107 protein-coding genes and 1 pseudogene are annotated in these 115053 nt (G+C 66.6%); 53 read left to right on the top strand and 55 right to left on the bottom strand.

The genetic code is table 11. The features are described from left to right. Positions 1-480 precede the first annotated feature (480 nt). Positions 481-843: a cupin domain-containing protein gene (locus NA8_RS16760; RefSeq protein WP_063051321.1), complete on the top strand. Its 363-nt coding sequence runs from the start codon at positions 481-483 to the stop codon at positions 841-843. Positions 844-1395: 552 nt separating this feature from the next. On the opposite strand, the gene NA8_RS16755 is transcribed toward NA8_RS16760, so the two are convergent. Both NA8_RS16755 and NA8_RS16750 read right to left on the bottom strand, forming a co-directional pair. Further along, entirely contained in the window at positions 1396-1605 is a 210-nt protein-coding gene (locus tag NA8_RS16755; protein ID WP_157106742.1) for a hypothetical protein, read from the bottom strand. Positions 1606-1830: 225 nt separating this feature from the next. Further along, complete coding sequence (locus NA8_RS16750; protein WP_063051319.1) at positions 1831-2316, bottom strand: MarR family winged helix-turn-helix transcriptional regulator; 486 nt, start codon at positions 2314-2316, stop codon at positions 1831-1833. Between the two features lie 98 nt (positions 2317-2414). On the opposite strand from NA8_RS16750, the gene NA8_RS16745 reads away from it, so the two are divergent. Together NA8_RS16745 and NA8_RS16740 are read left to right on the top strand one after the other, a co-directional pair. After that, on the top strand, positions 2415-3257 hold the full coding sequence (locus tag NA8_RS16745; RefSeq protein ID WP_063051318.1) for an NAD(P)H-binding protein: 843 nt from the start codon (positions 2415-2417) through the stop codon (positions 3255-3257). 11 nt (positions 3258-3268) lie between these two features. Then, the gene (locus tag NA8_RS16740) at positions 3269-3877 is read left to right on the top strand and encodes a hemerythrin domain-containing protein (protein WP_063051317.1); all 609 of its coding nucleotides are present in this window, start codon (positions 3269-3271) and stop codon (positions 3875-3877) included. A 57-nt stretch (positions 3878-3934) separates the two neighbouring features. Here NA8_RS16740 and NA8_RS16735 read toward each other — a convergent pair whose 3' ends face one another. The 3 genes from NA8_RS16735 to NA8_RS16725 form a co-directional block, all read right to left on the bottom strand. Continuing rightward, entirely contained in the window at positions 3935-4867 is a 933-nt protein-coding gene (locus tag NA8_RS16735) for a sigma factor-like helix-turn-helix DNA-binding protein (RefSeq protein ID WP_084466860.1), read from the bottom strand. Between the two features lie 124 nt (positions 4868-4991). Then, positions 4992-6176, bottom strand: a complete 1185-nt coding sequence (locus NA8_RS16730; protein ID WP_063051316.1) for an NAD(P)/FAD-dependent oxidoreductase — start codon at positions 6174-6176, stop codon at positions 4992-4994. A 104-nt stretch (positions 6177-6280) separates the two neighbouring features. After that, positions 6281-6490: a hypothetical protein gene (locus tag NA8_RS16725; RefSeq protein ID WP_063051315.1), complete on the bottom strand. Its 210-nt coding sequence runs from the start codon at positions 6488-6490 to the stop codon at positions 6281-6283. Between the two features lie 125 nt (positions 6491-6615). Here NA8_RS16725 and NA8_RS16720 point away from each other — a divergent pair, with 125 nt between their 5' ends. Continuing rightward, on the top strand, positions 6616-7506 hold the full coding sequence (locus tag NA8_RS16720) for a LysR family transcriptional regulator (RefSeq protein ID WP_063051314.1): 891 nt from the start codon (positions 6616-6618) through the stop codon (positions 7504-7506). 110 nt (positions 7507-7616) lie between these two features. Here the strand turns inward: NA8_RS16720 and NA8_RS16715 are convergent, their stop codons facing one another. Continuing rightward, entirely contained in the window at positions 7617-8846 is a 1230-nt protein-coding gene (locus tag NA8_RS16715; protein ID WP_063051313.1) for an alpha/beta fold hydrolase, read from the bottom strand. A gap of 180 nt (positions 8847-9026) precedes the next feature. Between NA8_RS16715 and NA8_RS16710 the strand changes: the two genes are divergently transcribed. Then, a complete protein-coding gene (locus tag NA8_RS16710; RefSeq protein WP_218019472.1) occupies positions 9027-9587 on the top strand; it encodes a TetR/AcrR family transcriptional regulator in 561 nt (186 codons plus the stop codon). Positions 9588-9772: 185 nt separating this feature from the next. On the opposite strand, the gene NA8_RS16705 is transcribed toward NA8_RS16710, so the two are convergent. Further along, positions 9773-11473: a putative PEP-binding protein gene (locus NA8_RS16705; RefSeq protein WP_063051311.1), complete on the bottom strand. Its 1701-nt coding sequence runs from the start codon at positions 11471-11473 to the stop codon at positions 9773-9775. A 145-nt stretch (positions 11474-11618) separates the two neighbouring features. Between NA8_RS16705 and NA8_RS16700 the strand changes: the two genes are divergently transcribed. The 4 genes from NA8_RS16700 to NA8_RS16685 are packed head-to-tail and all read left to right on the top strand — an operon-like array spanning position 11619 to position 15647. Then, a complete protein-coding gene (locus NA8_RS16700) occupies positions 11619-12386 on the top strand; it encodes a DeoR/GlpR family DNA-binding transcription regulator (protein WP_063051310.1) in 768 nt (255 codons plus the stop codon). Beyond that, entirely contained in the window at positions 12383-13333 is a 951-nt protein-coding gene (gene pfkB, locus NA8_RS16695) for a 1-phosphofructokinase (protein ID WP_063051309.1), read from the top strand. Before NA8_RS16700 ends, pfkB begins: the two co-directional genes overlap by 4 nt. A gap of 11 nt (positions 13334-13344) precedes the next feature. Further along, the gene (locus tag NA8_RS16690) at positions 13345-15369 is read left to right on the top strand and encodes a PTS fructose transporter subunit IIABC (protein ID WP_245663873.1); all 2025 of its coding nucleotides are present in this window, start codon (positions 13345-13347) and stop codon (positions 15367-15369) included. A 20-nt stretch (positions 15370-15389) separates the two neighbouring features. After that, positions 15390-15647, top strand: a complete 258-nt coding sequence (locus tag NA8_RS16685; protein WP_063051307.1) for an HPr family phosphocarrier protein — start codon at positions 15390-15392, stop codon at positions 15645-15647. 123 nt (positions 15648-15770) lie between these two features. On the opposite strand, the gene NA8_RS16680 is transcribed toward NA8_RS16685, so the two are convergent. Both NA8_RS16680 and NA8_RS16675 read right to left on the bottom strand, forming a co-directional pair. Then, positions 15771-16661: an alpha/beta hydrolase gene (locus NA8_RS16680; RefSeq protein WP_063051306.1), complete on the bottom strand. Its 891-nt coding sequence runs from the start codon at positions 16659-16661 to the stop codon at positions 15771-15773. Positions 16662-16726: 65 nt separating this feature from the next. Continuing rightward, positions 16727-17284, bottom strand: a complete 558-nt coding sequence (locus NA8_RS16675; RefSeq protein WP_169810515.1) for a TetR/AcrR family transcriptional regulator — start codon at positions 17282-17284, stop codon at positions 16727-16729. Positions 17285-17684: 400 nt separating this feature from the next. Here NA8_RS16675 and NA8_RS16670 point away from each other — a divergent pair, with 400 nt between their 5' ends. Beyond that, positions 17685-19064 (top strand): DEAD/DEAH box helicase, encoded by a 1380-nt coding sequence (locus tag NA8_RS16670; protein WP_063051304.1) that lies wholly within the window; start codon positions 17685-17687, stop codon positions 19062-19064. A 377-nt stretch (positions 19065-19441) separates the two neighbouring features. Here NA8_RS16670 and NA8_RS35160 read toward each other — a convergent pair whose 3' ends face one another. Both NA8_RS35160 and NA8_RS33820 read right to left on the bottom strand, forming a co-directional pair. Further along, positions 19442-19636, bottom strand: a complete 195-nt coding sequence (locus NA8_RS35160) for a hypothetical protein (protein WP_245663872.1) — start codon at positions 19634-19636, stop codon at positions 19442-19444. A 203-nt stretch (positions 19637-19839) separates the two neighbouring features. After that, complete coding sequence (locus tag NA8_RS33820; protein ID WP_157106741.1) at positions 19840-20064, bottom strand: hypothetical protein; 225 nt, start codon at positions 20062-20064, stop codon at positions 19840-19842. An 88-nt stretch (positions 20065-20152) separates the two neighbouring features. On the opposite strand from NA8_RS33820, the gene NA8_RS16660 reads away from it, so the two are divergent. From NA8_RS16660 to NA8_RS16650, 3 genes are read left to right on the top strand one after another with little or no spacing between them, the layout of a single operon-like run. Further along, positions 20153-20866 (top strand): lysophospholipid acyltransferase family protein, encoded by a 714-nt coding sequence (locus tag NA8_RS16660; RefSeq protein WP_063051302.1) that lies wholly within the window; start codon positions 20153-20155, stop codon positions 20864-20866. A gap of 53 nt (positions 20867-20919) precedes the next feature. Next, entirely contained in the window at positions 20920-21648 is a 729-nt protein-coding gene (locus NA8_RS16655) for a PIG-L deacetylase family protein (protein WP_218019470.1), read from the top strand. Beyond that, positions 21629-23170 carry a CocE/NonD family hydrolase gene (locus tag NA8_RS16650; RefSeq protein WP_218019469.1) on the top strand — a complete coding sequence of 514 codons (1542 nt, stop codon included), beginning with the start codon at positions 21629-21631 and terminating at the stop codon, positions 23168-23170. The genes NA8_RS16655 and NA8_RS16650 overlap by 20 nt, the downstream gene beginning before the upstream one ends. Here NA8_RS16650 and NA8_RS16645 read toward each other — a convergent pair. Beyond that, the gene (locus NA8_RS16645; RefSeq protein WP_063051299.1) at positions 23100-24014 is read right to left on the bottom strand and encodes a hypothetical protein; all 915 of its coding nucleotides are present in this window, start codon (positions 24012-24014) and stop codon (positions 23100-23102) included. The genes NA8_RS16650 and NA8_RS16645 overlap by 71 nt on opposite strands. After that, the gene (locus tag NA8_RS16640; protein WP_245663877.1) at positions 24011-25093 is read right to left on the bottom strand and encodes a glycosyltransferase family 4 protein; all 1083 of its coding nucleotides are present in this window, start codon (positions 25091-25093) and stop codon (positions 24011-24013) included. The genes NA8_RS16645 and NA8_RS16640 overlap by 4 nt, the downstream gene beginning before the upstream one ends. A gap of 110 nt (positions 25094-25203) precedes the next feature. Between NA8_RS16640 and NA8_RS16635 the strand changes: the two genes are divergently transcribed. Next, entirely contained in the window at positions 25204-26184 is a 981-nt protein-coding gene (locus tag NA8_RS16635; protein WP_063051297.1) for an alpha/beta fold hydrolase, read from the top strand. Positions 26185-26416: 232 nt separating this feature from the next. Here NA8_RS16635 and NA8_RS16630 read toward each other — a convergent pair whose 3' ends face one another. Beyond that, positions 26417-27382, bottom strand: a complete 966-nt coding sequence (locus NA8_RS16630) for a helix-turn-helix transcriptional regulator (protein ID WP_063051296.1) — start codon at positions 27380-27382, stop codon at positions 26417-26419. Positions 27383-27445: 63 nt separating this feature from the next. On the opposite strand from NA8_RS16630, the gene NA8_RS16625 reads away from it, so the two are divergent. The 4 genes from NA8_RS16625 to NA8_RS16610 all read left to right on the top strand — a co-directional run bounded on the left by NA8_RS16625 (position 27446) and on the right by NA8_RS16610 (position 32064). Beyond that, the gene (locus NA8_RS16625) at positions 27446-28231 is read left to right on the top strand and encodes an SDR family oxidoreductase (protein WP_245663870.1); all 786 of its coding nucleotides are present in this window, start codon (positions 27446-27448) and stop codon (positions 28229-28231) included. A 114-nt stretch (positions 28232-28345) separates the two neighbouring features. Beyond that, positions 28346-29560 (top strand): MFS transporter, encoded by a 1215-nt coding sequence (locus NA8_RS16620; RefSeq protein WP_174550092.1) that lies wholly within the window; start codon positions 28346-28348, stop codon positions 29558-29560. Positions 29561-29998: 438 nt separating this feature from the next. Continuing rightward, a complete protein-coding gene (locus tag NA8_RS16615) occupies positions 29999-30661 on the top strand; it encodes an alpha/beta fold hydrolase (protein ID WP_084466856.1) in 663 nt (220 codons plus the stop codon). A gap of 377 nt (positions 30662-31038) precedes the next feature. Then, on the top strand, positions 31039-32064 hold the full coding sequence (locus NA8_RS16610) for an FAD-dependent oxidoreductase (RefSeq protein ID WP_157106740.1): 1026 nt from the start codon (positions 31039-31041) through the stop codon (positions 32062-32064). A 299-nt stretch (positions 32065-32363) separates the two neighbouring features. Here NA8_RS16610 and NA8_RS16605 read toward each other — a convergent pair whose 3' ends face one another. Then, positions 32364-33212 carry an alpha/beta hydrolase gene (locus tag NA8_RS16605; RefSeq protein ID WP_063051293.1) on the bottom strand — a complete coding sequence of 283 codons (849 nt, stop codon included), beginning with the start codon at positions 33210-33212 and terminating at the stop codon, positions 32364-32366. Positions 33213-33377: 165 nt separating this feature from the next. Between NA8_RS16605 and NA8_RS16600 the strand changes: the two genes are divergently transcribed. Beyond that, a complete protein-coding gene (locus NA8_RS16600; RefSeq protein WP_063051292.1) occupies positions 33378-34571 on the top strand; it encodes a PucR family transcriptional regulator in 1194 nt (397 codons plus the stop codon). A 153-nt stretch (positions 34572-34724) separates the two neighbouring features. On the opposite strand, the gene NA8_RS16595 is transcribed toward NA8_RS16600, so the two are convergent. The 7 genes from NA8_RS16595 to NA8_RS16565 all read right to left on the bottom strand — a co-directional run bounded on the left by NA8_RS16595 (position 34725) and on the right by NA8_RS16565 (position 40631). Further along, positions 34725-35144, bottom strand: a complete 420-nt coding sequence (locus tag NA8_RS16595) for an SDR family NAD(P)-dependent oxidoreductase (RefSeq protein WP_084466855.1) — start codon at positions 35142-35144, stop codon at positions 34725-34727. A gap of 56 nt (positions 35145-35200) precedes the next feature. After that, on the bottom strand, positions 35201-36211 hold the full coding sequence (locus NA8_RS16590) for a Rieske (2Fe-2S) protein (protein WP_063051290.1): 1011 nt from the start codon (positions 36209-36211) through the stop codon (positions 35201-35203). Beyond that, positions 36208-37803, bottom strand: coding sequence for an FAD-dependent oxidoreductase (locus NA8_RS16585; RefSeq protein WP_063051289.1), 1596 nt, complete (start codon positions 37801-37803; stop codon positions 36208-36210). Before NA8_RS16585 ends, NA8_RS16590 begins: the two co-directional genes overlap by 4 nt. Beyond that, positions 37800-38132, bottom strand: coding sequence for a lycopene cyclase domain-containing protein (locus NA8_RS16580; RefSeq protein ID WP_063051288.1), 333 nt, complete (start codon positions 38130-38132; stop codon positions 37800-37802). The genes NA8_RS16585 and NA8_RS16580 overlap by 4 nt, the downstream gene beginning before the upstream one ends. Next, positions 38129-38482, bottom strand: a complete 354-nt coding sequence (locus NA8_RS16575; RefSeq protein ID WP_063051287.1) for a lycopene cyclase domain-containing protein — start codon at positions 38480-38482, stop codon at positions 38129-38131. Before NA8_RS16575 ends, NA8_RS16580 begins: the two co-directional genes overlap by 4 nt. A gap of 9 nt (positions 38483-38491) precedes the next feature. Next, entirely contained in the window at positions 38492-39496 is a 1005-nt protein-coding gene (locus tag NA8_RS16570; protein WP_084466854.1) for a phytoene/squalene synthase family protein, read from the bottom strand. Between the two features lie 121 nt (positions 39497-39617). Continuing rightward, entirely contained in the window at positions 39618-40631 is a 1014-nt protein-coding gene (locus tag NA8_RS16565; protein ID WP_245663869.1) for a glycosyltransferase, read from the bottom strand. Between the two features lie 1171 nt (positions 40632-41802). On the opposite strand from NA8_RS16565, the gene NA8_RS16560 reads away from it, so the two are divergent. After that, complete coding sequence (locus NA8_RS16560; protein WP_245663868.1) at positions 41803-42135, top strand: hypothetical protein; 333 nt, start codon at positions 41803-41805, stop codon at positions 42133-42135. 162 nt (positions 42136-42297) lie between these two features. Here NA8_RS16560 and NA8_RS16555 read toward each other — a convergent pair whose 3' ends face one another. Next, a complete protein-coding gene (locus tag NA8_RS16555; protein WP_063051286.1) occupies positions 42298-42726 on the bottom strand; it encodes an organic hydroperoxide resistance protein in 429 nt (142 codons plus the stop codon). A 98-nt stretch (positions 42727-42824) separates the two neighbouring features. On the opposite strand from NA8_RS16555, the gene NA8_RS16550 reads away from it, so the two are divergent. From NA8_RS16550 to sigJ (NA8_RS16530), 5 genes are all read left to right on the top strand, one after another. Continuing rightward, the gene (locus NA8_RS16550) at positions 42825-43754 is read left to right on the top strand and encodes an LLM class flavin-dependent oxidoreductase (protein ID WP_063051285.1); all 930 of its coding nucleotides are present in this window, start codon (positions 42825-42827) and stop codon (positions 43752-43754) included. 11 nt (positions 43755-43765) lie between these two features. Next, the gene (locus NA8_RS16545) at positions 43766-44461 is read left to right on the top strand and encodes an alpha/beta fold hydrolase (RefSeq protein WP_063051284.1); all 696 of its coding nucleotides are present in this window, start codon (positions 43766-43768) and stop codon (positions 44459-44461) included. Between the two features lie 4 nt (positions 44462-44465). Then, positions 44466-45152 carry a winged helix-turn-helix transcriptional regulator gene (locus NA8_RS16540; protein ID WP_063051283.1) on the top strand — a complete coding sequence of 229 codons (687 nt, stop codon included), beginning with the start codon at positions 44466-44468 and terminating at the stop codon, positions 45150-45152. A 199-nt stretch (positions 45153-45351) separates the two neighbouring features. Beyond that, a complete protein-coding gene (locus NA8_RS16535; protein ID WP_063051282.1) occupies positions 45352-46536 on the top strand; it encodes an NAD(P)/FAD-dependent oxidoreductase in 1185 nt (394 codons plus the stop codon). Next, the gene (gene sigJ / locus NA8_RS16530; protein ID WP_063051281.1) at positions 46533-47429 is read left to right on the top strand and encodes an RNA polymerase sigma factor SigJ; all 897 of its coding nucleotides are present in this window, start codon (positions 46533-46535) and stop codon (positions 47427-47429) included. Before NA8_RS16535 ends, sigJ (NA8_RS16530) begins: the two co-directional genes overlap by 4 nt. Before the next feature lie 229 nt (positions 47430-47658). Here the strand turns inward: sigJ (NA8_RS16530) and NA8_RS16525 are convergent, their stop codons facing one another. Then, the gene (locus tag NA8_RS16525) at positions 47659-48273 is read right to left on the bottom strand and encodes a TetR/AcrR family transcriptional regulator (RefSeq protein ID WP_063051345.1); all 615 of its coding nucleotides are present in this window, start codon (positions 48271-48273) and stop codon (positions 47659-47661) included. A gap of 91 nt (positions 48274-48364) precedes the next feature. On the opposite strand from NA8_RS16525, the gene NA8_RS16520 reads away from it, so the two are divergent. From NA8_RS16520 to NA8_RS16505, 4 genes are all read left to right on the top strand, one after another. Beyond that, a complete protein-coding gene (locus NA8_RS16520; RefSeq protein WP_063051280.1) occupies positions 48365-48769 on the top strand; it encodes a nuclear transport factor 2 family protein in 405 nt (134 codons plus the stop codon). Beyond that, positions 48766-49266: a DUF3237 domain-containing protein gene (locus NA8_RS16515; RefSeq protein WP_084466853.1), complete on the top strand. Its 501-nt coding sequence runs from the start codon at positions 48766-48768 to the stop codon at positions 49264-49266. Before NA8_RS16520 ends, NA8_RS16515 begins: the two co-directional genes overlap by 4 nt. A 216-nt stretch (positions 49267-49482) precedes the next feature. Next, on the top strand, positions 49483-50811 hold the full coding sequence (locus tag NA8_RS16510) for a cytochrome P450 (RefSeq protein WP_063051279.1): 1329 nt from the start codon (positions 49483-49485) through the stop codon (positions 50809-50811). 168 nt (positions 50812-50979) lie between these two features. Then, positions 50980-51714 carry a hypothetical protein gene (locus tag NA8_RS16505; RefSeq protein WP_063051278.1) on the top strand — a complete coding sequence of 245 codons (735 nt, stop codon included), beginning with the start codon at positions 50980-50982 and terminating at the stop codon, positions 51712-51714. A gap of 1231 nt (positions 51715-52945) precedes the next feature. On the opposite strand, the gene NA8_RS16495 is transcribed toward NA8_RS16505, so the two are convergent. Further along, the gene (locus NA8_RS16495; RefSeq protein ID WP_063051276.1) at positions 52946-54427 is read right to left on the bottom strand and encodes a phospholipase D-like domain-containing protein; all 1482 of its coding nucleotides are present in this window, start codon (positions 54425-54427) and stop codon (positions 52946-52948) included. Between the two features lie 342 nt (positions 54428-54769). Here NA8_RS16495 and NA8_RS16490 point away from each other — a divergent pair, with 342 nt between their 5' ends. The 5 genes from NA8_RS16490 to rfbD all read left to right on the top strand — a co-directional run bounded on the left by NA8_RS16490 (position 54770) and on the right by rfbD (position 60799). Beyond that, positions 54770-56023 (top strand): serine hydrolase domain-containing protein, encoded by a 1254-nt coding sequence (locus tag NA8_RS16490; RefSeq protein ID WP_063051275.1) that lies wholly within the window; start codon positions 54770-54772, stop codon positions 56021-56023. A 368-nt stretch (positions 56024-56391) separates the two neighbouring features. Next, positions 56392-56985, top strand: coding sequence for a hypothetical protein (locus NA8_RS16485; protein WP_063051274.1), 594 nt, complete (start codon positions 56392-56394; stop codon positions 56983-56985). Between the two features lie 358 nt (positions 56986-57343). Further along, entirely contained in the window at positions 57344-58570 is a 1227-nt protein-coding gene (locus NA8_RS34700; RefSeq protein ID WP_218019468.1) for a glycosyltransferase, read from the top strand. A gap of 1 nt (position 58571) precedes the next feature. Then, positions 58572-59915 (top strand): lipopolysaccharide biosynthesis protein RfbH, encoded by a 1344-nt coding sequence (gene rfbH, locus NA8_RS16475; protein ID WP_063051272.1) that lies wholly within the window; start codon positions 58572-58574, stop codon positions 59913-59915. Beyond that, positions 59912-60799: a dTDP-4-dehydrorhamnose reductase gene (gene rfbD, locus NA8_RS16470; protein WP_084466849.1), complete on the top strand. Its 888-nt coding sequence runs from the start codon at positions 59912-59914 to the stop codon at positions 60797-60799. Before rfbH ends, rfbD begins: the two co-directional genes overlap by 4 nt. A 60-nt stretch (positions 60800-60859) precedes the next feature. Here the strand turns inward: rfbD and NA8_RS16465 are convergent, their stop codons facing one another. Next, a complete protein-coding gene (locus NA8_RS16465; protein ID WP_063051270.1) occupies positions 60860-62128 on the bottom strand; it encodes a TMEM143 family protein in 1269 nt (422 codons plus the stop codon). A gap of 1102 nt (positions 62129-63230) precedes the next feature. On the opposite strand from NA8_RS16465, the gene NA8_RS16460 reads away from it, so the two are divergent. Further along, complete coding sequence (locus NA8_RS16460) at positions 63231-63746, top strand: hypothetical protein (protein ID WP_063051269.1); 516 nt, start codon at positions 63231-63233, stop codon at positions 63744-63746. Between the two features lie 82 nt (positions 63747-63828). Here NA8_RS16460 and NA8_RS16455 read toward each other — a convergent pair whose 3' ends face one another. The 4 genes from NA8_RS16455 to NA8_RS16440 form a co-directional block, all read right to left on the bottom strand. Continuing rightward, positions 63829-64245 carry a VOC family protein gene (locus NA8_RS16455; RefSeq protein WP_063051268.1) on the bottom strand — a complete coding sequence of 139 codons (417 nt, stop codon included), beginning with the start codon at positions 64243-64245 and terminating at the stop codon, positions 63829-63831. 209 nt (positions 64246-64454) lie between these two features. After that, positions 64455-64949 (bottom strand): DoxX family protein, encoded by a 495-nt coding sequence (locus NA8_RS16450; protein ID WP_063051267.1) that lies wholly within the window; start codon positions 64947-64949, stop codon positions 64455-64457. Between the two features lie 390 nt (positions 64950-65339). Further along, a complete protein-coding gene (locus tag NA8_RS16445; protein ID WP_063051266.1) occupies positions 65340-65807 on the bottom strand; it encodes a YybH family protein in 468 nt (155 codons plus the stop codon). Positions 65808-65817: 10 nt separating this feature from the next. Next, a complete protein-coding gene (locus tag NA8_RS16440) occupies positions 65818-66402 on the bottom strand; it encodes an NADPH-dependent FMN reductase (RefSeq protein ID WP_063051265.1) in 585 nt (194 codons plus the stop codon). Between the two features lie 133 nt (positions 66403-66535). Here NA8_RS16440 and sigJ (NA8_RS16435) point away from each other — a divergent pair, with 133 nt between their 5' ends. Continuing rightward, entirely contained in the window at positions 66536-67426 is an 891-nt protein-coding gene (gene sigJ / locus NA8_RS16435; protein WP_063051264.1) for an RNA polymerase sigma factor SigJ, read from the top strand. Positions 67427-67533: 107 nt separating this feature from the next. Here the strand turns inward: sigJ (NA8_RS16435) and NA8_RS16430 are convergent, their stop codons facing one another. Together NA8_RS16430 and NA8_RS16425 are read right to left on the bottom strand one after the other, a co-directional pair. Next, positions 67534-68196, bottom strand: coding sequence for a response regulator (locus NA8_RS16430; RefSeq protein WP_063051263.1), 663 nt, complete (start codon positions 68194-68196; stop codon positions 67534-67536). Continuing rightward, positions 68193-69275 (bottom strand): sensor histidine kinase, encoded by a 1083-nt coding sequence (locus NA8_RS16425; RefSeq protein ID WP_063051262.1) that lies wholly within the window; start codon positions 69273-69275, stop codon positions 68193-68195. The genes NA8_RS16430 and NA8_RS16425 overlap by 4 nt, the downstream gene beginning before the upstream one ends. 193 nt (positions 69276-69468) lie before the next feature. Here NA8_RS16425 and NA8_RS16420 point away from each other — a divergent pair, with 193 nt between their 5' ends. Further along, complete coding sequence (locus tag NA8_RS16420) at positions 69469-69813, top strand: DUF6223 family protein (protein WP_084466869.1); 345 nt, start codon at positions 69469-69471, stop codon at positions 69811-69813. Positions 69814-70505: 692 nt separating this feature from the next. Further along, entirely contained in the window at positions 70506-70874 is a 369-nt protein-coding gene (locus NA8_RS16415; RefSeq protein WP_063051261.1) for a helix-turn-helix domain-containing protein, read from the top strand. Positions 70875-70957: 83 nt separating this feature from the next. Here the strand turns inward: NA8_RS16415 and NA8_RS16410 are convergent, their stop codons facing one another. Then, on the bottom strand, positions 70958-72067 hold the full coding sequence (locus tag NA8_RS16410) for an FAD-dependent oxidoreductase (RefSeq protein ID WP_063051260.1): 1110 nt from the start codon (positions 72065-72067) through the stop codon (positions 70958-70960). 68 nt (positions 72068-72135) lie between these two features. Here NA8_RS16410 and NA8_RS16405 point away from each other — a divergent pair, with 68 nt between their 5' ends. Then, positions 72136-72816, top strand: coding sequence for a TetR/AcrR family transcriptional regulator (locus tag NA8_RS16405; protein WP_063051259.1), 681 nt, complete (start codon positions 72136-72138; stop codon positions 72814-72816). Positions 72817-72910: 94 nt separating this feature from the next. Here the strand turns inward: NA8_RS16405 and NA8_RS16400 are convergent, their stop codons facing one another. Beyond that, entirely contained in the window at positions 72911-73462 is a 552-nt protein-coding gene (locus NA8_RS16400; RefSeq protein WP_063051258.1) for a dihydrofolate reductase family protein, read from the bottom strand. 535 nt (positions 73463-73997) lie between these two features. Here NA8_RS16400 and NA8_RS16395 point away from each other — a divergent pair. Then, positions 73998-74255 carry a helix-turn-helix domain-containing protein gene (locus NA8_RS16395; protein WP_084466868.1) on the top strand — a complete coding sequence of 86 codons (258 nt, stop codon included), beginning with the start codon at positions 73998-74000 and terminating at the stop codon, positions 74253-74255. Positions 74256-74475: 220 nt separating this feature from the next. Further along, entirely contained in the window at positions 74476-75318 is an 843-nt protein-coding gene (locus NA8_RS16390) for a dienelactone hydrolase family protein (protein WP_063051257.1), read from the top strand. 111 nt (positions 75319-75429) lie between these two features. Here the strand turns inward: NA8_RS16390 and NA8_RS16385 are convergent, their stop codons facing one another. Continuing rightward, the gene (locus NA8_RS16385; protein WP_063051256.1) at positions 75430-76545 is read right to left on the bottom strand and encodes a hypothetical protein; all 1116 of its coding nucleotides are present in this window, start codon (positions 76543-76545) and stop codon (positions 75430-75432) included. A 186-nt stretch (positions 76546-76731) separates the two neighbouring features. Between NA8_RS16385 and NA8_RS35545 the strand changes: the two genes are divergently transcribed. Continuing rightward, positions 76732-76866 (top strand): hypothetical protein, encoded by a 135-nt coding sequence (locus tag NA8_RS35545; RefSeq protein ID WP_281199062.1) that lies wholly within the window; start codon positions 76732-76734, stop codon positions 76864-76866. Positions 76867-77076: 210 nt separating this feature from the next. On the opposite strand, the gene NA8_RS16380 is transcribed toward NA8_RS35545, so the two are convergent. Continuing rightward, positions 77077-77382: a hypothetical protein gene (locus tag NA8_RS16380; RefSeq protein ID WP_063051255.1), complete on the bottom strand. Its 306-nt coding sequence runs from the start codon at positions 77380-77382 to the stop codon at positions 77077-77079. A 349-nt stretch (positions 77383-77731) separates the two neighbouring features. On the opposite strand from NA8_RS16380, the gene NA8_RS16375 reads away from it, so the two are divergent. Continuing rightward, on the top strand, positions 77732-83197 hold the full coding sequence (locus NA8_RS16375) for an ATP-binding protein (RefSeq protein ID WP_063051254.1): 5466 nt from the start codon (positions 77732-77734) through the stop codon (positions 83195-83197). A 558-nt stretch (positions 83198-83755) separates the two neighbouring features. Here the strand turns inward: NA8_RS16375 and NA8_RS16370 are convergent. After that, on the bottom strand, positions 83756-84925 hold the full coding sequence (locus tag NA8_RS16370) for a lipase family protein (RefSeq protein WP_245663876.1): 1170 nt from the start codon (positions 84923-84925) through the stop codon (positions 83756-83758). A 365-nt stretch (positions 84926-85290) separates the two neighbouring features. On the opposite strand from NA8_RS16370, the gene NA8_RS35150 reads away from it, so the two are divergent. The 3 genes from NA8_RS35150 to NA8_RS35140 are packed head-to-tail and all read left to right on the top strand — an operon-like array spanning position 85291 to position 86054. Next, positions 85291-85785 carry a hypothetical protein gene (locus NA8_RS35150; protein WP_245663866.1) on the top strand — a complete coding sequence of 165 codons (495 nt, stop codon included), beginning with the start codon at positions 85291-85293 and terminating at the stop codon, positions 85783-85785. Then, positions 85782-85904, top strand: coding sequence for an ion channel (locus tag NA8_RS35145; RefSeq protein ID WP_245663865.1), 123 nt, complete (start codon positions 85782-85784; stop codon positions 85902-85904). The genes NA8_RS35150 and NA8_RS35145 overlap by 4 nt, the downstream gene beginning before the upstream one ends. A 3-nt stretch (positions 85905-85907) precedes the next feature. Beyond that, on the top strand, positions 85908-86054 hold the full coding sequence (locus NA8_RS35140) for a hypothetical protein (RefSeq protein WP_245663864.1): 147 nt from the start codon (positions 85908-85910) through the stop codon (positions 86052-86054). A 120-nt stretch (positions 86055-86174) separates the two neighbouring features. On the opposite strand, the gene NA8_RS16360 is transcribed toward NA8_RS35140, so the two are convergent. The 3 genes from NA8_RS16360 to NA8_RS16350 all read right to left on the bottom strand — a co-directional run bounded on the left by NA8_RS16360 (position 86175) and on the right by NA8_RS16350 (position 89666). Then, the gene (locus tag NA8_RS16360) at positions 86175-87665 is read right to left on the bottom strand and encodes a glyceraldehyde-3-phosphate dehydrogenase (protein ID WP_063051253.1); all 1491 of its coding nucleotides are present in this window, start codon (positions 87663-87665) and stop codon (positions 86175-86177) included. A gap of 182 nt (positions 87666-87847) precedes the next feature. Further along, positions 87848-88495 carry a VldE C-terminal domain-containing protein gene (locus tag NA8_RS35760; protein WP_063051252.1) on the bottom strand — a complete coding sequence of 216 codons (648 nt, stop codon included), beginning with the start codon at positions 88493-88495 and terminating at the stop codon, positions 87848-87850. Between the two features lie 91 nt (positions 88496-88586). After that, entirely contained in the window at positions 88587-89666 is a 1080-nt protein-coding gene (locus NA8_RS16350) for a saccharopine dehydrogenase family protein (protein WP_063051251.1), read from the bottom strand. A gap of 335 nt (positions 89667-90001) precedes the next feature. Between NA8_RS16350 and NA8_RS16345 the strand changes: the two genes are divergently transcribed. Further along, on the top strand, positions 90002-92746 hold the full coding sequence (locus NA8_RS16345) for a tetratricopeptide repeat protein (protein WP_063051250.1): 2745 nt from the start codon (positions 90002-90004) through the stop codon (positions 92744-92746). 87 nt (positions 92747-92833) lie between these two features. Further along, complete coding sequence (locus NA8_RS16340; RefSeq protein ID WP_157106738.1) at positions 92834-93268, top strand: DUF6294 family protein; 435 nt, start codon at positions 92834-92836, stop codon at positions 93266-93268. Between the two features lie 87 nt (positions 93269-93355). Here the strand turns inward: NA8_RS16340 and NA8_RS16335 are convergent, their stop codons facing one another. After that, positions 93356-94924: an esterase-like activity of phytase family protein gene (locus tag NA8_RS16335; RefSeq protein WP_245663863.1), complete on the bottom strand. Its 1569-nt coding sequence runs from the start codon at positions 94922-94924 to the stop codon at positions 93356-93358. A 71-nt stretch (positions 94925-94995) separates the two neighbouring features. Beyond that, a complete protein-coding gene (locus NA8_RS16330; protein WP_157106737.1) occupies positions 94996-95826 on the bottom strand; it encodes an HAD family hydrolase in 831 nt (276 codons plus the stop codon). Positions 95827-96078: 252 nt separating this feature from the next. Between NA8_RS16330 and NA8_RS16325 the strand changes: the two genes are divergently transcribed. Genes NA8_RS16325 through NA8_RS16315 form a run of 3 tightly spaced genes read left to right on the top strand, consistent with a single transcriptional unit; the run spans position 96079 to position 98171 of the window. Continuing rightward, complete coding sequence (locus NA8_RS16325) at positions 96079-96576, top strand: pyridoxamine 5'-phosphate oxidase family protein (protein ID WP_063051339.1); 498 nt, start codon at positions 96079-96081, stop codon at positions 96574-96576. 45 nt (positions 96577-96621) lie between these two features. Continuing rightward, on the top strand, positions 96622-97029 hold the full coding sequence (locus NA8_RS16320; protein WP_063051338.1) for a YciI family protein: 408 nt from the start codon (positions 96622-96624) through the stop codon (positions 97027-97029). Next, positions 97026-98171, top strand: coding sequence for an RNA polymerase sigma factor (locus tag NA8_RS16315; RefSeq protein WP_063051248.1), 1146 nt, complete (start codon positions 97026-97028; stop codon positions 98169-98171). Before NA8_RS16320 ends, NA8_RS16315 begins: the two co-directional genes overlap by 4 nt. A gap of 48 nt (positions 98172-98219) precedes the next feature. On the opposite strand, the gene NA8_RS16310 is transcribed toward NA8_RS16315, so the two are convergent. From NA8_RS16310 to NA8_RS16300, 3 genes are all read right to left on the bottom strand, one after another. After that, positions 98220-99431, bottom strand: coding sequence for a cytochrome P450 family protein (locus tag NA8_RS16310; protein ID WP_157106736.1), 1212 nt, complete (start codon positions 99429-99431; stop codon positions 98220-98222). 382 nt (positions 99432-99813) lie between these two features. After that, complete coding sequence (locus NA8_RS16305; RefSeq protein WP_063051246.1) at positions 99814-100023, bottom strand: TOBE domain-containing protein; 210 nt, start codon at positions 100021-100023, stop codon at positions 99814-99816. A 209-nt stretch (positions 100024-100232) separates the two neighbouring features. Further along, on the bottom strand, positions 100233-100586 hold the full coding sequence (locus NA8_RS16300) for a hypothetical protein (RefSeq protein WP_063051245.1): 354 nt from the start codon (positions 100584-100586) through the stop codon (positions 100233-100235). Between the two features lie 665 nt (positions 100587-101251). Here NA8_RS16300 and NA8_RS16295 point away from each other — a divergent pair. Further along, positions 101252-101683 carry a hypothetical protein gene (locus NA8_RS16295; RefSeq protein WP_063051244.1) on the top strand — a complete coding sequence of 144 codons (432 nt, stop codon included), beginning with the start codon at positions 101252-101254 and terminating at the stop codon, positions 101681-101683. 204 nt (positions 101684-101887) lie between these two features. Here NA8_RS16295 and NA8_RS16290 read toward each other — a convergent pair whose 3' ends face one another. The 10 genes and pseudogenes from NA8_RS16290 to NA8_RS16245 all read right to left on the bottom strand — a co-directional run bounded on the left by NA8_RS16290 (position 101888) and on the right by NA8_RS16245 (position 113669). Continuing rightward, positions 101888-102895, bottom strand: a complete 1008-nt coding sequence (locus tag NA8_RS16290) for a hypothetical protein (protein WP_063051243.1) — start codon at positions 102893-102895, stop codon at positions 101888-101890. Between the two features lie 4 nt (positions 102896-102899). Beyond that, positions 102900-103256: a hypothetical protein gene (locus NA8_RS33815; RefSeq protein ID WP_157106735.1), complete on the bottom strand. Its 357-nt coding sequence runs from the start codon at positions 103254-103256 to the stop codon at positions 102900-102902. Between the two features lie 682 nt (positions 103257-103938). Beyond that, positions 103939-105651: an acyl-CoA dehydrogenase family protein gene (locus NA8_RS16280; RefSeq protein WP_063051241.1), complete on the bottom strand. Its 1713-nt coding sequence runs from the start codon at positions 105649-105651 to the stop codon at positions 103939-103941. A gap of 173 nt (positions 105652-105824) precedes the next feature. Then, positions 105825-106739 carry a cutinase family protein gene (locus NA8_RS16275; protein WP_063051240.1) on the bottom strand — a complete coding sequence of 305 codons (915 nt, stop codon included), beginning with the start codon at positions 106737-106739 and terminating at the stop codon, positions 105825-105827. Between the two features lie 178 nt (positions 106740-106917). Further along, positions 106918-108162: an oxygenase MpaB family protein gene (locus NA8_RS16270; protein WP_063051239.1), complete on the bottom strand. Its 1245-nt coding sequence runs from the start codon at positions 108160-108162 to the stop codon at positions 106918-106920. 469 nt (positions 108163-108631) lie between these two features. Continuing rightward, on the bottom strand, positions 108632-109756 hold the full coding sequence (locus NA8_RS16265; protein WP_063051238.1) for a bifunctional 2-methylcitrate synthase/citrate synthase: 1125 nt from the start codon (positions 109754-109756) through the stop codon (positions 108632-108634). Beyond that, positions 109756-110670: a methylisocitrate lyase gene (prpB, locus tag NA8_RS16260; protein ID WP_063051237.1), complete on the bottom strand. Its 915-nt coding sequence runs from the start codon at positions 110668-110670 to the stop codon at positions 109756-109758. Before prpB ends, NA8_RS16265 begins: the two co-directional genes overlap by 1 nt. Next, positions 110667-112172 (bottom strand): 2-methylcitrate dehydratase PrpD, encoded by a 1506-nt coding sequence (prpD, locus tag NA8_RS16255; RefSeq protein WP_063051236.1) that lies wholly within the window; start codon positions 112170-112172, stop codon positions 110667-110669. The genes prpB and prpD overlap by 4 nt, the downstream gene beginning before the upstream one ends. A gap of 180 nt (positions 112173-112352) precedes the next feature. Further along, a pseudogene (locus NA8_RS16250) lies at positions 112353-112712 on the bottom strand (energy-coupling factor ABC transporter ATP-binding protein); the annotation flags it as partial. A 198-nt stretch (positions 112713-112910) separates the two neighbouring features. After that, on the bottom strand, positions 112911-113669 hold the full coding sequence (locus tag NA8_RS16245) for a dienelactone hydrolase family protein (protein ID WP_169810512.1): 759 nt from the start codon (positions 113667-113669) through the stop codon (positions 112911-112913). Between the two features lie 252 nt (positions 113670-113921). Here NA8_RS16245 and NA8_RS16240 point away from each other — a divergent pair, with 252 nt between their 5' ends. Then, positions 113922-115028, top strand: a complete 1107-nt coding sequence (locus NA8_RS16240) for a class II histone deacetylase (protein WP_063051234.1) — start codon at positions 113922-113924, stop codon at positions 115026-115028. Positions 115029-115053: the final 25 nt, after the last annotated feature.

The raw sequence follows: 115053 nt of genomic DNA, 5'->3' as shown, positions 1-115053 counted from the left end.
GCACGATATCCGCGCCCAGCGTGCACCCGATGGGCTGGCACCCAGATCTTCCATGCCTTCGACCGTGGCCGCGCTTGCTCAGGACCGATCGAGCCCGACCCCTGGCGGGTGCGCACTCATGTGCGTGGTGACGCAGTCCCTTTGCAGGGCGCCGACGGAATTCACCCGGAAAGAGTGAACCGGTGCGCCGGGGCGGCTGGGAGGCTGGTTCGGTCATCGCTTCGACGAGCCGTATCCGCTGTGAGAGGGAAGACGATGGCCACACCCACCTTCGAGTTGTCGTCAGCGGAGTTCCAGGCTTTCACCCAGGTGAGAACTCGCATAACCCGCTCGGCCAGCCACGACAGTTTGCGGAGCCTCCCACGAACGATGAGCGAGCCGGGCGGTCCAGCAAATGGACGTGGTGCCGCCGCGAAGGATCACCGTTCCGGGTCTACAACCTATTACTCATCAGCGGATGACTTGCAAAGGAGAACAGTCATGCCTGATCTGGTGCGCCAGAGTTTCGAATCTCCGGAGGAGAGCAGGCCTTTCGAACAGGACAAAGGCAGAGTCGATCTCGTCAACCTGGGGCATGGCCCGGTGGGCCGGGCGATCTTCGAACCCGGTTGGCGGTGGTCGCTTCATGTCAAGCCGATAGCCCAGACCGACAGTTGTCAGTCGGCCCACACCGGCTACTGCATCTCCGGCCGAATGGTGGTCGCCATGGACAACGGCGAGCAACAGGAATACAGGCCCGGCGACTTCATGATCATCCCACCCGGCCACGACGCGTGGACCGTGGGAGACGAACCCTGCGTCATGCTCGACTGGCAGGGCTTCGCCGACTACGCCAAGCGGTAGGCGGGTGACGGAGCCGCTGATAAAGGGAGCTGGGTGTGACACTGGCCCAGCTGCGCCGCATATCACCCTCGCCCACAACTCGACCAGCAATAGCTCGAGCCACGCTGTGTCAGGTCTGCGGGCGGCCGCTGGAGGACCGGGCCGTGCTCAATAACGCCGATGTCCGGTCATCTTCGGAACAGCTCTCGAGCAGATACCCCGAGGTGATCCACGTCACCGTCCGGTGCTGTCAGGAATGCGAGCATGATGTCCCGCTGATCGAATCGTGGTAGCGCCGTTCGGCATTCGATCTCGTGTTCGTTCGCCTGGTCCCGTCGAACGATTCGGCTAACGCTGCGGCCGGTCGGCAATGGGTTCGAACGCACCGTAATTGCCGCGGTCCGCGCGGTCCGAAGGTGCGGGTGGTGCCGGAGAAGCTCTTGTCGATAAAGATCCGCTCGGGCGGCAGCCCGTGTGCGAGTGACCGACCTGCGCAAGCATGACGTGCTGTGCTGGGTCGGCAGCTCGATCTACGACTGGCACGACCCGTTCGGCAAGCTCTTCCAGCAAACCTCAGCGCTGGTCACCGAATTCGCAGCTGATCTGAACCACCTGCGCACCCCCGAAGGCGTGGACAAAGCCTGCGCCAAGGGCCGGATCGAGGGCAAACGGCCGGAACTGACTCTGGTAGTCCGCAAAACGATCCACCGCCGGTATCACGCCCCCACGACGACGCGAGCCCGGGCCGACCTCGCCGAGGAATGCGGCGTCGGTCGCGACCATCCACCGCATCATCAGCGCAGGTGCGGGCGTGATACAAACGCCGGTCCAGCCCCTCCCCGAGGAGCGAACTGGGAGCGCCTCGTACCAGCCTGTACGCGAAGCTACCTTGCGGGTCAGGCCAGGTTCGGGATTTCGGGGCGGTCTGGACTCGAACCGCCGCGAGCGCACCTTCGCGGGCTGACGTTGCACGTCTGGACATCGATCCGCCATACCGCGTGGGTCACGTCAATCCGTGGCGAGGCCCTCGGCGGCCTCGCGACCGGCAATTACGACACGGTCGAGGAAATCGGCCAGTAGTTCGAGTTGGTCGGAGGTGTAGTCGTCGCACAGGTTGTCGACGGCGGTGTTCATTCCCGACAGTAGCTCGTAGACCTCGCCGAGCCGCTCGGGGCGGGAGCGGACGAGGACTGCGCGGCGGTCGCCGGTGGCGCGTTCGCGCATGATCCATCCCGCGCGTTCCAGGCGGTCCAGGATTCCGGTGAGCGTCGCGGGGTGGAGACCGGCCTGTTTTGCCAGGGCGCTGGGGCTCAGCGGGCCATGGCTGTTGATCAGGTCCAGGCAGTCGAAGTCGATGTCCTTGAGGCCGAGGTGGGTGCCGACCTGGCGGTTGAGCAGCGCCAATTGGCTGCGCACATCGCGCAGCGAGCCCTTGACGCGGGCGGTCAGGCGTCGTCGGTGACGAGCATCACCCACGTCTTCTACGAAACCCATATCATCTCCAAGTCAAATTACATAATATGACTTTCATATCTTACGACATTCGGGGGGGCCGTATCGGCGACCCACCGAGGACGAAGGGAAGGTCAACCATGTTCGTCATCATCGGAGCCACCGGAACGATCGGCCGGGAAGTCGTCACGCAGCTACGGGCGACCGGCGCGGCCGTCACCGCCGTGACCCGGGACCCCGGACAGGCACGGATGCCGATGGGGACTGTTGTGGTTGGGGCCGATCCCTCGGTACCGAGCATTCCCGCCGAAACCTGGGACGACGTCGAGGGGGTGCTGCTGAGCTCGCGCGCCGTCATCACCTCGACACCGGAAATCCTTTCCGCCGCAGCCGATCACGGAGCGCGCCGGGTGGTCGTGATCTCCGCGTCAACGATCGAGTATCCCGCCGGGGAGCCGCGGTTCATGGCCGGATTCAGGGCATTGGAGGCTGCGGCCGAAGCATCTGGGCTGGCTTGGACATCGTTGCGCTGTGCGGATTTCGACGCCAACACCTTGGCCTGGGTACCGCAACTGCGCGCCGGCGACGTGGTACGCGGCGCGTACGGCAAGGCCGCCACCTCGCCTATCCACGAGCGCGACATCGCCGCCGTAGCGGTCCGCGCGCTGACCGAGGACGGCCACGCGGGCCGCCACTACTTGCTGACCGGCCCCGAGTCGCTGACCCAGTACGACAAGGTCCGCATCCTGGGCGAACTCACCGACCGCGACCTGTCGTTCGTCGAACTCACCGCCGACCAGGTGCGCGCCGGAATGAGGGCGCAGGGCCTGCCCGACGAGGTCCCGGCCCGGCTGCTCGGCTCACTGTCCGATTACGCCCGCGTCCCGGGGCCCACCACCGGCACCGTCGCCGAGCTGCTCGGCCGCCCCGCCGTCGATTTCGCCACCTGGGCCGCCGAACACGCCGCCGCCTTCACCCGCTGAAAGGGTCGATCATGTCCATCGACTTCACCATCATGTACGCCACCCACGACGCCTTCCGCCGCGACCTGACCCGACTGGCCACCGTCGCCGCGGCCGGCCGCGGCGACGCCCCCGGCGTCCACGCCGGCTGGGCGAACTTCACTCGCCAACTCCACGTCCACCACACCGTCGAAGATGCCGCCCTCTGGCCCCCGGTACTGGCGCGCCTGACCGACCGCCCCGCCGACACTGCCCTCATGGCCGACATGGAAGCCGAACACGCCTCCCTCGACCCCGCCCTGCACGCCGTCGACAATGCGCTGCGCACCCAGTCCGCAGACCTCGCCGAACACGTCCATATACTGACACGCATCCTCACCGAACATATGGCCCACGAGGAAACCGCCGCCCTCCCCCTCATCGACGAGGTGCTGACGCCCAAGGACTGGAACGCCTTTCGCGGCGCGATGGCCCGCAAACAAGGCCCCTCCGGCGCGGCGGCCTACGTCCCCTGGGTCCTCGACTCGAGGACACCCGAACAGCGCCAACACTTCCTGGCCGCCATGCCCGGCCCCGTCGCGGCGATCAACACGCTGTTCTGGGAACGCCGATACCGCCGGCGGGAGCTGTGGAAACACTGACCGAGACCTGAGGCCCCGCACAACCTGATGTGGTGAATCCGGTGGTCCACCGCAAGCTCAGTGGGTTTCGAATTCGACCTTGGCCGGTTCGGCGAGGTTGCGGACGAAGTAGAGGCCGGTGATGCGGTCTCCGTCGATACCGATCGCCAGGATGCCGTCGAGTTCACCGTCGACATGAACCGCCAACGCCGCAGTGCCGCTGACGGTGACGGGTTCGCCGGTGAGCGATACCGCGCTCGCCCCGAGCCCGCCGACGAGGAAGCGGGCCACCTTGTCGGCGCCGGTGACCGGCCGTATCGCAGCCCGTTCGACGCCGCCACCGTCACAGACGAGGACGACGTTGGGAGCCAGGACCTCGAGCAGGACCTGCGGTTCTCCGGTTTCGAGTGCACGCTGCAACGATTCCGCCGCCTCACGGGCCCGGTCTGCGGAGACCACCCGATGGGGGCGGCGGACGGTGACATGGCGGCGGGCGCGATACGCGATCTGACGGACCACGGCAGTGGTCGCGCCGACCGCGTCGGCGATCTCGTCGTAACCAAGGTCGAACGCCTCACGCAGGACGTACACGGCGCGCTCGGTCGGCGAGAGCATCTCGAGGACCAGCATCAATGCCCTCCACATGCTCTCGGCGAGTTCGACCTGTTGGGCGGTGTCCCCCGCGGTCGGCAGCGGCTCGGGCAGCCACGGGCCGGCGGAGGATTCTCCGCGGCGTTTCATCGACCACAGCCGGTGCAGGGACCGGCGGGTGAGGGTCCGAATCAGGTAAGCGCGCGGGTCGCTGACCTGGCCGGAGTCGATGTTGCGCCAGTACAGCCAGGTTTCCTGCAGGACGTTTTCGGCATCGGCGGTGGATCCGAGCATTTCGTAGGCGACGGTGAAGAGCAGGTTACGGTGCGCGAGAAACGTTTCGGTCGACTCGATGATGGCGGGGTCACCACCGTTGCGGTCCGTGACCTGCCGACCACCGGGGTCGGGTGTGGTGTTCATGTAGTCCTCTCCGGTTGCCGTCGGATCCGGCCTCCGGCCACCCTGTGCGGCGTCCGCGAGCGCAGGCATCGCCGCACAGGGTGGCCGAGTCACCATTGCCGGGAAGATGACGGTTTTCGGTGCCCTACCCGACCGATACAGTCGTGTTCTCGCGCTGGGCCAGCAGCGCCGGCCGGTGCTTGCCGTCTTTCAACCAGCGGTGTGAACCGGGCTTGCGGGCCTCGGTCGCCAGATGCTTGATGCCGGCTTCGCAGGCGATTTCCTTCAGTTTCTTGCCCATGGACCCGCTGAAGTAGAGCCGCGTGCCGGTCTCGTTCTTATGACCGAGCTGGTAGATCCCGGCTTCTCGGCCGAAGCTGAGGCACATGGCGATGAACGACAGGTCGATCGCCGAGGGCTGCTCACCCGAGATCCGGCGTAGCAGGGTGTCGGCGGCGTGCGCGCCCAGGCAATAGGCGACGTAGGCACTCATCCGGAACGGCAGATTCGACGGCGCCGAGCAGTCGCCCGCCGCGACGATGCGTTCGTCGTCAACGCTGGTCAGGGTCTCGTCGGTGAGCAGACGCCCGGCGGCATCGGTGCGCAGCCCGCTACGGTCGGCCAGATCGGGCACCCCGAAGCCCGCTGTCCAGATCGTCACGTCACTCGCCAGCGTCCGGCCGTCACCGAGCTGCACGACCTCGCGGGTCACCGCGGTGACGGCCGCCTCGGAGCCCTCGATGACGGTCACTCCCAGCTCGGCGAGGTACTTGTGGGCCGTGCGCCGTGCCTTCGGATGCAGGTACGGAACGAGGACATCACCACAGACCAAGGTGACCGCGCGCCCCTGCTCGGCCAGCTCGGCGGCAGTCTCGACTCCGGTCGGGCCGCCCCCGATCACCGTCACCGCAGCCGTCATGGGTGTGTCGAGGAGTACCGACCGCAACCGCTGTGCCGCCTCCAAAGTCGCTACCGGGTAAGCGAACTCGGCCGCACCCGGCACCCGCGGCGCAGGGCTGCCGCTGCCCACCGCGTAGATCAGGTAGTCGTAGCCGATCGTGCCGCCGTCGGTCAGTACCACCGTGCGTTCGGCCGCGTCGATCCGCTTCACGCTGTCGACCACCAGCTCGACACCCTCGGCCAGGATGTCCCGGTACTCGACGACCGCCTCGTGGGTTTCGCCCACCAACTGGTGCAACCGCAGCCGCGGGACGAAGACCGGGCGGGGGTTGATCACGGTCACCCTGACGTCGTCGCGCTGCGTCAGGCGATTGGCGGCCATCACGCCGGCGTATCCGCCACCGACCACGACGACTTCGTACTTGTTCATGTTGTCTTTCCTTCGTTTGGTGTGGGGCACAGGACAGCGTGAGCCCCGTCCCTATGACTGCCGGTGAGGCGGGGTCGAGGACTTTCGGTTTCAGTGGTGGGTGGTCAGCGGCGCACCGGGCAATGGCGTCGAGTCGGGGTAGCGGATGTCGTGCCACCGACGAACTCCTTGTCGATGTGTGGCCACCGCATCACCGCCTCGGGTGTGAACAGACATGCGACACGGGCGACCTCACGCATCATCACCGTGTCGGTGACCTCGCCACACAGGGCGGTGATCTCGACCCGGTCCGCGATCACCAGCGGGTCGCTCATCGGGTTGGCCTCTCTGTCGGTCTGTCCACCAGGGCTTGTGCCGCGGTGACAAATCCAGCTTCGCGGCAGACCGACAACCGATCAACGTAAGCTTCGTGGACCGATTGATAACTCTGGAGTTATTCGTGGAGCTACGCGATATCGAGATCTTCCTGACGCTGGCCGAGGAATTGCACTTCGGCCGCACCGCCGAACGCCTGCACGTGTCCCAGGCCCGCGTCAGCCAGGCCATCCGCACACAAGAACGACGCATCGGCACGGCACTGTTCGAACGCACCAGTCGCCGCGTGCAGCTGACACCGGTCGGGCGGCGCCTGCGCGAAGACCTACAGCAAGTCCACGACCTGCTCCAAGCCGCACTCGCCCGCGCCGAAGCCGCCGGGCTCAGCGCAGGCCAGATCCTCAAGATCGGAGTATTCGGGCACGCCGGCCACGAACTGCGGCCCCTGTTCGAGGCGTTCCGCACCCGTTATCCGGGTAGCGGCGTCACGTTCGGGGAGGTCAACGGCGCCGATCCGTTCAACGCGCTCCGCAGCGGGGAACACGATGTGAACGTGCTGTGGCTACCCGTCCTCGAACCCGACCTCACCGTCGGCCCCACCGTGCTCACCGGCCGCCGCGTACTGGCCGTCGCCGCCGACCATCCACTGGCCCAACGCGGCTCCGCGTCCCTGGAGGATCTCGCCGACAACCGTGTTGTCGACTTCGGTCCCGACGCCCCCGACTACTGGGTTGCGTCCATGGTCCCCACCCACACACCGCAGGGCCGTCGCATCCCGCGCGGGCCGATCGCACGGACTTTCCACGAGATCCTTTCCCTGGTCGCGTCCGGGCAGTGCGTCCACCCGCTGGGTGAGCTCGCGGCCCGCTACAACACCCCCCCAGGCATCGCCTTCCTGCCCATGCCCGACGCCCCCGAACTGCAATGGGCCCTGACCTGGCGCTCCACCGCCGACAGCGCCGCGATCCGCGCCCTGGCCCGCACCGCCGCCGACTTCGGCCCAATCCAGCTGTGAACCAACAGAACCCGCTATTCGACGACACCACACGCCGACAGCGCGGCAGGAGAAGATCGCTGCCCACCGACCGGACACGAATCGTAACGGCTTCGAGTAGCCCGGTGGGCTCACTCGGCGCTCGCTCGAGCGAGCGCCTCATCGGCGAGCGCTACCCCCGCCTCGTCCGGCGCGTACGTGGCCAGGGCGGCGACGAGGTCACGGATATCGCTGCGAATCGACGGTGCCGGTTGGGCGTGGCGGGCGACGTCGAGCTCGTTGGCGATGGTCAGGACGGCGAAATCGCGGAGTTCGGTTCCTTCGATCGCCTTCGCGCTGCCGGTGAATCTATCGGTCACGGGCAAGGGCCGTCGACCGAGCTCGCGGTAGGTGCGCGAGCGATCGCATGCGCCGTAGAGGTACACCAGCGCCGCCGCGTCGGAGCCGATAACGTGGCGCAGCTGTTGGTCATCCGTGGTCGGTAGCAGGGCGTGCCGGAACCCGTCGGTGCCGTATGACGCGTGACAGATCGACGCCAGCCGGGTTCGTGGCGCGGCGTTCCATTCGACGGTGAGGGCGTGCACCCGGCGAAGGTGCTCGAACAGGGTTCCGCCTGGGTGATCGATCTGTTCGGCGCCGAGCGTGCGCTGTAGCTCGAACGCGCGGCGGACGACGTCGTCGGTGCCGAGCCACTTGGTGGCATGCGCCGAGACGATGCGCGCGAGTGCCGCCGGGGCGTCGCGAGCGACGAGATGCCCGGCGTCCGATACGCGGGTAACGGTGACGCGCCGGTTGGTCATGGCAAGCCGGTCCACGTCGGCGTCGCCGAGCGGAGACCGTGGTCCTCCCCGTACGAGCAGAATGGGCAGGTCCGATGCCGTGATGATCGCGTGGAGTTCGGAGCGGGACGCGAGAATGTCGTCGGCGAGCTCGGTATCGCGGGCGAGGAGTCCGTGGTCGTCGAGCCAACGGCGGGCGCGATCCGCATCGATATGGGGAACGACGTCCACGAGCACGAGGCCGGCAACACGCCGCGCGACGGACGACTCAGCGAGGGCGGCGACGGCGGCGAACCCTCCGAGGGAGGCGCCCACCACGACGATCGGCGCCGGTTCGCCAGCCACCATCTCGATCACGTCGTCGGCGATCGCCCGCAAGGTGGTCGCCCGCCCGGAACTCTCGCCGTGCCCGCGCAGATCGAAGGCCACCGTCCGCAGTCCGCACTCGGTCATCCCCTCCGTGACCGGTGCCCAGACGTCGCGACGTTCTCCGCCCGCGTGAAGCAGCAGGACCGTGGGGCCCGCGCCGGTCACCGTGGCTCGAAGTGTGACGTCGCGCAGCGTAAGGGTCATGTCTGTCATCGCTGATTCACCTCCGTGCCGAATCTCGTTCTCGTCTCCATGATTTCGACCATCGACATCCCCCTCCGATTTACCTTGAGCCATCGAGGTAACGCTACGCAGGGAAACCTTGGCAAGTCAAGGTAAAATTCCGAGGTGACCAATTCGAGAACGCGCAGACCACCGGACGAAGCCCGCCGGTTGATCCTCGATGCCGCGGCTTCGCTGCTGGCCGAGGGAGGCGTCCCCGCTGTCCAGGTGCGCGCAGTGGCAGCGCGGGTCGGCATGACCGACGCCGGCGTCTCGCATCACTTCGGCAATCGCGAGAAGCTGCTCGCCGAACTCCTTCGCCATGGTGGACGCCGGCTTCGAGCCGCGCTCCGAGACGTCATCGCCGCATGGCTGGAGCACGGCACCGATCTCCTCGACCTCGTCGAGTCGCTCGAGTCCGTGTACCGGGGCGGCTACGGCGAACTCGCGGTGGCGCTGCACGCGGCGGGATGGCGCGACCGTGGTGCCGGCATGCTCGACCCGGTCGTCGACGCCCTGCATCGGAGCCGGCCTCCCGGAAGTTCCCTCGACGAGACACGACTCGCGGTCGCCGCCCTCCACCAGGCGATGGCAACCGAGCCCCTCTACGGCAGCGACTTCCGTCGGAGCGCCGGCCTCACCGGCGCGGCAGCGCAAGACTCGACCGCTCAGCTGCGCTGGTGGGCAAGCCAGCTTCAACGCGCGCTCGACATCGAACCGGCGCGCCGTTGACCCGAGAGCCGGTCAACACCCCTCGGTATCAGCAGTGCACCCCGAATACGCGTCCCGCGTAATAACCTGCGGCGTAGGAACATTCGCATATATTTGCGACGAACACACACCGTTCGCGGCGCGATAGGCGGATCAGCGCCGAGTTCGAGGCGGTTGAGATCGAACCCTCAGTGTGCCGCAGATAGTCAGGCGCCGGACATCCAGTCGAGGATCGCTCGCACGGCCGCACGAGCAGCGGCCGGGTCGGTCGCCGCCAGCGCCGCGGCCCCGGCGCGCTCGCACTGCTCATGGGTCACCTCGGCCAGCCCCGCGCCCACTGCGGCGACCGCGCCGGCCGCCATGGACAGCGATCCGACGCCGAAGCCGACGAGCACGCAAGCCAAGGCCGGATCGGCCGCGGCTTCACCACACACCCCTACGGGTTTGCCGAGACGCTGACCCGCGGCTGCGGCGCGCGCCACGAGAGCCAGCACCGCCGGCTGCCACGGGTCGGTGAGGGCGGCCAGCGCCGGAGACATCCGGTCGGCCGCCATCGTGTACTGCGCGAGGTCATTGGTGCCGACGGAGAGGAAATCGACGTGGCGCAGAATCGCCTCCGCGGTGAGCGCGGCGGCGGGCACCTCGATCATCGCGCCAGGGATCAGTCCACGGTCACGCACCTTCTCGGCGAATGATGCCGCTTCGGCCGCCGTCGAGATCATCGGCGCCATCACCCTGGGCGCCGGCACACGGCCCACGGCGGCCCGTGCGATCGCGTCGAGTTGCCGGTCGAGGATTCCGGAATCGCGCGCGGCAATGCGAATACCCCGCACCCCGAGCGCGGGATTGGCCTCGTCGGGATGGTCGGCGAACCGCAGCGGTTTGTCCGATCCGGCGTCCAGGGTCCGGATCACCACCTTCGCGCCCGCGTACGCGTCGAACACCTCGCGGTAGATGCGCTCCTGCTCCGCTACCGCGGGCTCGGTTTCCCGGTCCAGGAAACACAATTCGGTGCGGAACAGGCCGACACCTTCGGCCGGTGTCCGGCGCGCCGCCTGCGCACCCGAGCCGTCTTGGACGTTGACCAGCACTTCTACCCGGTGGCTGTCCGCGGTGGCGCCCGGCCCGACCCAAGAGGCGTCGCGCGCTGCCCGGGAACGGAACCGCTCGACCGCGCGGGCCGCAACCTCGGAATCGGGCTCGATGACGATGCGCCCGGACGAGCCGTCCAGCAGGACGCGCGTACCCGCCGCGACTGCGTCGAGACCGGCCACCGCGACGACGCAAGGAATGCCGAGTTGCCGCGCGATGATCGCCGTGTGGCTGGTAGGTCCACCGAATGACGTGGCCAAGCCGATGATGAGCGAGGGATCGAGCGCCGCCGCATCCGCTGGCGCGAGGTCGTCGGCGAGCAGGATCGCGGGCTGCTCGGGCAACGGAATGCCTGGTTCGGGTGCGCCCGCCAGTTCGGCGACGACCCGATCGCAGACGTCCCGGAGGTCCGTCACGCGTTCGGCCATCATTCCGCCGAGTTCGGTGAACATCTCGGCGAATCGGTCGGTGGCCGCGACCGCCGCCGCACGCGCCGGTGTGCCCGCCGCGATCAGCTTCTCCGCCGCACCGAGCCAGCCGCGGTCGGTGGCCATCGCGGCGTTCGCGGCCAGCACTTCCGCGGCGGCGCCGCCGGCCCGTGCCGCGCGCCCCCGCAAACGATCCGCGACGGTCGTCGCCGCCGCCACGAATGCCGCCTGCTCGGATGCCCGACCGGACTCGGGGATCAGATCCGTCGACTCCTCGACGCGTGGGCGCGCGACCGGCCGGACTGCGGACGCGCACGCCACTCCGGGCACCGCCGGTGTGCCGTCCAGTACTACTGATCCCACTTCTACCTGCGAAGATCTCGTCATCCCTCGCCTACCTCCACGCCTGAACCGGCGAACCCGATTCCATACCTGCCAGACCATCGATGTGATACAGACTACGCCAAAGGTTTGACAAAGCAACACAGTCAGATATAAAACAACATAAACCAACATCAAAGCGGGAGGTCCGATGTACGCCGAGGAACGGCAGCAGGCCATCGCGACGCTGGTCGGGCAACGAGGGCGCGTGTCGGTCACCGAACTGTCGGACCAATACGGCGTCACGACCGAGACGGTCCGGCGTGATCTCGCGGTCCTCGACCGGATGGGCCTGATCAGACGCGTACACGGCGGTGCGGTGCCCGCCGCCGCGCTGACCGCGATCGAACTCGGCACCGGCGAACGCGAGCACACCCGCGCGGCGGAGAAGGACCGCATCGCCAAGGCTGCTCTGGACTTCCTGCCGCCCACCGGCGGCAGCGTCCTGTTCGACGCGGGCACCACCACCGCGCGGATCGCCGCCCTGCTGCCGACCGACCGCGAGCTCGTAGCGGTCACCAACTCGGTGCCGATCGCGGCCCGGCTCAGCGGGCACGCCGCGGTGCGGTTGCACCTGCTCGGCGGGCGCGTCCGGGGCGTCACCCAGGCCGCCGTCGGCCCGGAGACCCAACGCATGCTCGCTGAACTGCGGGTCGACGTCTGCTTCCTCGGAACCAACGCGCTCACCACCGCACACGGCCTGTCCACCCCCGACATCGACGAGGCCGCGATCAAGCGCGCCATGGTGGCCAGCGCGCACCGCGTCGTCGTGGTCGCCGACTCCACCAAGATCGGCCGCGAGGATCTGGTGCGATTCGCCGAGATCGAGGACGTCGACGCCCTGGTCACCGACACCGGCGTGCCGGATTCGGTGCGCAACGAGCTCAGCGCGTCCGGCCTCGAGGTGGTCACGGCATGATCGTCACGCTGACCGCGAATCCCAGCATCGACCGCACCGTGACCCTGACCGAGGCGTTGCACCGGGGCGCCGTGCACCGCGCCGCCGCTGTGAGTTCGCATCCCGGCGGTAAGGGCGTCAATGTGTCGAGGGTGGTCGCCGCGGCGGGCCGCGCAACCGTGGCCGTCCTCCCCGGAAACACCGAAGATCCGCTTTTGCGGCAGCTGAGCGACGCGGGGATCGCCTACCGGGCTGTCCCGATGCCAGGGACGGCGCGGACCAATCTCACGATCGCGGAAACCGACGGAACCACGACGAAGATCAACGAACCCGGCCCTCCGCTGACCACTGCCTGCGCGGCTTCCCTGGCCGAAGCGCTCGACGACCTCGCCCGAGCCGCATCCTGGGTGGTGCTGTCCGGTTCGCTCCCGCCGGGAGTGCCCGCCGACTGGTACGTCGCATTGCTCCGGCGGTTGCGCGGCATTCCGGTGGCGATCGACGCCTCGGATGCGCCGCTGCGGGCGGTCGCCGCCACCTTTGATTCCCAAACGCCGAGGCTGCTGAAACCGAACGCCGAGGAACTCGGTCAGCTCACCGGCGCCGGCCCTGCCGATCTGGAGGATCCGGTGGCCGCCGCGCACGCCGCCGCGACGCTGGTCGAACGTGGTGTCGGGGCGGTCCTCGCGACGCTCGGCAAGGCGGGCGCCGTCTTGGTCACCCCGGATGGCGCCTGGTACGCGCCCGCACCGAGCGTGACACCGCGCAGCACGGTCGGTGCGGGGGATTCGGCCTTGGCCGGTTACCTGCTCGCCGACCTGGACGGCGCCGAGCCCGCCGAACAGTTGCGCCGCGCGGTCGCCTACGGCAGCGCTGCCGCAGCACTTCCCGGCACCGGCGTACCCGGGCCGCATGACATCGATCTCGACGCCGTCTCCGTCACGGCACTGGACGCCCTGCACAACATCTGAAGGAGGCCATGGTGGCCGACTCGATCATCTCCGAGGATCTGATCACCCTCGACGCCGATCTCGGCGCCGCCAAGGAGCTGGTGATCGCCGCACTCGCCGACCGCCTGGCCGAAACCGGCCGTGCGCAGCAGGCGGCGGCACTGCGCGACGCGGCGCTCGCCCGGGAAGCCCAGTCCGCGACCGGACTTCCCGGTGGGATCGCGATTCCGCACTGCCGCGCCGCGACCGTCACCGAAGCAACCCTCGCGTTCGCCCGGCTCGCCTCGCCAGTCGATTTCGGAGCCCCCGACGGTCCCGCCGACCTCGTCTTCCTCATCGCCGCGCCGGAGGGCGCGGGGGCCGAGCACATGAAACTGCTGTCCAGCCTGGCGCGTGCGCTGGTGAAGCCCGAGTTCGTCGGCCAGCTGCGCGCGGCGGCGACGCCCGCCGACATCGTGGCCTTGGTCGAGGGTGTGCTCGACGCACCGGCTACCGCGACAACCCCGCGCACCAGCACCACCGCGGCGAACACGACTGCGGGTACGGCACGCGGGCACGAGGCACCGGCCGCCGAGCGCACCATCGTCGCGGTCACCGCATGCCCGACCGGGATCGCACACACCTACATGGCCGCCGATGCCCTCGTCGCCGCAGGTAAACGCGCCGGTGTCACCGTGCACGTGGAAACGCAGGGGTCCAGCGGCAGCACTCCCCTCGGTGACTCGGCCATTGCGGCCGCCGCCGCGGTGGTCTTCGCCACCGACGTCGGCGTGCGCGGGCGCGACCGGTTCGCGGGCAAGCCCGTCGTGGCTTCCGGGGTCAAACGGGCGATCAACGAGCCGGATGCGATGATCGCCGACGCTCTGCGCGCCGCGGACGATCCCGGCGCCGACACCGTCGCCGGACGCGCGCCCGACGAAAAGCCCTTTCCCACCGGGAAACCGGAAGCCCTCGGCTGGGGCACCCGCCTGCGCCAGATTCTGTTGACCGGCGTCAGCTACATGATTCCGTTCGTCGCGGCGGGTGGCCTGCTCATCGCGCTCGGCTTCCTGCTCGGAGGCTACGAGATCGCCGACAATGCCAAGGCCATCGTGCTGGACAACTCGTTGACGGCGTTGCCCGATGGCGGTCTGGCCACCTATCTCGGCGCGGTGATGTTCCAACTCGGCTCGCTCGCATTCGGTTTCCTCGTGCCCGCGCTGTCGGGCTACATCGCCTTCGCCATCGCCGACCGCCCCGGCCTCGCACCGGGTTTTACCGCGGGAGCGGTCGCAGTGTTCGTCGGGGCCGGGTTCCTCGGCGGTCTGGTCGGCGGACTGATCGCCGGGTTCGCGGCGCTATGGATCGCGCGCTTCGCTGTCCCGCAGTGGGCCAGGGGCCTGATGCCGGTAGTGGTGATCCCGCTGTTCGCGTCGCTGATCGTCGGCGCGGCCATGTTCATTCTGCTCGGCAAGCCGCTCGCCGCGGTGACCAGCGGACTCACCAACTGGCTCAACGGGCTGTCCGGCACGTCCGCCGTCGCGCTGGGAGTCATCCTCGGCTTGATGATGTGCTTCGATCTCGGCGGTCCGGTCAACAAGGCCGCCTATTCCTTCGCTGTGGCCGGACTGGCCGTCACCGATACCGCGTCACTGCGCATCATGGCCGCGGTGATGGCCGCGGGCATGGTGCCGCCGCTGGCGATGGCGCTGGCCACCACGATCAGACCCCGACTGTTCACCACCGCCGAACGCGAGAACGGCAAGGCGGCTTGGCTGCTGGGGGCGTCGTTCATCTCCGAGGGCGCCATTCCGTTCGCGGCCGCCGACCCGCTGCGCGTCATCCCGTCCATGATGGCGGGAGGCGCGGTCAGCGGAGCGCTGATCATGGCCACCGGAACCACGCTCAGCGCACCGCACGGCGGCATCTTCGTCTTCTTCGCCGTCGGCCACATCCTGTGGTTCCTCACCGCGCTCGCCGCAGGCACGCTCGTCGGCGCGCTCTGCGTCACGGTCGCCAAAGAACTGGTCCGCACGCGATCCGCCGTGTCCTCCCCCGCCACCGTCACCGCTGGATAATCCCCCGAAAAGGAGTTCCCATGCTGCAGACAACCGTCGAAGTCGGCTCGTCCATCGGCCTGCACGCCCGTCCCGCCAACATCATCGCCGAAGCTGTCCAGGCCGCGGGCGTTCCCGTCACCCTCTCGCTCGCCGGCGGCGATCCGGTCGACGCGGGCTCGGCGCTGATGATCATGACTCTCGGCGCCACACAGGGCACCCCGGTCGTGGTCAGCAGCGACGACCAAGCAGCTCTGGACAAGGTCGCCGCACTGGTAGCCGCCGACCTCGACGCCTGAGTGGCTCCCGATCGCTCTTCGAGCAGCACATACTGGGACAGGGAACACGCCGAGTGGCGCCGACGCTGGTCCCGGACGGCGATCAGGCCGCGGCACGTGCCGATCACCCACTGCTGGGTGGGGTCACTTGCGCAGGCGGCGAACGAAGAAGTCGCGCGCGGCGGTCGATGCCTGGCCGAACTGTTCCTCGTACACCGAGAAATGACCCCCCTCGATCAGTTCGAGCTGCTTGGGTTCCAACGCCTCGGTGTAGCTCTGCAACGCCAGATCGGCCGGTGTGAGGGTGTCGTTCGCCGCAACGATCATCAGCAGCGGAGTTGGTGACACCCGGCGGATGAAGGCTTCGGGAGCGTAGGACTGGAACTTATCGATACTCGAGACCGTCACTTCGTTACGCCAAGTGGGAACTCGAGGCCCGTTGTCCATGAGCCACCGGTAAACCTCGGCGCCGGGCATGGCAACCAGTTCTGATGGATCGTCCGACGCCGCCTTGATCGTGGCATTCGGTGCGCCGGCGAAGCGCTGCTTCCGATCGTCGGCGATCGCCTCGTGCACGAGGGGCAGTTGCACCGAGGGAACCAACCGCGTGAAGGTCGCCCAGCCTCGAGTCAGGGGCACCTGCGACACCACGGCGCGGACCCGGCGGTCCGTGGCCGCCACCACGAGCACATGCGCGCCCGCGTAGCTCGTCCCCCATACCCCGATTCGTTCCGCATCCACGCCTTCGAGCTGCTGCGCGAAGGTGATCGCATCGCGGTATCCGTCGATCTGCGCCACCGGATCCACCTCGAAACGAGGCTCGCCGTCGGAGGTTCCGAACCCGGGATGGTCGTAGACCAGGCATGCGAGGCCCGCGTCGGCCAGCACTTCGGCGAAGGGGGCGACCCACTCCTTCACTCCCGCGAAACCGTGCGTCATCACCACCAGCGGTGCGTCGGCCGCTGTCTCTGTCGGGCGGTACAGCCACCCCCGCAACGTCACACCCTTACTGGTGAACTCCACGTCGGCGCGCACGGCGGACCCCTTTCATTACAGAATGGAACGTAATGATGCGAGGGTAGTGGCGTGCCCGAGTGGCGTCAATCACACTTGGAGAATCCGACGGCGTCCAGCGCGGATCGCACGGTCAGCCGTACCAGACGCTCATCGATGGGGCCGACGGCCGGAAACAGCGCACGCATCATCATCGGCCCGGTGATCAGATCGCAGATCCATTCCGGGTCGGTCCCCGGCGCTATCTCGCCCCTTGCCACCGCCCGATCCAGGATGGAAGCGGTGGATCTGCGGCGAGGCCGCAGAAATCGCTCATGGAAACTGACCGCGAGCGCCTCGTTACGCGACAAGTCGTCGAGCAGGCCGGGCAATGCGTTGCCCAAGACTTCGTCGGTGAACAACTCCATCTGGTGGCGCTGGATCGCGAACAATTCCGCCTCGATACCGCCCAGATCCTCCGAACCGGGATGTACGCCGTAGCGGTCGATCAAGACCGCGACCACCAACTCGGCCCGGTCCGCGTAACGCCGGTACAGCGCCGGTCGCGTAGTCGCCGCCTCTTCGGCCACCGCTTGCAGGGTGAGCGCGCCATACCCGCGCTGTGCGATCAGCCGCGCAGCGGCGTCGAGCAGTGCCCTGTCCACCGCGCGGTTCCGCGGTCGCCCCACACTCGGCAAGTCTTGACCGTCAAGCATCCGACCACCGTACGACGGCCGATAACGCCCGCGAACCAGGTCGGTGGCGTGGCGACCATTCATCCTCTGGCGGAGATGACACTGGCGGCCCAGCCCTGGCCAGAGGCGAGAAACCTCACCCGATGCGTACGAACCGCCCATCACAGGCTATTGTTGATCAAGTGCGTGACATGTCACGCCAAGCGTCGTAGATCGCATTCGCTTCGCAACCAGCGCTTGCCGCATCCGCTCTTCTTACGGCGATCGATTTTGCCCATCGGCAATCTCGCCATTCGTGCCCCGGCGCGGACCCGGAAGGTCCACAGACGGCTCGGGCACCACCTGATGTCCGAAAGGCACCGCAACACCTATGACTTCTGCTGACATCTCTTTTGCCGCGCTCGGCGTGAGCGCACCGCTGGTGAAGGCGTTGACTCGCGCCGGGATCACCGAACCTTTTCCGATCCAGACCGACACCCTGCCCGATTCGCTGGCCGGACGCGACGTGCTGGGCCGTGGCCGGACCGGCAGCGGCAAGACGCTCGCCTTCGCCATCCCGATGGTCAACCGTCTCGGCGGCGGTCTCGCCGGTAGGCGCGCACCGAGCCGCCCGACCGGCCTGGTGCTGGCGCCGACTCGGGAATTGGCCAGCCAGATCACGGCCGCGCTGGAACCCCTCGCCGCGGCCTATCGCATGACCGTCACCACGATTTTCGGTGGGGTCCCGCAGAACCGGCAGGTCCGGGCGCTGCGCGCCGGTGTCGACATTGTCGTCGCCTGTCCCGGCCGGCTCGAGGATCTGATGAACCAACGTCTGATCTCCCTGGACGCCGTCGAGGTCACCGTGATCGACGAGGCCGACCACATGGCCGACCTCGGGTTCCTGCCAGGCGTGACCCGCATTCTCGCGGCCACCCCGAATGACGGTCAGCGCCTGCTGTTCTCGGCCACCCTGGATAACGGCGTCAACAAGCTGGTCAGCCGCTTCCTGCCGGATGCCAAACTGCATTCCGTCGATGAGGCGAACTCCCCGGTCGCCGCCATGACCCATCACGTTTTCGAAACCGCGAGCGTCGAAGCCAAGCGCGAGGTCGTACATCGGCTCGCCTCCGGCTCCGGTCGGCGAATCCTGTTCATGCGCACCAAACATCAGGCTCGCAAACTGGCCAAGCAGCTGACCCTGGCCGGAATTCCGGCCGTCGATCTGCACGGCAACCTCTCGCAGGGCGCCCGCGACCGCAACCTCGCGGTCTTCGCCGCCGGTGATGCCCTGGTGCTGGTGGCGACCGATGTGGCCGCGCGCGGCGTGCACGTCGACGGTGTCGAGCTGGTCGTGCACGTTGATCCGCCCGCCGAACACAAGGCGTACCTGCACCGTTCGGGCCGTACCGCGCGGGCAGGCAACTCCGGTGAAGTGATCACCCTGGTGCTGCCCGGCGAACGACGCGACCTGGCCGACCTCATGCGCAAGGCCAAGATCACTGTGACACCGCAACGGGTCACCGCCGATTCGCCCGTGGTGGCCGAGCTCGTCGGCACGATTGCCCCATTCGTCGCACCCTCCTACAGCGAGCGGGCGGCACGTGAAGACGACCGCCGCAGCAGCAGCGGACCGTACCGTAGCAGTGGCGGACCGCGCAGGGGCAGTGGCGGACCGCGCCAAGGCAGCGGTCGTCGCAACGGCAGCGCGGCGCAAGGTCGGTCGCGCGCCAAGCCGCGCGCTCATTCCACGCGCGGAACGGCCGCATAAGGCCCGTTTTCGGTCACTCCCCCAGGCAAGTCCAATCCGAGATCGCTGGGTCGCTGAGCATCGCCGGCGAACTGCCGGGCATCGAATGCTGGTGAACGTGGCTCATGACGCCGGTACTGGCGGGCAACCCATCGGGTGCGAGGCAGTCGCGCCTGATGGGTTGCCGTGCGATTGCGTAACCTTCCCGGCACACTACTGAACCGAAACCCGCCTTCCTCGGCGTCAGATGATGAGTAGCCGACGGCCGTGTCGATCACTCCGGACCTCGGGTGTGTCCGCAGCGACGACGTCGAACAGGCCGGAGTTGAAAGTGACGCGTGAGACGCGGACAGCTGTGGCCGGAAACGCAGCGCAGTCGCACGTTCGGGGACGCACGGTCAGGCGGCGTAGTCCTCGGCCGCGATGGTGCGCGCCACCTTCTGCGGCGCGCCGCCGATGAGTCCGCGCCAGGGCAGGTAGGGCAGCAGGCGCACATTGAGGTTGCGGAAGCCGATCATGGCCCTATTGGCGGGGGCGTACCAGGCGCCGGTGCCTTCGGCGAACTTCTGACAGGCCGCCACCATGGGCCGCATCCGCTGCTCGTAAGCAGCAAAAGCGATGGTGTCATCGCCTGCGGCAGTGGCCAGTTCACCGGCGAGAGTGTAGGCGCCGACCAGCGACAGGTCCGCGCCCTGCCCCGACAGCGGAGAGGCGCAGTAGCCGGCGGATCACCGAGTCGATCACCCGCTGCCCAGCTACCCCACGACTCGTTCCCGGGACCGGTCCAGGCGGGTGATCATATCGAGCCGGAACCGACCGTAGGGGTTGATGTTGGACCAGAACAACGGCGCTGATCAGGCACGATGTTTTGGCGCTGGAAACCCGCGGTCAACGCCGTCGCGATCACCTTCGCCGACCGCCCGGCCTGACGCCCAAAGCTACCGATGGAGACCGCCGCCAGCGAGCCAACCCGACGCCGCAGGTCGAGCCGGTCCGTAGGGTGATAGCCGGTCAGCAGCATCGATCGCATGACCCCGGAACGCTGGGTGCCGATCCGTAGCGGATAAATTCGGATTGTGAATGGAATCGTTTATCCTGTTGCGGTTTTCATGGTGAAGGCCGGTCAGCGCGTATTGCGCCTGCGGACTCGGATAGTCGATGAATCACACCTGCCCCGTGTCGGAGGTGCGGTGGTGGCCAGCAATCACGTGTCGTATTTGGACCCCTTCGCTATCGCGCTTGCTGCGGACAAGATGGGCCGGGTGGCCAGGTTCCTGTCGACGCGGGAGCATTTCGACCATCGTGTATATGGCGCTGCGATGCGCAGTATGCGGCACATCGCAGTGGGCTCCGGCGGTGATCGCGAGGCATACCGCGCCGCGACCGCCGCGCTCGACGCAGGGGAGCTCATCGGGGTGTTTCCGGAAGCGACGATCGCACGATCGTTCACCGTCCAGCGGTTGCGGACGGGAGCAGCACGGTTGGCGGCGGGATGCGGTGTGCCGCTGGTACCGGTGGCTGTATGGGGCACGCAGCGGCTGTGGACCACGCACCACCGCGAACTCGATCAGCGGGGTCTGCCGCTCACGGTGATCGTGGGTGAGCCGATGTTCCCCGCGACTGACGACGACCCGGCCTACGTCACCATCCAGTTGCGTGACCGTATGAAGGAACTTTTGGACCGGGCACAGCGGGAATACCCCGAGTCCGGGACGGGACAGTGGTGGCAACCCCGTCATCTCGGCGGGTCCGCACCCACCCCTGCCGAGGCTGTGGCCCTGGACGCCGCGGAGAATGACGCACGGGATCGGCGCGAAGCGTGACATCCCAAACCCCCGTCGAGTGGCTCGGCGCGCCGGATGCGCCGTGGGTCTTCGTGCACGCGCATCCCGACGACGAATCACTGTTGACGGCGGGAACGATGCGCAGGGTCAGCGAGGCCGGACGGCGCACGGTCGTCGTGTTCGCGACCGATGGCGCTGCGGGACTTGCGGATTCGCCACCAGGTCCGCAGCTCGCAGCGCGTCGCGAGGGGGAGGCACTGGCATCAGCCGCAGTCCTTGGATGCGACCGGGTGGAATTCCTCGGGTACGCCGATTCCGGACTCGACGGTCACGTGCCAGGGGGCTTCTGCGGCGTACCTGTCGCCCAGGCGGCCGAGCGGCTTGCCGCACTCTTGATCGAGGAGCGGGCCGGGGTGGTCACTTCCTATGACGCATCCGGAGGTTACGGACACCCCGATCACGTGCAGGTTCATCGGGTGGTCGCGGCGGCCGCGCGGCGGGCCGCCACACCGTTGTTGCTGGAGGCGACAGTCGATCGCGATCAGTTACTGAGGGTATTGCGCTTGGTACACGCTGTCGGACTGTTGCCCGCGGGGGTAGCGATGGACCGGTTCAGCACGAGCTTTGTCCCCAGCTCGGACATCACCCACCGGGTCGACGTGCGACGCCATGCGAGCGTCAAGCGCGCCAGCATGATGGCCCATGCCAGCCAGTCGGGTGGCGGTGACGGCGTCCGCACCCTGCGCTTGTTGCGGCGGCTACCGATGCCGCTGTTTCGACGGATCTGCGGCACGGAATGGTTTGTCCAGCACGATGTTTGACCTCCGCGTAGAGAGAGACCTGCCCGTTGCGATGCCGGATGGTGAACGCCTGCTCGCCGACCGGTACTACCGTGCGTCGGGTGCACCCGGACCGACCATCCTGGTGCGATCCCCTATGGGACGTCGACCGCTCGGCGTCATCTATGGATTGTATTTCGCGCGCGCAGGATTTCAGGTGGTGGTGCAGGGCGGCCGCTCGGCCGAGGATGTGTTACCGCTGAGCACCGAGCGTGCCGACGGGTTGGCGACGATCGAGTGGCTTCGAGGTCAGGTGTGGTTCGACGGACGGTTGGCGTTGCATGGAATGAGCGCGATAGGGTTCGCGCACTGGGCCATTGCGGCCGATATTCCTGAATTGCGTGCTATTTCGGTTCATGTCGCGTCCTCATCGGTGGCCGACACGATCTTCACCGGCGGTTCGACTGCGCTGGAGTCCGTGCTGATCTGGTGTTCGAATCACAGCTTCAGCACCGCGCTGCGGGCGCCCCGTCGGGCGCGCCGGGCGATCGCGTCGGGCCGCCCGGCCGCGGAGTTGGATGTGCTGACCGGTGGTCGTACGGTCTCCTTCTATCAAGCCGTGATCGCCGACATCGGGGCGGGCAGCCCGTTGCGGGAGCTTCTCGACCACGGTCGCGCACCCGCGGCGTGCGCCGGAACCCCGGTGCATCTGGTCGGCGGCTGGTACGACATCTTCCTGCCGGGCCTCGTCCGCGACTATGCCGCATTGAGTGCGGCTGGTGGTGCGCCGCGACTCACCATCGGACCATGGGGGCATTACAGCCTCCGCCAGTTCGTCGTCGCGAATCGTGAGGCCCGCCAGTGGTTTCGCACCCACCTGCGTGGAGGTGAGAATCATCCGTCCCCCAGGCCCGTTCGCCTGTTCGTCACCGGGGTCCGGCGCTGGCGCGAATACGCTTCCTGGCCTCCACCCGGAACCAGTCCCGTGCGATGGCACTTGCGTGAGTGCGGACGGCTGTCGCGTATGTCTGCTGAGCAGGCGGGAAGCGATCATTTCCGATACGACCCTGCGGATCCCACGCCTGCTCCCCGTGGTCCCGTGATCGTCGGGTTCTCGCGGCCACAGGACTGTCGGCAGATCGAAAGTCGGACCGACCTGCTGATCTACACCAGCGACCCGCTCGGCGCACCGCTCGAGATCATCGGAACGGTGGTCGCCGAGCTTCGGTTGCGCATAGCCACCGCACACCCGCAGCGCGGGCGTGGTGTTTGCGATGTCGTCGTGCGCGTGTGCGACGTTCATCCCAATGGGCGATCTTTCAACATCTGCGAAGGCGTTCGGCGGGTCGAGCCACACACCGATGAGAACGACATCCGGGTCGAGTTGTGGCCGATCGCGCACCGGTTCGCCACCGGACATCAACTGCGCGTGCAGGTGTGCGGAGCAGCAGTTCCGCGCTATATGAGGCAGCCGGATCCGGCCGCTTACGAGCTCATTCGCGACCCGAGCGGTCCTTCGTCGGTGATTCTGCCGACGGCCCCCACCGGTCGCGGAACATGCTGAGGGCGACGGCCTCGTTACGGCCGGACCTGTTCACGGTGTGGTGCAGCGCGCCTACGAACGCGCCCGCCGCCTCGATCGGCACCCCGCGAACTGGTATCACCAACCGCCGCACACCCCGGCGCGCCAGATGCCCGGAGATCCACACGTCGTCCTGCCATCGCATTTCCGGCGGCCAGCCGTCGAAGTCGTGGACATCGTCGTCCAGCGCTCGGGGCGGGATCAGATATCCCCACATACCCATCAGCACATCGGCTGGGGTGGCCTCCGACACCGCGGTTCCGTATACGTGTCCGAAGTAGCGTGGGTCGCGGTCGAACCGCACACACGATCCCCGCACTCCCACAGCGGCTTTCGGCTCCACACGATGCGCCGCGAGCAGATCCGCGACGAACGTGTCCGGATAGATCGCGTCATCGTCGACTACCACGATAACGGCGTCCGGCTCGGCCAGCAGCGTGGGCAGCAGTTTTGTCGCTGGGCCCAGATCCGTACACCGCAGCACCTCCACACCCGATGGCAGTGCCGGCGGTTGCGGGTAGGCCTCACCCGTGCGTAGCGAGTGCCGCGGCCAGGCAAGTACCACTTGATCGGCGGGTTCGGTCTGGTCGAGCAGGCTGCGCAGCACCGGACCCAGGTACTGCACACGGTGCGGCACAGTCGACAACGTGATGATCACGCGCTCGGCGCGGGCAGGCACAGTGCGCGTCGGCGGATCGCGGTGCAACAGCCGTACGGCCCGCGAGAGGTCATGCGCGAAACCGCTGATCGTCGTGTTGACGAACCGTTTTCGGAAATGTTCGACGTTGCTCCACCCGATGCGGGCGGCATGTGCTGGCGAGATCATCCGAGCGTGTCACCCCCCTGGGCCGCTGCCGCGACGCGCCGTGCGGCATCGTCGTAGCAGGTACGCAGCCGATCCAATACGACAGGCCAACTGAATTCGGCGGGGGGTACGGCTCGATTATGGGCGCTGATTCGTTCCCGCAACGTCCGCCGCCGGCCCAACGATACCAGTGCGGTGACGAGGTCCTCGGTAGAGCGGCCCAGCAAACCCTCGCGACCGTCCTCGACGAAATCCGCGACACCGGTGCCGGATCGTGCGATTACTGGAACACCGGCCGTTCGAGCCTCCAAGGTTGCCAACCCGAAGGCCTCGCGACGTGTGACATTCAGGTACACGTCCGCCGACGCCAAGATCTCGCGCACGGCCCGATGATCCTGCGGACCCACCAAATGCACCCACTCGGCCATGTCATGCCTGCGCAGATAGCGGAGCATCGCACCGCGACGCGGGCCCGAGCCGACGATCGTGGCGCGCACGCGCACCTCACCGGCCAGCCGGCCCTGCGCCAGCCGCAGCACCTCGAGCAGCTTCATCGGTTGCCTGCGCGTGACCAGCCTGCCCACCGAAACGACATGCAGATCGGTGCCACTCGCGGACGGCGCCCTCCACATATCAGTTGCCACCGCGTTGGGCACTACAACGGGGGTACTGGACAACGCGCGCCCGACCTGGTCGGCGACGACTGTACTCACCGCCGTGAACACCATGCTGTCGTGCCAGCCCGCCAGCCGCCCGATCACGCCGTAGCAGGCCCTGACCGGGGGATCCCACATGCTGTGCACCGTGATGACGAGCGGAATACACAACCGAAGCGCGTGATGCGCGGAGTACAGCGCCAGCGGTGACGCCACACTCACGTGTATGTGCACGACACTGGGCCGCAGTCGCCGAAGTATGCCGCGCACGTCGGTCATTCGGCGTGGCCGGTGGACGCGGAACGGCAGATCCGAGTCGCTGCCGCCGACGGTCGCGGTGATGACGTGAACTTCTTCGCCGACAGCGGCCTGTGCGCGAGCCAGGGACTCGACCAGCACCTCGATGCCCCCGACGCGGGGCGCGAAAACATCGGTCAGATGCACTATCAACGACGGCCCCTGCGCCACAGTAAGTTCCCCCTGGATGTCAACAACCTTCGGAAGAATAGTTCTGGCGTGCAAGCAATGTCGGAACTAGACGCATAATCCTCGGCATGGATGAGATGCGGATCATCACCGAGGACGGCGTCGGGCTGCATGTCGAACTCGACGGAGACCCGACCGGTCCGCACACCCTCCTCTTCGTCAACGGTATCAATACCGGCTTGATCTATTGGGGCCATCAGCGCGCGACTCTCACCGACCTGGGCCGCATGGTGCTGTTCGACCACCGTGGGCACGGCCGCTCCGACGAACCGGCGACCGGCCGGGCCACGGTCGCGCAGCTAGGGCGTGACATCGGAACGGTCATCGACGCTATCGCATCCGAGCGTCCGGTAGTGATCATCGCGCACTCACTCGGAGGGATGGCGGTGTCCGCCTTGGCCGAACAGCGTCCGGAGTTGTTCGGCCGCCTGGTGGCCGGGGTCGCACTCCTGGACTGTGTTCCCCGAAGGTGGGGTGCAATTGCCTTGCGTCTACCTGATTTCGCCGTCGGTCCGGTGGTGCGCATGCTGTGGTGGGCGATACCTCCGTTGCGTCGCCTGCTCACCGACACCAGCGAACGCCGACACCCCGAACTCGCCGGACGTCGGGCTGCGCCGAGCAGGTGCACGCCGTTCGTCTCGCTCCATCGGGCCCGCAGGCTGATCGCTTCCCTGCGAACCATGACGTTGCTGTCCTTGCTGGCCGATGTCGCGACCTGTGACCACAGCGCTGGTTCGTCGGCTCTCGGGCGCGCACGGGTCCTAGTCATCGCGGGGGCCGAAGACCGCATGATCCCGTTGCGACACAAGGTGCGCGCCGCCGCCCGGATACCCGGTGCTGAACTGGTGATCGTGGCCGAAGCCGGTCACCTCAGCTCGATTGTCAAACCAGCCGACGTCGATGGGCATCTGCGCGCCTTCATCAGCGCACTGCCGGTCCCGCGCGCACAGGTGAACGGCCGAGCGGGCGAGGACGATCGCGAGCATGCCGATCCGCGACCACTGCTCACCGAAGGCGGTGCTGTTCCCACGCGCGACCCGCAGTCCTGAAGAGGGAAGTCGCCGCCGTCGTCGATGGTCCCCTTCAGCCCCCACAGAACCATTGGGAGGTGGCTGCCATCGGCCGCATCGCTCAGGTCGAGGGCGAGTTCGGCCTCGGACGCGGGACGATCTGTTGGATGAACAGGAGCGGGAACACGCCCCAGGTAACAGCATGCTGAGGCCGAGGTCCGACAGTCCGCTCGTGCGGATGGACATTGGTGAGCGGGTCGCGAACGGTCTCTCAAGTCTCGCGCGTGGCTGTTGTGTAGCGGGCGGCGATTCTGGTGACGGCGGCCGCAAGCTCCGGTGCTTGCTCGGTGTCGAGGTGGAAGTCGAGGTCCATTGCGGCGAGGTAGGCCGCGAGCAGATGGGGACTTCGAGCTCCGGCGTCCAGCGCGCTGGTGTGTGCATCGATCGGTTCGACGGTCCAGATGCCGGTGGGGATGCGGGCTGCGACGATGTCGGCGGGCGCGTGAACTGTGACTCGTGCGGTGTAGTTCCACAGTGCTGCCATCCGCCCGCGGGTCACGAAGGTCGCCAGATCCGGTCCGGGAAGTTCTCTCATCGTGAAGCCGGGCCCGGTCGGTGTCTTCGGGTCGATCCGATCGACGCGATAGCTGCGCCAGTCGTGGCGATCGAGATCGTAGCCGACGAGGTACCAGCGCCCGCTGCTGTGCACCATCCGGTGTGGTTCGACTCGACGACAACTGGTCGTCGCGTGGCGATCGCAGTAGTCGAATCGGAGTATCTCGGTGCGCTCGATCGCCGTGGCTATAGCACGAAACACGCTGGCGTCCAACATGTTTCCGCCATCGGGAACTGGTTCGGTTGCCGAATGCACCGTGTGCAGACGGTGACGCAGCCGAGGCGGGAGCAGTTGTTCTAGTTTGGCGGCCGCCCGGGCGGCGGCGTCACCGATACCGACCACGCCCGCGCGCGCCGCGGTGCGTAGAGCCACCGCGACTGCCACGGCCTCCTCGTCCTCGAATTGAAGGGGCGGCAGCGTGGCGCCGGCACGGAGTCGATACCCGCCGGCCACACCGGGCGCGGCGTCGATCTCATAGTCCAGCCGACGCAGCCGGGCGATATCGACGCGGATCGTGCGGGTGTTCACGCCCAGACGAGTAGCCAACTCGGCTCCGGTCCAGCAACGCCGGGTCTGCAGCAAACCGAGCAGTCGCAAAAGCCGGACACTGGTATCGACCATGCCGATCAGCCTCTCATCTATCGAGGAGCGGTTCGTGCCGCGATAGATGCCACTGTTACCGACATGACCACTTCGATGAGTCCCGCTGCCCCTTCCTCCCGGTCACTGGCCGGTCGCGGCGCCCTGATCACCGGAGGATCGCGCGGTATCGGTCGCGCCATCACTGCCAGGTTGGCAGCCTCGGGTGCCACTGTGGTGTTCACCTACAACACGCGGTCCGAAGCTGCCGAGACATTGGTTGCCGAGATCGCTGAACGCGACGGACACGCGGCAGCGGTGCGGCTGGATCTCGGCGACCCCGACCAGGTCACCGCAGCGTTCGCCGCCGCAGACACCGTATTCCAGCAGGCCGGTGTCGGTCTCGACATCCTGGTGGCGAACGCCGGTGTGTTCGCCAGTGCGCCCCTGGCCGAGGCGGGCATCGAGGAGTGGGATCGTGTGATGGCCGTGAACGCCCGCGGAACGTTCCTCACCCTTCAGCAGGCAGCGCCGCGACTGCGCGACGGTGGACGGGTCCTCACCCTCTCCACGGTCGGCACCCATTGGCCCAGCCCCGGGGAAGCGATCTACGCGGCGAGCAAGGCGGCAGTCGAACAGCTCACCCGCGTCGCCTCACGCGAATTCGGACACCGAGGCATCACGGCCAATACCATCTCTCTCGGTCCGACCGACACCGACCTACTCCGTTCCAGCGCTCAACCGGGCGCTGTGGAGGGAGCCGTAGCCATGACAGCACTCGGACGCATCGGCCGACCCAGCGACATCGCAGACCTCGTGGCCCTGCTGGTCCATCCGGACAACCGATGGGCCACCGGCCAGAACATCCGTGCGGACGGCGGACTGACTTGACAGGCCATCCGAAAGTCGCGATCCCTAGATCCGCTGAGGTGGACGGCGCTCTGCGGGGGCTCGCGTGAACAAACTCGCGGATTCGAATGTCGGCCTTCCGCGGCGGCCGTCATGATGGACGCTGTTTCCGCCCCACCACAGCCAGTGGTCACCTCGGCCGGGCTGCGCCGGGTGTTGGTGGTGCTGTGCGTCACCGAGATCACCAGCTGGGGAATTCTGTTCTACGCCTTCCCCGTGCTGCTCGGGCACATCACCACCGATACCGGCTGGTCGGCCACCACGCTGACCGCCGCGTTCTCCGCAGGACAACTCGTGGCCGCCCTCGCTGGGATCCCGATTGGGCGCTGGATCGACCGCCACGGTCCCCGTGGAGTGATGACAGCGGGGTCGATACTGACGATCCCTGCGCTGATCCTGGTCGCGACCGCATCGCACCCGGTGTGGTTCTTCGCCGGATGGTTGTTGATCGGGATCGCCATGGCAGCGGTGCTGTATCCCCCCGCCTTCGCCGCGCTGACCCGCTGGCACGGCCCCAACCGGGTTCGTGCTCTCACGGTGCTCACGTTGGCTGCGGGCATGGCTTCGACGGTATTCGCCCCGTTGACCGCCGCGATCTCCATGCAGTTGAATTGGCGGGCAACGTATTTGGTGCTCCTGGTAATTCTGGCCGTGGTGACCGTGCCGGGGCACTGGTTCGGGCTGCGGCTGCCGTGGCCGCCCCGCCCGGTCGCGGAACCTGAGCACGCGCACCTCACCGATCCGGGGCCGATCGCGCGTAGCCGCTCCTTCCTGACGCTGGCGGTCGCGTTGAGCGCAGCGGGGTTCGCGTCGTTCGCGGTGGTGGTCACCCTGGTTCCGCTGCTGACCGAACGCGGTCTGGACAACGGCCTGGCGGCGGTCGCGCTCGGGCTCGGCGGCGCCGGGCAGGTCGCCAGCCGTATCGGTTACTCCGCGTTCGCCGTGCGCACCAGCATCCGAACCCGCACCGTGGTGATACTGCTCGCCATCGCCGCGACCACCGGCCTGCTGGGGGTCTTCACCACCGCGTGGACGTTGATCCCGGCTGCGGTCGCCGCCGGCATGTCGCGCGGGGTGTTCACCTTGTTGCAAGCCACCGCCGTCAGCGACCGCTGGGGAACCGGGCACTACGGGCGCCTCACCGGCCTGCTTGCGGCGCCGCTGATGATCACCATGGCCTCGGCGCCGTTCGCCGCCACCGCCCTGGCATCCCTCTTCGGCTACGCCACTACCTTCCTGCTCCTGGCCGCCCTCGCCGCCGCAGCCGCCGTTCTGTCCACCGCGAGCATCCCGCCACCCGGACCGAAGTGACTATTCATGACCGAGAGTTAGGCGCCGACCCACACCCACCTAGAGATGGTCCGGGTCCGACGCTCGTCGGGTGGCAGGGCCGCGATAAGGTTGCCGGAGTTGCCCTTCGCCTACACAGTGGCCCGGCAGCCGTCCGAATGCTACGAATCAACGACGAAACACCCTGCCAGGCAATTCAATCGGTTTCGAGCACCGGTCAGTATGTCCCGGCGGAATGATCACTGTCTGCGCCGGATTGCTTCCTCATGGCAGCAGACAGCGGAAAGCCACAGTGAATCCTTTCGGGTCGTTGACGTCTCTTATAGTCGGCACGACCACTCAGCCGGAAAGGCAGAGGTCGTGAGGTGAGCAGCACGCAGAACGCAGTCCAAGGCACCCGGCTGCTCCCACCGCAGCACAGCCTCGACCCCCGCCCGTCCGCAACCATAAGGAGCCGACATCGTCATCTTCGACTCCGACGGCGTGGGACGGACCCCAGCCGGGTCCTCGGCCGTTTCGACCGTCCCGCAACTCTCGGATCAGGCCTCTGGCCTGGTCCGGGCTCTCCACCTGAACCGACCCACCGTGGTGGGCTATTCCCTCGGAGGATTCGTCGCGCAACGCATGGCCGTGGACCATCCCGATGACGTCGGCGCGCTGATCCTGATGGGTACCGGCCCCGGTGGATCACAGCAGGTGCTGCCAGACCTGCCCGGTCTGGTCCGGGGCATGCCGGCATTCGACCCGCTTGTGCCTGCCGACCAAGTCATCCCACTGTATTTCAGCGGCCATCCCGATGCTCTGGCTGCGTGGAGTCGACGAACAGCTCTGCGCCCCGACCGGGTCGGGGTGAACCTGATCGGCCTCAACCGTCAACGCGCCGCGATGACCGGCTGGCTCATCGACCCCGCCACCAACGTCGTCAGCAGCCTGCCCGCCCTGCGGCTGCCCACCCTCATCTTGGGCGCTGAAAACGACGAGCAAGAACCCGTTGCCAACTCCAGCGTGCTACACAGTTACATCAACGGTTCGGAATTGCTGATCTACCCCGGGCTCAGCCACGCGTTCCCCTTCCAAGCACCAGAGCGTGTCGCGGAAGACATCGCCCGGTTCGCTCGGTAGCAGCCCCAACAGCGGCGGCATGAGCACCAGGCTGCGCGGCGCAGCGCCGCATGACGCCGCCCTCCGGATGTAGCCCGGCCCGGCTCCGCGAACGTGCCGCCGTGTCCACCCCCTTCCGTGGCACCGACCTTCTCGGTGTATCCCCGGAAGCGGGCGACGCAGGGGTTCCCGCATCTGGATCGTCCCGCGTCTAGCGCTACCGGCAGCCGTTGGATCGGTGGCTCAGGCCTCGAACAGCTCGGCTTCCTGGTGCGGCGGTCGCCGTGCTCCTGAGCCCGGTCGCGGCAGAGCCACATTCGCAAGTCTCCTGCCGACGCGCTGCGCTGTCGATGCAGGGATCGGCAGTGGCTCGTCAGATGTCGCTCTACGCTGAGTGCGTGGTCACCATCATCGGCGGAGGAATCGCAGGGACGGCTCTCGCCGGAGCTCTTGGAGGCGAGGGCATTCCGGCCCGGGTATACGAAAGTCAGCCATCGGTCGGCGCTGGTGCGTTCCTGGTGCTGGACGACCGTGCGCACGCCGCGCTGACCGGCCTCGGCGTGCCCGCCGACCGGCTGGACGAGGTCGCTCATCCAGTGGATGCCCTGCGGTTCGAATACCGTCCGCGCGAAGCGCGTTTCGGGCCGAGCCGCGGTCATCGGCTGTACCTGCGCGCCGAACTCATGTCGGTGCTGACCGAATTCGCCGCTGCTACCGCGTCGGAATTCCGTTACGGCACTGCGGTCACCGATGTCGACCAGGGTGTGCTCTACAGCGGCGCTACCCGGCTGCCGACCGACGACGTCGTCATCGCGGCCGACGGCATCGACTCCCTCGCCCGCCGCCGGATCGAACCGGAGCGAACACCCGAGTACGCCGGGCAGATTGTGTTCTACGGCCGTACCGAGCGTGCCCAAGCGTTGCGCACGAAGAGCACGGTGCTGCATTTCGACGGCCGGATCGGTGCGGACGGCCGCCCGGCGGGCGCGTTCGGCCACTTCTGGGACGAAGGGCTTTCCGTCTGGTTCGCCAGAGTCACCCGCCCGCCGCTTCCCGCCGAGAACATCGGCTTCCATCCGGTAGCGGAGTGGGCGGAACTCATTCGAACGGTCGCGCCCGGCGTCTGCGACGTGGTAGATCTTCTGTTGGCCGAGACGGAGACCGTGCATGTCTCGAATGCGCGCAACGTCCCCTTCGCCGCCGCCGTCGCTCCACGGCTCCCGGTGATCCTGTGCGGCGACGCCGATCACGCCATCACACCCGCCGAAGGAGTCGGGGCGCGTGACGCGATCGAGGACGCGGCAGCCATCTTTCGCGCGCTGTCCACCGGCTCCTCCCCCGCGGATGCGATGGCGGCGCGGCGGCGGCAGATCGCCGCCGATCGGGAACGGGTAGTTCCGCCCTATCGCCGCACCGAGAACTAGGCAGCGCCTTCGCCGCTCGAGTACGCGTTCTGCAGCGGATTCACACCACCCTTCGGCTCGGGGTCCGACCATGGAGGCGCGGCGGCCACCTACTGCCGCGGCCGGTCTGCCGGGTCAGTTCCGCTTCAGCGGCCCGACATTCAGCGACCCGCTCGCAGCAGCCGGCAACTGCCTCTCCGCCGCCCGGTGCGACAACCCGGCCAGCCTGCGGAAGTCGGTGAGTCGCTCTGGCGACACAAAGGATTCGCGGCCTCGCAGCGCGCGGAGCCGCGCCTATGCTGAGTCCCCTCGCAGCAGGATCAGGATTCGCCGCGGGTGATCCAGTCGATGAGATCGTTCTCGACCTCGTCGCGGTTGAGCTCGTTGAGAATCTCGTGGCGGGCGTTCGGATAGATCCGGTAGGTGATGTCGGTCAGACCGGCATCACGGTAACGCTGGACTTGAAGGTCACTCAGCCGCAGCTTGTCGTTGAGTGGGTCGGCGTCCCCGACCATCACGTAAAGAGGCAGATCGCTACGAATTCCCCTAGGTTCCGCCAGCCGCTCGGTAGCGACGGTGGCCAGCAGCGACATGTTGGCGGGGTCGAGTTCGAATCCGCACCACGGGTGGGCCAGGTAGGCGTCGACCTGAGCTTCGTCGCGGCTCAGCCAGTCGGCGGACGTGCGCGTCGGCTCGAAGTCCCGGTTGAACAAGGCCAGCAGGTCACCCCGAGCGGCGGCGATGTTCGCGAACAACTCGTCGACGGCTGTCGTGCCACACAGCACGACCTCGTCGACGAGATGGGCGTGGTCGAGTAGGTACTGCTGGACGGCGAACGAGCCGAGACTGTGCCCGAACAGGATCACCGGAAGCCCTGGGTGCTTGTCGCGCAGGATCGCTGTCAGCGTGGCCATATCCTCGACCAGCAGATTCCACCCGTCGTCGCCGAGATCGCCGGGGGCGCCCGTCATACTGTGGCCGTGGCCGCGGTGGTCGTTGGCGTAGACGACGAACCCCCGGCCGACCAATCGTTCGGCGAGATGACTGTAGCGCCCGGCATATTCGCCCATGCCATGCGCTATTTGGACGACGCCGCGGGCTGCGCTCGCGGAGGGAAGCCACTCGTGTACATGGATGGTTGTGCCGTCACTGCCGGCGAAGGTGGACATCGATACTCCTGTGGATCCGCTCGTGTGAAAAAGAGCATGTGTGGCGCGGGACCGAGGCTGGCGAAATCGTCGCACCCGCGGTCGCGCCCACCCATGGACACACGAACAACATCGCCCGCGAACTGTTGTTCCCTGGAACAGTCAGACCCTCGGTAAGCTGCGGAGATGTCGAAAACAACGCCTCCACGGGCGATCGTCGACGTCGCCGCGATCCTGCTCGAGCGCATCGATGACCTGGGGTTGCGCCTGGCTCAGCGCTTCGTCGCCGAACTCGACACCTATCGCAACCAGACCCAAGTGCCGTTCGAGACGATCCACACCTCCTGCACCCGCAATCTCACCCTCATGGTGCGCCACTTCACCTGCACCGCACCGCTGGATCCCGAACCGCCCAAGGAAACCGGGCGACTGCGCGCCCGACAAGGCGTGCCACTGGCGGAAACCCTGCATGCCTTCCGCATCGGGTTCGAATTCCTGTGGTCGGAACTGGTCGCCGAAGCCCGCCGACATCCCTCGGTCACCGACGCGATGCTGGTCGACCTGGCCGCGGAAGTATGGGCGCTCTCGGGCGAGTACTCCGTCGCCGTCGCCGCCGCCTACCGGGAGATGAGTTCGGAACTGATGCTCCAGCGTGAGCATGAGCGCTCGGTACTCGTAGAAGCGTTGTTCACCGGAGTCATCGCCGACCCTGCCACCCTAGGCGAAGCCACCCGAATCCTCGGACTGCCGCCTACGGGACGCTATGTGGTGGTAGCAGCTGACGTACCCGCCGCAGGTCGCGAAGCACTGCCGGGGATCGAGATCGCGCTGCGCGGCGCGCAGATCACTTCTGCCTGGCGGCTGCTGCCCGACCAGCAAATCGGTGTTCTGTCTGTGCCCGAGCACCTGGAAGATTCGGCGATCCGCACACTTCGCAAGTCTCGTGCGCGCGTCGGTATGAGCCCGCCCTACGAGGCACTCACCGACACGCCACAAGCGCTGCGTTTCGCCCGCCTCGCAGTGAGTGGGCTGGGAACACGCGCCTTCGGCGTCGCGCGATTCGACGACAACCCCCTCGCGATGCTCATGGCGGCAGCGCCCGCCGAAGCCGAACGAATGGTCCGCCTCAGGCTCGGTCCGCTGCTCGCGCTGCCATACGAGGAACGGACCCGACTGCTGGACACGCTCGAAACCTGGTTCGACGCGGGTGGTTCCGCCGCGCGGACCGGTGAACGCCTCTACCTGCACGCGAACTCCGTGCGGTACCGGTTGCGGCGAATCGAGGAACTGACCGGCCGATCGCTGACGAATCCCGCGGCAGTTCGCGATCTCGGCGCCGCGCTCGAAGCACTGCCGGTGCTCGCGACACGACCACTGTGACACCGCCGGGCCCCCGCCAAGACCCCGTCGACCGGCCCGATTCGGCGCAGCTCTCCCCTGCACCGCACAAGGCGCGGGTGAGCTGCACGATCCGGGATGCGGGACGCATCCGGTCGGCGACCAGTCGGGTACCAGTGCCGAGGCGACCAGCGGTCAGGACCGCATGCCAGATCGACGGAGACCATTCGAACGAAAACCATAGTATCGCCGCACCATTCGCTCATAGATCGGCCCCGGGACCAGCCTGCGCGACCAGGATGACAAGCGGACGTCCCGGCCATACAGATAGCACTCCCGTGGCCGGTCCGCTGCCAGGATCGCCGCAACATTCCGGGCTACCGCGGCAGTGGGCTGCCCCGCGGCCAGATAACCGCGCACCCGGTTCGGTACGGCAGCGCGGTCGTGGTCGTACGCGGAGATCGGGGTGGACACCCGAACCGCGATCCGTTCCACAGCCGCCTTGGTGGCCGAATACCAGCTACCGTACGGCTCGGCGATGGCGCCCGCTCCCGAACTCACGACGATCACCCGGCCCTTGCCCTGTTCGCGCAGCAACGGCAGCACTGCTCGCAGTACGCGGTGTGCCCAGTGGAGGTAGGTGACGACGTTGAGACCGGGTACCGGTCCGCCTACCGACGATGAGTACGCAGTTGATACCGGCGCTCGGCGTACGCCATGTCGTCACGCCACAGCCGCGTCGCGGCGTGAGTCATCAGCGGGCGCAGCACCGGCAGGACTCGGCGCGCGTGCCGGAACCCCTGCCGCTCCGAGTTCGCGATCACGGCCTCGATCACCGCGGTGCGCGCTCGGCCGTCGGGGCCGGGACCTATCGGGGTCGCGTGGGTTTCGATGACGCTTCCGGTGCCTTCGCCGGAGACGATTCGCATGACGATGGTGCGCGGATCCGGGCAGGTGAACTCGGCCTCGACCGGCACCCCGAGCCGGCGGGTCACGCGGAAGGTCACGGTGAGCAGGAACCGATGATTCTCCTCGATGATGTCGTGCCGCGGCGGGGCCTGCGTCACCTCCAGGTGGGTGAACGAGTATGGATGCAACCAGGAGCCGTGCCAAGGATCGAGTCGATTCGCGATGATGTCGCGGGGCTCGCATACGCCAGTCAAGCGCGTCACCGCGTGCACGGTGGTGTCAGCGGGGCGGGGGCCGATGATCGGCGTGTCGGTGGGTGGCTGCTCGCCGATAGCGTCCAACCGCACCCAGGCCAGCACGCCGTCGTCGTAACTGGGGTATGGACACCATCGGGCGGATCCGGTCGCTTCTACTCGCAGACCATGCCATCGGCAGATCAGTGCGGAGTCATCGACCTGCGCCTCGGCAAGGGGTGCTCCCAGATGCGGACACGCTCCAGGACCGACGTGCAGGACGTTCCGTTCGTCACGCCAGGCCACGAGTTCGATCCCGCCGATGGTCGTGCTCAGCGGACGGTCGCGACCGATACTGCGACTGGCGGCGAAGGTGTACCAGTTACCCGAGGGCCGCTGTTGTGACCATCGAAGTGCGGCCGCGATCAGACCGGGGTCGGCATCCCCGTGGGTCGGCCGCTGGCGAGACCATTCTTCCGGTGAGAACAGCTGTAGCGGAATGTTTTTCGGCCATCTGCCGAACTCGGCGCGGCCACTCATCGCGTCCCCTTGCGAGTGGCGAGCGTGCGCAGGATCGCCGATCGGCCCTGGCTCGGGACCGTCTGCAACTCGTGCCCTGCGCCGGCCCACTGACGAACCAGCGTGTTTGCCGCGATCCAGCCGGTGGTCGCGGCGCGTTCCATCAGGGCCACCGGCAGGTCGACGCGTATGCCGTCGCCGGCCAGGACCAATCGGGGGTGCGGAGTCGAGACAACCGGCCGTCGAGCGAAGTCTCCAGGGGCGAACCGTGGGCAATCCTGCCGCCACAGCATGTTCTCCCCCACGATGCGGGCGTCGGCGGTCTCGGGATAGATATGGTGCAGCCGGGTGAGCAGCCGGTCTCGCACCTCGTCACGCGCCGCGGCTCCCGGTATCTCATCCGCGACGGCGTAGGCGTGCAATTCGATGACGCTTCCACCGCTACCGCGTGCCCAGACCGCCGCTTGCTTCTCGTACCTGTCCACCACGCTGATGTTGTCGAGCGGATCCAGGTTTCCGGTGCCGAGGAAGCTCGGGCGGTCGGCGCGCACCGGCTGATCCAGCCACAGACGGTGCACCGCGAAGGACGGCGCGACACCCATTCGGGCTACCTGTGCACGCCATGGCGTATCGCCGAGCGTGGGGGACGCGGCGACGATCCGGCGCAACCCGGTGATATCGACGGCCAGGACCACCGCGTCGGCGGTCATCTCGGCGTCGGTGTCGTCGACCAGTCTGAAGCCGGTCGGGTCGTCGGTGTCGATGCGATTGATGGACACGCCCGTGTGGAAGTGAACCGTGCCCGGCCGCTCGGGCACTTGCGGCGCGGTGAGATAGTCCGCGAGCGGTGTCCACAGACTGACATCGAAATTGTCCTCGGCCACATCGAAGAGCAAGCCTTCGCTGGAACCCAGGAAATAGATGTGGAACATCATGGCCAACTCCGCGGCGGACATGTGCTGGGGTGCGACGAAGAAGCTGCGCGAGAAGACGTCGAAGGCGAGGTGGCGGGCCGCGTCGGGAAAGTTGACGCGACGCAGAAACGTTTCCGCATCCAGGTGATCGATCCGGTGGTAGATGTCCGGGACCGACACCGCGGCCAGCGGCGCGGCAGCGCGCGGGTCCATACGAAACAGATCACGCACTCGAAAGGTCGGGCTGCGCACAGCGAAGGCGAGGGCGTTCCAAGGCGGGGTGGTCGGAAGATCGCGGAAGCTGTCGCAGCGGCCCTCGGCATCGATGAGCGGGTAGTCATCGATGCGGTGCAGCCTGCGCAACCGCGGATCGGCGCGGGCCAGCAGCTTCCGCAGGTTGTAGTACTGCGCGAAGAAGGCGTGGAAGCCACGATTCATTCCGACCGCGCTACGGTCGGGAAGCTGTTCGGTCCAGCCGCCGACACGCCCACCCAGGTACCGTTCGCGTTCGATGACCTCGACGTGAAATCCCCTTTCGGCCAACCCCGTCGCGGCCGCCAGGCCCGCGATCCCGGCACCGACGACAACGGCCCGCGGGCGCCGGCCGCCACGGCCGACGTCCAGGTACCCCGCGGCTGCGGGATAGTGCACGCGCCGGGGATCCCCGCCGCGCCGAGAAGCCGAGGCATCCAGTCTCATCGCCGCACATCTCTCTGCCGCTGCCGGGTTCGCTCCCAGCCCAGGAGCACCGAGGTCACCAAGACGAAACCGAACAAGAAGTCCTCCACCGGGATATCCCAGGGGAATCGGAGCCCGAGGATGTGGTCCGGGTTGTACCGCACGATCGGCGCGTCGAGCCTGGTCAACCACCCATCGACGAGAATTTGAAACCCCAGGACGATCATCATCGTCAACCAGTAGCCAGGTCGCCGGAACAGCCCGGTCCGCAACAGCGCGCACTCGACCAGACACACCGCCACGACCGCCACGACGGCGGGCAGCGTGTACCCCCAACCCACCGAGTTCATCGTCGCAGCCCTTTCACCGCGCTTCTGCTGCCGCGGCGGCGGCTCGCACCCAGCAGCGTTTCGACCGCGACGTAGGTCAGCACTCCGCACAGCGGAACAACGAGGAAGAACAGCAGCTCCTCCAACGGAATCGCCCCGGGCAAGAACACGCCCAGCACATAGCGGGGGTTGAAATCCCACACACCGGCGGCAATCGCCACCAGGTCCCAGACCACGAACAGCGTGACCACGGGCAGCAGGGCGCCGAGCAGCAGCCGCGGCCTGCGGTAGACACCCGGACCGAGGAACTCCAGCGGAGCGGTCAGCGCCAGGCAGGCGACGAGAACAAGGAGATAACGCCAATGGTCCATACCAATACCTCACGTGTGTTCGCGCGGATCGGCGGAATCGAGCGATATGGCGGAATCGTCCGGCGTGACGCTCGAAGCGCTCGGCTGCGGCGTTCTCGCTGATCGCCGTACCCACCACGCTCGCAGCTGGCCCGCCGCGCCGACCTGTAGTCGGCGACCGGTTCCGACTCTGGCCCGTCGTCCGAACACTTCGAAGTCCGCCACTTCGATGCGGTCGAGTATCTCTGCGTACAGCGTCGCTGCGGTCGTCACGCATGGTCGCGAGCGAGGCGCGAGCAATTCGATCCCCTGAAGCGCGTAATCGTAGATCTTCCTGGTGATCGCGTGTTGTGCCGCCAACGCGCGACGTACTCGCGGCTCGCCTCGGCGATGTCGGCTGCACCACAACAGCAACTCCCGGTCCACACCGTGTGCGGCCAGCTCGTCAGCGGGCAGATAGACGCGGTTACGAGCCAGGTCCTCGTCGACATCACGCAGGAAGTTCGTCAGCTGGAATGCCTTGCCGAGGGCGGCGGCGTACGGCGCGGCTGCCACCGGGTCCGTGGTGCCCAGCACCGGCAGCAGCTGTAGCCCGATCACCTCCGCCGAACCGTAGACGTAGCTATCCAGCGCGGCGCGGTCCGGATAGTCGGTGACGGAAAGATCCATACGCATCGAGGCCAGGAACGCACTGAACAGAGCATTCGGTATCCGGTATGTCTCGGCGGTGTGCAGCACTGCGGCCAGTACCGGATCACCACCGGTGTCCCCCGCTTCGAACTGCCGTGCCAGCCTGTCCAATCGCGCAGCACGGTCGGCCGTTGACGAATACGGGTCGAATTCGTCAAGGATATCGTCGGCGCGCCGCGCGAATCCGTACAGCGCGTGCACAGCGGGTCGCTGATCGGGTGCGAGCAACCGAGTGGCGAGAAAGAACGTCTTCCCCTCGCGAGCATTGAGTTCGCGGCAGATCCGATACGACTGCCGCAGTCCCTGGTCCGTGATCCCGGCGGCGTCGAGTTCCGTGCGCATCATGGCCACCTCCTCAGCAGAACGAATGGCGGGTTTCGGCGGGCACAAGAGATCGAGACTTCACGCTGGCGTCGGTGGCTGAACACGTCCGGCGGACGCAGCGGTTCGTAGCCCGCAACGGTTGTCATTTTTCGCCCCCTGCCCTCGAATGCCATTCCTGGATGGCGGGTGCGGATACCCCGCGCCGAGGACCGGGAGCCACTTCGATCAATGCAGCCGCGACGGCGTCGAAGGGGGACCGATTCGCGATTTCCAACGCCAACCGGTTCGCCGCGTCACGGAAGCTGCCGGACTCCAGCACTGTGTCGACCGCCGCTGTGATGGCAGCGGGCCGCGGCCGGGCGGTGCCGAGGTCTATGCCCGCGCCGACGTATGCCACGCGGGCCGCGGTTTCAGGCTTGTCCGCAGTATCGCCCGCGACGACCAACGGCACTCCGTAGCGCAGCGCTTCGTTCACGCCGCCGTAGCCACCGTTGGTGATCATCACGTCGACCTGTGGCAAAAGCCGGTCATAAGGGATGAAATCGGCGGCATATGCGTTCGCGGGCAAAGCTCCGATCGGCGTGCGCGAGCCACCGGTACACGCGACGACCAGTAGATCGGGGCGCTGGCTCAGCGCCGACAGAGACGGACGGAGCAACTGATCGAAACACCGATTGTCCCATGTGCCCTGCGTGACATGGACAATCTTTCTCGCATCATCCGAAGCGGGCCACCAGCTCGGCATGGCGACATCCATGGCGACAGGAGTCGGAATCGGTCCAACGAAGACCACCGACGGCGGCAGATCGTGTCGCGGATATTCGAATCCGGGCACAGTGAACTGCAGTATTCGATCGGCAAGCAGGGGCCAATCGAGCAGAAAGGCCGGCGCGGGCCCCAGGTCGAGCGCGCGCAGGATCACCTCGAGCTTCGCTTGGACGCCACGAAACAGCACCTGCTGCACAAACCGGTTCATGGCCGTGTAATCACGACCCACTCGCGGTTGCCAACCGATCCCGAACGGTGGGCAGTCCGCGCTGGACAACATCAACGGAACGACGCCGCAGGCTATCACGGGCGGACGTTCTCGCTGCGACAAGAGCAGCGGAATGGCCCCGGTGAACATCACATCGACCAGAACGCCATCGAAGTCCATGCGATCCAGCTCAGCGCATAGTGCACGGTACTGCGCTGGGATCGGGGCGAGAAAAGCGGACTGCAACTCCGCCCGCCCGGTTCGCCACCGCCGAAGCAGATCAGAGGCCCTGCCACGCGGTAGTGCAGCGGGTGCGACCTCCGCATCCCGAGGTAGCGCCGAGAATTCGACACCCCGCGTTCGAGTGGATGCGCCGAACTCCGCTCCGGTAAGCAAGCGCACCTGATCTCCACGCCGTCTCAGGTCAGCCGCGACGGCCTGCATGGGCGCCACATGCCCGGATATCGGACTCGCTGCCAAGAGGTATCGAGCCATGCCCAGATTCCTTCGCTGATCTCTCCAACATCGCAATGGTTCGGAGCGTGGCCGCTGTATCAAGTCGTCGGCTCGATATCGCCGACTCGCGCCCCATATTTTTCCTGCCGGGCAGTTGTCGGGGGTTGAACGCGAAAACAATCGGGTGCTCACCCTGTGTGCATCCGGATCAATTGTCTCAAATTTCTGCGGGACGTCGGACTGAACGCGCAGAAGACACGCCGATCCGGGTCGGGTGTCTCGATCGGGGCCAGCGGGCGTGGTCGAGCGACTTGTCGACAGCGGTATGGCCGCCCGGATGCGGCCTCGAGCGCCGGTGGCTCGAGGCGCACGCCGCGCCGAGCGGACGGCCGACCGCTACGGATCCCTGGTGGGTGTGGCGGTGGAACCGGTCGGGGTGGTCACGGCGTCCGCGTTCTCCTGCGCCGCGCTGGACGCCGCCCCGCAATCACCGCGCCGAGCGTGCACTGCGCTCCGAACGCCGCAGCGGTGTTATTCGCATTCCGCATGGTCGAGCTCGGCGTCGACGGTGACTGGTCGCCGTTGCCGCCGGATCAGCGATGGAGCTGAGATATCAAGAGATGGACCGGTCTTCGGTCCTGACCGATCAGCTCCTGACCAGTATCCATGCCAGACGTTACAGTGATTCTCCTAACGCAACGACTGATGTAACACCGACTGCCGGTGACCCGACAAACCGGACATGTCTTTCAATCGCAAACAGTCGCAACGATTTTCGGCTCGAACCGGTGTCATCGCAGCGGTGACCGCCGCCGGAATGGCCGGGTTCGCAGCGCCATCCACCGCCATACCGCATGACCCAGGCTTTCCGTTCTCGCCGACCCTGACGCGCCTGGTGCCGACCAGCTGCGCCGCGATCATCGACGCGGTCACCGTGCGACAGGAGAAGGCCGGAACGTTCGGCGTACGGGTGAACGTCACCCAGACCGGGGAAAGCTGCTCGGACTGGAAGGTCGCTGTGCGCTTCAAGAACCTCGATACCGGATACGCTGACGGGCAACAGCACCGCGTCGTGAACGGTGTCGTCCAAGACACGATGGACGGCGTGATCGTCGGTTTCGGCACGGCGCCGGGCGTCGGCCGGGTGGAGGCCCGAATCGTCGCGCTGGACTCGAACAACAGGGAGATGGAGCAGATCTCGGGGACGGCGACGTTCACACTGAGCTGAGCGAAGGTGCCGCCCCCAAGTGACCCCCGGGCACGGCACGCTGTTCACCGCCATCCGTCAACTCCTCTGCCACACCGGCTGATTCGGTGAGCCGAACGCCGCGGCGAACGCCTTCTCCAACTCGGTGACGAGCCGTTCAGCGGTGCTCGAGCGGGGCCGATGTCACAGCTGGGTGCCATTTACCACCAGTGTCACGTCGATGTTGCCGCGCGTGGCGTTGGAGTATGGGCAGACCTGGTGGGCCGTCTCTACCAGTCCGACTGCCTGCTCGCCGGTGACCGACGGCAGCGAGATCCGCAGCTCGACGCCGAGTTCGAATCGGCCGCCGTCGATAGGGATCAACGCGACCGAAGAGTCGATTTCCGCGTCGTCGGCGCGGAGCTCGTTGCGCTGCCCAACGAGGGCGAGCGTGGTTCCGAAGCAGGCGGCGTACCCGATCGCGAAGAGCTGCTCCGGGTTGGTACCCGCACCGTCACCACCCAATTCCTTGGGTTGGCGCAGATCGAGGTCCAGCTGTCCGTCGGACGTGCGCCCGTGACCATTCCGGCCTCCGTCCACACGCGCCTGCGCCCGGTAAAGCACCTTTGTCATCAAACTCTCCTTCTCTGTTACTGCCTTATGAATTTTGCACTTCAAAAACAGGAAGTCAATAGCTAGGCTCAGGAACCTGGCGACGATCAGGAGGTGACATGACCAGGCTGGAGATCGGCTATCTGATGCCGACGCGCGATCAGACTGTGCGAGGCGAACACGAACCAGGACGGCTCGCCGTGCAGGCGCGGCGGGCTGAAGAGCTGGGACTGGACTCGGTGTGGGCGGGAGAGAGTCCGGTGACCAGGCCGCGCGCGGATCCGCTGCTGTTGCTGGCAGCCGTGGCCCAGGCCACCGAGCGGGTCACGCTCGGCACTGCGGTACTGCTGCCAGCGCTGCGCCATCCGATCCTGCTGGCACATCAACTCGCCACACTGGACCGGCTATCGAACGGGCGGTTGATCGCGGGCATGGGCGGCGGGTTCCCCAACCCGAATACCGAGGCCCAATTCGCCGCGCTCAGCATCGATTTCGCCCGACGCATCGGCCGTATGCAGGAGTCGATCGACATCATGCGGCGACTCTGGTCGGGCACAGCGGTGTCTTACCAGGGCAAGCACTTCACTTTCGAAGACGTCCGGCTCGCCCCTCCACCGACGCGCCCGGACGGCCCGCCGATATGGCTGGCCGGCAGCGGAGGACCGGCGCTGCAGCGCGTAGCCCGCCACGCCGACGGCTGGCTGCCCTACCCGACCGAGGCACGGACATATGCGGCCGAGCGGGGACTTATCGAGCAGACGGCAACGCGCTCGGTCACCCCCGCCCTGTACGCGACGCTTTGCCTGGACGAGGACCAGGACAAGGCGCGCGAACGCCTGCGGACCAGCATCGAGCGGTACTACAACGCGCCACTCGAGTTGATCGCATCGATCCAGGCGGTGTTCGCCGGGACCGCACGTCAAGCCGCGGACTGGTTGTCCGGCTACGTCGCGGCCGGCGCACGCCATCTCGTCATCCGCCTGGCCACCGACGACCACGACGAGGGCCTGGAGGAATTCGCCGACCAGGTGCTACCCCTCCTTCGTTAGGAGCATTCACTGTGACCACCTTCGTTCTCGTCCACGGCGCCTGGCACGGCCCGTGGGCCTGGGAGCGTGTCGCCCCGCTGCTGCAAGCCGCCGGGGCGCACACCCTCACCCCGGATCTCAGCTCAGTCGGGGATTACGGTCTACACGATCACGCCGCCATCGTCGCCGCCACCCTGGACGCAGCGCCGGATGACGAGCTTGTGCTGGTCGGACACAGTTACTCGGGCCTGGTCGTCCGGGAGGCGGCCGACCTGCGGCCCGATGCCGTCGGCCACATCGTCCTCGTGGACGGCTGGGCGGGGGCAGACGGCGCCAGCATGTTCAGCCTGGCGCCCGACCCGTTCGTGCAGACCATCCGCGCGGCGGCCGAATCGCGGGGAGACGGATGGCAGATCCCGGCTCCACCCCCGGCGGCGTTCGGCATCGTCGACACCGACCACGCGGACTGGCTGGCTGCTCGCCTGCTCCCCCAGTCGTTGCGTACGTTCACCGAGGCCACCGACCTCAGCGGTGCGGTCGATCGGATTCCCGGCATCGCCATCTATTGCAGGCCCCAGACCTACCCGTTCGAACAATTCGGCGCGGCCCTCGGCTACCCGACGTTCGCGCTGGACGGCCCGCACAATGTGATGCTCACCCATCCTGAACCGCTCGCGCGAATGCTTCTCGAGCTCGTTCATAATTGGGAAGGGCGAAGTCTAGAGTGAGGAAGTGGACCAGCGAACCTACAACCAGTACTGCGCGACCGCGCGCACCCTCGACCTCGTCGGCGAGCGCTGGACCCTGCTGCTGATCCGCGAACTGCTGACGGGCCCCAAACGATTCGGCGATCTCCAGGCCAGCCTGCGCGGCCTCGGCACCGGACTACTCGCCGCCCGCCTGAAACACCTCGAACGCGAGGGACTCGCGCATAAGATCACGCTTCCACCGCCCGCCCGTACCCCGGCGTACGCCCTCACCGAGGCCGGCGAGGAACTCGGACCACCGATCCTGGGACTGGCCCGCTGGGGCCTGAAGTGGGCCATGGGCGAACGGCGCGAGACCGAGACGTTCCATCCGGGGTGGGCGGTGCTCGGCCTCCGGGCCTGCTTCGACGCCGAGGGCGCAGCAGGGCTACGCGCGGTGTACGAGTTCCGGATCGACGACGAGGTCTTCCACGCCCGGATCGAGGACGGGACGATCGAGGCGCTACACGGACCTGCCCAGCACCCCGACGCGACCATCACCATCAGCGAGGCGGCGTTCCTCGATGTCACCAGCCAGGGTCTGACCTTCGCCGACGCGATCGAGACCGGCGCCGCCTCCGTGTCCGGGGACAGCGCGGCTTTGCGCAGACTCGAGGGTCTGTTCCGGCTGCCGCCCCCACGCGACCGGAAAACGGACCAGCCCTCGTCCTGACCGCCAGAAGGTCGAACCGGCTGCCGCCTACCTTGACCGGACTCACGAACGTGACCCGTCTTGATGGAAAAGGCCGAGCACCTTGTTCTGAGGATCGAGGGCAGAGGTGCGATCGATCGGGATCCACACTCTCGGGTGCAGTGGTGCGCGTCACAAGGGGTTCATGTCATGTTTCGGCGTTCTGAGGTGTCTCGAGGGCATGACCCCACAAGGAACCCTCCACAACGTCGTTGTCATCGGCGGCGGCTACGCCGGAACACTCGCGGCCAACCATCTGCGGATGCGCACCGATACCGACATCACACTAGTCAATCCCCGCCCGGAGTTCGTCGATCGAGTCCGGCTGCATCAGTTCGTCGCCGGAACCGGCGACGCGATAGTCGACTACGGCACGCTGCTCGGCGAGGGCATCCGGTTGGTGGTCGACAGTGCCACGCGCATCGACACCGCCGCTCGTGCGGTGCGGCTGGCGTCGGGCCGTGCGCTGGACTACGACCACGTCATCTACGCGGTCGGCAGCACTGCGGCAATCCCGGCGGTGCCCGGCGCGGCCGAGTTCGCTTTCCCCATCGCCGAATTCGAGTTCGCGCAGCGGCTGCGCGCCAGACTGGATGAGCTGCCCCACGATGCCGTGGTCACCGTGGTCGGCGGCGGGCCGACCGGCATCGAGACGGCCGCCGAACTGGCCGAACAAGGACGCACCGTCACGCTGGTGTGCGGCGGAACCCTGAATCCGTCACTGAGTGTGCGGGGTCGCCGGTACGTCGCCAAGTGGCTGTCCCGCCACGGTGTCGCCGTGCTCGAGACCGACCGCGTGAGCGAGGTCCGGCCGGAGGCGATCGTCTTGACCGACGGTGCGGTGCGTCCGAGCGCGCTCACCATCTGGACCGCGGGTTTCGGCGTACCGGGGTTGGCCGCAGCGAGCGGGCTGCGGACCGACGCACTCGGTCGGCTGCTCACCGATGAGACGCTGACCAGCATCGACGACGATCGCATCGTCGCGACCGGCGATGCCGCCGCACCGTCGGGCCAACCGCTGCGGATGAGCGGCCAGGGTGCCGGGCCGCTCGGGGCACAAGCCGCCGACACCGTGCTCAGCCACATCGCCGGCACCGAACCCGCGGTGATCGACCTGGCCCTCACCGGGACGTGCATAAGCCTCGGGCGTCGCGTCGGCATCCGGCAGCTGGCCCGCAAGGACGACACCGCGGTGAACCTCTTTATCGGCGGCCGCGCTGGCGCCAGGATCAAGGAGTTGACCTGCAAGATCGGAATCGGCAAGATCCGCCGCGAGGCCCGCAAGCCGGGTTCGCTGCTCTGGCCCAAGGGCGGCCCGCGCCCCTCGCAGCCCAACTCCACCGCACCGGGGGGCATCTGCGCATGACGACCGACGAGCATGCCGAGCGGTTCACGCTGCTGCGGCCGCTGCTGTTCACGATCGCCTACGAAATCCTCGGCTCAGCCACCGAATCCGATGACGTGCTGCAGGACAGCTACCTGCGGTGGGCCGAGGTCGACCTGGCGACGGTGCGAGACACGAGGTCGTATCTGGCACGGCTGGTGACCCGGCAGGCGCTCAACGCGGTGCGGGCCGGCACGCGTCGTCGCGAGGACTACATCGGCCCGTGGTTGCCCGAACCGCTGCTGCTCGCCGAGAACGACGCCTCGGCGGATCTGGTGCTCGCCGAATCGGTGTCGATGGCGATGCTCGTCCTGCTGGAGACACTGAGTCCGGACGAACGCGCGGTGTTCGTCCTGCGGGAGGTATTCGGCTTCGAGTACGGCGAAATCGCCGCAGCGGTAGGCAAATCCGTGATGACGGTACGTCAGGTGGCCCACCGTGCCCGCTCACACGTGCGGGCGCGGCGAAAACGCTTTTCCCCCGTCGACGCAGCCGAGGTCGCGCAGATCACCCAGCAGTTCATGACAGCGGCGACCACCGGCGACACACAGGGCCTCCTCTCGCTGCTCGCTCCCGACGCCACCTGGACAGCCGACAGCGGCGGCAAGGCCACAGCAGCGCGCCTACCGGTAGTGGGCGCCGAGAAGGTGTCCGTGGCCCTCGTGAACATCTTCCACATGAGGCGGCGGGCATCGGACATGCGGATCGAGAGGGTCGACTACAACAACATGCCAGCGATAATCGCCTACAGCCGCGACCACCTGGAAGGCGTCTTCCTGATCGAGATTATCGACTGCAAGATCACCAACGTCTACGCCATCCGCAACCCGGACAAACTCGCCACCGTCACGGTTCCGCGCCGGATCAGCCGGTAATGAGCCGTGCCGTCCGGATGGCGTTCATCGGGTGCAGGGAACATGACGGAGGCAACACGGCACTGCCGTGGGTGATGATGGTGAATACTCCGCCGTGCATCGGTTCTGGCGGCTCGGCGGTGACAGCGGCGAGCCGGAGTCACCCGCAAGACCGATACCTCCGCGCAGGGCCTGCCACCGGGTGAAAGGCGGGCGAGGCAACCCGTTCAGTGTTGGCCGAAGGGGAGAGTCATCGGGTCGGCGACGCCCCGTCGCGCGGTTGCTGTTCACCCCCCAGTAGGCGGTTGACCGCGTTGCGAGCGCGGGTAAGAGCGTCCTCGCGGCGGAGAAGTTGGCGATCGTGATTCGCCTGAAGCACCATGGCATGCAGTTCGAAGACGAGCTGCTCGACATCTGTTTCTGACGGAAGCTCGCCCAGGCGACGGGCAAGTTCGACGTCGCGATGAAGCAGGGCATCGGCCCGCCCGACCGCGTCGGCGACCGCGTCTCGGACGGGTCCGGACCGGCCGTCGAGTTCGCTTGCGGCAGCGACGAAAAGGCATCCACCCTCGAATGTCTTCAGGTAGTCGATCCATAACGACATCAACGCCCGCAGTCGCGGGAGCCCGGCGGGCTCCCGCTCGGCGGGGAGCAGAACAGCACGTTCGAAGATCCGCGATGCGGCAGCGACGATCGAGAGTTGGAGTTCCTGCTTGGTGCCGAAGAGGGTCTGGATGCCGCTCTTGCTGGTGTGCAGAACCTCCGCCAAACGCCCGAGCGTAAGCCCCTCGAGACCTTCGACCGACGCGACATGCAACGCGCGATCGACTATCGCCGTGCGCCGTGCATCACCTGTTCGAGTCATGCGTACGATCGTATCGAACAATACGACCATACGCATTGACACATACGATCGTACGTTTTAGTGTCGGCGTATCCGATCTGAGGAGATCGCCATGACAACCCCATCGACGCCCCTGGACCTTTCCGCGATCACGCAGCGATATTTCGCCGCATGGGAGGCGCACGACGTCGACGCGATCGTCGCTCTGCATACTCCTGACTCGCAATTCCAAGCCCATGGCCGCGGTGCCGCAGTACATGGCCGCGACGCGCTGCGCGATGAGTTCACAAAAGTCTTCGAGCTCTATCCGGGGTTTGGTTTCGAGGAGCGGCGTGTGTTGTTCGGCAGCGGGCATTGGGTGCTGGACTGGACGTTGACCTTCCAGCGGCCCGCTGAAGATCGCCGGGGCGTCCACTGCCTCGACGTCGTCGAGGTAGCTTCCGACGGACTCGTCGCCCGCAAGGACACCTTCTTCGATTTCGCCGAGTTGAAGGCCGCGTTCGGGGGTGCGGCGTGACCGCACTCAGTCCGCCCACGCCATTGTTCGATCGGGCGTTGCTAGATGCGCTGCCGGTCGAGCACCTTTGCGATCTCAGCATCGACCTGGAGCCTGCCCGGCTGATTTCGACTCCGCTGGGCACCCGCATGACTTTTGTGACCAAAGGCGGTCGCTTCCACGGACCCGGCTTCAGGGGCGAAATGCTGCCCGGCGGTGGCGACTGGGTCTGGCTGGGAGCCGACGGGGTCAGTCGCATGGACGTTCGCGCGACCCTGCGCACCGACGACGGCGTCCTCATCCACTACGAGTCCCACGGCGTGCTCCGGTTCCCGCCCGACGGCCGGCAGCGTCTGGCCGACGGGCAGCGGCTGTCCGTGGACGAGAGCTACGTGCGACCCACACCGCGGTTCGAGACCTCCGACGAGCGCTATGCGTGGCTGTGCGGTCTGGTCGTGGTCGGCTACGGCGAATACGGCCAGGGCCGCATCGACCACCGGATGTATCGGATTCTCTAGCAGCGTTCCTACAGCGGACGTCCGCGGTGTGTGATGGAGCCTTTCCGATTGACAGACACGCGGATCGGCTACACCGGCATCGGGTCGGGCAGCTACTTCATGATCGCGGTGAGCAGGGACGTCCAAGGGCCCGCTGCGGGTAGGCCCTCGGCATCTATTGCCACTGCGGGGATTTCATGTTTGCGAGTCGCAGAGCAAACGGTTGAGGATGGCTGCATGTCGCATGCCCCGATATCTCTGCGTGAACTCCCTCGGCTACGCACCCGCCACATCGCGCAAATCGGTGGACTGATGCGCCCCGGCACGCACCGATCCCCCTTGCTGGAATTCGGCGAACGGTTCGTCGTCTCGCCGCCAGGATTTCCGACCATGCTGGTCACTTACGACATGGACGATGTGCGAGGACTGTTCGCCAACCACGACGACTTCTCGGTCGGGCAGGTGCTGAGCCGCTTCTCCAGCCACGACATGATGTTCGGCAAGCAAACGTTGATCTTCCTCGACGGTGACGAACACCGCCGCGAACGTCAACTGTTCGCGCCGCCGTTCCAGAGCAAGGCACTCCGGTCCTACGAAGATCTTATGGTGGAGGTGGTCCAGCGTGAGCTGCCGACCTGGCCTGTCGGTGAACCGTTCGAGTTTCTGAAGGTCGGCTACGATCTGGCCATCGGCGTGCTGCTCGGCGTCGTCTTCGGCGACGTGGCGCCGCCCCGCAAGGACCGGCTGAAACAGGCGGTGCGGCGGTGGTTCGGGGAAATAGAAAGCCGCGGTTTTCTCGCCGTCACCTTGCTCACCCCGTTCGTCGGTGGCTACACGTTGCCCTACCCGCCGCTCAGCCGTCGCCAGTCCGAGGTCGACGCCCTCATCATCGAGGAAATCGCCGCGCGCCGGTCCGCGCCCGGTGACACGAACGGCCGGAAAGATGTGCTGTCGCGGTATGTCGGCACCGAACTGGATCAGCACGACGACGCCGCACTGGCCCGGAATATGCGTGGCATCCTGCTGGGAGCCTACGAGACCACCGCGATCACGCTCGGCTGGATCGCCGCCATGCTGGCCGTCCACCCGGCAGCCATGGCCGAGCTCGACGCGGCGGTCGACGCAGGCGACTGCGCCCGGCTCGACACATACCTCGACGCCGTGGTCGCCGAAACGATGCGAATCCGCCCGGTGTCACCGTTCACCGGGCGGCGCGCACTGCGCGACACCGTGGTCAACGGAGTCCACGTCCCCAAGGGAGCCATCGTCATAGTCCCGATTCTCCTCATTCACGAATCACCACGGCATTATCCGGACCCGATGGTCTTCCGCCCTGAACGCTTCCTCGACGAGGCACCGAACGGCCGCACCTGGCTGACCTTCGGCGCCGGCGCGCATCGCTGTCTGGGTGCCCAATTCGCTTTGGCGGAAGCGCGCATCCTCTTCCGCACCATTCTCGAGCATCGTCGCATCGGTGCGGCCACCGGTCCCGTCGAACCGCCACGTCGCTATCACACCGGCCTCAGCCCCGCCCACAACGCCCGGATAACCCTACATCCCCGCTGATCAGACCCGCACCGCAGCAAAACTTTTCGCCCGCCGAAGATCCTGCTACGCCCTCCCACCGGTACCGGTCGTATCGCATGGTGGTGCGGCGGTCGGCGATACCGCGCGTATAGGCGATGCTGAAGCGGCGGCCGAAGCTGACATCGAACACGAATCAGGAGAAAGACATTGGGAAAGCTACACCGGCCCGGGCGTCCGGAGGATCTGCCGGATGCGCGGCTGCTGTGGGCGCGGTGGGCGGCAGTAGCGGTCGCTTCCTACGATCGCGATGCAGAGGGCGAGCCGCAGCAGCATCGGTCGGGATACTGGATCGACGATGACGGCCTGCACTGGGACGACTGCGGTTGCACCTGGTGGGTGCTCGAGTGGTTCGGCGACGGCCGTGCAGTGCTCGTCGGAGAGGACGAATCGAGCCAGGTCAAGTCGTACGAGCCCGCAATCGACCTGCTGGCCGGAGCGCCGGAATGGTTACCTCGGCACTACCTGCAGGACCTGATCGACGACTACATGGTCGGCTGTGTCTACTGGTTCGACGAGGGGGCCTGGCACCGGGCGCCCTACCCCGACGATCTGGCCGACGATGGGCTCGACTGTGGCATCTCGGCTCTGACGACACGGGCGGGTGCCGTCGGCGAAATCGCCGAACGGCTGGAGTTCGACAACACCGACACCGGTATGCCGGAGCTGTGTGACCAACTGCTCGATGACGCCGAACGTGGCGCTGTCACCGAGACCGTGCTTCGATCCTTCGCCGAGACGATGGTGCGGTTGCAGGCACAGCACTACCCCGAGGTCGATCCCCGGCCACGCACCGATAACGACCTCGCCGCCATGTTTGCACTGGCCGCGCGTGCCGGTCTCGACACGGCCACCTGGACCGGCGCGCTCGGCATCCGAAGCTGAACCGGCGGCCCCTGCCCGGCCATGCGACGCATAAATGTCCGACCTCCCGCTGGTCTCGCGGCCGCGCGGGCCTGGCTCGGGTGCTCAGTGGTTTCCTACTGAGGGAGAATATGGACGTGAGCGACGTAATCAGGAATAAGTTGAAACATCAGCTCGGCCTACCAACGGTCATGGCGACGACGGGTGCAGCGGCACTCGTCGGCTGCTAGTTCGATGTCGGAGCGGGAAGTGCCGGGACGGGAATCCTCGACAGGGCCCGGCGGGAAGAGGTTCGACGAGCTGTTGCGCAGGAAACCGGAAGAAGGAAGCAGGGCTGTGGAGACCCCCGGAGACGGCACGTCGAACGTCACCCGGCTACCGCGTCGTCCGCGGCGCGTGGCGGAAGAGGCCGGCGAGCGTCTCCACAAGACTTGGCGCTCGGATGGTGGATCCGTCTATGACCCTGCACCGACCAAGCCCGTACTGCGATCGGAACTGCAGCGGGAGACAGGGTGGTGGCCGGTCGACCCCGGCGCGGCGCGGCACCCCGCCCCGGTGGATGAGCGGGGCAGTACCGAGCCTGATGGGAATGTCGTCGATCTCGACGCGCTGCGGCGGAAACGAGCTGGTGACGATGCTCCGGCCGTTCGCATCCGGCGCGTGGTCAAACCACGGCGAATTGAAACAAGTGCAGGCGAGAGATCAGGCACCGAAGGTGAGCCCGACACTGGTCGCAGCGGTGATCCCGACTCTCCGCGGATGGACGGCCCTGCTGGGCCACGCTGACGCACCCACACACACCCGCCGGGAAACCGCACGCATCGCTTGAACTGGGGCGGGAACAGCTCATTTTCACCGCGGCTCTGGCCCCGCCGCACGCTTCAAGGATCCGCGCCGGATATTCGGGCCGTGGGCCCGATAAAGAACTGCCGGATGTGCGATGAACGGCTTGCCAGCGAGACCTTGGCTGGGTATCCGGGTCGGCGTCGCGCGCCCTGCGAAGACACGAAGACGACGTGCCGCACTGCAATCCTTCCTCCCTCAGTAGTCGCGCCGGCGATACGCACCGGGTCGACGTCCCCCGGTAGTACCACACTGCGACGGGGATCGATCACCGTCTGTTCGGCGAACGTGCCCAGGTCACCGTCGTCCAGCACCGCGTACCTGAGGTTTCCGTGCTGGTCGCGCACGCCGACGCGCGGCGGTCATCTCGGTGAACCCGCAGCCGCAGCTGTGAGGCCCGCCATGTACATCAGCGCACCGCCACCGCTGTCTTCAGCCTGCGGATACCCCGGATCAGCAACGGGTTGTCCCGCAGGCTCGGTGGCGTGCGTTCGGGATCCATCAGTTCGTTCTCCGCGAGCGGGCTGTCCTCGTCCTCGACGGTCCCCGGCTCGAACCGCACCAGGGTCCGGCCGTTGCCACGCAACCTCTCGACGGTGCGCAGAAGCGACGACGTCTCGGCAAGTGTGGCGTCGAACTTCGCGGGTTCGGCATCGAGATGTTCGCAGATCAGCTGGCGCCGGATACCGACGATGGTTTCCCGCAGCAGGTCACCGTCCACGGTGGCGGGAGTGACCTCGACGGCCAGATCGCATTCGGTGTCGAAACCCATCGAACGGTTGTTGAGGTTCGACGAACCCACCCGCAGCAGCCGATCATCCATCACCAATACCTTGGCGTGGACGTAGACCGGCGCACCGGACTCGGTGACGGGGTAGTAGACACCGAACCGGTGCTCGGTATCGGCCTTCCACAACAGATGCAGTAGGCGGCGGCGGGCTCCATCCATCGCGTGTTGCTCGAGCCAGCCGTCGGCGTGACGCGGCAGCACCAGCACGATCTCCGGACCGTTCGGCTCACGCAGCCGCGCGGCGATCGCCTCGGCGAGAGTGCGCGAGGCCAGATACTGGCTCTCGATGTACAGCGACCGCGTGGCGCCCGCGATCGCCGCCAGATACAACGCCTCGACCTCCCGGACTTCGGCGCGGTCGGCGAGTTCGGGGAAGGTCCGCGCGATACCCACATCCACGGACCGCATTGTCGGCTCCAGCCCTTCCGGCCACGGCGTATCACCGGCGATCTCGTCGACCGCGGCCAATTGCTGACCCGTCGCCGCCTTCCACCGGGCCCGGGCCAGTTCGCCGATCGCCTTCGCCGCATCGCCGTCGACGGCGGTGGTCGCGTCGTGCCACGGTCCGTACCGGCGGCCGTTCGGCTCGGTTCGGTAGTGGTTGTCGTCCCGATGGTCGCTGGTGTCCCAGCGATCGACGGTCATGTCGATACCCCCGCAGAACGCGAGCGCGTCGTCGATCACCACGATCTTCTGATGGTGCGCCGAACCGATCGGGTGCGCGCCATCCATTTCGAGGTGCAACCGCCGATCGGTCATCCAATTCACGACGAAGATCGGTGTCATCCCGCGGCTGATCGCCGCGAACGCACCGACATTCCATTTCAGCAGGTAGATGTCGAGATCCGGTCGCTGTTTCGGCAGCCAGGACAGGAATTTTCCCAGCCGATTGGGCCCTTCGATGGTCTTCTCCCCGGGTTCGAACTTGATCCGGGTATCGAAGTCCCAGCCGATCAGCACGATGCGTTTGCGGGCCTGCAACATCGCGGACTTGGCATGGCGGAAATAGTCTGCCGCATCGACAATGCATGCCAGCCGATCGGCCGGTGCAATCTGCCAGCAGGTGTCGCCGGGAGTGAGGATTCGTTGCTCGTCGCTCATGTGTAGTCAGTTCTCTCGTCCAGCCGGACACCCGTCCCCGCAGGTGAACGATTCACAGTACTGCGCGGTCGCTCACCGTTCCGGTGGGCATCGCGCGGAGCGAGGCTCTCTCGATAGCGCTCGCACCGTGTCGGTCGCGGTCCGGTGCAGGCGGCTGCGGTGACGGTGCAGGTCCGCCCCCTACAAGTAGGGGCACTCGAGGGGGTAACCGGGCGCGATGTGGGCGCGATGAGCCAGGTGAAGTTCGTCGAGAGCGGAGGCCGCGTGGGTCGAGGTAGGAGAAGTATCGCGGCGGCTGCCATTACGGTGGCCACGTCGATACTTGGGATCGGTGCACCGGTAATGGCTCACGCCGAGCCGGACGGACTGAAGCATTGCGCGGTCAGCAGTGGACGAGTACCCGAAACGGCGACGCCGGAGGAGGTCGGACTCGATTCGGCGGCGCTGCGTCAGGCGGTGGCGCTCGCGGCGGATTCGACGCGCACGACGCTTCAGGTCTTCCGGAACAATTGCCTGATCGCCACCGGCGCGAACAACGCGCGGGCCGCCGGTGTGCCATGGAATCTGTGGAGCAGCACCAAGAGTGTGGTTTCGATGGTGGCCGGGATCGCGGTGGACGAGCAGCGGCTGCGGCTCGATGACCCGATCGGCGCCTATCTGCCGCGCGAGCTCGGTGATGCCGGCCATCGCGCGATCACGGTGCGGAATCTGCTCATCGAATCCAGCGGCATGCAGGTGGCGGTGGCCTCCGAGGGCATCACCGGATTGGCGCAAATCGACCCGAATGTGGTCGCGCAGGCGCTGGCGATGCCCATCGACCAACAGCAGGGCGTCGAGTGGCGCTACAGTCAGCGCGCTGTCGATCTGCTCGCGTACGTCATCCAGCGGGCGGTCGACGAGGACTTCCAGGCGTACACGCAACGAAAGCTGTTCGATCCGTTGGGCATTCCGCCGTCCGACTACTTCTGGGGGCGCGACCGCAGTGGAAACACCTACGGTTACGCGCATCTGCTGCTGCCACCAGACGATTTCGCCAAGCTCGGTCTGCTGCTGACCAATCGCGGCCAGTGGGGCGGTCACCAGATCATTTCGGCGGATTATCTCGCGCAGGCCGGCCGGCCCGCCCCGACGAACCCGTGCTATGGCTTCCTGTTCGTGGTGAACGGGCCGGACTGCGCCAACTACTTTCCTGGTCTGCCGCCGGACGCGATGCAGATGTCGGGAATGATGCGCCAGGACAATTTCGTCGTGCCGAGCCTTGGATTGATGGTCAGTTGGACCGGTGTCACCGTTCCGGGGAGCGCGTTGAGCTTCCCGCACGATGTCCTGCGTGCGATCGGCGCCGCCTTCTTGAAACCCCGAATTCCCGCCGCTGCACCCTACGAACAGCAATCGGATATCCAGCTGTCCGATCCGACGATCTCGAATCCGGACGCGACTCTCGCCGCACTCGGTATCGGCCCGATGGCCTACCCCGGCTGCAACCCGCTGTCCTGCTTGGGCAAGCCCATGTCCGCGCCGTTCGCGAATTGGCCGGTCGGTTGTTTCATCCTCGGCTGCCTCGGCCCGCACCCGGCGACCCCGGGAATTCGGTAACAGCGCAACCCGTTTAGGTGGTCGAGGTCCTCCCGCCGCCTGGCGGCGCGCCCGCACTTCCGCAGCATGACCTCCCTGATCAAGTCCCGCTGGAAGTCGGTCATCGCCGCGGCCGCGGTGTCGAACTGGCGCATCTTGTCCGCGCGGACGGTGCCGGCCCACCCGATCTGTGCAAACGTGCCACTGCGATGTACAGGGTTCACCCGGAGTAGTCGCCGTGGTCGTGTTGTCGCCGAAGACCGCCGCCCGGTTCAACGCCCGGCCGCACAGCGACCGGTGGTAGTCGAGATAGTCGTGGACGAGCGCGCGCAGTACTCGAGGCTTCCGGGCTCGGCACGGGCGTCGGTCCTCGGTGGCAGGATGCGGGTGTGGGTGATTATTTCGAACGTATCGTCGACCTCGATGTGACCTCGGCCGACGCGAGCGCGCTGGCCGAGCACATGGTGGACTGGATGGTGTCGCGGCGATGGTTGCTTCGAGAGACTTCGCGCGACGCGATGTACAGCCTCCATGCCGACGAAGGACATGTGCCAGGCCCCGACTGGCCGCAGATCACCCATGAATGGGGCGCCGACTGGATCCCCGGCCCCGTCGCCGTCATCGTCGGCCGCCACGACCACTATCCCGGCCAGGGCGGCATCGAACCGTCCTCCGCGGTATGCCCACACTGCCAGGCCACCACCGTGATCATCGACTACCCGCAACAATGGCAAGCCGATCCCGTCGTGTGGCAGCCGTTCTCGGAAGCGATCGACACCTGGAAGCGAACCGGCACCGGCTCGGCAATCTGCCCCTCCTGCACCACACCGAGCCCCATCACCACCTGGCGATGGACGGACGACTTCGTCCTGGGCGCCCTCGCCTTCGACTTCTGGGGTTGGCCGCCCCTCACCGAGGACTTCATCACCGAATTCGCCACCCGACTCGGGCACCGAATCGAACACCACACCGGCAAGTTCTAGCGAACTGCCGATGAGTGGGGAGTGCCGGGCCGCGCACCTTATTCGTAGGTGCGGCCGCGGGGCGAATTGATAGTCGCCCAACGTCTTACGCTCCCTTGTACGACCGGCTCGCGGCATGAGCGAGTGTCCGACGCTGCCACCGTGGGTGTTCCGCAGTATCGGTTGTCGGGCGGGTCGCGCAGTGCAAAACGCCTCAGCGCGCCCCGGCCCGTGACACCGGTCGTGGAAGTGCCGAGACGCACTGTGTCAGCCCGGCTTCCACCGGGCGATTCACTCGACCCGCCCGAGCTGAAACCGTCGCCGGCTATTTGCGCAGAAACGCGTACGTCCTTGTGCCCCAATGTGTCACGCTGCGAACATGGCTTCTTCGCGGGTTGATCGCATGCGCGTGCTGGTGACCGTCAACCAGTTCGAATCACACTTCCGTGGACTGGTCACACTGGCCGACGCGCTGAGCAGGCACGGCCACGACGTCCGCGTTGCGGCGCCCGAGAAGTGGGGCGCCTGGCTGTACAGCAACTACGGCGTCGAGACCGTGGACGTGGGAATACGGTGGGCCGACCGCGAGTTCGACGCAGCGATCTTCGGACGTCTGCTCGACCGGGACATAGACGCGTTCGACCGGATGTACATGACGGAGTTCCTCGGCGACCGGATCGCCCTGCGTGTCGCGGAAGACGTACTGAACCTGTCCGAACGGTGGCGGCCAGATGTCGTCCTGCACGAGTGCTCGGAATTCGGCGGTTACCTGGCCGCGGAGGCGCTCGAAATACCCCACGTCACGGTGGATATCGGGCCGCTGCAGCTTGTGCGAAACCTCCACGAATACCTGATTCGGCCCGCTTTGACCACTCAGCGGGCCAAACTCGGACTTCCGGAAGAACCGCCGGTACCGGGAATCCTCCGGTATCTCACGGTCTCCCTGACGCCGAAAGAATTCAATAACGCCGATCTCGGCACTCCATTGGTCCGCTACCGGCACGAGCCACCGGTACGCCACAATGATCAACTGCTCCCGGACGTGTTCACGTCGATGCCTGGCGATAGGCCGATCGTTTACCTCTCGCTGGGCTCGATCGGCCCCTTCTCCCCGCGGTTCCGGGATCGGATGGCCGAAATCTACGGGGAGGTTTTCGCGGCTCTGGCCGAGCTCAGGTGCACCGCGGTCATCTCGCTGCCGTCGCTGTACCAGGATATATTCCGGTCGCTACCAGCGCACATCCATGTTCTGCCGTACGTCCCCCAATCCCTCGTATTGGCGAACGTGGACCTGTTCATCACGCACGGTGGATTGAATTCGATGCGCGACACGATAACCTACGGAGTCCCGCACCTGGTACTTCCGTTCTTCGCTGATCACCCCGGAAATGCAGTACGCTGCGAAGCTCTCGGCACCGGCATCCACCTCGATCCCATGACCGTCACCGCCTCGGATGTTCTCACCGCCTGCCGGCGAATTCTCGACGATCCCGCCTACCGGCAGGCCACACGAGCACTCAAGCGGCATATGTGGGCACTGCCGCCACAATCCGCATTCACCGACGACCTCAGAGATCTTATTTCGGGCTCGTACCGGGAGAAATAGAGTGAACGATAGAGAAGAACTGCTCACGAGAATCCGGCAATTCCACAATTCGCAAACCGAGCATCACTTCGTCGCGGGCGTCACCGAGATCCAATCATCCGGCGCCTGCCTGGACCACGACGACAGGGCCGCCGTCCTCGAGGCCGCACTGGATATGCGCATCGCGGCGGGAATCCTGGCACATCGATTCGAAAAAGAATTCGCCCGAAAAATGGGACTCCGCAAGGCGCGGCTCACCAACTCGGGATCTTCCGCGAACCTGCTCGCGGTCAGCGCGTTGACCTCACCGGAGCTGGATGATACCCGGCTGCGCCCCGGAGACGAGGTAATCACGGCTGCCGCCGGCTTCCCGACGACAGTGAACCCGATACTGCAAAACGGGTTGAAACCGGTATTCGTGGACATCGATTCCACCACATACAACACGACACCGGAAGTCGTGGAAGCGGCGATCGGCCCTAGAACCCGTGCCGTCGTACTGGCGCATACGCTCGGTAACCCGTTTCCGGTGGCAGAAATCTCCGCGTTGTGCGCGGAGCGCGGCATGTTCCTGATCGAAGACAATTGCGACGCAGTCGGATCGACATACCAGTCACGCGCTACCGGAACCTTCGGCGATCTGGCCACCGTCAGCTTCTACCCGGCACACCATTTGACCACGGGTGAGGGCGGATGTGTGCTGACCAACGACCTGACCACAGCTCGCGTCGTGAAGTCTCTGCGCGATTGGGGACGCGACTGCTGGTGCGAGCCGGGCGAAAGCAACAGATGCGGGAAGAGGTTCACCCAACAGCTGGGCGAGCTTCCCTACGGATACGACCACAAGTACATCTATTCGCATATCGGATACAACCTCAAGACAACAGATATCCAAGCTGCGCTCGGACTCTCCCAGCTGGCCAGACTGGATGACTTCTGCGCCCGTCGGCGTCACAACTGGCGTCGGCTTCGCGAAGGCCTGGACGGGATCGACCATCTCCGCCTGCCGGAACCGACCCCCGGTAGCGATCCGAGTTGGTTCGGATTCGCCCTCACGGTGCTGCCGGACGCGCCTTTCGGCCGCATCGACATCGTCAACTTCCTCGAAGGCCGCAAAATCGCGACCCGAGGCCTGTTCGCCGGAAATCTCCTCCGCCATCCGGCTTACTCGAACATCGAGTGCCGTATATCCGGAAGCCTGGCGACCAGCGACTACGTCGCCGACAACACCTTCTGGGTCGGGGTATACCCGGGTATAACCGACGAGATGACCGACTACATGATCGCCTCGGTCCGCGAGTATGTTTCCGGCCACCGCCGCTCCCAGGCCCCGCTCGTCCAGACCTCCCTCGAGGACAATCGGTGAACAGGCTGGTGGTCACCGGTGCCGACGGACTGCTCGGCAGCGGGATAACGAGGGCGACGAGTCCATTTCGTCGCGCCGATCGACAGGTGCTCGGGTTCGGGTCGGCAGAACTCGACATCACCGATGAGACGGCGGTGAACGACACCATCGGCCCCGGCGATCTGGTCATCAACTGCGCGGCATACACCGGCGTAGACGCCGCCGAGACCGAAGCCGATAAGGCGTTCGCGGTCAACGCGGTCGGTCCGGGGCTGCTGGCCCGAGCCTGCGCGAACAAGGGAGCGCGACTGCTGCACATCTCGACCGCGTACGTCTTCGACGGCGCGGCGTCGCGTCCATGGGACACCTGTTCTCCCACTGGTCCTTTGAGCGTGTACGGAAGATCCAAGTTGGCAGGTGAGCAGGCCGCCCGAAGAGCGTTGCCCGATGCGCGGATCGTCCGGACCATGTGGCTGTACTCGGGGACCGATCGGGATTTCCCGGCCGCGCTCGTGCGGAGATGCTCCCGGGGCGAGCACGTCGCGGTCGTCACCGACCAGATCGCTTCCCCAACCTACGTCGATGATCTTGTATCCGCACTGTTCGATCTCGTCGCGCACCCGAATCCACCGCGCCTGCTCCACGCGACAGGAGGGGGCGCCGCATCCAAATACCGATTCGCTCGGGCGATCATCGAAGCGGCAGGGCTCGATGCGGACCTGTTGCGGCCTTGCCGGACATCGGATTTCCGAGATGCCGCAGCCCGGCCGCGGAATGCCGTTCTGTCGAAATCATCGTGGATCGGCTGCGGCCTTACGCCACTTCCCCACTGGCGTGACGGACTGGGTCGCGCTATGAGAGCTGCAGTTCGGGGACATCCGGCCGTGAACAGAGCGAACCGGTGACACACAGGCCCGCCCCGAGCGCACTTCGCTACCGAGAAGTCGATTCCTGGGCAACGCGCCTCAGCTAGAGGCGACTCCGACTCGCCGCGCAGTCGTGTTATCTCCTGTCTCGGATTGGATCCGAAACAGGTTGTTCCAGTAGCGATCCAGTCGATGTCTTGCCTCGGTCAGCGGCACCGCGCCCACTACGCCGTGCTCATCCTCGACGAGCAGTTCCCACTTCCGAAGCCTGCTGAGCCCGTCGTGGATCCGGAAGTCGAAGGTTGTCCCCCACCGCCGACCGAACCACTCCTCCACCTGCTGATCGAGTTCGACTGCGGTGAGTGGCCGGTCGGCGGTGCGCAGGAAGTGGTAGGCGAGGACGGCTTCCTTAACCTCCGATTCCTCGGCAGCGCCGAGCAGATGGTGGAACACTCCCGCGTCGTTGTCGAGATTGCGGAAGTAGAGGTGTTCCGACAGCGTCTTCATCAGCTTGATCTTGCGGTTCTTGAACTTGGAGAACTGGCGCACCAGGTAACCGACGAAGGCTGCCACTCCGGCGCCCAGGGTGAGCAGCGTGGCCTGATCCAACCGCACGGATTGCTCGCGCAGCCCGAGCCAGAACGCCAGCAAGAGAACCAGGGGCCCCAGCGAAGCCACCAGCTTCGTGACGACCACGATGATTCCGGAGACCACCGCGGGCACGCCGATCAGCAGCTTGTCCAATGGTCGCATCCGGATCCGAACGATCGGATACAGCATCTCGAGGTCGTTTCGCGGCACGTTCCCGAACAGCTTCAGCAGCACACCGCCGTTGGGGCGATCCGCGACTGCCTCCGGACGCTCGGCGAACGCGATGTATACGAGAACCTTGCCGTAACTGGTGAATTCGACGCTGCGCCGCCGTAACCCGAACAGCCACCCGACTTGTTCGGTGCGCTGTGACACCCCGCGCCGGAAGAACATCGCGGTATCGATGTCCTCCTCGTCGAGTTCCAATCGCACTTTCACCAGGGAGTGCTCGGCGAACGCGCGCTCGATCTCAGCGGCATCGATGCGGGTGAAGTCCGCCGCCTCGGCCAGCGCGACCAGCTCAGCTTCGACCCGTGCCCGTGCCGCCGCCCGGTCCTCGGGAGTAGCGGCACGGATGGCCCGCTCATCCTCCGCGGGGTCGACGAGGTGATAGGCGTCGAGCACCGTCTCGCCACGCACATGGAACTCGTGATGCACCACCGCCGCCAGCAGCCGCGCGAACTCGGCGAACGATTCGCGTTCCGCGTCGGGAAGCTCGTCGGCGCACAAAGAGATCACCGCGCTCTTGCGGAGCGGCAGGAAGTGTTCGGCATCCATCGGCAACTCCTCTCGACGGACCGGACCGTCGGCTACCACCCTATGGGGCGCGCCTGGATGCCGAACGCGCGCGCATGCCGATGTGCGACCTGTCTTGGCCGAAGGGAGGCAATCGCTCTGCGCCTCCTACGGGGTCGTCGGAGCCACAGTCGGTAGGTTTGTACCGGAATTGGTAGCCGGTGCCGGTTACGCGCAGGAGGCCACTGCGACGAGCCCATTCGAGGAATAATCCGGACCGGGCCGCAAACGAAGAGGTGGCGATTCCGCCGTGCGGGAAAGCATCATCATCGCACGCGTTCGCCTGATAGATCAGTAGGGTGGTGACGGTAGGCGTGTGGATTCCGCCGCGCGGAGAATGTAGTTACCGCTGCCTATGATGTCGTGGTGCTGACGGTCGGCCGGGCAAACACCCGAGGCTGCGGGAGTATGGCCGTCGTAAAACAAGCCCGAACACTTGCGACACCAGCGCCACTTGGGTGAGCCCCCTACCCCGTCCCGATTGGTCACGTCTTCCAGTCGGTAATTGCCGGATCCGAAAGCCACGTGACCGGGTTGTTCGCTGAACTGAGGCGAAGGGCATATTCCGCGAAAGCCGAAATTCCCTTCGAACCAGAGCCCTTGGCATTGCCGACACCACCTCCAGTCGGACTGCCCCTGGCCACCATCAGGGTCTTCCTTCAAGATGAAGTCGCCCGTTCCATCATCGTGGTGGCCGCCGTCGAAGATGTCGCCGGCTGGGCAGCCACCGCGGGTATTGTTGCCCGAGAACCAGAGACCACTGCAACGCGCACATCTCTTCCAAAGGCGCTGTGTGGCCGAAGCCGGCGCAGCGTTCTCCATGATCAGACATCCGGCCGCAGCGGCTATTCCGACGCCTACTGCCATACGCAGCAGCCTGCGACGCGGAGTGGGTATCCAATCGCTGGTCGTCATAAGATCCACGTTCCTCCCCGGACACGGTCTCTTCGGAGTCGCCTCTCCAGGCCAGGATGCTACCGCCGAATCAGCACGAGCACAGCACTTTCAGCCATATCTCCACTGGTCAAGACCACGACGGCCGGAAGGGATATACGTAGTCACACCGCTCAACAAGGGCTTGTGCGTGGCACCGGTGTCGATCATCGCTGGAGTGTTGATCTTCTGGCTGCTGGTCGTGCTGCGTCGTCAGCGTCTGCGTGAAAGCCTCCCCGCGACAGCGCCGCCGCCGTCACAGGCGGCAGCGGTCGCGGAGTGGGTGATCCCGTTCCTCATGGTCGGCATCGACTTGTTCTGGATCGCCACCGACTACTCGGTCGCGGTCGGTCAGACCCGGGCGCGGGAATGGGCCGCGCAACTGCCCACCAGTTCCCAGGTCATCATCTACAGCGAGAAGGAGCTCTACCTTTCCGGGCCAGATGTCCGCATGGCGTCCTGCGGCACCGATCCCGCCACCGGATCCGCCTACCGGTTCCGCTACGACGGGCTGGCGCCACTGAGCCGCATCGGTGACCACTACATCCTGGTCCCCCGAACCTGGAGACCCGGCCGCGGCGCGGCCATCGTCCTGCCCGCGCAAAGTCCGGGCGCGATCCGGTTCGAGTTCCGGCTCGCGGGCGACACGGTCCCCGCCACCTGTTGAGACGGCTCAGACCGAGACGACTTCCATGTGCCATATGTGCCACCGCGGATGCCCAGGCCGAGGTTTTCCGGGAAAGGGGCGGTCACTGCTTGCGTACGACCAACTCCAGCGCGATGTTGTCCGGATCGCGGAATTCCAGAATGTACATGGCGCCGAGATCTTTCACCCCCGCGTGCGCGATGCCGAGTTCGTCGAGCACGGCAGCCGCCGAATCGAGATCCGACCGAGTGGCGAGGGCGAAGGCGAGGTGGTCGAGTCCTACTCGATCTTCGTCGAACTCGTCGCTGGCGACAGGGCGAAGCCCGAGCAGGGCATCACCCATCTGGTAGATCACACCGCCGAAGAGGAACCCGAATCGCGCACGGGTGGCTTCGTCCGCGTCCGCAGGACACTCCCAAGCTATCGGCCAGCCGAAAACGGCGTCGTAGAAGGCCCGGGATCTATCGATGTCGGTCACTGTCAAGCGGACATGGTCGAACGAACTGCTGGAGATCGGCATGATCAAGATCCTGTCATGATCACCCTGCTTCGTTGAGGCGAGAGTGCGGGACCTGTCCGACGTAGCATGTTCGAGCCTTACGGCACCGACCCGTTCACCGCCCCGGTGCTGCGAATCGCCTGCACGCAGCCGCCCAGTATGTCGCTCGGGACTGCTGCACCTGGCCTTCTCACCGATCATCGCCCTGGCGATGGACTATGTCAGCGGAGTCACCGGTTCGATCGTCGGCGGCCCGGTGGTTGCGGCCGTGTGAGCCGGGCATCCAGCGACCAGCGGCCGGGCCCGGCCCACAGCAGGTAGATCAGCCCCAGCAGCATCGCGACATCTGTTCGCGCGTCGTGGGCCATCCCCCAGATGCCTTCCACTCCTCGAAACCCGCCCGGGCGCAGCTCAGGCAACTTGGTCAACACGATTGCCAGGACGATATCGACCAGCAACGGCAGCGTGGCAAAGCGGGTCAGCAGTCCGATGACGATCAGGAGGCCGCAGGCGATTTCGACGACACCGTCGAGGTTCGCGAAGAAGGTCGCCGCCGGGATGCCGATCTTTTCGAACCGGCCGGGGCCCAGCTCGGCCGGATAGAGGAACTTCTGGATCCCCTCGCTGAGGAACACCAGCCCCACCGCCAACCGGATACAGATCGCTGCCGCCGGGCCGTCCGCACCGAGAATACGCGGCCATGACCAGCGATCCGTTCCCGCCATCGGCGCTCGCCTCCTGATATCGCCTGCCGATACCACGGGCGAGCCTATCGAGCGAGCGCCACGCGGACGGCCGATCGAGCAGCCCCGATGCGGGGGCGTTATGGTCCTCTGCAGTCACACCGGGAGATATGCCCGTGAGCGCCTTCGCCCGCAACACGCGGCCAGGATTCTGCGGTGCGCCCGGCCCGGCCGCGGCGGTGGTCGCGGCGGGCAGACTCGACGATCGACACCGTCGACTGCGGGTGGCCGTCCGGAAGAGGCAAGGCGTCGGCCGATGGTCGAGGCCCGGGGCCGCTGTGGTGGGCGGCCCCGGGTTTCGATGCGACCGGATACCGGCAAAGCACCGTTTCGAGCGATGCGGCAAGGCTCTCGACAAGTTCCTACGACCCGTCAAGGCTCGACGTCGACTACGCCTTTACCGGTGGAGATATCGAGCGGTACCGAGACCTGGTCGTGAGCGATCAGCCAGGTGCTGTCGATCTTCCGCATGCCGTACGTGACCCGGACCCACATGCCGCTCGTTGCCTCTCCGCTCTTCAGCGTGCCGCTGAGACGAGCGAAGGCGTGCCCGAATGCCACATTCCCGCCTACGGTGAACGTCAGGTCGCGGACCTCGTAGGTCACACTCTCGAAGAACAGGAACACCCTCGCCCAGTTATCGAGTTTCGCCGCTATCCCGACATGCTGGAGCGGTGGCTCGACATCGAAGGAAACGACGTCGGTCGTGTACAGCTGTTCGAGGACCTCGAGATCCTTGGCTCGCAGTGCTTCGACCACCTTGTCGATTGTTCGGCGAATCTCGACTTCATCGACCTCGACGCGGTCGGCATCTGTCTGGAAATCATTGGCTTCGTCCATGATCGGCTCCTCAGGACTTGACCAGAGTGGTTTCGGCGCCGGTCCGCAGCGGTGCCAATGCGGCGCTCCAGGCGATGAGCTGATCCAGCGTTTTGCCCAGAGCTGCGACATGGTGGTCGCGCGGTGTGAAGGTGGTGTAGTTCTCGAAATCGGTGAGCACCGAGATCGTGACCTGATAGCCCACATCGGCCATGCCCAGCGTGCCGCAGACCGTCCGCAACTGCACCACCGCGCGGGCGCCGCCGTTCGCGCCGTAGGAGACGAATCCGACCGCCTTGTCGGCCCACTCCACGAACAGGTGGTCGAAGGCGTTCTTCAGCACTCCGGGGACCCCGCCGTTGTACTCCGGGGTCACCACCACGAAGCCGTCGAATGGGGCGATCCGCTCGGCCCAGGCGCGGGTATGCGCGTTGACCGACGGGCCGAACATCGGCGCCACCGGCTCGTCCAGATGCGGAAGCGGGTGCTCGCGCAGATCGATCAGATCGAACTCGGCGTCGCCACGCTGCGATGCCGTGTCCAGGACCCACCGGGCGACCTGCGAGCCGTTACGGTTGGGTCGGGTACTGCCGAGGATGATGCCGATTCTGGTCATTTCCGGAACTCCTGCTCTGCTGAAGTTGTCACAACCTTCCGACGACGCAGCCGTCCGGAATGTCAGGCCGCCTCACAAATCGGCTCGCTGATTCGTCGAATTCGGTGAGGACGCACAACCGAAGGAGACGACCATGACCGACCCGCACCTGTGCGCGGTGATCAGTGAACGCCGTCAGCTGATCAACCTCGCCTACCGCCTGCTCGGCTCCCTGGCCGAGGCGGAGGATGTGGTGCAGGAGACCTACGCGCGCTGGTACGCGTTGTCGGAGTCGCAGCGACGGAAGGTGGAGGCGCCCGGCGCGTGGCTGACGACGGTCGCCAGCCGGATCTGCCTCGACCTGCTCGGCTCGGCACGTGCCAGGCGAGAAAGCTATGTGGGCGAATGGATTCCGGAGCCGGTACCCGGCCGGTCCGAATGGCTCGATGGTCTCGACTCCGTCGATCCCGCCGACCGGGTCACCCTCGACGAGTCGATCAGCATGGCCTTCCTCGTCGTGCTGGATTCGATGACTCCGGCCGAGCGGGTGGCGTTCGTTCTGCACGACGTCTTCCGCTACTCCTTCGCCGAGGTCGCCGAGATCGTCGGGCGCACTCCCGCAGCCTGCCGCCAGCTCGCCTCCAGCGCCCGCCGCCGCATCGATACCTCGCGGGGCCCGTCGAGCACCGAGCGCGCCGAGGTGGTCCGGAATTTCAAACGAGCATGGGAGACAGGGAATATCGAGGCCCTGATCGGGCTGCTGGATCCGCAGGCGACCGCGACGGCCGACAGCGGCGGCCTGGCACCGGCCTTCCTCGACCCGATCCACGGCAGCGAGCAGATCGCCCGCACCTGGATGGAGATCGCTGCCCGCGGCCCTGCGGTGAGCCTGCTGGAGCGCACGGTGAACGGCCAGCCCGGCCTGGTGGCACGGCTCGATGACACTATCGTCTCGGTCTACGCTTTCGACATCGCCGACGGCCGGATCACCCGCATCTGGGCGATCCGGAATCCGGAGAAACTGCAGCCCTGGACGGCCGGCTGAACCGAACGCCTGCGGTCGCGACGCCCGGCCGGATGTAGCCCCCGAGCAGCGATGGCTTCGAGGCGCGCGCTGGGCTGAGCGGACGGCCGAGCGAGGTGGGGTGGAGGTCAGGCTCGGCGGGGGGTGACGAAGCCGGATTCGTAAGCCAGGACGACCAGTTGAGCGCGGTCGCGGGCGTGGAGCTTGGTCATGGCCCGGTTGACGTGGGTCTTGGCGGTCAGCGGGCTGATCACCAAGTGCTCGGCGATCTCGTCGTTCGACAGGCCCCGGGCAACAAGCGTGACGACCTCCCGCTCGCGGTTGGTCAGCCCGGCCAGATCGGGAGCCGCGTCGGAGTCCAGCGGCCGGCTGAGGTACCGGTTGATCAGTTTGCGCGTGATTGATGGCGCGAGCAGTGCGTCACCCCGGGCCGCGACCCGGACGGCGTGCAGGAAGTCCTCCGGATGGATGTCCTTGACCAGGAACCCGGCCGCACCCGCGCGCAGGGCGTCGAAGACGTGCTCATCCAGGCCGTAGTTGGTCAGTATCACCACGTGCACCCCGGTCAGGGCCGGGTCGGCGGCGATGCGCCGGGTCGCCTCGATACCGTCCGCGACAGGCATCTGGATGTCCATCAATGCGATGTCGGGCAGGTGTTCGCGGGCCAACTCGACGCCCCGCGCGCCGTCGGCGGCCTCGGCCACCACTTCGATATCGTCCTCCACGTCGAGCAGTGCGCGGAAACCGCTACGGATCAGCGGCTGGTCGTCGACCAGCAGGACGCGGATCAAGGCGCCCGCTCCACAGGCAGCTCGGCACGGACGGTGAAACCGCCCCCGCCGCGAGGCGCCGTGTGTAACCGGCCGCCGAGGGCGGTGACCCGCTCGCCCATCCCGAGCAGCCCTACACCCGGCTCCGGCATGGTGTCCGGTGTGGCTCGGCCGTCGTCGTCCACCCGGATCACCAGGGCGTCGGGGCGGTGTTCGATATGGACCGACGCGGTGGCGGCGGCGGCGTGCCGGGTGATGTTGGTCAGCGACTCCTGGACGATCCGGTAAGCGGTCCGGTCCACCGCCGCAGGCAGGGCCTCACGCTGCCCCTCGACCGTCAACCTCGCGTCCAGGCCGGTCGCCCGGACCCTTTCCACCAGCTCCGGCACGTGATCGAGCCCGTGCAACGGTGCGCGGTCGTCGCGCAGGGCCTCCAGGGTGGCCCGCAGTTCCCGGGACGCCTCCCGACCGGCCGCCAGGATCGCCAGCAGCGCCTCTGGCACGTGCTCGCCGCGCTTGCGGGCCAGGTGTACGGCCACCTCGGCCTGCACCTTGATCACCGAAATCTGATGGGTCAGTGAGTCGTGCAACTCGCGCGCGATGTGCAGCCGTTCCTCGTCGGCTCGCCGCCGTGCGGTCTCCTCGCGGGTGCGCTCGGCCTCCTCGGCCCGCCGCTCGGCCTGCCGCAGCGCTTCACCCGCCGCGCCCGCGGCGACCAGCCACGCCAGTTGCAGCACGCCCCGGGTCTCGGCGAACGCCTCGCCCATGAGCAGTCCGCGCGGCGAGATCAGCAACGCGAAGGGCATGACGAGCACCATGATCACCGACCACGCCACGGCCGCCACCCGGCGCCCCGCACGGAACGCCGCGTACACGGCGAACAAGAATGCGACCGCGGGCACGTCCACCCCGAGGGCCTGGTGCGCCGCCGCGGTCAGCCCCGTCACCGCCAGCACCACGACCGGTGCCCGGCGGCTCGCGGCCAACGACAACCCGCCGCCGACCAGCAGCACCCACCCGACCGCGGGCCCGGACAACCCCGAGACGAGCTGGAACACCGCGATGCCCACGGCGATCGCCCAGTCCCGAAGCCGTTCCATGGGTGCACCCTAACCCCATATCCGCGTTGGGACGTCGTGCACGGGAATGATCACCGTCTACTGCGCAGGCAGTACTCCCCTGGTTTTCCTACGCCCTCGGCGGCAGCGTGAAGTGCCTGCGTGCGCTGGACGACCGGAAGCGGATGCGGCAGAGAGGATGGGCCTCGTCCAGTCGTTGGAGAAGGAGCAAGTCATGTCCGTTTCTCATATGCTCGCCGCCTCGGAGATCCTTGCCCAGCCGGGCACCTCCGGGTTGACCGCCGGGCGTTTCTGGTCCCTGGTGGGTGTCGCGGTGGGACTTGTCGGGGCCGTCACCGGCGTCCGCGTCCTCATCCACCACACTGGACGCCGCTCCGCGATGACCGCGCTGGCTGCGGGAGTGATCGGCCTGCTGATCGGCGGGCTGGTCGTGGCCGCGGCCAAAGGCGGTCCCGGCACCGGATACGGGATCGTCGGCGGCTTCCTGGCCCTAGCGGTCGGGCTGGCCGCCGCCACCCTCGGCGCGATCGCCCTCAACAGGAACCCGCGGTCCCGTTGACGGCCCGCGCGGGCTCGTGGCTATCCCACAGCTCGGCGGGGGCAGTTGCGATCCATCACAGGTTCCAGCGAGACGCATCCCGGGCGGCCCCGGATGCGTCTCGGTCTGACCGAGGGCCCGCGAGCGCGCCTTCCGGTCTGTCCCGCGCTCGGCTGATTCGTTTCGCCTTGGCTGCTCCTACGGCGGTACGCGCGTGGCACCCGACCGACCGCAAATCCCCGACCGCATCGCCGGGGTGTTGACCGTGGACTGCGCTCCCCCCGGCCCACCGGCCAGGAGGGCCCGGGGAGTAAGACGCGCGTATCTGGATGGAGAAAATCTACAGCGCATGATGTAGACATGCTGAGAGAACCGGTGTACAGTCGCTGTCGTTGGAGATGAAAGTCTGGTTGGCCGGGCAGGTGACCTGCACCGGAAGCAAGATGGACCCATCCCCTCCGGCGGAGAAGAGAATTCGGTGCAGTCGGCCGGACCGCCGGAGGGGATGACGAATTACCGCAGACCAACCGGCAATGCAGGAGGTGGTCACTGAACAGCTCTTCCCAGATTCCGCGTCCCGGCCCGTTGCCGGGCGCGGCGCCCGAGGTCGGCCCTATCGCCGACCGACGGAATTGACGTGAAAACCCCCTCGATATCCCGGGCCCCGGCGCACTGAGCGCCGGGGCCTCGAGTCGTATGAATCCAGAGGTGTTGTGCAGCAACCGAACACAGATCCCCCAGACCCCACTGATGCCTCCAGTGCTGCTGAGAGGCTCGATGACGAGGACTATCCCGCCTACAGCATGGGCAGAGCGGCGGAAATTCTCGGCGTCACCCCCGCCTTCTTGCGCGGCCTCGACGCCGCCGAACTGCTGACACCGCAGCGCTCCGAAGGCGGACACCGCCGCTACTCCCGCTACCAGCTGCGTATCGCCGCCCGCGCCCGCGCACTGGTCGATCAGGGCACACCGCTGGAGGCGGCGTGCCGGATCATCGTCCTGGAAGACCAGCTCGCCGAAGCCCTCGAACTCAACGCGGAACTCTCCCGACAAGAACCACCTGCACCGGACCCCGACAGCTGAACTCAACCAGCCCCACACCAGGCGCCGAGTTCGTGCTGCCGCCCCTGTGGCAGTCGACTTCACCAGCCGTATTCGGTGACAGTTCAGCCAGGTTGGAAGAACGCGAGCATCTTCTGTGCGGCGTCCGGCGACATCAGCAATTCCTGCAAGTCCGCGGACATCCGGGCGGCAGCGCTGGTGCGCTCGAACATCTCGCGTTCGTATTCCTCGACGGCGACGGGAACGTCGTCCGGGTGCGCGGCCAGCGCGAGACCGAGCAGGGCGCCGTCGAGCAGCGCCATGTTGGCGCCCTCTCCCACCGGCGGCATCAAGTGCGCGGCATCGCCGACCAGCGTGACGTCCGGCCTCGACGGCCAGGTCAGGCCGACCGGGAGAGCGGTGATCGACCGCGCCATGATCGTGTCGTCGCAAGCCGCGATCAGGGCGGTGAACCGTGCGTCCCAGCCGGGGAGCAGGTCGATCAGCCGCGCCCGTGCGGCGGCCGGGTCGTCGAACGGGATCCCGCTGGTCGCGAACCAGTCCTCGGCGGTGTGATAGAAGCTGAGGCCGATACGAACGCGGCCGTCGCCGTTGCGCTGTGCCGCGAGGGATAGTCCGTTGCCGAGCACCCAGTAGTTGCCGCGCCCGACCATCGCCGCGAGGTCGGGGTGCGTGCGGTCGATGTCGGGAATGCCGATCTCGACGACGTTCTGGCCGATATGCGCCGGGCGGGCATCGGTGACCAGCGCGCGGACGCGGGACTGCGCGCCGTCGGCGCCGACCAGCAGGTCATACGTCGCACTGCCGCCGTCGGCGAAGTGCAGCAGGCCGCGGTCGGCGGATTCGAACGCGCGCCCCCAGCGCACCATGTCTTCGGGAAGGGAATCCAGCAGCAGCTTGCGCAGATCGGCACGGTCGACCTCGGGTCGATCGAGCGGGGCGTCTTCGGGAGTGTCCTCCTGGAGCAGCAGCGTGCCATCCGGCTCGAGAAGACGCATGTCCTGGCCTTCACCACGAGCAATCGCGTGGAACTGGTCGATCAGGCCGGCCTCGCGCAGCGCCCGCTGGCCGGAGTGGATGTCGAGCATGCCGCCCTGACCACGCGCGCCGCGTGACGATTCACGCTCATACACGACGGCGTCGATGCCGTTCACGTGTAGCACCCGAGCGAGGGCCAATCCGCCCAGTCCGGCTCCGATGATGGTTACGGTCATGTCCGCCTCCAATTCACTGTATTGATCCGATACACTGTATCGGAAGGTGGCGATGTATTGTCAGCGGCATGTTGGTCTGGGAGAGGCCGGAGCCGCCGGATCGACCGGTGCCTGCACCACTGAGCCGGGAGCGGATCGTACGAGCAGCGATCCGGCTGGCCGACGCGGACGGCTTGGCGGCGGTGTCGCTACGCAAGGTCGCCGCCGCACTGGATGTGGGGCCGATGCGGCTCTACAGCTACATCGCTACCAAGGAGGAGTTGCTCGACCTGATGGTCGATGCGGTCTACGCCGAGATCCGCCCGGCCGGAGACGGTTGGCGAGAGGTGCTGCGCTCCCTCGCCGAAACCACCCGTCAGGCCGTTCACCAGCATGAATGGCTCGCCGACTTGATCGGTGGGCGGCCCCAGCTAGGGCCGCACGCGCTCGCAAGAGGAGAGGCTGTGGTGGCCGCGATGACCGAAGTCGACGTGGATGCCGTCATGCCGGTGGTCGCCGCGGTCAATGCATACGTGATCGGCGCGGTGCGCCGGGAGATCACCGAGCGGCGCGCTGAGCGGGCCACTGGAATGGACCAGCAGCAGTGGCAGGCCGCCTTCGGACCTTATCTGGAGCGGACCTTCGCAACCGGCCGCTTCCCCGCGCTCGCCACGGTCGTCCGCGATGGCGCCCACCTGGACGCCGACCAAACCTTCCGAATCGGCCTCGACTTCCTCCTCGACGGCATCCAAGCCCGCATCTCGGGCTGACGCGCGCCGAGAAACCAGATGAGCGCCTCCTCTGCGCCTTCGCGACGTGTTCTCCGTTCTTGCCGTAGCGGGGCCCGCTGCGGTTGAACGGACCTCAGTCGGCGATGTAGCGCAGCATCACCACGGTGTCGAAGTGCCTTGTCTCGGCCAATCGGAGCTGTATGCGCTTGTCCAGCGGGGGAAACAGCGGTGTGCCACCGCCGAGCGCCACGGGCGAGAGGAACAGCTGGTACTCGTCGATGAGCCCGTGTGGCATCAGCGAGGCCGCCAGGCTCGCGCCGCCGACCTCCATGACGCCATCGCCTGCACCCTTGAGCCTGCGGACCTCCTCGACCGCGTTCTCACTCACCAGCGTGCTGTTCCACTGGACTTCGGTGAGCGTCCGGGAGAAGACGACCTTCGGCTTCTCCGTCCAGAGTCTGCCGAACTCACGCTCGATGCGCGGCGCGTCCTCGGGCACGCGCGGCCAGTACTCGGCCATCAACTCATACAGGCGACGGCCGTGCAGCGAGACCTCGATATCGCGGTAGCGGTCGTTGTGGAACTGGTGCAGCTCCTCGTCCGGGTTGGTCCAGTCGATGCTGCCGTCGCGGTCGTTGATGTAGCCGTCCAGGGACACGCCGAACCCGTAGATCAGTTTCCTCATGACCGGGTAGACGTTCTACGCGCTCGAAACTCATCGGAGGCGCAAGGGCAGTGGTCGATCTTGCAGGCTCGGCCGGTCCAGCGGCGGCTGATAACGACACTCCCAGAAATCTACTGTGGCGACAGTAGACATTCATCGTAGGTCCGGGTAACTTCTGTGGGGCGAACGAAGAAGTAAGTCTCGAGTGGCACGGGAGATGACGAACTGCCCGTGGAGGTTGAAGACGGCGGGCGCGGCTGCGGGGCCATGAGGTACGACGGTCCCCGCCGCCCGCCGGGCACGCAAGGTGAAGTGCACGAAGAATTGAAGTACCCGTGAACAGGAAGGAGGAGTTGCCTACCGTCGCGTCGCCCACCGGCGTGTGTGGCTCGGGCGGCGACCGAAGCTCGGATATTTGTCGGAAGATGGTTAGTAATTCCCCTAAGTGCCCCGGTGCCATCAGGCACCGGGGCACTCGTCGCGTGGAGGCATCACGATTTCTGAACTCACGACCGCGAACGAGAAGTTCGACGACGAGGACTACCCCGCCTACACGATGGGCCGGGCCGCGGACCTGCTCGGCACCACCCAGGCGTTCCTGCGCAGCCTGGACGAGGCGGAACTGATCACCCCGCAACGATCCGCCGGTGGGCACCGGCGCTACTCCCGCTATCAGCTGCGCATCGCCGCGCGTGCCCGCGAACTCGTCGATCAGGGCACACCGCTCGAGGCAGCCTGCCGGATCATCATCCTCGAAGACCAACTCACCGAAGCCCTGGAGCGTAACGCCGCATTGCACCAGGAACACGACTGACACCCGGACCGGGCCGCTACCCCATCGCCACTACCAAATGCCCTGACGGCGGATAAAGGCTCAGCACCGGCACACTCCCGCCGCAGCTGTCGATGACGAACCGCTCGCCCTGAGGCCCCGGTCGACGCAGCGCCGCACTCGAGCATGGGGAACATTCGTCCTATAACCGGCGACGTCGGCCGGTCGATAGTGATGGTCCACTTTCGAGGAGGACCCCACCATGGCCGATGACACTCTCGTCGACTTCCAGCGCGATACCTTCACCTACGAAGGCAAGACCCGCACCCTGTTCCGTAAGGGCTCCGGCCCCGCCGTGATCGTCATGGCGGAATTTCCCGGTATCTCGCCGCACGTATTCGACTTCGCGCGGCGAGTCGCGGCTATCGGGTGCACGGCGGTCGTTCCGCATCTGTACGGCAATCCCGGCCGGGATCCGAGTCCCGCCGCGCATGGACTCGCCTCGGCGCTGGCGAACGTTGTCGGGCAGTTCGGCTCGGTCTGCGTCAGCCGAGAGTTCGTTGTGCTAGCGACCGGTCGCACCTCGCCGGTCGTGCAGTGGCTGCGAGCGCTGGCCGAGCACGAGCACCACCGTTGCGGCGGACCGGGCGTCGGCTCGGTCGGAATGTGCTTCACCGGCGGATTCGCACTGGCGATGGCGGTCGACGACCGATTGCTCGCACCTGTACTATCCCAGCCCGGACTGCCCCTCGGATTCACCTCCCGGCAGAAGTACTCCATCGACTTGTCCCCCGCCGACCTGGCCCGCGTCAAAGAGCGCTGCGCGGACGGATTGCCGGTCATGGGGTTGCGATTCCGCGGCGATCGTCGTTCGCCCGCCGAACGATTCGAATTCCTGCGCGACCAACTCGGCGACGCGTTCACAGCGATCGAACTCGATGACGCCGACGCCAATCCCGATGCCGTGCTGAGCCCGCATTCGGTCCTGACCGAACATCTCATCGATGAACCCGGCCAGCCCACCCAGGCTGCGCTGCACCAGGTTCTGGATTTCCTCGGAGGCCGGCTCCTGGCCGATCACCGACCGATCGGACGAAACCCGTAGCGACGACGCACTGCGGATGGTGCAGGCCGACGCCGATCGAGGTGCGCCGAGCACATGGCAGCTGTTCGCCGTTCCCGACCGGATGTATCCGGCGGGGTCCGCTCGGGCGAGTCAGACTACCGCCACCTCTGCGGCATCAGCGGTGGCCACGGTTGCCGCAGCGGCCAGCTCGGCGTCCTCGACGGTGCATCGGCCGAGACCGCATGCCGTTGCCACGCCGTATGCGGTCCGGCCTGCGGCTGCTTCGAACATGGCCAGGCTACGAATGCTGTTTTGCGCTCCCTCCGGCGACACGACCCCTGCGATGACGCGCCAGTCCTTGTCCAGTCCGCGCAGCGGCCGGTAGAACGCCGGGTCCAACGGGGCTGGATGAGCACCGTACGCACAAGGGATGTGCGCGGGCGGCAGGGGCACCGCGCGAGCGCGCAGATCTTGTGCGACGGTGTTCAACAGTCGCACCGCGGGCGCGAGACTACGCGGGGCGAGCAGTTCCTTGTGCCGGTAGTCGCCGTAGCAAAGATGCAGGACGGTCTGTGCGCCGATAGCGTGCGTCTGCGCGAGGAATTCCGCCAACTGGCGCGCGACCAGACGGCCGACCGGAGCTTGCGCACCGAATCGCGCCGCCTTCACCAGTGCGAGCTGGGCGATCGGCGACTCCACCTGCCAGGTGATCAATTCGCCTTGTTCGGCCGTGACCGCGGCCATTTCGGCCAGCACGGCCTCGACGAAAACCGGCAGGTTACGCAGCGCGGGCGTCACCGTCCGAAGGTGACGCAGCGCGCGCCCGAGCGGAAGTCCGTCGGCCACCGCGGCGCCGCCGAACACGAACAGCGCCAGGTCGAGCGGATTCGGTTGACTGATCTGCAATCTGGTGTCGGCCAGTTCGGGGTGCCGATCACGCAGTTCGCGGAAGGCGGTGGCGGCCGCGGCGATGCGGTCGACCCGGTTCATTGCCACGTGCCGGGGTTCGAGGGTGGCGCCCCGACGAATGCCGTAGACGCGCATGTCGGCGTAGTCGGCGAAGTCACCGCTGCGCACCACTTCGAAGACGTCGTTGTGTTTCTCCCGCTCGCGCAGGTACTCCACGACCCATGTGGGATCCAGATCCCGTGGAACGCCGGTAAGCCGGTGGCCTCGGCTGCGCGCGACGAACCATTCCAGCACGTCGCGGTCGTCGGTCGTCAACGGTGCGGGCAAGCTGCCCACGAAGTGCACGAGTCGCGTCATCGCCTGTCCAACACGTAGTCCTCACCAACGGGCGAGGCATCCGCCCCCCGCTCGCGACCCCGAATCGTCGGTCATCGAGCAGCGTAGGCGGATCGATAACCAGAATTTCGCCACTGTTGGGAATACCGCGACAGCGAACTCCCTGCGTGCCGGTAGGGCACAACGCCTCTCGAACCCTGCTCGGCTTTGACCCGATCGCCGACCCCGAGGCCCCACGCCGCCCTGATCCGGCTGGGCGACACGGGGGCCGCCGTGGAGGCTCCCGTCGTCATCGACGGTGACGTTGTGAACGGCCAGGTCGAGTACATCGGCCAGGCGTAGCAGCCTGAGTGGACGCGACCGGCCCGTGCGGAACACCTACGGTGTGAGCCCGGCTCGGGCTTCGGTGCGGCCTTGGGACGCCGGGGTGGGAATTCGTCCCCCTTGGATCGGCTCTCGGTCGTGGTCAGTGGGCCAGCCCCCCGCGAGCCGGATAAAAGTGAATGGGCCTTGCCGGAAGCGGCAAGGCCCACTGGCCGAGCAGTCGATCAGCTATTGCGCCGGCGCCGGTCCGCATTCCTTGCCCATCACGTCGGGCAAGTGAGCCCATCCGGACGCGCAGTTCACGATCTCGCCGCCGTTCACCCGGAACGGCTGCGTGATCTCTCCGCTCATCGGCGCACCGTCGGACGCCGTGCACTCGAGAGCGGTCACCCTGCCCTCCCACACGGGCGAATGGGACGAACAGTTGTAGCTCCACATCTCCTGCGCGGAGGCGGTCGGCGGACAGAACAACAGGGCCGCCGCCGCGGCCAAGAACGGGGGAAGACCCAGACGAACGAGGCGTGTGGCTTTCATGACGATCTCCTTGTCCTGGTTCCGTGCGATCTGAATCGGTAACCGTCCCGGACGGGCCGTCCGAGCGGTAGCGAGCAGAAACTGCGTGGTTGCTCAGGAGAGAACGTGCACACTGCGGGAGGAACGCTACGCGGAGGTGGCGAGGCCGGGTGCGGAACGTTGATTGCTGTGATCATCCGGATATGACGGCCGCCCACCGGGCGCCTCGAGCGGGCTCTTCGAAACTCTACGTGCGGGTAACACCCGCACGCTGTGTATATATCTGGGATAAAGGTGCACACTACGCGAGACCGGGGGTCGCAAACCTCGCCCGATCGGGCCAACGCTTAGGAGAGGAAGGAACCGGCAAGTGTTCAGCCGCATTGCCATCGTGAACCGGGGAGAGGCCGCCATGCGCCTCATCCACGCCGTCCGAGATCTGGCTGCGGAGACCGCGCTGCCGATCGAAACCGTCGCCCTGCACACCGACGTCGACCGCCACGCGACGTTCGTGCGAGAAGCCGACATCGCCTACGACCTCGGCCCGGCGTCCGAGCGCCCGTACCTGGACCTCAAGGCGCTCGAGCGTGCGCTGGTGGAGACCGGCGCCGACGCCGCCTGGGTCGGCTGGGGTTTCGTCGCGGAGGATCCGGCGTTCGCGGAGCTGTGCGAACAGATCGGTGTCACCTTCATCGGCCCCAGCCCGGAGGCGATGCGCAAGCTCGGCGACAAGATCGGCGCGAAGCTGATCGCCGAGGAGGTCGGCGTGCCGGTCGCGCCCTGGAGCCGCGGTCCGGTCGAAACCGTGGACGCCGCCTTGGCGTCGGCGGCCGAGATCGGCTACCCACTGATGCTGAAAGCGACCGCCGGCGGCGGTGGACGCGGTATCCGGGTGATCACCGATGAGGCCGAACTCGTCGACGCCTACGAGCGCACCCGCCAGGAAGCCGCTCGGGCATTCGGCAGCGGTGTGGTCTTCCTGGAGCGGCTCGTCACGGGCGCCCGGCATGTCGAGGTCCAGGTGATCGCCGACGGCCAGGGCACCGCGTGGGCGCTGGGTGTCCGCGACTGCTCGGTACAGCGGCGCAACCAGAAGATCATCGAGGAGTCGGCGTCGCCGGTCCTGCGTCCCGACCAGGCAGCCGAACTCAAGGCCTCGGCCGAGCGGCTGGCGATCGCGGTGGGTTACCGCGGGGCAGCGACCGTCGAATTCCTCTACCACCCCGGTGACGATCTCTTCGCGTTCCTCGAGGTCAACACCCGCCTGCAGGTCGAGCATCCGATCACCGAATACACCACCGGCTTCGACCTCGTCCGGGCGCAGCTGCTGGTGGCCTCCGGAGGACGGCTCGAGGGCGAACCTCCGGCCGAGCGTGGGCACGCCATCGAAGCCCGGCTCAACGCCGAAGACCCCGACCGCGACTTCGCTCCCGCGCCGGGCCGCATCGCGCGCCTGAACCTGCCTGCCGGACCGGGCATCCGCGTCGACACCGGCGTCAGCGAGGGTGACACGATTCCCGCCGACTTCGACTCGATGATCGCCAAGATCATCGCCTACGGCCGTGACCGTGACGAAGCGCTGGGCAGGCTGCGCCGGGCGGTGGCGCAGACCCGGGTGGTCATCGAGGGCGGGGCGACGAACAAGAGCTTCGTGCTCGACCTGCTCAACCAGCCCGAGGTGATCGACGCGAGCGCCGACACCGGCTGGATCGACCGCGTCCGCGGTGAGGGCCGCCTCGTCTCGCATCGCCACTCGGCCGTCGCGCTCGCGGCCGCCGCCATCGAGGCCTACGAGGAGGAAGAGCGGGTTCAGCAGCACCGGTTGCTGTCCACGGCGTCCGGTGGACGTCCTCAGGTACAGCACGAGAGCGGCAGGCCGCTCGACCTCAAACTGCGCGGCGCGGGCTACCGCGTACGCGTCGCGCGCATCGGTGCCCATCGGTTCCGCATCGGCATCGAGGCCTGCGGCGAAATCCGCACGGCCGACGTCGACCTCGAGCGCTTCGATCGGCACACCGGGCAGATCGTGGTGAACGGCGCCCGCTACCGCTTGACCATCGGCACACACGGGCCGATCCACCTGATCGACGTCGACGGTGTGACGCATCGGATCAGCCGCGACGAAGGCGGCGTCGTCCGCTCCCCCGCGCCCGCGCTGGTCGTCGCCACACCGCTGGAGGTCGGCGCCGAGGTCGAGGCGGGCGCGCCGGTGCTCGTGCTGGAGAGCATGAAGATGGAAACGGTGCTGCGCGCGCCGTTCCGCGCTCGCTTGAAGGAATGCGGTGTCTCCGTCGGCACCCAGGTGGAGACCGGTGCGCCGTTGCTGCGGCTGGAGCCGATCGCCGATGACGACGAGGCCGAGGCCCCCGCGGCGACCGAGTCCGTGGAGCTGGACCTGCCCGGCGAGCCCGAGCAGGTCGAGCCGCATGAGCGCACCACCCGCGGTCAGCAAGACCTGCGCAGTCTGCTGCTCGGCTTCGACGTCGACCCGCATGATGACCGCCGGGTGCTCGACGAATACCTCACCGCGCGCCGGGCTGCCATCGCGGACAACCGCAGGCCGCTGGCCGAGGAACTCGAGCTCGTGCAAGTCTTCGCCGACCTCGCCGAACTGACTCACGACCGGTCCTGGGACGAGGACGGCGGCCAAGGCCATGTCCACAGTGCCCGCGAATACTTCCACACCTATCTGCAGAGCCTCGACGTGGAGCGGGCCGGGTTGCCCGAGGCCTACCAGGCCAAACTCGCCCTGGCGCTCGGGCACTACGGGATCACCGATCTGGAGCGCACCCCCGACCTCGAAGCCGCGGTCTTCCGGATCTTCCTCGCCCAGCAACGCCCGTCCGACACCGCCGCGGTCATCACCACACTGCTGCGCAAGTGGCTGCGGGAGCCGGTTCCGGACCGGGCGTTGCGCGAGCCGGTCGGTCTGGTGCTGGAGCGGCTCGTGGCCACGACCCAGGTGCGCTTCCCCGTGATCGCCGATCTCACCCGCGGCCTGGTATTCGCCTGGTACGGCCAGCCGCTGCTGCGGCGTAATCGCGCCCGTGTGTACACCAACGTCCGCAGGCACCTGCGCCACCTGGACGCGCACCCGAACTCCCCCGACCGCGCCGAGCGCATCTCCGACATGGTGCGCAGCACCGAACCGTTGGTGCGACTTCTGGGCCAGCGACTGGAGCGCGGCTACCCCGACCACACCGTCATGCTGGAGGTGCTGACCCGCCGGTACTACGGCAACAAGGGACTCACCGGCGTGCACACCCACGAGGTGGGCGGCTGCACATTCGTGATCGCCGAGCGAGCGGGCTCGAGCCTGGTGTCCACCGCGGTGAGCTTCGAGGCGCTCGACACCGCGCTGCGCGGGCTGACCGAACTGGCCGCGGGCGCCGCGTCCATCGACGCCGACATCTACCTCAGCTGGGAGAAGCAGCCCGGCGACTTCGACGCGATGGCGGCGGCGCTGCACGAGGTCATCGGCACCCACCAGTGGCCGAGCCAGGTGCACCGCATCACCGCCACGGTCGCGGGCAGCGGCGGTGCGGTGATGCACCACCACTTCACCTTCCGCCCGTCGGCCACCGGCATGGCCGAGGAGCGGCTGATCCGCGGCCTGCATCCCTACATCGCGCAGCGGATGCAGCTGGAGCGGCTGCGCAAGTTCGACCTCACCAGGCTGCCGTCCTCGGACGACGACGAGATCTACCTGTTCCGGTGCGTCGCGAAGGAGAACCCGGCCGACGATCGGCTCATCGCGTTCGCGCAGGTGCGCGACCTGGCGGCGCTGCGCGAGCACGACGGCAGGCTGCTCGCGCTGCCCACGGCAGAGAGCACCATCGCCACCTGCGTCGACTCGATCCGCCGGGCACAGTCGCAGCGGCCGTCGGCGAAACGCTTCAACACCAACCGCATCGTGATGTACATCTGGCCGCCGATCGACGTCACCCGGGCCGAACTCCAGACCATCGGCGGACACGTGCTGCCCACCGCCGCGGGCGCCGGGCTGGAGGAGATCCTGCTCATCGCGCGTCAGCGGGACCCGGGCACCGGCGAGCTGACCAAGATCGCCGTCCGCATCTCCTTCGGCGCCACCGGCAGCACCGAGGTGACCGTCGGCGAGCCCACCGACGAGCCGGTCGAGCCGCTGGACGAGTATCGGCAGAAGGTGCTGCGGGCGAGCAGCCGCAATACCGTGTACCCCTACGAACTGACCGGTCTGCTCGGTGATTTCGCCGAGTACGACCTCGACGAGAACCACACGCTGGTACCGGTCGACCGGCCCAAGGGACGCAACACCGCGGCCCTCGTCGCGGGCGTGGTCACCACGCCGACCGAGCGGCATCCGCAGGGCGTCACCCGGGTGGCGCTGCTCGGTGATCCGACGAAGTCGCTGGGCGCGCTGTCTGAGCCGGAGTGCCGCCGCGTGATCGCCGCGCTGGACCTCGCAGAACGGATGCAGGTGCCGTTGGAGTGGTACGCGCTGTCCTCCGGCGCGCGGATCTCGATGCGGTCCGGCACGGAGAACATGGACTGGGTGGCGGCGGCGCTCAAGCGCATCGTCGAGTTCACCCAGGACGGCGGCGAGATCAACATCGTGGTGGCGGGCATCAACGTCGGCGCGCAGCCGTACTGGAACGCCGAGGCGACGATGCTCATGCACACCAAGGGCATCCTGGTGATGACGCCGGACTCCGCGATGGTGCTCACCGGCAAGCAGGCGCTCGACTTCTCCGGCGGTGTGTCGGCCGAGGACAACTTCGGCATCGGCGGCTACGACCGGGTGATGGGCCCCAACGGGCAGGCGCAGTACTGGGCGCCGAACCTGACCGCCGCGCGGGACGTGCTGATGTCGCACTACGACCACACCTACGTCGCGCCCGGCGAGCAGGCGCCGCGGCGAGCGCAGACCAGCGACCCCATCGATCGTGATGTCTCCGACTTCCCGCACGTCGCGGCGGACAGCGACTTCACGACCGTCGGGGAGATCTTCTCCGCCGCGAAGAACCGGGACCGCAAGAAGCCGTTCGATATCCGGACCGTGATGCGGGCCCTGTCCGACCAGGACCACCCGGTGCTGGAGCGGTGGGCGGGCATGGCCGACGCCGAGACCGCGGTGGTGCAGGACGCGCATGTCGGTGGCATCCCGGTGTGCCTGCTGGGCATCGAGTCGCGGGGTGTGCCGCGACGCGGCTTCCCGTCCACCGACGGCCCGGACACCTACACCGCGGGAACCCTGTTCCCCCGGTCGTCGAAGAAGGCCGCGCGGGCGATCAACGCGGCCAGTGGCAATCGGCCGCTGGTCGTCCTGGCAAACCTGTCCGGCTTCGACGGCTCGCCCGAATCGATGCGGAAGCTGCAGCTCGAGTACGGTGCCGAGATCGGCCGAGCGATCGTGAATTTCCGCGGCCCCATCGTGTTCTGCGTGATCTCCCGGTATCACGGCGGCGCGTTCGTGGTGTTCTCGAAGGCGCTGAACCCGAACATGACCGTGCTCGCGCTGGAGGGCTCGTTCGCCTCGGTGCTCGGCGGCGCTCCGGCCGCCGCGGTGGTATTCGCCGGTGAGGTCGACACCCGCACCGCGGCCGATCCGCGGGTGCGGGACCTGGAAGCGCGCGCCGCGAACGCATCCGGCACCGAGCGCGCGTCCTTGACCGCGGAACTCGACGAGATCCGGTCGTCGGTCCGGACCGAGAAGCTCGCCGATGTGGCGGCGGAATTCGACCGCGTGCACGATATCCGGCGCGCTGTCGAGGTCGGTTCGGTCGACGCCGTCATCCGTGCCTCCGAACTGCGCCCGCGCATCATCGAGGCCATCGAGGCGCGCCTGGCCGGGTGATCCGATCGCCGTGGTTCGTCACCGTCCGGCGAGTCCCCACCTCGAGCGGTGGTGACTCGCCGGGCGAGCGGCCGGCGGTACGAGTCCGCTTTCCACCGGAAACCCTGAACAAACGGACCACTGTCCGGCACGATGGCCGTCTGCTCGGCCAGGGAGTCTGGCCGTCGGTCAGGATGACGAGGACATCCGGGCGGGGGTGGCCTCGTAGCGCCTGGCGATCCCCGCGCCACCACCCACCAGAGGTATTCGCTCGGCACGGCACAGCGGGTGCGCGATCCTGGCCGCCGCGTCGTACGGCAGCCCAGTGACGAGGCTGCGGCGGCCGCCCACGGGCCACCTGATCTACACACCTGCCAACGCACTCGGGAGCAGTTAGCCGATCACGATGCACGGGTATGGGGGGCCGACCCCTCGGTATAGGCGGTGCTCGAGCGTGGCACCAACCGAATCGCGGACATCCGTCGAGCCGGCTGGTTGCGCTGACCCGGCCTGCGGGATGACAACAGGGTGGTCCGACTTGTCTGCGGCGATCACCGCCGGTGCCCGCGTAGCCGCGTATCAGCAGTTGGTGGGGGCGGGCTCGCCGCGAACCCGAGCGTCGAGCCACAGCATTACCGCGGGCGCACCCAGTACCGCGGGGGACAAATGCTCGACCGCGGCGCCCAGTTCGACCGCGGGCCCCGGTTCGACCGGGAGCACCCGCAGCGTCTGCACCCGAACCCCTGCCGAGCACCAACGGCGGAGGGTGTTCTCGATGGCATAGACCGGAATCTGCTGGTCCTCCGGCGAATGCCATTCGAAGATCGGTGTTTCCGGCACGCCGGCATACAATTCGAGGCTGTTCTCCTCCACCACCGAGCGGGCTTCGCGACTGTCGAAGATCGAGGTGTCTGTGATGTAGTCCCGGGCGCTGCCGTCCAGGCCCAAAGTCAAGATTTCGTTGCTGCAGCTGTTTGCCATGGCCCTGCCGACTTCGAGGCCACGCGGGTTGAGATGCGCGCTGATCGGCAGCCGATCCGGGTATTCCCGCTCCAGACCGATCGCCGCTGCCATGGCCAACCCGAACGAAGGGTGCGGGTCCAAGCCCAGCGCCTCGGCCATCGTCAGCAGATTCATCGGTGCGCCGCCGATAGCCGCACCCGCGAGTTGCAGCTCCGGTGCGTACGTCGGCTGCAATGCGGCCGCCCATGCGGTGGCCAGGCCGCCGCCTGAGTAGCCGGCCATCACCGTTGGGCTGGACGGCACGGCGAGTGCGGGCAGCCGCTTCACCGCCCGGATGCCGTCCAGCACGATCTGACCGCCCAAACGCGCTGCCCCCAGAGCGAATTGCGGTCCGAGGTGATCCGGCAGCGCGACGCTCCAGCCCTGCGCCAGCGCCACGTTCAAGATCGGCGTGGTCACCGTCAGGTTCAGATCGTCGCCGTACAGTTTGTGCGAAAGCGCGCAGTCGGTGCCGAGCGCATTGATGAAGTGCTGATAGGACAGCAGTGGCCCACCCGGCCGGCGGCCGGACGGCGTGAGAACCGTGGTCGTCGCCGCGATCGGTGCTCCATGGGAATTGGTGGACCGGAATTTGACCAGCGTGACGGTGGAGCCGGGGAAGATCGCCAGCGGCGGCAGCGCCCGTTCACCGAGCACATCACCTGGCAGATATGCCGCCAGATCCGCCGGGGCGGCATAGAACGGGTCCGGATCGGGCCGCGGATACAGTGGCTCCGCGGTCGCCATCGTCGCCGGGATCAGCCCCAGTGCCACGGCGCCGACGGCACCGAGGGCCCGTGCCACACCGCTGAACCTGCCGCAGGGGAAACAAAGCCACCGCCCGATCACGATCTCGACCTCCACGGGTAGTTCGCGGGCATTCGTCGACCAGCCAGTCTGCATTCAAATCAAACCCACGCGCAAACATCCAGCGACACGCCGGACGAATGTCGGGCTCCCCCTTCGAACACGCTGGAATGCCGACCGGGGTCGGCACGGCGTCTCGGGCTCCGTGTGAGAATCAGCGTGAGAAACAGCCGGACTCTCTCGGAATCTCACCGGTCGAACCTGCGGTGTCGCCGACGCCGCAGCCGAGCGACACAGGTAGTTCGATGCCCGAAACACAGTCCCAGTTCACACGCAGGGAATCCTGGGAGCGGACGACCGGCATTCCCATGATGGTGCTGGCCGTCGTATTCCTCGGCGTCTACGCCTGGCAGGTGCTCGATACCGAGGCCTCGCCTCGTCTGGACGCCTGGCTCACCCGGGCCGACGTGATGATCTGGGCGGCGTTCGCGCTGGACTTCGCGGTGCGGTTGTGGCTGTCCGGGAGCCGCTTGCGGTTCCTGCGTGCCCACCCGGTCGACTTGTTGATCGTGGTGCTGCCGCCGCTTCGCCCGCTGCGGCTGCTGCGCGCAGCCATGCTCGTGATCGGCACGTTGAACCGGAACACGACGACCAGAGCCAGGCTCGCGGTGTTCGTCGGCGCCAGTTCGATACTGCTCCTACTGCTGTGCAGTCTGGCTTTCTTCGACGCGGAGTACGGGCGGCCGACAGCAAGATCCACAATTTCGGTGACGCGCTGTGGTGGTCGATGGTCTCGGTGACCACCGTCGGGTACGGCGACGTGTATCCGGTGACGACCGAAGGCCGATTGATCTCCTTGATCCTGATGACCCTCGGCATCGGCCTGATCAGTTTCGCGATCGGCACCACCACCAGCTGAGTGATGGATCAGCTGAAGAGTGTCGAGGCGAATGTGGAGAATACCGATCGGGAGATCACCGAACTCGTTGCCGAGATCCGAGCACTGCGCGCCGAAGTGGCAGCGATGCGCTCCGCTGTGGTCGCGCCGGATACCGTGCGGGCCGACTGATCATCACCACCTGTTGTCGGAACCACCTCCGCGGGAAGCATCACGCGGCGACACAGTGATACTTCCCGCGGCCGGTCGGTTACTCCCCGGCAGCAGAGTCGGCGACATCCATCGCGGGAGTCACCGCGCGGCGGTCGCAGTCGGCACCCGAGAGTCGTCGGTGTGCTCCAGCCGAGCGCTGACCTGCGGGTAGGTCGGATACTCGATGCCCGAGATGTACTGCACCGTCCGCACCACCTGGCAGGAGTAGCCGAATTCGTTGTCGTACCAGACATACAGGATCGCGGTGTCGTCCTCGACGATCGTGGCATTGGCATCGATGATCGACGCTGCACGCGATCCGATGAAGTCGCTGGAGACGACGTCCGTGGCGGCGGTGTAATCGAGGTTCCGGCTCAACGGACCGGCAAGCGAAACCTGACGCAAGTACTCGAGCACATCGCTTTTCGTCGTCTTGCGCTCGAGCTGCAGGTTCAAGATGGCGACCGATACGTCGGGGGTGGGTACACGAATCGAGTTGCCGGTGATCTTGGCCTTGAAGTCCGGCATCGCCTTCGCGACCGCGGACGCGGCGCCGGTTTCGGTGAGCACGAGATTGAACGGCGCGGACCGGCCGCGACGGTCCGCCTTGTGGTAATTGTCCAGGAGATTCTGGTCGTTGGTGAACGAGTGCACCGTCTCCACGTGCCCGCGGATGATGCCGTACTCGTCGTCCATGGCCTTGAGCGGCGGAACAATCGCGTTGGTCGTGCACGAGGCGCACGAGAAGATCCGCTGCGACAGGTCCAGGCTGCGGTGGTTCACGCCGTGCACGATATTCGGGACGTCGCCCTTGCCGGGTGCGGTGAGAACGACTTTCGCGATGCCGGGGCGCAGATGCTGCGACAGCCCGTCACGATCACGCCACCTGCCGGTGTTGTCGATCAGGATCGCATCGTTTATCCCGTACGCGGTGTAGTCGATCGTGGCCGGATCATCACTGTAGATGAACTTGATCACGTTCCCGTTCGCGGTGATCGTGTCATTGCCGGTATCGACCTTGATGGTGCCGTTGAAGTGGCCGTGCACCGAATCCCTGCGAAGCAGCGACGCGCGCTTGGCCAGATCGTCGTCGCCTCCCTTGCGAACCACCACGGCACGCAGGTTCAAACCGTTGCCCGATCCGGCCTTCTCGATGAGCAGGCGCGTGACCAGACGACCGATGCGGCCGAAGCCGTAGAGGACGACGTCCCTGGGGCCTGGCGACTGAGCCTTGTTGCCGTTGGTCACCTCGGCCAGCACCGCCGCGGTGAACTCGCGGATCGACAGTCCGCGATCGTCGGTGCGATAGGTCATGACCAACTGACCGAGATCGATTTTGCAGGGGCCCAGATCCAGCTCGCTGAGTACTTGCAGGAAGGGAAGGGTCTGGTCCACCGACAACTCTTCGCCTTCGATCTGCCTCGCGAAGCGGTGCGTCCGCAGGATGCTGATCACCGACTTGTTCACCAGTGACCGGCTGTGCAGCAGGATCGTCACCCCTTTGCGCCGATACAACGTGCCGATGATGGGAATCATCGCCTCGGCGGCGGCTTCCTGGGCGTTCCAGCGGTCAAGTTGTTCGGTAGTCAACGCAGTCCTCGGATTCCTCGATATTCTCGCCGTATCGATGCTAGTGAGGGCCGCGATATCACCGCGATCGGATACCCACCGGTGAGATCGCCAGGTCGTGACGTCGATCGAGGCGGGCGGTTACGCGAAGCGCGGACAGGCCGGTCGAAGTGCTCGCAACCCGTTGACGCATACAGTGCGACTCAGCAGGTTACGTCCACTTGGGCAGCCTTCTCGAACGACACATGCACATGGTCGTAGTGATTGGCGGTCGGGCTCCCGCGGTCTTCCAGGTACGACCAACCGCTGCCGTCGTTGTACCGCTGCCGCCAGATCACGTACGTCACACCGAAACGTTGCTTGTTGGCGAGCACGAATTCGGCGATCGCGTCGCCGCGCGCGGAATCGGATGTCATGAGATCGAGCGCCAGGCCGGCACCGTGGTCGCCGTCGGCACGGCCGATCGCGCCACCGACGTCGGTGACGCCGAACGTCATCTTGAGCAGGTTGCCCACCCTGGCCACGTGCGGCCTCGTGCCGGCGAGTTCCGTCGAACACGGGACGGAGGGGGGTGGTGGGGGCGGGTGCGGTTCGGCGCTCTTCGCTGACGGTGGCGATTGCTCGGCTGCCGCCGCGGCCGGCACCGGCTGAACCAGCGGCGGAACGATGGTCGGGACCGCGCTGGTTTCGACAGTGGTCGACGGCGGCGAACCGGCCGCCGCGACGTGTTGAGCGGCCGGGCCCGGTCGTATCGACGCCCACAGCACGACGGCGATGGTGGCCGCGACGCCGCACACAGCCAGAGCAGTGAGCTTCCGGGCTGCGGTCCGTTTGCGGTGTTGGCCAGGCATTATGTCGATTACCGGTTACTGTCGAGAATAGGTCACCGATACATTACGAAATGATCGCGAAAATGTCACGCCGGTTCGCGGGCGAACCCCTTTACCGGCTGAACCCCGCATCGGCCGCGCCGGCGGTGAGCGCCTCCAGACCGAACGCGTCGACGGGGCCCAGCGCACCGGTGCCGAGCAGGCCGCCCTCCAGCGCGGCCTGTGCACCCCAGGCGAGGATCGCGCTGGTGAAGTCGTAGGGATCCACCCCGGCCAAGGTCACCGACGCCAGGACGCGGCCGGTGTCGTCGAATGCCTCGGCGACTGCCCAAGAGCGCGTGCGGGCCCGCGCTTCGCGCCCCGGGCCGCCGGTCGAGCCCTTCACGACGCGTTCCAGCGCGCCTTCGGCCAGCCGCTTCACCGGCTCCACCCGCGCGACCGCGCCGGTGAGCAAGGAGCCGGCCCGCAGGGCGCGAGCGGCCGCGGGCGGCAGGCCGAGGTAGACGTCGGCCTCACGTAGCTGCGGGTAGGCGCGGCTCAGCGCGAGATGTTCCGATCCCGGAATCGATACTCCCGTACGCGGGCGGCCGGCGACGTCGAAGGTGCGGATCCGTGAGCCGGTGCGCTCGGGCGCGATCCGGCCGCCGCGGAGGGCGAAGCCGCGTTCGAACAGCATCCCGGCCATGGACGCGCGAGTGCCACCGCTGACGCCGGGGCCTGCGATGAAGTAGCCGATGTCCGCGCGGACGGCGTCGGGCGCTTCGCGTAAGGCGAGACCGGCGGCCAGGTTGCCGGGCACGAAGTCGAACCCGAACGCGGTCAACAGACCCACCCCCGCCTTGCGTGCCTCGTCGTCGCGGTCGAACACCTTGCTGATGAACGGGCCTTCGCCGGTGGAGTCGAAGTAGTGCGCGCCCGCCGCAACGGCCGCGGCCAGCGCGGGTCCGCCGTATCGCAGAAACGGTCCGACCGTCGTCACCAGCACGTCGCCCCGGTCCAGCAGGGCCCGTACCGAGTCGGGCTCGGTCACGTCGGCGACCGCGGTCTCCGCGCCACCGAGCTCGGCGGCCAGTTTCTCGAGCGCGGCGGCATTGCGGGCAGCCAGCACGGGTGCGGCCCCGCGGGCGATCAAAGCTTCCGCGGTCAGGCGGCCGGTGTACCCGGTGGCGCCGAACAACACGATTTTCGGCATTGGCAGTCACCTACGTTTCTATTCGTGGATGTACAGGGTGAAGTCGCAGTCACTCCGCACCTAGTGCGGTGTCCCGGCTACAAGATCATGACGCGTGCAGCGGATCCTCCTCCGGACGCGGTATCCGGCATGTTCGGCACAGTCCTTACCGCCGAGCGCTGTTGTGCCCGTGGGTCGCCCTGCCCGATAGTTCTTCCATGGCGGAGAGGCTGGCTCTGGTTGTCGCGTCGGAGTGTGCGGCATTCCCGTGACTCGGGTTCACCGGTGAGCTGGCCGCGGCGCTCTACGCGGCCTTCACCACGGCCGGCCATTGGCTACCGATCGGAGACGGCCCCTTGGTCGACCCCACGGTCATCGAACTCAAGCGGCGCGTCAAAGCCGCGTTCCAGCAGGCCGACGAACTGGGAGCGACGCTGTTGATCGCCTTCATCGGTCACGGGTTCACCGCCAACGACGAGGACTTCTATCTACTCGCCGCCGACTCGGAAATGCCGCTGGATTCCGATTCCGGCTTCAACCTGGTCAATGCCGTAGCCGAGCAACTGGGCAATACGCGGGCACTGGACGGGCTCATCGTCCTCGTCGATGCGTGTGAGGCCGGCACCGGCGCGATCGGCGCGGGGAACCGCTGGGTGCGGATGCTGGAGAAGACCGCGGGACGGATGGAATTGCTCGTCGCATCGGACGACGGCAACGCATACGACGGATGTTTCAGTCGAACACTGTTGCGCACTTTCGATACCGGCCTACCCGGCAGCGGAACGAATCTGCTGTGCGCCGATCTCACGCCGGAGCTGAGCAGCGCGTGCCAACGGCAGACCGCACGGCATTTGTCCTTCAACGGCACTCAGGTGCGCCGCGGGGACCAGGGCCTGTGGCTGGTGCCCAACCGGTCCCGTTCCAGAGACGCGGTGACCGGCAGACCCGCGGCGGGGTTGGTGGATCATCTGGTGCGCAGCGTCTCTTTGACCTCGCATGTGCAGGAGACCCTCGCCGACATCGTCGAAGCAGGCGGCGATCGATTGCAGGCGTTGATCGGACCGGCCGGGGCCGGGAAATCGACACTGATGTCGCTGCTCATCCGGCCGGGCCTGGTGGAGACGTTGGATGCGTTGACCGCCGAATTCATCACCGCGGCCGTCTTCCTGGACGTCACGAGCACCATCGAGTCGGTGCTTCTGGAACTCTGCGACCAACTCGGCGCACGGTTCGGCGCCGAATTCGACGCGGTCCGCCGCGCGGTGCGGGCGGAGCTGACCGACCTGGAGCGGTTCAGCGCCTTCGAAATCGAGATCGTGCGGCCCCTGCATCGGATGCGGAAAGCGGGCCGACGCATCCGCATCCTCATCGACGGCCTCGACCAGCCGGAAGAGGGATGCCGCAGCAGCGTCCTCGCCGCCGTCGCCACGTTGACCACCGACGAGCGGCTGCGCCACGTCCGGGTGATCGTCGGCATCCGGTCGGGTACCGACGTCGTGGATCATCCGGATATCGCGCATGCCCGCCGTGTCCACTTGCAACCACCCACCGTCCGAGAAGTTCTGGCGGAGGTGGTCCTCACCGAAGGCGCCATCCCCCACCGGCTCGACCGAACGCTGCACGAATTGCCCGACGATGTGCGCGGCGGATGGCTGATCCCGCGATTGATCACCGAAATCGATCGGCGCGATACGAACATCGACGGCGCGGACCTGAGTTCCCTGGTGGCGTCGAGGTTCCACGCGACCCGTCGGCGTCGGGTGCACGAAGAGATCGCGCTGCCGGTCGGCGCGCTGCTCGCCGCGGTCGGCGTCGGCCCGACCGCGCCACTGCCGCTGGTCTGCGAAGCGCTCCAGCAGCTCGGGTGGCCGGTGCCGTTGCCGCGACTGCGCGACGTGGTGGTCGACCTCGGCGTGCTCGTCGCACGCGGCCATCCGGGTCTGGATAACGAGAGGGTCGGACTGTCACACGCGGCGTTCACCGGCCCGCTGCGACAGATCGTGTGCGCGCAATGGCCCACCGCACTGTTCGACGCGCACAGCGCACTCGCCGCCGCGTTCGACGCGGTAACCGGTCCTGAGATCGATGCCTACGCGCACACCGCGGCGCCCCGACACTATCTGGCCAGCGAAAACTCCGCTGGCGCCGTAGCTTTCCTGGACGCCGCGGACACCCACCGGCGTCCGATCGACAATCGAGCGTCCTGGGCCAACTGGCTGGTGGCCTTCCAAGACACATTGCCGCCGGAACACCCGGACCTGTTGGCCGCCCGCGCCCGCTTGGCCCGATGGACCGGCGAAGCCGGTGAGCCATTCGCGGCGCGCGCGATGTTCGCCGGGCTCGTCGAGGATTGCACAGCGATGTTCGGTCGCGACCATCCGCGAACTCTCCTGCCGCGCGTGCAACTGGCCAACTGGCACGTCCAGACGGGCGATCCCGAGGGGGCGGTGACAATGCTCACCGAGCTGCTGGACTTGGAGCGGGACGAACGGGAGAAGCTGCGGATCCGCGCCGATCTCGGCTTCAGTACCGGCCAAGCCGGTGACATCGTCGGTGCGCGTGATCAGTACACCGCCTTCCTGCCGGAACTCGAAAGATTGCTCGGCTCGACTCATCCCGACGTACTGCGCTCCCGCGACCAGTACGCCCGATGGGTCGGCGAAGCCGGTGACCCGGAACGAGCGCGCCGGCAGTTGCTGGAACTCGTGCCGATCTGCGAAAGCGTGCTCGGACCCGAGCACACCGACACGATGTGGGCCAAGGACAATCTCGCCAGGTGGACCGCGGTCTGCGGTGACCCGGGTGGCGCCGCTCGTTTGTATCGCGAAGTGCTGGCCACGCGCGAGAAGGTTTCCGGCACAGAGCATCCGTTCACTCTCATGACCCGGCGGAACCTGGCCCAGTTCTACGCCGTGCACGGAAGCTACGCCGCCGCACTGGAACTCGGTTTCGATCTACCGGAGATCTGGCGGCGGCTCTACGGTCCGAATGACCGGGGAACCATCGAGGTGACCAGGGATGTCGCAGAATGGACAGCCCGAGCCCGAATCGACCCGGGAGCAAGCGGCCCGGTGGGGGCAAGCCAACTCGACGGCTATTGACGATCACCGGACGGGCGCCGATAATTTAGTCAGGGAGACTTACTATTCCTGGGGAGCGCCACGATGACCGCAATGTATCGCCACGTCTTGATCCGGCTCGCCGTGTGCGTCGGCTTGGCCGCCGGAACCGCCGTCGCGTCCATGCCCGCCGCCCATGCCGATTCAGAGAAGGTCTTCACCTGGGACCACGACATCAAGGCCGGCGACTGCACGATGTTCCACGGCGCGCGCTGGATCTTGCACAACGACGGCATCGCGGAATTCCATGCTCTCGTCACCAGTGGTTCCGACAACGATGCCTGGCTCATGCACGCCGCCCTGTTCGACGCGAACCACGTCTATCTCGGCAACATCATCAACGACAAGCCACCCGGCGGCGATATCGGCAAGTTCGTCATCAACCTGCCTTCCTCGGCTGTCCAATACCACTGGGATATGGACAGAGACCACCACGACGAGAAAACCTTTTCACCACAGGCATTTCAGGCCGTAACCAGGATCGAGCTGCAGAACCACTGCTGAGCTACCCGCCGCGGGACAGGGCGCGTGGTGATCCGAACTTCGGAGGTGTCGTGCAGCTTGCCGGAACGAAGTGGAGCCCGGTGCGATCTACTTCACCGTGATCGTGATCGTCCGCGCGTGCGTCTCGGCGGGTAGTGCGGCGGTGTCGACCATCAGCACCTCACCGGTGTCCTGCATGCCGTTGGCGAGGAGTTTCGCCTTCAGTCCGAACGGCGGCCGATCGCCGGTGGCGGCCTCGACGCCGAAGTCGCTGTCGGCGGCGATGTAAAGGGTCTTGCCCCCGTCACGGGTGGCAACGCCCTCGATCTTGTCGTGGCCGAAGAACTTGCCGTCGGCGTTCAGGCCGTCCAGCAGGCCGCCGAGGTCCAGGCCGGACTTCTTGGCGACAGGCGTGATGCCCGCCTTCCGCAGCGTGGCGACGCCATCGGCGGTGGACACGGCACCGACTAGGAGTTCCAGTGGCTTCCCGTCCACGACCAGGCCCAGCTCCGGATCGTATTGCGTTCCCTCAACCTTCGCCCGCGGTCCGATATCGGTGGCACCGGTGATGTCGATGGTCCACAACTTCTTGTTCGCCTCGGGCGTTTTGTTTCCGTCGCGCTCGTCGACCAGGAAGGTGGTGTTGCTCAGCGCCGTGATCTCGGAGACCGCGAGCTTCTGCTTCGGCTCCTCCAGCGGATAGACGAATTCTCCGACCTCCCGGGTCTTCAGATCCACGGTGACGATCCGGGTCATGGGCACCTCGCGCGTCGACGCGACACCCGGCTCGTTCAATGCGCTCTGCATGATGCCGATTAGGGTGCCGCCGTCCGGCGTGACGGTGAGCCCCTCCATACCCTGATTGGGAGCGCGCAACGAAAGCTCCTTGGGCAGACCTCGGCCCGGCGCCAGCCGTTCCAGCTCGGTGCCGTCGGCGTCGAAATGCACAAGGAACGGCCCGTACTCGTCGGACACCCAGAAGCTGCCGTCGGGCATGGCAACCAGGCCCTCGGTGTCGAGGCCGTGATCAGTGGGCGGCAGGACAGCGCCGTTGAGGTCGCGCATGGTCTCGCCGGTGCCGGCGGAGGTGTCGACCAGGCCGTTGAACGGGCGGCCCGCCGAGTTCTTCAAGGGGATGACGCTTTCCAGCACCGCCTTGGTGCCGACCAGCTTGAACTTGGCGATGCTGGGCGTGAATGTCGGTGCGGGAACGAGCTTCTCGTTCTTGCCTCTGCCGTCCACATTCGGCCCGCGGTCGGTGAGACCATAGAACTCGTCGGTCGATCCGGGCACCGGCGTGAACGCCGACCCGTATCCGCTGCCCTGCAGGCTCACGCCACCGAACTCACCGAACGGCGGAATATCGGGGGTGAACAACTTCACGGCGTCGGTGGTGGTCACGGTGATGCTGTCGGAGCCGGTGTACCCGGCCTCCGGCGTGTACACCACCGCACCGTCGGTGCGCCGGGTAATCGCGCCGTGCTGCGGATCGGCGATCCCGACCGCGGCGCTGCCGCCGGTCTCGGCCAGCAGGTCGTCCAGCGAGATCACCAAGGGCTGATCTCTGGTGGCGGTGAAGTCAGCCTCCGAACTCGATGACGAGCAAGCCGACAGAGCGGCGGTCGCGCACACGACGACCACGACCAGTGGGCTTCGGGTCCCGTGGTGCGTTCTCACCAGCGATGCGTACCGTCCGAGCCTGATCATCAGTTGGCCTCGAGTTGAACATGAGCCGTCGATCCCCGCAATCATCCGATCATTCTGCCGTGACGCCGGCCTCGAGGAGGGTGGACGCCGCGCGCGGTGTTGCGCGCCGAGGTCGGCCGGGTGGTCCGGCGCTCCGCGATGTCGGCGAACCCCTCCGAACCTGGGACATCGAATTCGCCCGCCACATGATTGATACCGAGGGCGTTGCCGACCAGGTGGAGTTGACGCCGCTGAGGATCGGTCAAAGACGGGACGAGCAGGGTCGGCATCCCGACCTCCACGGCTGCGCCATCGCGGGAAGGCCGGTCTCCGACCATGAGGGTTTCCTCGGGGCGAGTGCCGAGCCGCCCGCACGTCAGGCGGAATATGGCAGGGTCGGGCTTCTGGATCCCGTGCTCGTTCGACAGGACGAAAGTTTCGATCAAATCGGACAACCCTGCCTCGGCGAAGAAGGGCCGGATGTCGAAGTGAATGTTGCTGAGCACCCCTATCTTGTAGCCCTCCTCGAACAGATTGGTGAGAGTGGCCGCAGCGTCGGCGGCGAAATAGTTGTATGTCGGGTCGGAATCCACTGCGAAGAGCGCGTCGGAGAGTTCGGTGTCGAGTCCCGCATCCACGAACACCGCGTAGTAGGTCTCCCGGTGACGAGCAGCGCTCGTGTTTCCCTGCGGTGATTGCAGGCGGTTCGGCTGGCCTGCGGCTGTTCGAAGGTCCTCTAGGAGGGCGACGGCGGCGTCGTCGTCGTGTCGGCGACCGGCCCGTCGCAGTGCTTCCTGAGTCCAGCGTTGCGGCGAAAGTTCCGAGACGAGAGTGCCTCGCCAATCGAAGGCGACGGCGCGGATGTCGTGCGAGTGCGAACCAGAAGATGGCATGGAGGTGAAGGCTATCGGCGAATGGCGCTGAAACCGACATCCAGATCCGCTCCCAACTGCCGGCCGCCACGCGGCGCGACGGTCTCGAGTCGGACGGGTATGGCGCGGTGCTCCGGTAGCGGCGGCTCATCCGGCGTTTACGGTCCCGTCCGCACCCGCCTCGGATGTCGAGAACCTCCGGCCGGCTCCGTCCCAGGGATACGAGCGGCCACGGACATGCCGCTCGACAACGCCGACGGAGGAGCGATCACCATGCGACCGACCGAGATCACCGAGATCCTGAACCGACCGATCAGCCAGGAGCTGCTGGCCCGCGACCTGACCCGCCTGGCCTACGTCGCGACGGATGGCACGCCGCGCAGCATCCCGATCGCCTTCACCTGGAACGGCTCGGAGATCGTCCTGTGCACCACGAAGAACGCCCGCAAGCTGCCCGCCCTGCGCGAGAACTCGATGGTTGCCCTGACCATCGACACCGAGGTTCACCCGCCGAAGATCCTGCTCCTCCGCGGGCGGGCCGAGCTGGACGTCGTCGACGGCATCCCGGACGAGTATCTGCGGATGAACGGCAGCTACGAGATGACACCCGAGCAGCGTGTCGAGTGGGAGGCCGAGGTCCGCTCGCTCTACGACGGCATGGTGCGGATCGTCGTCACCCCGACCTGGGCAAAACTCATCGACTTCGAAGACACTCTGCCCACCGCGGTCGAGGAGCTGATCCGGCAACGGGCCGAACGCCGGCACGCCTGAGATCGATGCGACCAGAATGGGCCCTACCACTTCAAGGAGAAGATGATGGCCAAATACCTGCTGCTCAAGCACTACCGCGGCGCACCGGCACCGGTCAACGACGTGCAGATGGATCAGTGGACCCCGGAGGAACTGGCGGCCCATGTGCAGTACATGCAGGACTTCGCCGCGCGGCTCGAGGCCACCGGAGAGTTCGTCGACAGCCAAGCGCTCTCCCCGCAGGGCACGTTCGTCCGCTCGGACGACGAGGGCCGCCCACCGGTCACCGACGGACCGTTCGCCGAGACGAAAGACCTGATCGCCGGCTGGATGGTGATCGATGTCGAGACCTACGAGCGCGCACTCGAGCTGGCCGCCGAGCTGTCCGCGGCGCCCGGTGCGGGCGGGAAGCCGGTGCAGGAGTGGCTCGAGGTGCGGCCGTTCCTCACCGCGATGCCCACGGTGACCGAGTGAACGAGTCGCTGCTGCGGGAGCTCGTGCCCGCGGTGATCGGCGTCCTCCTCCGGCGCGGAGCCGACTTCGCGTCGGCCGAGGACGCCGTGCAGGAGGCCCTGATTCGCGCTCTGCAGAGGTGGCCGGACGATCCACCGCGCGATGCGAAAGCCTGGCTCGTCGCGGCCGCCTGGCACAAATTCCTCGACGTCGCCCGAGCCGAAACATCGCGGCGCGGACGGGAACTCGCCGTGGAGGTCGAGCCGCCGACCGGTCCGGTGCCGGGCACGGACGACTCCCTGTGGCTCTACTTCCTGTGCGCGCACCCGTCGCTGTCCCCCGGTTCGGCCGTCGCTTTGACGTTGCGCGCGGTCGGCGGCCTGACGACGCGGCAGATCGCGACGGCATACCTCGTGCCCGAAGCCACCATGGCGCAACGGATCAGCCGGGCCAAGCGGCGTATCACCGGGCTGCCGCTCGATCGACCCGGCGATCTGGCGACGGTGTTGCGCGTTCTCTACCTCGTCTTCAACGAGGGCTACACCGGGGACGTCGATCTGGCGGCCGAAGCGATCCGCCTCACCCGCCAGTTGGCCGGCTCCACCGACGAACCCGAGGTCGCGGGCCTGCTGGCGCTCATGCTGCTGCACCATGCCCGCCGCGCGTCTCGCCTCGGCCCGGGCGGTCGCCTGGTGCCGCTCGGTGAACAGGACCGATCTCGGTGGGACACCCGCCTCATCGCCGAAGGAGTGACGGTTCTGCAAGCGGCACTGGCTCGCGACCGGTTGGGCGAATATCAAGCGCAGGCCGCGATCGCCGCTCTGCACGCGGATGCCCCGAGCGCCTCCGAGACGGACTGGGTGCAGATCGTGGAGTGGTACGACGAACTCCTGAACCTCACGGGGAGCCCGGTGGTGCGACTCAACCGCGCAGTCGCGGTCGGCGAGGCCGACGGTCCGCAGGCGGGCTTGGCAGAGCTGAGCAAGGCGGATCCCGACCTGCCCCGATACACCGCGGTCCGCGCCTATCTCCTCGAACGCGCCGGCGACCTCGATCAGGCCGCCGAGCTGTACGCCGAGGCCTCCTACGCGGCCGGCAGCGCGCCGGAGCGCGACCACCTCACCCGCGAGGCAGCGCGGGTGCGGCAGTTACTGCGCTCGTGAATTCCGGCCTACTCGTCAGCCTTCGACGACTGCCGGCCGGGAAACCGTTCACCTCGCAAGGGGTTCGAGAAGCACAGGTAGAGCGAGCGGCCCGCAAGTGATGAACTGCGGACTGAGCGGGATAGAGTCGGGCTCGCACGCCAAGCGCAGCCGGGGAAAGCTGTCGAACAGCGTCGACAACGCGATACGACTTTCCAGGCGAGCCAGAGGTGCGCCGAGACAGAAGTGCGGTCCTCGCCCGAAAGCCAATTGGTCTCGGTGATCATGATCGATATCGAAGACATCGGCGTCCGGATGCCGTCGTAGATCTCGTCCCACCCCGGCGTACCAGCCTACGATCGCGCCTGCGGGAACATCGACCCCGGCGATGGCGACGTCCCGCAGCGCGTACCGATTGAACATGACGCACGCCGACGAACGAAAACGCAGGACCTCCTCCACGACGTCCGACCACCGCTCCTCGGCTCTGGCCTCGGCCAGTTGCGCGGGATGCGAACACAATGCGATGACCGCGTTGCCCAACAAGTGCACCGTCGTCTCGTGGCCGGCGATGATCACCAGCCACAACGTCTGGACCAGTTCGTCTTCGCTCAACCCGCTTTCGTCGTTGGCCTGCAACAGGGCGGAAGTCAGGTCGTCACCGGGAGTACGCCGCTTGCGGCCCAGCAATTCGGTGAGATACGCGAGCATCTCCTGCACTGCCGCCTGCGTCTGCTCCCCTGTGCTGGTGTGCGAAACCACCGTCGTGGTCCAGCGCCGGATCTGCGGTTGCTCATCGGCGGCCACGCCGAACAGTTCACAGATCACCCGTACCGGAAGGGGTGTGGTGAAACCGGAGACCAAGTCGATTTCTCCGGTGCGACCGCGAAGGTCGTCGACGAGTTCGGCGGCGATCTGCTGGATTCGCGGTTCGAGCGCGGCTACTCGACCGGGAGTGAACGCTTGGGCGATCGTTCTGCGCACTCTCCGGTGGTCGTCGCCGTCCTTGTTGAGCAGATGGTCGATGTCGGTCAAGGCGCGCAGCGGCCAGTCCGCTGGAATGGTGCCGTCGTGGAGTGCGGGGCAGTTGCGGGCGTTCTTACTGAACAGCGTGCCGTCGCCGGCGAGGATTTCGCCCACCGCCTGGTGACTCACCGCCAGCCAGGCCGAGACGTTCCCGGGCAGCTCGATCGGAACCACTGGCCCGCGCCTGCGGATTCGCTCATAGGTATCGAAGACAGACTCTCCGGCGGTGGGCAGCTGGCTGACGGATTCGGTCACGATGTCTCCCGTGGATGTGGACAGGTGGCCGCACGAAGCCCAACGGAGTGCGGTGTCAGTGAGTGTGGACAATCCTTGCCCAGCACTGACGAGGAACCGGAAGTCTGTGCCTCGGAACGGAATTCCCCGACACAAAAACAATGGAACTCAGTCCCGGCGGAGCCGCCGGTCGCCGGATGGATCGACGACCTCGAACCACGCCGTGTCGCTCGAGGCCGAAGCGTGGTTCACGGCATCGAATGGACCCGCCTGAACTCCGATGCTCCGGGCCGGATCATCTACGACGATTCCTACCAGGTCATCGTGGAGCGTCGGCGGCACGCGGCGAGCTGAGAAGCCGGGCGAGCCCGTGAGGCCGGATTCGCCGATTCGACAGCAGCGACTATTCGACGCCGAGCGTCACCTCTGTCGCTTTGATGAGCACTTTGACGGCCGAGCCCTCGGCGAGTTCCAGGTCGCCGACCGCGTCACGGGTGATCGCGGAGGTGATCTCGTCACCGCCGGTGAGCCGGACGCGGACCACAGCCATGGCTTCGCCGCGGGTGATGGAGATGACGGTGCCGTCGAGTTGATTGCGGGTGGATAGCTGCATGCCCGTGATGGTACGCAGCCCGATCGCGGGTGGTAGGGATTGCCGACTGACATTCTCGGCGCAGTGCGACGACCTTGGCTTGGTTCGCGGTGGTCACCGGTTGCGCATCGCCGACAGGCGCCGACGCATGCGCCGACTCGGGCCGGGCTGGAATGGGCGGTTTGCCGACGGATCGGGATTGCCGTCGTCGCGCGGGCGATCCCGATGCCTCACCGCTGGATGCCCCCGATCACCGGTTGTTCCGCCAGCTTCTCCACCACGGCACGCAGGTCGTCCAGCAGGGCGCGTGTCCCCTCCATCAGCGCGACGGCCTCACGCGTCATGGTGGTCACTTCGGCGAGTCGCTCGTCCACCGCCGCGAGGGTGGTTCGAGACGCCACCATTGTCTGCGCTGCCGTGGTCAATGTGGTGCTGACGACGTCGAGGGTGGCCTCGGTCCTGGCGAAGGTGTCCTCCACCCGGCACAAGACCGATTCCACGTCGACGAGTGTTCGCTCGGCCCGGCCGACCATCTCGAACGGCCCCTTCGTCAGCAGTCCCATGATGTCCTTCGTCCTTCCCATCTCAGCCCACCATCCGCTGCGCGGCACCGTGGGCGTCCCAGGCCACCCGGCTGGTACCGCCGCACCGACGACGGCCCATAAGTCGCGCCGAGGCAATCGGCGAAACCACGACCGACATGCCACCGTTCAGGCACATCCGATTCGAGGTGGCGTCGGCTGGGCAGACCGACTCACGGGCACCACGGTCGACACATTCATCTGAATGGATATAAGCCACGCGATTGCCGATGTAGTTGCCGTCCGCGCGGCAATTCATCGATAAGCATTCGGTCGCGCATGGCATCGCGATTGTGTATGCCAATGCCTCTACCTATTCCCTAGTAAAGTTCCAGCGATCAACGCAGTCGTCGAAGCCTCATAACTATACTACAGTACAAGATTTATGCTTCGGCACATGCGGTACAACGGCTCGAAATATGACTCGAGTCACACTGCTGGCATCTACTCGTCCGGCGCCCGCAAGCCGTGACCCCTACGCTCCCTAGAGGAGTCGTGCACCGTCCCGCCGATCCGTCGCAGAGTCGACCCATCCAAGCCACTCGACGTGCTCGATACCAACGACGCAAGAGCGAGGCACCGAGTGGTTGCCAGCCCATGATCGGCAGTTATGCTGTAGCATAACTGCCGATCGAAGAAGAGTTCCGAGTCGGGAAGGAGCGCGCGGTATGGGCGATGGCGCCTTCTCCGACCGACTCGAATACTTGTTCCGAACGATGCCGAACCCCGCGGGCAGACGCTATACCGCCGACGAGATAGCGCGCCGCGCCACCGACCTCGGCTACCCGATTTCGGCGGTATACGTCGCGCAATTGCGTTCCGGGCTGAAGCAGAACCCCTCGCTCAAACATGCCACCGGACTGGCCGCGGCATTCGACGTGGACATTCGCTTCTTCACCGATGAGGAAGCCTGGCAGCGCGGCCGCCAAGAGATCGAATACCTGCGGCTGAGCACGGCGCCCGGTCTCGAAGCCGTGGCCTTCCGCGCGATGGACCTGTCCCAGCAGTCGTTGGCCTCGTTGATCGACTACCTGAAGTTCCTCCGTGTACAAGAAGGGCTCCCCCCGGACCCGCCGGATCTGCCTGAACCCCCATCGTGACGCGCGACGATGCTCGGCCGCCCCGTTCGACAGCAGTTCCTCCGCGAGCATCCCGGGGCATGGCCGCATCGACTGCCCGGGGACGAACTGTACGCGCGCCGGGAGGCGCAACTGCGCGCTATTCATCGATTTCGCAGGCGCGCAGACCGATCGTCGCGGGGCGGGATGCACCGGAGGCGGGCTAACCGTCCGCACGGTCTACGCTCAGGCCCGAAGGGTTCGGGCGTCGAAAAGCTCTGCGGCAGTGAGTTCATAGGCCACATGGCGAGGACTGTCGCGCGCTGCGGCGCGGATCGAATCGTGGTCCAGCCGGTAGGCCGCGGCCAACACCGGCGCTTCGCGTTGCAGCAGTCGTAGGGCGTCACTGATCTCGATCAACATGTCGGTCACTCGGGTTTCGGCGCGCCTGCGCACGCGGGAGCGGAATCGCACCTGCGGGTAGCGTTGCGTCAGCCAATAGTGCAGGGGTGTGAGTCGTTCGATGTAGGAGCGGGCCAGTCGAGTGCTCCGGAGCGTCCCGAGTACGACCGGACCGGTTGTGCCGACCACCAGCAGAATGCTCACCGCGACCTGAAACGCGATGGTGAGGCGCTGCGCCCACAGCGGTGGCATGTCCGGCCATAGACCGACGACGACGAGCACCCAGCTCTCGTACCCGACGAGCAGGACGGCCACGACTGCCAGCACCTTCAAAAGGATTCGCCGCCACTGTCGCTCGCGCACACTGGCGCGAAGCGCCACCCCGGCCAAGGTGGACATCGCATGGATCACCACGATCGCCTGGACAGCCCAGTACAGTTGCATTCGCGGATTCCCGGCGAATTCCCGCGCGAAACCCAGGCCATCCGGCTGCTGCGGTGAAGTCATGAACAGCGATACCAGAACTACTCCGACAGACCCGTATGCCGCGCGTGTCAGAAGTACCCGTTGTCGCGTCGGCGGATCGGCGGACAGATGGTTTCGCCAGTACAGGGTGGTCAGGACTATCGCGGTCACAGCACACAGGTTGCTCAACAAGTATGCGGTGTTGACGCGGATCGGCGCGAACATGCCCTCGAAGGGCGGAGAGAGCAACAGGTAGCTGAGCGCGACCAACCCGAGGATGACGATGGGCCGCCATTGCCCCCGAGCCCCTTGCGGTGCGAGCTGCCATGCCAGCGCGACGACACCGATACCGAGGAGAACCGAGACCGCTCCGGCGAACTGCGCCACTCGCCTACTCGATCCTAGTGCGTGGAAAGCCCAGCGCCGCAATCATTTCGGCTGACTCACCGGTGCCGGCATCACTCCACAGGATCGTTCTCATGGTTTGCCTGGCGAAGTCCTCGGCTTCGTGTTCGCTCCTGGTGTCGTAGGCCGATCGGTATCTGACCTGGGCGAAGCGCGCGACGGCTGCGGGGCCGAGTATGGAACACAGCGCTTGGCCCGCGTCGACCCGATGCTCGACCGAGGCGTGGTCGTACAGGATGTGACCTGCTTCATGCAGCACGGTGTTGATGCGGGCGATCTCGGGCAGGTCGGCATCGAATTCGATGAGATCTCCCGTGCCGGTGCGCAGCCACCTGCCCGCCACCGATGGTGGCAGAGTGGAGCTGGCGGCGATGCGAACCGGGATACCACTGGCGGAGGCCAGGATCGGGGCGAACGCGGTCAGTGTGAACGGTTGCAGCTGGGCAGTGCGCCGTTGTACTTCGATCCGGGTTCGACGCTGTGCGCGACGGGTCGAGTTCGGTTTCCAAGTAGGGATTGTCGCCACCACCCATCCGTTGCCGCCCTCGGTCTGCATGATTCTGCCGCAACACGCGGTCCGACGTGATGCGTCCGTGCCCCAATTTTCCAGGGCATGACCACGTTCGCCGGGCCGCCCAGCAGCGCCGCAGGGCCGGCCATGTAGCGGCACCGGCGACCGAGCTTCACATCGGGTGGGCCCGGCGGCGTTCTTGCGAATCGATAGGTCACGAGGCGAAGGGCCGGTATCGGCGGTATAGCCCGGACCCGGGGTTCGATCGTCGCTCGGCCCAACTGGAGGTGTCCGAACAAAGACATTGCGATCGCCGCTCGCGTCAGTCCGCTCGATAGCCGACCTGGCGTCGGCGGCCGTCGTGCCGGCCAAGCGCGGGATGTTCGATCCGGCGCGTCCGGCCGAAACCAGCTTCTCGGCGCGGTTCCCGGAACGATGTCCCGCATTCTGACCTGGGTGGATGCACTTCCTCTCGCCGGCGCTACGCATGCTCCAGCATTTCGACCGGAGCGAGCTACGGGTTCATCTCGAATGCGCCCGCGTAGCTCATCACCTCGCCGTGCAGACGGGCGGTGCGCTGCTCGTCGACGACCGGTTTGCGCAGCACATTCAAGGCCCAATCCTGCTGCGCGGAGGTCGAAGAAGCCTTCGAGAACAGCCCGAGCGCGTAGGCCGAGAAGTCGCGCACGAATACCTCGAAGATGGAATCGACGACGTCTTCGGATGTCCCGACGATCGCGGCCTGCTCCAGGATGAGCTGTCCGTAGGGCAGCAGCGTGAACAACTCCCCCACCGCCAATTGGTAGTCCAGATCCTCCAACTGGGCCGACGTCGGCGCCGCCTCTACCGGGAACCGGGTGAATCGCTCGGCTTGCTCGATGAACAGGGCCACGTTGGGCAGGTGGCGGTAGTGCGCATAAGCCGACCGCCAGTCGGCGAATCGGACCTTGCCCAATCCCGCGGCGCCCGGCTGCCGGAACAGCGATTCGTCGTCGCCCGGATCCCGTCGCACAGGCACCGGAGGCAACTGCGCCGGATCGAAGAGGAAATTCGGCATGAATTTCAGCGTAAGTGCCATATTGACATGGGCGGTGCCTTCCAGCCGTGGCATGGAGTCGATCGTGCCACGGGCTGTCGCGAAGTAGCTGTCTTTCTCGAAACCCTTGGCGGAGATGACATCCGAGAGTTCCCGGAACACCCTCTCGGCCTCACGCGTAACCTTCATCTTTCCGATGGAATTGAACATCACGAACCGGCGATCCTCCGGGGTCGAGCATCGCATGTAATCGATCGCTCGTTCGTGGTAGAGCCGCATGGCGTTCATGCGAACGTAGCTGTCGGACAGGATTTGCCGAACCTGCGCGAAATCGGTGACGGGATGTCCGAACAGGATCTTGGCGCTCGCGTGGTTGATCGTCTCATAGAAGCAGTGCTGCACGATACCCAGCGCGACCATGCCGATATTGAATTTGCCACAGTTGACCGCGGCGAGGGCGGCGTCGAATGCCTTTCGGCCCACGTGCAATACGTCGTCGGCCGACACGGGATAGTTCACCAAGTCGTAGGCGGAGACGAAGTTCTGGCCGTGGATGACGTTCTTGACCAGACGGTAGTTCGGGTGCTGGCTGTCGGCGATGAACCAGACATACGCGTCGGGACCTTCGAGGTCGGTGCGTCTGCCGATGGTCGGCACGATCCGGGCCACGTTGCCGTTGCCGATGTAGTACTTGCCGCCGGTGGCGGTGAACCCACCCGCACCGTCGGGGGTCAGCAGCATGTCGGTGGCGTAGATGTCGGCGCCGTGATCCTTTTCCGACAGCCCGAAGCCGATGATCCCGCCGCGGTCGAGCTCCTCGGAGGCACGCAGATGAGCCTTGCCGTTTGCGCTCTGCCAGATGGTGGCGAGACCGAGCGTGGAGACGCCCCACGCGTACCAGTACTGCGATCCGTAGAAACCGGTGATCTCGTTGAACCGGGAGATGAACGCGGTGTCCCAGCGCTTTTCCGGATCAGCGCCCGAGCGTGCCCGCGGGGTCGCCATGTAGGCGATGATCCGGCTCTCGGCGAGGAACCGCATCCAGTCGTCGTACCACTCCGCCCGGAACGCATCGCTGGTGAGCGCCTGCTTGCCCTTCTTCTCGAAGAAGTCGACCACCGACCGCAGCCGAGCTCGAGTGGCGGGGTCGAATTCCTCGAACGTCTCGGTTCTCGGGTTGAACAAAGCCATGGCGATGCCGCCTTTCGAAGTGATGGCAAGTGCCATCACTTTAGAACTGAAGGCAGTCGCCGTCAATCTGCGGATGGGGCTCGGAGCAGGCGGCGCACGCCTCGTCGAACGCGGACAACGCGACATCTCCGGTCACCGATATGCTCCTCGGCCGCCCGGACAGCCGGGCAGGGTCAGGGGCGGGCTTCCTCGATCAGGCGCTGCCGCAGCCAGGTCAGAGGGGTGAGCGCATCCGGGCCGAGGGTGTATGAGGGGTAACTCTGATGGATGCCGGATTTGAGGAAATCGTCGATCTGTTGCTTTCGCTGTTCGTAGGCGGAGGTGTTGATCTGGTCGGAGAGAAGGCCCAGGCCGCCCGCGGCCAGTGCGTCGCCGATGATTTCGGTCGCCTGTTGCTGATAATTGCCGATTTTTCCCGGATCCGGATTCGAGAGTTGGACGAAGAAGCCGGCGATCCGTCCGGCAAAGTCACCCTCGGGCATCGCGCAGTACAGGTCACCCGCGGCGCAGAAGGTGTAGGTGCGCGGGGCGAGCCAGCCGAAACCTCCCGGGCGAGGCCCGGCCGCTCCGGCGCCAGGGACGGGCGGGCCGATCAGGGTGTCGCTGGGTGAGCGCCGAGGATCGGAGATCAGCCCGACCAGGACCACCCGGTGCGGCGGCATCACACCCAGGCCGGTGCCGATCTCGGCCGCGAGATCACCTGCGGCATCCGCGCCTTGGCTGTAGCCGAGCAACGCGATCCGGGTGGCTTCGCACGCTTGCGCCATGTCCGAGGCCAACGTGCGCGCTTTGTCGATCGCCTCTTGCTTGGAGCGGCCGTACACTTCGCTTTCCCAAGGGAACGCCGTCGCCGCGTAAGGAACATAGTCCACCTGGACGTCCCCGGGTAAACCGTTCAGGCTCGATGCGAGCATTCCTTTGCCCGGATCGGTACTGGATGTCTCCCACGTTCCGGGGATCGCTACGACATACAAGTCTGGGCAATGGCTCGGTGCGCCATCGGCAAAAGGCGCGACACCGAGATGAACAGTAGCGGTTACCGTTGCGGCCACACACGCGGCGGCTATCGTCTTCCATCGGGTGAACATCGAATTCTCCGTGTTTCAAAGCACCGAGGTCACGTGATCGAGATGGATTGCGGCGGACGGCGGGAATCGCAGTACAGCCGGAACGCGCGCAACGTGCACCATTCTCCGGCATCCACACCGGAGGGCGGCGATGCGACACGGCATCGATCACACGCCACCTCGGCGTCGCGGACTCGGGTCAGCGGTGTGGTTGGGTCATGTCCCGGTTCATGGTGGGCAGTTCGATACTGATCGGCATCCGCAACTCGGCCAGATACACCAACGCCGCCCGGCGCAGGAACTCATCGAACAACCAGTAGGCATCCGGCGCCAACGGCACCACCGGCAACAAACCCTCCCGCACCGCGATGAACGGCCCCCAACTCACCCGCAACAACGGATCCCACACCGGCTCGCGCGCGATCGCCAACCCATCAGCGATCTCATCCCCCAGCAAAAACCGGGTGAACGCCCCCAACACCGGCTTACTCACCACCGCCAAATCCAGATTCGCCCCCAACCGCAACAACCGATCCGCCAGCTTCGCCCCCTCCGGCGTCGGCGCCAGAACTGGATCCAGCACCTGCGCGGCCTGCGCGTTCGCCTCACCCCACGAATTGGGAATGTACTCATCCCGAATCCCCAACATATGCGCCCCCACCTGCCAGGAATGCAAAAACGCCTCCGACTCCGCCACCGGCATCGGCACCCCCCACGCCGTCAAATGCTTCATCACCGTCGTCGGCAGACTGTGCCAGGTCACCATCATGTCGTTCTGACTGATCGGCACCTGCTCATCGGCCGAGGCCACCCAATGCGGCGAACGCGGCAGCAAATGCCGCACCGCGGCATGCACCAACCGCGTTTTCACACACGTCACCACCATTTCCCCATCCGGGGCATACGCGTTCGCCGTCCCGATGTCATAACCCAGCTTCGCGGTCTTGGTGATCCGATCCTTCAGATCGTGACCACCCTTGGAGTAATACACCGCCCGCGCCTCCTTCGGGATGACCGTGGACATCATCCCGCTGGCCAACCCATACAACACCCCCAGATACAACCCCCGCTTCTTGTTGAACTCCACCGCCGTAGCCAACTTCTGCGGATCCGTCCACACCGGCAACCGCCGCGCGTACTCCATGAAATCCCGCAGATCCGACGGCAACCCCTCCGGCAACGGCTGACCATTCCGCGTCCACGTCCGCAACAACTCATTCACCCGCGCCACTTCCCCCCGATCCAGCAAGGACGCCACCAACTCATCCGCCTCCGGATCCCACACCGTCAACGGATCAACCCCCTCCCCGCCCCCGGCCACCGACCCCTGCGGCGACCACGACCACGGCTGCGCCCGCCCGGGCACCACCACCGCCGACAACGCACCCACCGCCCCCAACACCCCACCAGCCCGCAACGCCTCACGCCTACTGAAACCATCCATCACAACATCACTCCTCATTGAGCCGGGACGGGATCGCATGGACGCGGCGGCGAGAGCGCCACCGCCGTCTTCGCGATCAGAATGGCTATTAACTTAGCACACGTTCTAGCCGTTGTCTCGGTTGCGTTCAGGAGCGATCTCAACCTCCCACGCTCAGGTCGGCGAGCCAGCCGACTTGCGGCCTAAGTGCTTGCCCGAGGCGGCATCGACCCGGGTCTGGGTCTCCCGAAGACTCGACGGCACGGGGTACAGGTTCCGCCTTCGACGTTCATCTTGCGTTGGATAATTTAGAGTTACATAGTGCTGCGAGGGGCCTCAACCACCAGCCGAGTCACCGACCGCCCGGCCACCCGGACCTACGCTGCCCGCCAAGTCGTCATGGGGGCCGGGCGTGCCCGGTGAGACTGTGTTCGGCGAACCGGGGCGGGCACCTTGTCGGCGCGCGAACCGTGGGTACCGCGCGAAAGGCTCAGGCGACGACCGAGCGCTGTGGTACTCCGATGTATGCGCTCAGCGGGCGGATCAGTGCGTTCGACTCGGCTTGTTCGATGATGTGCGCGGTCCAGCCGGTGATGCGGCTCATCACGAAGATCGGGGTGAAGACCTCGATCTCGAAGCCGAGCAGGTAGTAGGCGGGTCCGGTCGGGAAGTCCAGATTCGGCGCGAGGCCGGTGGCCTCGTTCATCGCGCGTTCGAGGATCTCGTACATCCGCACCCACTTCCCGCCGTCGGTCGCGGCGGCGATGTCCAGGAATGCCTTCTTCATGGTGGGTACCCGGGAGTCACCGTTCTTGTAGACGCGGTGGCCGAAGCCCATGACCTTTTCCTTCTCGGCCAGCTTGTCGCGCAGCCACTTCTCGGCCAGCGCGGGATCGTCGATCTCGAGCATGTCGTGCATGACCGCCTCGTTCGCACCCCCGTGCAGCGGCCCCTTCAAAGCGCCGATGGCGGCGGTCACGGCACTGTAGATATCCGACAGCGTCGAGGTGACCACCCGAGCCGCGAAGGTGGAGGCGTTGAAACTGTGCTCGGCGTAGAGGATCAACGACACCTCGAACGCCTTCACCAGTTCGCGCGAAGGGACGGTCCCGAAGCACATGTTCAGGAAGTTTTCGGCATACCCCAGGTGGGAGTGCGGCGCGACCGGGTCCAGACCATGACGGCGGCGATGGTCGGCAGCGACGATGGTCGGCAGCACCGCGAACATGCGAAGCGCTTTGGCGCGATTGGCCCTCGCCGAATTGTCGTCCTCGGCCGGATCTTCGGCGCCGAGGTAGCTGATGGCGGTGCGGACCACATCCATCGGGTGGCAGTTGTCCGGCATCTTGGCCACTAGCGACAGCAGCGACCGGTCGGCGCGCCGCCATGCCCGCTCCCGCTGGCAGAACCTCTCCAGCTCGGCGTCGGTGGGCAGTTCACCGTGCCAGAGCAGGTAGGCCACCTGCTCGAAGCCGCAGTGGGCAGCCAGATCCTGGACGGCGTAGCCGCGGTAGGTCAAGGAGTTGGTTTCGGGCACCACCTTCGAGATGGCGGTGGTGTCGACCACTACCCCTGCCAGACCTTTGCTGATGGCCGGTATCGCGGTGTCCGCCATCACGGGTTCCTTTCCGTAGTGAAATCGAAGATGTCGGAGTCGAATTCGTTGTAGGCCTCGTATCGCAGCAGTTCGTAGAGACGGCTGCGGTGCTGCATCCGATCCAGCAGGCCCGCCTGTGTGCCGCGCTCGAAGATTTCGCGCAATCCGGCTTCCGCTGCGAACATCGCCAGACGCAGCGTCGACACCGGGTAGATCACCGCGTTGTAGCCGATGGACTGCAGAGTGGCAGCCGGGATCAGCTCCGACTTGCCGAATTCGGTCATGTTGGCCAGCAAAGGAATCGAGACGGCGGCCCGGAACTTCTCGAACTCGGCGACGGTCTGCAGCGCTTCGGTGAAGATCAGGTCGGCGCCGGCGTCGCCGTAGGCGTTCGCCCGCTCGATCGCGGCGTCGATGCCTTCGATTCCCGCGGCGTCGGTGCGCGCGCAGATCACGAAGTTCGGGTCCCGTCGCGCGGACACCGCTGCCTTGAGCCTGCGCACCATCGCCTCGGTCGTCACCACGGCCTTGCCGTCGAGGTGACCGCACCGTTTCGGATTCACCTGGTCCTCGAGGTGACAGCCCGCGACTCCGGCGTCTTCCAGAATCGAGACGGTGCGTGCGGCACTCATCGGTTCGCCGAAGCCGGTGTCGGCGTCGATGAGCACCGGCAGGTCGGTGACCCGCGCGATCTGCTGGCCGCGTCCGGCGACCTCGGTCAGCGTGGTGAGCCCGATATCGGGCAGAGCGAGATCGGCGGAGACGACCGCCCCGGAGACGTAGACGCCCTCGAAGCCGATCTCCTGGATCAGGCCGGCCACCAGAGGGCTGAACGCCCCGGGGAAACGCTGGATCGTTCCGCAGGTCAGACCCGTGCGGAATGCGGCGCGTTTATCGGCGGCCGAGGTCGCCGCCGCCAGCAGGCCGGTCATCGGAAAAGCCCTTTCGGCAGCTTCGGCGCCCGTGCGAGCACCTGGTCGGAGACCGAGAAGTTCAACTGCGGCAGTTCGTCGGCCGACAACTCACCCGCGCGCTGCGCGACTTCCAGGAAGCGGTCCTGTTCGGCGGGATCGATGACGCCCTGCGCCAGTGTCCGGAACTTGGCGATGTACTCGTCGCGGGCGAAGGGGCGCGCGCCCAGCGGATGCGCGTCGGCCACCGCCAGCTCGTCGACGATCACCTCGCCGCTGTTCAACGTGACCTCCGCGCGGGCACCGAACGCCTTCTCGCGCGGGTCGGTCGAGTGATAGCGCCGGGTCCACTCCGGGTCCTCGGCGGTGGAGATCTTGCGCCACAACTCGACCGTGTCGGGGCGCTGCGCGCGCTCGGGCGCGTAGGAGCGCTCGTGATGCCAGGTGCCGTCCTGCAGGGCGACCGCGAAGATGTACATGACCGAGTGGTCCAGGGTCTCCCGCGACGCGGTCGGATCGAACTTCTGCGGATCACCCGATCCGGTGCCGATCACCACGTGGGTGTGGTGGCTGGTGTGCAGCACGATCGAGGCGATCCGGTCCAGGTCACCGATCCGCACGCGCATCCGGCGGGCCAGGTCGATCGGCGCCTGGCTCTGGTATTCGGCGGAATGCTCCTTCGTGTAGGTGTCGAGGATCGCGCGTTTGGGCTCGCCCGGTCCGGGAAGCGGCACCGGATACTCCTTCTCGGGTCCGCCGAGGAGCCGGGCGATCACACCGTCCTCGCCCTCCCAGATCGGGGCCGGGGCGCCCTCGCCCCGCAGGGCGCGGTCCACGGCCTCCACCGCCATCTTTCCGGCGAAGGCGGGCGCGTATGCCTTCCAGCTCGAGATCTCCCCCTTGCGGGACTGGCGGGTCGCGGTGGTGGTGTGCAATGCCTGGCCGATGGCCTGGTAGATGATCTCGGTGTCCAGCGCCAGCAGCGTGCCTATCCCGGCCGCCACCGAGGGACCGAGATGAGCCACATGGTCGATCTTGTGCTCGTGCAGACAGATCGAACGTGCGAGATCCACCTGGATCTCGTACCCCGTCGCCAGCCCGCGGATCAGGTCCCGGCCGCTGCGGCCGGCGTGCTGGGCCACCGCCAGGATCGCCGGGATGTTGTCGCCGGGGTGGGAGTACTCCGCGGCCAGGAAGGTGTCGTGGAAATCGAGCTCGCGCACCGCGACACCGTTCGCCCAGGCCGCCCATTCCGGCGAGAACCGTCCCGGCACACCGAACACCGTCGCACCCGGTCGATACGGATGCGCCAGCGCCTGCGCCCGGGCGTTGGCCACCGGAGGGCGGGTCACCGACGCGGCCGCGACCGCCGCGTTGTCGATGATCCGGTTGACGATCATCTCCTCGGTCTCCGGCGCGACCGCCACCGGATCCGCGGCAACCTCGGCGATCCGCCACGCGAGATGCTCCTCGCGCGGGAAGTGCTCGGCGGAGCGGTGTGTGCGGACGAGGTGGTGAATCACGGGGTGCGCCTCCGAACGTCGATTTCCGGTTTCTGATTCGCACGCTACTCATGCCCACAACGGGTCGAAATGCCTCGCAGATGCCGATATTTGCGTACCGAAATCAGCGAATATGCGTAGATTGCGAAAGTTTTTCCGGCCGGTTCAGCTGAGGCGGTGTTCGGCGAGGAGGGCCGTATCGGCGAGTTCTTCGCCGCGCATGCCGAAGTCGATGGGCCCGAACGCGACGTCTTGTTCGACGGTAGGCATGAACAGTTGGTCGTCGGGGTCTTGGAAGACGACGCCGACGCGCCGGCGTATGGTGCGGACGGTGGTGCGGTCCACGCGGGTGCCGCCGATGTACACCTCGCCCGATGTCGTGCTGAGTACCCCGTTGAGATGCAGCGTCAGTGTCGATTTGCCCGCGCCGTTGGGCCCCAGAACCGCGACCCGTTCGCCGCGGGCGATGTCGAGATCCACCCCGTGCAACGCCCCGGTCCCATCCGGATAGGCGAAGGTCAGGCCTGCCAGACGTACGGCGGGGGCCGTCGACTCGTTCACCGGGCGACCCAGGCGCCGACACAGGCGCCGAGGACGGCCGAGGCGGGAACACAGGAGAAGATGCATTGCCTCCAGGTGGCCGGAGGCGTGCCGAAATCGGTGATCGCACCGGTGAACCCGCGCGAGAGCATCGCCAGAAAACTCGACGATAGGGCATGGGCGGTGCCGCCGCGCGCTACCCGGCGAGGGACCGAGGGATCAGCTAGTGCTCAATTCGGCAGCGAAGAGCTCGCACACGCGCTGCCAGGAATCGTCGGCGGCTTGCTTGTCATAGGGCTCGCGGCCGGGGAAGAAGAAGGCGTGGCGGGCGCCGGGATACACGACTACCTCGTGCCGGACGGAAGCCGCCGACAGCGCTTCCCCGATCCGGCGCCGCTGTTCGGCATCGATGACGTGGTCCTGCTCGGCGAAGAACAGCGCCAGGCGCGCGGTGATCCGCGAGGTCGCCGCCAACAGTGGGTCCGGAACGCTCAACGCCGTTCCGGGGTCGGACAGCCATCCCGGGTAATAGATCGCCGCGGCGCGCAACGGCAGCCGGGTCGCCGCGAAATAGGTGACATGCCCCCCGAGGCTGAAACCCAGCATGCCGGTCCGGGCACCGGCACCGGCATGCTCTCGGGCATAGTCGGCGGCGGCGCGCAGATCCGCCTCGACCCCGTCCCGGGTCAACCGGCCCAGCAGTTCGAACGCATAGGCCCGATTGGCATCGCTCTCCTCGATACCGGTTGAGGTCTCGGGACCGGATCGGTGATACAGATTCGGCGCGATCGCCACATACCCCAGCGCGGCCACATCACGGACAACGGCCCGAACCTCATTCGTCAGGCCCCACAACTCCGCTCCGACGAGGACCAGCGGGTAGTCGCCCGGTCGAGCCGGGCGGGAGATATACGCCGCCATGGGCATCGCGTCGTGCTGAATGATGTCGATCTGTTCGGCCGTGATCTCGAATGCCACGACACGACTGTATCCAAAGTTCACCGCCTGGCCTCGGCGCTTCCACTGAATCGGACGCATGCCTCGCCCCTCCGATCCGCTTCGACCGCGGCGCCGACACGGTTCCAGCACCGTGGCCGACGCCGCCACAGATGGCGAGCTCTCCGGTTGCGGCGTGGTGGCTGCTGTGCTTGTAATGAGCGCGAGTACCCACTGAGACGGGTCGGATGTAGGTGGACGGTGTGGCGGTCCGCCGACTGCTAGGAGTTCACCATGACCACTGGATACGTGTGGAACACCCTCTACGGCTGGGCCGACACCGGCAGCGGAAGCCTGTTCCCCTCCGACGCTACGGTCGGCCTTCAGCCGATCGGTCATCACCTCGCGCATCCCGACACCAAACGGCGTTTCCACGAGTTGGTCTCGGTATCGGGCTTGCTCGACAAACTGCATGCGATAGCAGCGGCGCCCGCCGATGAGGCCGACATATTGCGGGTGCATACCGCGCAACATCTGGAGCGGATCAAGGCCGAGAGTCTGCTTCCGAAAGGCGGGGACGCCGGCGACGGCGTCTCGTCGTTCGGAAAAGGCGGATACGAGATCGCCGCGCTCTCGGCGGGCGGCGCGATCGCACTCGTCGAGCATGTGCTCGCGGGGACGGTCGACAACGGTTACGCACTGGTCAATCCGCCCGGGCATCACGCGACCCGCGCCACCGGCATGGGCTTCTGCATCTTCAACAACGTCTCCATCGCCGCCGCCTATGCGAAAAACGTGCTCGGCGTGGGGCGGATCGCCGTCGTCGATTGGGACGTCCACCACGGCAACGGTACTCAGGACATCTGGTACGAGGATCCGTCGGTACTGACCCTCTCGATCCATCAGCATCTGTGTTTTCCGCCGAATTCCGGCTACCGCGAAGAGCGCGGCGCGGGAGCCGGATACGGTTACGCGATCAACGTGCCGCTTCCACCCGGTAGCGGTGACGCCGCCTATCTGCACGCGATCGACCGGGTCGTCGAGCCTGCGCTACGTGCTTTCGCACCCGAGCTGATCATCGTGGCGTCCGGATTCGACGCGAGCATTCTCGATCCGCTGGCTCGGCAGATGGTCACCAGCGGCGGTTTCCGGCACCTGACCCGGCGGATGCTGGACATCGCCGCCGAAACGTGCGCGGGCCGGATCGCGTTCGTACAAGAAGGCGGCTACAGCCCGCACTACGTTCCGTTCTGCGGTCTCGCGGTGCTGCGCGAATTGCTCGGCGAAGAATTCGTGGACGACCCGTACACCCCCATCGTCACGACGCAAGGCGGCGACGTCCTGCTCGACCACGAGGCCGCCGCGATCGAAGCGGCGGCAAGTCTGGTCGCCGAGCTCTGACGCCGATCGCGGCAGCGCTCCGGAC

Origin of the sequence: Nocardia arthritidis NBRC 100137 (assembly GCF_001612765.1) — a bacterium.
GTDB classification, from domain to species: Bacteria; Actinomycetota; Actinomycetes; order Mycobacteriales; family Mycobacteriaceae; genus Nocardia; species Nocardia arthritidis.
Note: the sequence above shows the minus strand (reverse complement) of the source record. Positions and strands in the feature narration are given on the sequence as shown.

What these genes read in the sequence shown, in the direction of transcription:
- NA8_RS16760 (WP_063051321.1), top strand. Translation starts at nt 481, where the DNA reads ATGCCTGATCTGGTGCGCCAGAGTTTCGAATCTCCGGAGGAGAGCAGG.
- NA8_RS16755 (WP_157106742.1), bottom strand. Translation starts at nt 1,605, where the DNA reads ATGGTCGCGACCGACGCCGCATTCCTCGGCGAGGTCGGCCCGGGCTCG.
- NA8_RS16750 (WP_063051319.1), bottom strand. Translation starts at nt 2,316, where the DNA reads ATGGGTTTCGTAGAAGACGTGGGTGATGCTCGTCACCGACGACGCCTG.
- NA8_RS16745 (WP_063051318.1), top strand. Translation starts at nt 2,415, where the DNA reads ATGTTCGTCATCATCGGAGCCACCGGAACGATCGGCCGGGAAGTCGTC.
- NA8_RS16740 (WP_063051317.1), top strand. Translation starts at nt 3,269, where the DNA reads ATGTCCATCGACTTCACCATCATGTACGCCACCCACGACGCCTTCCGC.
- NA8_RS16735 (WP_084466860.1), bottom strand. Translation starts at nt 4,867, where the DNA reads ATGAACACCACACCCGACCCCGGTGGTCGGCAGGTCACGGACCGCAAC.
- NA8_RS16730 (WP_063051316.1), bottom strand. Translation starts at nt 6,176, where the DNA reads ATGAACAAGTACGAAGTCGTCGTGGTCGGTGGCGGATACGCCGGCGTG.
- NA8_RS16725 (WP_063051315.1), bottom strand. Translation starts at nt 6,490, where the DNA reads ATGAGCGACCCGCTGGTGATCGCGGACCGGGTCGAGATCACCGCCCTG.
- NA8_RS16715 (WP_063051313.1), bottom strand. Translation starts at nt 8,846, where the DNA reads ATGACAGACATGACCCTTACGCTGCGCGACGTCACACTTCGAGCCACG.
- NA8_RS16705 (WP_063051311.1), bottom strand. Translation starts at nt 11,473, where the DNA reads ATGACGAGATCTTCGCAGGTAGAAGTGGGATCAGTAGTACTGGACGGC.
- NA8_RS16700 (WP_063051310.1), top strand. Translation starts at nt 11,619, where the DNA reads ATGTACGCCGAGGAACGGCAGCAGGCCATCGCGACGCTGGTCGGGCAA.
- pfkB (WP_063051309.1), top strand. Translation starts at nt 12,383, where the DNA reads ATGATCGTCACGCTGACCGCGAATCCCAGCATCGACCGCACCGTGACC.
- NA8_RS16685 (WP_063051307.1), top strand. Translation starts at nt 15,390, where the DNA reads ATGCTGCAGACAACCGTCGAAGTCGGCTCGTCCATCGGCCTGCACGCC.
- NA8_RS16670 (WP_063051304.1), top strand. Translation starts at nt 17,685, where the DNA reads ATGACTTCTGCTGACATCTCTTTTGCCGCGCTCGGCGTGAGCGCACCG.
- NA8_RS35160 (WP_245663872.1), bottom strand. Translation starts at nt 19,636, where the DNA reads ATGCGGCCCATGGTGGCGGCCTGTCAGAAGTTCGCCGAAGGCACCGGC.
- NA8_RS33820 (WP_157106741.1), bottom strand. Translation starts at nt 20,064, where the DNA reads ATGCTGCTGACCGGCTATCACCCTACGGACCGGCTCGACCTGCGGCGT.
- NA8_RS16660 (WP_063051302.1), top strand. Translation starts at nt 20,153, where the DNA reads ATGGTGAAGGCCGGTCAGCGCGTATTGCGCCTGCGGACTCGGATAGTC.
- NA8_RS16645 (WP_063051299.1), bottom strand. Translation starts at nt 24,014, where the DNA reads ATGATCTCGCCAGCACATGCCGCCCGCATCGGGTGGAGCAACGTCGAA.
- NA8_RS16635 (WP_063051297.1), top strand. Translation starts at nt 25,204, where the DNA reads ATGGATGAGATGCGGATCATCACCGAGGACGGCGTCGGGCTGCATGTC.
- NA8_RS16630 (WP_063051296.1), bottom strand. Translation starts at nt 27,382, where the DNA reads ATGGTCGATACCAGTGTCCGGCTTTTGCGACTGCTCGGTTTGCTGCAG.
- NA8_RS16625 (WP_245663870.1), top strand. Translation starts at nt 27,446, where the DNA reads ATGACCACTTCGATGAGTCCCGCTGCCCCTTCCTCCCGGTCACTGGCC.
- NA8_RS16620 (WP_174550092.1), top strand. Translation starts at nt 28,346, where the DNA reads ATGGACGCTGTTTCCGCCCCACCACAGCCAGTGGTCACCTCGGCCGGG.
- NA8_RS16605 (WP_063051293.1), bottom strand. Translation starts at nt 33,212, where the DNA reads ATGTCCACCTTCGCCGGCAGTGACGGCACAACCATCCATGTACACGAG.
- NA8_RS16600 (WP_063051292.1), top strand. Translation starts at nt 33,378, where the DNA reads ATGTCGAAAACAACGCCTCCACGGGCGATCGTCGACGTCGCCGCGATC.
- NA8_RS16590 (WP_063051290.1), bottom strand. Translation starts at nt 36,211, where the DNA reads ATGAGTGGCCGCGCCGAGTTCGGCAGATGGCCGAAAAACATTCCGCTA.
- NA8_RS16585 (WP_063051289.1), bottom strand. Translation starts at nt 37,803, where the DNA reads ATGAGACTGGATGCCTCGGCTTCTCGGCGCGGCGGGGATCCCCGGCGC.
- NA8_RS16580 (WP_063051288.1), bottom strand. Translation starts at nt 38,132, where the DNA reads ATGAACTCGGTGGGTTGGGGGTACACGCTGCCCGCCGTCGTGGCGGTC.
- NA8_RS16575 (WP_063051287.1), bottom strand. Translation starts at nt 38,482, where the DNA reads ATGGACCATTGGCGTTATCTCCTTGTTCTCGTCGCCTGCCTGGCGCTG.
- NA8_RS16570 (WP_084466854.1), bottom strand. Translation starts at nt 39,496, where the DNA reads ATGATGCGCACGGAACTCGACGCCGCCGGGATCACGGACCAGGGACTG.
- NA8_RS16565 (WP_245663869.1), bottom strand. Translation starts at nt 40,631, where the DNA reads ATGGACTTCGATGGCGTTCTGGTCGATGTGATGTTCACCGGGGCCATT.
- NA8_RS16555 (WP_063051286.1), bottom strand. Translation starts at nt 42,726, where the DNA reads ATGACAAAGGTGCTTTACCGGGCGCAGGCGCGTGTGGACGGAGGCCGG.
- NA8_RS16550 (WP_063051285.1), top strand. Translation starts at nt 42,825, where the DNA reads ATGACCAGGCTGGAGATCGGCTATCTGATGCCGACGCGCGATCAGACT.
- NA8_RS16535 (WP_063051282.1), top strand. Translation starts at nt 45,352, where the DNA reads ATGACCCCACAAGGAACCCTCCACAACGTCGTTGTCATCGGCGGCGGC.
- sigJ (WP_063051281.1), top strand. Translation starts at nt 46,533, where the DNA reads ATGACGACCGACGAGCATGCCGAGCGGTTCACGCTGCTGCGGCCGCTG.
- NA8_RS16525 (WP_063051345.1), bottom strand. Translation starts at nt 48,273, where the DNA reads ATGACTCGAACAGGTGATGCACGGCGCACGGCGATAGTCGATCGCGCG.
- NA8_RS16520 (WP_063051280.1), top strand. Translation starts at nt 48,365, where the DNA reads ATGACAACCCCATCGACGCCCCTGGACCTTTCCGCGATCACGCAGCGA.
- NA8_RS16510 (WP_063051279.1), top strand. Translation starts at nt 49,483, where the DNA reads ATGTCGCATGCCCCGATATCTCTGCGTGAACTCCCTCGGCTACGCACC.
- NA8_RS16495 (WP_063051276.1), bottom strand. Translation starts at nt 54,427, where the DNA reads ATGAGCGACGAGCAACGAATCCTCACTCCCGGCGACACCTGCTGGCAG.
- NA8_RS16490 (WP_063051275.1), top strand. Translation starts at nt 54,770, where the DNA reads ATGGCTCACGCCGAGCCGGACGGACTGAAGCATTGCGCGGTCAGCAGT.
- NA8_RS34700 (WP_218019468.1), top strand. Translation starts at nt 57,344, where the DNA reads ATGGCTTCTTCGCGGGTTGATCGCATGCGCGTGCTGGTGACCGTCAAC.
- NA8_RS16465 (WP_063051270.1), bottom strand. Translation starts at nt 62,128, where the DNA reads ATGGATGCCGAACACTTCCTGCCGCTCCGCAAGAGCGCGGTGATCTCT.
- NA8_RS16455 (WP_063051268.1), bottom strand. Translation starts at nt 64,245, where the DNA reads ATGCCGATCTCCAGCAGTTCGTTCGACCATGTCCGCTTGACAGTGACC.
- NA8_RS16450 (WP_063051267.1), bottom strand. Translation starts at nt 64,949, where the DNA reads ATGGCGGGAACGGATCGCTGGTCATGGCCGCGTATTCTCGGTGCGGAC.
- NA8_RS16445 (WP_063051266.1), bottom strand. Translation starts at nt 65,807, where the DNA reads ATGGACGAAGCCAATGATTTCCAGACAGATGCCGACCGCGTCGAGGTC.
- NA8_RS16440 (WP_063051265.1), bottom strand. Translation starts at nt 66,402, where the DNA reads ATGACCAGAATCGGCATCATCCTCGGCAGTACCCGACCCAACCGTAAC.
- sigJ (WP_063051264.1), top strand. Translation starts at nt 66,536, where the DNA reads ATGACCGACCCGCACCTGTGCGCGGTGATCAGTGAACGCCGTCAGCTG.
- NA8_RS16425 (WP_063051262.1), bottom strand. Translation starts at nt 69,275, where the DNA reads ATGGAACGGCTTCGGGACTGGGCGATCGCCGTGGGCATCGCGGTGTTC.
- NA8_RS16420 (WP_084466869.1), top strand. Translation starts at nt 69,469, where the DNA reads ATGTCCGTTTCTCATATGCTCGCCGCCTCGGAGATCCTTGCCCAGCCG.
- NA8_RS16410 (WP_063051260.1), bottom strand. Translation starts at nt 72,067, where the DNA reads ATGACCGTAACCATCATCGGAGCCGGACTGGGCGGATTGGCCCTCGCT.
- NA8_RS16405 (WP_063051259.1), top strand. Translation starts at nt 72,136, where the DNA reads ATGTTGGTCTGGGAGAGGCCGGAGCCGCCGGATCGACCGGTGCCTGCA.
- NA8_RS16400 (WP_063051258.1), bottom strand. Translation starts at nt 73,462, where the DNA reads ATGAGGAAACTGATCTACGGGTTCGGCGTGTCCCTGGACGGCTACATC.
- NA8_RS16395 (WP_084466868.1), top strand. Translation starts at nt 73,998, where the DNA reads ATGGGCCGGGCCGCGGACCTGCTCGGCACCACCCAGGCGTTCCTGCGC.
- NA8_RS16390 (WP_063051257.1), top strand. Translation starts at nt 74,476, where the DNA reads ATGGCCGATGACACTCTCGTCGACTTCCAGCGCGATACCTTCACCTAC.
- NA8_RS16385 (WP_063051256.1), bottom strand. Translation starts at nt 76,545, where the DNA reads ATGACGCGACTCGTGCACTTCGTGGGCAGCTTGCCCGCACCGTTGACG.
- NA8_RS16380 (WP_063051255.1), bottom strand. Translation starts at nt 77,382, where the DNA reads ATGAAAGCCACACGCCTCGTTCGTCTGGGTCTTCCCCCGTTCTTGGCC.
- NA8_RS16370 (WP_245663876.1), bottom strand. Translation starts at nt 84,925, where the DNA reads ATGGCGACCGCGGAGCCACTGTATCCGCGGCCCGATCCGGACCCGTTC.
- NA8_RS35150 (WP_245663866.1), top strand. Translation starts at nt 85,291, where the DNA reads ATGCCCGAAACACAGTCCCAGTTCACACGCAGGGAATCCTGGGAGCGG.
- NA8_RS35140 (WP_245663864.1), top strand. Translation starts at nt 85,908, where the DNA reads ATGGATCAGCTGAAGAGTGTCGAGGCGAATGTGGAGAATACCGATCGG.
- NA8_RS35760 (WP_063051252.1), bottom strand. Translation starts at nt 88,495, where the DNA reads ATGCCTGGCCAACACCGCAAACGGACCGCAGCCCGGAAGCTCACTGCT.
- NA8_RS16350 (WP_063051251.1), bottom strand. Translation starts at nt 89,666, where the DNA reads ATGCCGAAAATCGTGTTGTTCGGCGCCACCGGGTACACCGGCCGCCTG.
- NA8_RS16330 (WP_157106737.1), bottom strand. Translation starts at nt 95,826, where the DNA reads ATGCCATCTTCTGGTTCGCACTCGCACGACATCCGCGCCGTCGCCTTC.
- NA8_RS16325 (WP_063051339.1), top strand. Translation starts at nt 96,079, where the DNA reads ATGCGACCGACCGAGATCACCGAGATCCTGAACCGACCGATCAGCCAG.
- NA8_RS16320 (WP_063051338.1), top strand. Translation starts at nt 96,622, where the DNA reads ATGGCCAAATACCTGCTGCTCAAGCACTACCGCGGCGCACCGGCACCG.
- NA8_RS16305 (WP_063051246.1), bottom strand. Translation starts at nt 100,023, where the DNA reads ATGCAGCTATCCACCCGCAATCAACTCGACGGCACCGTCATCTCCATC.
- NA8_RS16300 (WP_063051245.1), bottom strand. Translation starts at nt 100,586, where the DNA reads ATGGGAAGGACGAAGGACATCATGGGACTGCTGACGAAGGGGCCGTTC.
- NA8_RS16295 (WP_063051244.1), top strand. Translation starts at nt 101,252, where the DNA reads ATGGGCGATGGCGCCTTCTCCGACCGACTCGAATACTTGTTCCGAACG.
- NA8_RS16280 (WP_063051241.1), bottom strand. Translation starts at nt 105,651, where the DNA reads ATGGCTTTGTTCAACCCGAGAACCGAGACGTTCGAGGAATTCGACCCC.
- NA8_RS16275 (WP_063051240.1), bottom strand. Translation starts at nt 106,739, where the DNA reads ATGTTCACCCGATGGAAGACGATAGCCGCCGCGTGTGTGGCCGCAACG.
- NA8_RS16270 (WP_063051239.1), bottom strand. Translation starts at nt 108,162, where the DNA reads ATGGATGGTTTCAGTAGGCGTGAGGCGTTGCGGGCTGGTGGGGTGTTG.
- NA8_RS16265 (WP_063051238.1), bottom strand. Translation starts at nt 109,756, where the DNA reads ATGGCGGACACCGCGATACCGGCCATCAGCAAAGGTCTGGCAGGGGTA.
- prpB (WP_063051237.1), bottom strand. Translation starts at nt 110,670, where the DNA reads ATGACCGGCCTGCTGGCGGCGGCGACCTCGGCCGCCGATAAACGCGCC.
- NA8_RS16240 (WP_063051234.1), top strand. Translation starts at nt 113,922, where the DNA reads ATGACCACTGGATACGTGTGGAACACCCTCTACGGCTGGGCCGACACC.